This is a genomic window from Serratia sp. CY47444, from assembly GCF_052168635.1.
GTDB classification, from domain to species: domain Bacteria; phylum Pseudomonadota; class Gammaproteobacteria; order Enterobacterales; family Enterobacteriaceae; genus Serratia; species Serratia bockelmannii.
The window spans coordinates 1-111635 of record NZ_JBJNMH010000008.1 but is presented as its reverse complement, the minus strand read 5'-3'; the positions used below and the strand labels follow the sequence as shown (position 1 = coordinate 111635).

The 111635-nt window shown below is 59.9% G+C and carries 108 protein-coding genes, 7 tRNA genes and 1 other RNA gene; 49 read left to right on the top strand and 67 right to left on the bottom strand.

The genetic code is table 11. The annotated features are described in order from the left end of the window. Nucleotides 1-9 precede the first annotated feature (9 nt). The 10 genes from mlaA to ccmA all read right to left on the bottom strand — a co-directional run bounded on the left by mlaA (nt 10) and on the right by ccmA (nt 7863). Nucleotides 10-768 (bottom strand): phospholipid-binding lipoprotein MlaA, encoded by a 759-nt coding sequence (gene mlaA / locus ACJ8IL_RS12935; protein WP_025303725.1) that lies wholly within the window; start codon nt 766-768, stop codon nt 10-12. 28 nt (nt 769-796) lie between these two features. Continuing rightward, nucleotides 797-2011 (bottom strand): c-type cytochrome biogenesis protein CcmI, encoded by a 1215-nt coding sequence (gene ccmI / locus ACJ8IL_RS12930; RefSeq protein WP_435967781.1) that lies wholly within the window; start codon nt 2009-2011, stop codon nt 797-799. Beyond that, nucleotides 2011-2478 carry a cytochrome c-type biogenesis protein gene (locus ACJ8IL_RS12925; protein WP_404758383.1) on the bottom strand — a complete coding sequence of 156 codons (468 nt, stop codon included), beginning with the start codon at nt 2476-2478 and terminating at the stop codon, nt 2011-2013. The genes ccmI and ACJ8IL_RS12925 overlap by 1 nt, the downstream gene beginning before the upstream one ends. Beyond that, nucleotides 2475-3026, bottom strand: coding sequence for a DsbE family thiol:disulfide interchange protein (locus tag ACJ8IL_RS12920; RefSeq protein WP_015378623.1), 552 nt, complete (start codon nt 3024-3026; stop codon nt 2475-2477). Before ACJ8IL_RS12920 ends, ACJ8IL_RS12925 begins: the two co-directional genes overlap by 4 nt. Further along, nucleotides 3023-4993, bottom strand: a complete 1971-nt coding sequence (locus ACJ8IL_RS12915) for a heme lyase CcmF/NrfE family subunit (RefSeq protein WP_025303728.1) — start codon at nt 4991-4993, stop codon at nt 3023-3025. Before ACJ8IL_RS12915 ends, ACJ8IL_RS12920 begins: the two co-directional genes overlap by 4 nt. After that, entirely contained in the window at nt 4990-5484 is a 495-nt protein-coding gene (gene ccmE, locus ACJ8IL_RS12910) for a cytochrome c maturation protein CcmE (protein ID WP_004936264.1), read from the bottom strand. The genes ACJ8IL_RS12915 and ccmE overlap by 4 nt, the downstream gene beginning before the upstream one ends. After that, nucleotides 5481-5717 carry a heme exporter protein CcmD gene (ccmD, locus tag ACJ8IL_RS12905; RefSeq protein WP_025303729.1) on the bottom strand — a complete coding sequence of 79 codons (237 nt, stop codon included), beginning with the start codon at nt 5715-5717 and terminating at the stop codon, nt 5481-5483. Before ccmD ends, ccmE begins: the two co-directional genes overlap by 4 nt. Beyond that, on the bottom strand, nt 5714-6451 hold the full coding sequence (locus ACJ8IL_RS12900) for a heme ABC transporter permease (protein ID WP_004936270.1): 738 nt from the start codon (nt 6449-6451) through the stop codon (nt 5714-5716). The genes ccmD and ACJ8IL_RS12900 overlap by 4 nt, the downstream gene beginning before the upstream one ends. Nucleotides 6452-6571: 120 nt before the next feature. Then, nucleotides 6572-7231 (bottom strand): heme exporter protein CcmB, encoded by a 660-nt coding sequence (gene ccmB / locus ACJ8IL_RS12895; RefSeq protein WP_025303731.1) that lies wholly within the window; start codon nt 7229-7231, stop codon nt 6572-6574. Further along, nucleotides 7231-7863: a cytochrome c biogenesis heme-transporting ATPase CcmA gene (gene ccmA / locus ACJ8IL_RS12890; RefSeq protein ID WP_015378626.1), complete on the bottom strand. Its 633-nt coding sequence runs from the start codon at nt 7861-7863 to the stop codon at nt 7231-7233. The genes ccmB and ccmA overlap by 1 nt, the downstream gene beginning before the upstream one ends. 229 nt (nt 7864-8092) lie before the next feature. Between ccmA and ACJ8IL_RS12885 the strand changes: the two genes are divergently transcribed. Together ACJ8IL_RS12885 and ACJ8IL_RS12880 are read left to right on the top strand one after the other, a co-directional pair. Further along, nucleotides 8093-9019 carry a formate/nitrite transporter family protein gene (locus ACJ8IL_RS12885; protein WP_173889248.1) on the top strand — a complete coding sequence of 309 codons (927 nt, stop codon included), beginning with the start codon at nt 8093-8095 and terminating at the stop codon, nt 9017-9019. A gap of 129 nt (nt 9020-9148) precedes the next feature. Beyond that, nucleotides 9149-9223: transfer RNA gene (locus ACJ8IL_RS12880), tRNA-Arg, on the top strand. 93 nt (nt 9224-9316) lie between these two features. Here ACJ8IL_RS12880 and ACJ8IL_RS12875 read toward each other — a convergent pair. The 4 genes from ACJ8IL_RS12875 to ACJ8IL_RS12860 all read right to left on the bottom strand — a co-directional run bounded on the left by ACJ8IL_RS12875 (nt 9317) and on the right by ACJ8IL_RS12860 (nt 13290). Beyond that, entirely contained in the window at nt 9317-10591 is a 1275-nt protein-coding gene (locus tag ACJ8IL_RS12875; protein WP_254599072.1) for a lactonase family protein, read from the bottom strand. Between the two features lie 20 nt (nt 10592-10611). Beyond that, nucleotides 10612-11412 (bottom strand): helix-turn-helix domain-containing protein, encoded by an 801-nt coding sequence (locus ACJ8IL_RS12870; protein WP_049207364.1) that lies wholly within the window; start codon nt 11410-11412, stop codon nt 10612-10614. A gap of 683 nt (nt 11413-12095) precedes the next feature. Next, nucleotides 12096-12254, bottom strand: coding sequence for a hypothetical protein (locus ACJ8IL_RS12865; RefSeq protein ID WP_230201404.1), 159 nt, complete (start codon nt 12252-12254; stop codon nt 12096-12098). Between the two features lie 64 nt (nt 12255-12318). Next, on the bottom strand, nt 12319-13290 hold the full coding sequence (locus ACJ8IL_RS12860; RefSeq protein WP_043140216.1) for a TIGR04086 family membrane protein: 972 nt from the start codon (nt 13288-13290) through the stop codon (nt 12319-12321). A 228-nt stretch (nt 13291-13518) separates the two neighbouring features. On the opposite strand from ACJ8IL_RS12860, the gene ACJ8IL_RS12855 reads away from it, so the two are divergent. The 3 genes from ACJ8IL_RS12855 to dsdC all read left to right on the top strand — a co-directional run bounded on the left by ACJ8IL_RS12855 (nt 13519) and on the right by dsdC (nt 16772). After that, the gene (locus ACJ8IL_RS12855; protein ID WP_442516578.1) at nt 13519-15015 is read left to right on the top strand and encodes a PAS domain S-box protein; all 1497 of its coding nucleotides are present in this window, start codon (nt 13519-13521) and stop codon (nt 15013-15015) included. A 134-nt stretch (nt 15016-15149) separates the two neighbouring features. Then, nucleotides 15150-15401 carry a CsbD family protein gene (locus ACJ8IL_RS12850; RefSeq protein WP_025303738.1) on the top strand — a complete coding sequence of 84 codons (252 nt, stop codon included), beginning with the start codon at nt 15150-15152 and terminating at the stop codon, nt 15399-15401. Nucleotides 15402-15842: 441 nt separating this feature from the next. Further along, nucleotides 15843-16772 (top strand): DNA-binding transcriptional regulator DsdC, encoded by a 930-nt coding sequence (gene dsdC / locus ACJ8IL_RS12845; RefSeq protein ID WP_442516577.1) that lies wholly within the window; start codon nt 15843-15845, stop codon nt 16770-16772. An 11-nt stretch (nt 16773-16783) separates the two neighbouring features. Here the strand turns inward: dsdC and ACJ8IL_RS12840 are convergent, their stop codons facing one another. From ACJ8IL_RS12840 to ACJ8IL_RS12830, 3 genes are read right to left on the bottom strand one after another with little or no spacing between them, the layout of a single operon-like run. Next, nucleotides 16784-17086, bottom strand: a complete 303-nt coding sequence (locus tag ACJ8IL_RS12840; RefSeq protein WP_141967486.1) for a hypothetical protein — start codon at nt 17084-17086, stop codon at nt 16784-16786. A gap of 3 nt (nt 17087-17089) precedes the next feature. Beyond that, a complete protein-coding gene (locus ACJ8IL_RS12835; protein ID WP_442516576.1) occupies nt 17090-18013 on the bottom strand; it encodes a DMT family transporter in 924 nt (307 codons plus the stop codon). Between the two features lie 46 nt (nt 18014-18059). After that, nucleotides 18060-18350: a hypothetical protein gene (locus ACJ8IL_RS12830; RefSeq protein WP_049200124.1), complete on the bottom strand. Its 291-nt coding sequence runs from the start codon at nt 18348-18350 to the stop codon at nt 18060-18062. Between the two features lie 396 nt (nt 18351-18746). On the opposite strand from ACJ8IL_RS12830, the gene ACJ8IL_RS12825 reads away from it, so the two are divergent. Beyond that, the gene (locus ACJ8IL_RS12825; protein WP_442516575.1) at nt 18747-19898 is read left to right on the top strand and encodes a porin; all 1152 of its coding nucleotides are present in this window, start codon (nt 18747-18749) and stop codon (nt 19896-19898) included. A 58-nt stretch (nt 19899-19956) separates the two neighbouring features. On the opposite strand, the gene mltB is transcribed toward ACJ8IL_RS12825, so the two are convergent. Further along, nucleotides 19957-21045 carry a lytic murein transglycosylase B gene (gene mltB, locus ACJ8IL_RS12820; protein WP_442516574.1) on the bottom strand — a complete coding sequence of 363 codons (1089 nt, stop codon included), beginning with the start codon at nt 21043-21045 and terminating at the stop codon, nt 19957-19959. Between the two features lie 283 nt (nt 21046-21328). On the opposite strand from mltB, the gene ACJ8IL_RS12815 reads away from it, so the two are divergent. The 3 genes from ACJ8IL_RS12815 (at nt 21329) to ypdK (ending at nt 22935) form a co-directional block, all read left to right on the top strand. After that, on the top strand, nt 21329-21781 hold the full coding sequence (locus ACJ8IL_RS12815; protein ID WP_043140239.1) for a DUF805 domain-containing protein: 453 nt from the start codon (nt 21329-21331) through the stop codon (nt 21779-21781). An 83-nt stretch (nt 21782-21864) separates the two neighbouring features. Further along, a complete protein-coding gene (locus ACJ8IL_RS12810; protein WP_025303746.1) occupies nt 21865-22302 on the top strand; it encodes an antitoxin HicB in 438 nt (145 codons plus the stop codon). A gap of 558 nt (nt 22303-22860) precedes the next feature. Next, nucleotides 22861-22935: a membrane protein YpdK gene (gene ypdK / locus ACJ8IL_RS12805; protein ID WP_099782600.1), complete on the top strand. Its 75-nt coding sequence runs from the start codon at nt 22861-22863 to the stop codon at nt 22933-22935. A 66-nt stretch (nt 22936-23001) separates the two neighbouring features. On the opposite strand, the gene ACJ8IL_RS12800 is transcribed toward ypdK, so the two are convergent. The 3 genes from ACJ8IL_RS12800 to ACJ8IL_RS12790 all read right to left on the bottom strand — a co-directional run bounded on the left by ACJ8IL_RS12800 (nt 23002) and on the right by ACJ8IL_RS12790 (nt 25525). Beyond that, complete coding sequence (locus tag ACJ8IL_RS12800; RefSeq protein WP_060433767.1) at nt 23002-23526, bottom strand: cytochrome b; 525 nt, start codon at nt 23524-23526, stop codon at nt 23002-23004. Nucleotides 23527-23636: 110 nt separating this feature from the next. Continuing rightward, a complete protein-coding gene (gene alaC, locus ACJ8IL_RS12795) occupies nt 23637-24866 on the bottom strand; it encodes an alanine transaminase (RefSeq protein WP_016926818.1) in 1230 nt (409 codons plus the stop codon). Nucleotides 24867-24985: 119 nt separating this feature from the next. Next, nucleotides 24986-25525 (bottom strand): GNAT family N-acetyltransferase, encoded by a 540-nt coding sequence (locus ACJ8IL_RS12790; RefSeq protein WP_141998610.1) that lies wholly within the window; start codon nt 25523-25525, stop codon nt 24986-24988. A gap of 168 nt (nt 25526-25693) precedes the next feature. On the opposite strand from ACJ8IL_RS12790, the gene ACJ8IL_RS12785 reads away from it, so the two are divergent. The 3 genes from ACJ8IL_RS12785 to ACJ8IL_RS12775 all read left to right on the top strand — a co-directional run bounded on the left by ACJ8IL_RS12785 (nt 25694) and on the right by ACJ8IL_RS12775 (nt 29460). Beyond that, entirely contained in the window at nt 25694-26938 is a 1245-nt protein-coding gene (locus tag ACJ8IL_RS12785) for a DUF1479 domain-containing protein (RefSeq protein ID WP_049203742.1), read from the top strand. Nucleotides 26939-27037: 99 nt separating this feature from the next. Further along, nucleotides 27038-28729 carry a sensor histidine kinase gene (locus ACJ8IL_RS12780; RefSeq protein ID WP_342095561.1) on the top strand — a complete coding sequence of 564 codons (1692 nt, stop codon included), beginning with the start codon at nt 27038-27040 and terminating at the stop codon, nt 28727-28729. Beyond that, nucleotides 28726-29460 carry a LytR/AlgR family response regulator transcription factor gene (locus tag ACJ8IL_RS12775; RefSeq protein WP_342095406.1) on the top strand — a complete coding sequence of 245 codons (735 nt, stop codon included), beginning with the start codon at nt 28726-28728 and terminating at the stop codon, nt 29458-29460. Before ACJ8IL_RS12780 ends, ACJ8IL_RS12775 begins: the two co-directional genes overlap by 4 nt. A gap of 4 nt (nt 29461-29464) precedes the next feature. On the opposite strand, the gene ACJ8IL_RS12770 is transcribed toward ACJ8IL_RS12775, so the two are convergent. After that, nucleotides 29465-29797, bottom strand: a complete 333-nt coding sequence (locus ACJ8IL_RS12770) for a DUF2502 domain-containing protein (protein WP_025303752.1) — start codon at nt 29795-29797, stop codon at nt 29465-29467. A 397-nt stretch (nt 29798-30194) separates the two neighbouring features. Here ACJ8IL_RS12770 and ACJ8IL_RS12765 point away from each other — a divergent pair, with 397 nt between their 5' ends. Next, nucleotides 30195-31424 carry an L-lactate MFS transporter gene (locus ACJ8IL_RS12765; protein WP_025303753.1) on the top strand — a complete coding sequence of 410 codons (1230 nt, stop codon included), beginning with the start codon at nt 30195-30197 and terminating at the stop codon, nt 31422-31424. Nucleotides 31425-31494: 70 nt separating this feature from the next. Here ACJ8IL_RS12765 and glk read toward each other — a convergent pair whose 3' ends face one another. Beyond that, nucleotides 31495-32457 (bottom strand): glucokinase, encoded by a 963-nt coding sequence (gene glk / locus ACJ8IL_RS12760; protein WP_025303754.1) that lies wholly within the window; start codon nt 32455-32457, stop codon nt 31495-31497. 310 nt (nt 32458-32767) lie between these two features. Between glk and ACJ8IL_RS12755 the strand changes: the two genes are divergently transcribed. After that, nucleotides 32768-34015, top strand: coding sequence for an ion channel protein (locus tag ACJ8IL_RS12755; RefSeq protein ID WP_025303755.1), 1248 nt, complete (start codon nt 32768-32770; stop codon nt 34013-34015). Here ACJ8IL_RS12755 and ACJ8IL_RS12750 read toward each other — a convergent pair. Together ACJ8IL_RS12750 and ACJ8IL_RS12745 are read right to left on the bottom strand one after the other, a co-directional pair. Continuing rightward, nucleotides 34012-34704 (bottom strand): aspartate/glutamate racemase family protein, encoded by a 693-nt coding sequence (locus tag ACJ8IL_RS12750; protein ID WP_025303756.1) that lies wholly within the window; start codon nt 34702-34704, stop codon nt 34012-34014. The genes ACJ8IL_RS12755 and ACJ8IL_RS12750 overlap by 4 nt on opposite strands. 66 nt (nt 34705-34770) lie before the next feature. Beyond that, nucleotides 34771-35223 carry a multidrug/biocide efflux PACE transporter gene (locus tag ACJ8IL_RS12745; protein WP_016926809.1) on the bottom strand — a complete coding sequence of 151 codons (453 nt, stop codon included), beginning with the start codon at nt 35221-35223 and terminating at the stop codon, nt 34771-34773. 98 nt (nt 35224-35321) lie between these two features. Between ACJ8IL_RS12745 and ACJ8IL_RS12740 the strand changes: the two genes are divergently transcribed. Then, entirely contained in the window at nt 35322-36191 is an 870-nt protein-coding gene (locus ACJ8IL_RS12740) for a LysR family transcriptional regulator (RefSeq protein WP_025303758.1), read from the top strand. Here ACJ8IL_RS12740 and ACJ8IL_RS12735 read toward each other — a convergent pair. Continuing rightward, a complete protein-coding gene (locus ACJ8IL_RS12735) occupies nt 36188-37849 on the bottom strand; it encodes an alpha-keto acid decarboxylase family protein (RefSeq protein ID WP_142591490.1) in 1662 nt (553 codons plus the stop codon). The two genes, ACJ8IL_RS12740 and ACJ8IL_RS12735, sit on opposite strands and share 4 nt — an antisense overlap. Before the next feature lie 188 nt (nt 37850-38037). On the opposite strand from ACJ8IL_RS12735, the gene mgrA reads away from it, so the two are divergent. Both mgrA and ACJ8IL_RS12725 read left to right on the top strand, forming a co-directional pair. Then, a complete protein-coding gene (gene mgrA / locus ACJ8IL_RS12730; protein WP_197811629.1) occupies nt 38038-39027 on the top strand; it encodes an L-glyceraldehyde 3-phosphate reductase in 990 nt (329 codons plus the stop codon). Nucleotides 39028-39250: 223 nt separating this feature from the next. Further along, complete coding sequence (locus tag ACJ8IL_RS12725) at nt 39251-39661, top strand: DUF2502 domain-containing protein (RefSeq protein ID WP_025303761.1); 411 nt, start codon at nt 39251-39253, stop codon at nt 39659-39661. Nucleotides 39662-39702: 41 nt separating this feature from the next. Here ACJ8IL_RS12725 and ACJ8IL_RS12720 read toward each other — a convergent pair whose 3' ends face one another. Continuing rightward, the gene (locus ACJ8IL_RS12720) at nt 39703-40938 is read right to left on the bottom strand and encodes an Nramp family divalent metal transporter (protein WP_197811630.1); all 1236 of its coding nucleotides are present in this window, start codon (nt 40936-40938) and stop codon (nt 39703-39705) included. Nucleotides 40939-41315: 377 nt separating this feature from the next. Here ACJ8IL_RS12720 and ACJ8IL_RS12715 point away from each other — a divergent pair, with 377 nt between their 5' ends. Next, complete coding sequence (locus ACJ8IL_RS12715) at nt 41316-42503, top strand: NupC/NupG family nucleoside CNT transporter (protein ID WP_004936373.1); 1188 nt, start codon at nt 41316-41318, stop codon at nt 42501-42503. Between the two features lie 118 nt (nt 42504-42621). Here ACJ8IL_RS12715 and ACJ8IL_RS12710 read toward each other — a convergent pair. Together ACJ8IL_RS12710 and ACJ8IL_RS12705 are read right to left on the bottom strand one after the other, a co-directional pair. Beyond that, nucleotides 42622-42697, bottom strand: a tRNA-Ala gene (locus ACJ8IL_RS12710). 60 nt (nt 42698-42757) lie between these two features. Next, nucleotides 42758-42833: transfer RNA gene (locus ACJ8IL_RS12705), tRNA-Ala, on the bottom strand. Nucleotides 42834-43141: 308 nt separating this feature from the next. Between ACJ8IL_RS12705 and ACJ8IL_RS12700 the strand changes: the two genes are divergently transcribed. Next, nucleotides 43142-43927 (top strand): formate/nitrite transporter family protein, encoded by a 786-nt coding sequence (locus ACJ8IL_RS12700; RefSeq protein WP_043143749.1) that lies wholly within the window; start codon nt 43142-43144, stop codon nt 43925-43927. A 67-nt stretch (nt 43928-43994) separates the two neighbouring features. Here the strand turns inward: ACJ8IL_RS12700 and gltX are convergent, their stop codons facing one another. Next, entirely contained in the window at nt 43995-45410 is a 1416-nt protein-coding gene (gene gltX / locus ACJ8IL_RS12695; RefSeq protein ID WP_025303764.1) for a glutamate--tRNA ligase, read from the bottom strand. A gap of 294 nt (nt 45411-45704) precedes the next feature. On the opposite strand from gltX, the gene ACJ8IL_RS12690 reads away from it, so the two are divergent. The 9 genes from ACJ8IL_RS12690 (at nt 45705) to ACJ8IL_RS12650 (ending at nt 50626) form a co-directional block, all read left to right on the top strand. Beyond that, nucleotides 45705-45780: transfer RNA gene (locus ACJ8IL_RS12690), tRNA-Val, on the top strand. Between the two features lie 28 nt (nt 45781-45808). Continuing rightward, nucleotides 45809-45884 (top strand) — tRNA-Val (locus tag ACJ8IL_RS12685). Nucleotides 45885-45922: 38 nt separating this feature from the next. Next, nucleotides 45923-45998, top strand: a tRNA-Val gene (locus ACJ8IL_RS12680). Between the two features lie 7 nt (nt 45999-46005). Beyond that, nucleotides 46006-46081 (top strand) — tRNA-Lys (locus ACJ8IL_RS12675). Nucleotides 46082-46155: 74 nt separating this feature from the next. Next, nucleotides 46156-46279: non-coding RNA, RtT sRNA (locus ACJ8IL_RS12670), on the top strand. Nucleotides 46280-46486: 207 nt separating this feature from the next. Beyond that, entirely contained in the window at nt 46487-47494 is a 1008-nt protein-coding gene (gene fepB / locus ACJ8IL_RS12665) for a Fe2+-enterobactin ABC transporter substrate-binding protein (RefSeq protein ID WP_261126520.1), read from the top strand. A gap of 215 nt (nt 47495-47709) precedes the next feature. Then, on the top strand, nt 47710-48765 hold the full coding sequence (gene fepD, locus ACJ8IL_RS12660; protein ID WP_127146830.1) for a Fe(3+)-siderophore ABC transporter permease: 1056 nt from the start codon (nt 47710-47712) through the stop codon (nt 48763-48765). Next, complete coding sequence (gene fepG / locus ACJ8IL_RS12655) at nt 48765-49802, top strand: iron-enterobactin ABC transporter permease (protein WP_099816966.1); 1038 nt, start codon at nt 48765-48767, stop codon at nt 49800-49802. Before fepD ends, fepG begins: the two co-directional genes overlap by 1 nt. 17 nt (nt 49803-49819) lie before the next feature. Beyond that, nucleotides 49820-50626 carry an ABC transporter ATP-binding protein gene (locus ACJ8IL_RS12650; protein ID WP_060433787.1) on the top strand — a complete coding sequence of 269 codons (807 nt, stop codon included), beginning with the start codon at nt 49820-49822 and terminating at the stop codon, nt 50624-50626. Nucleotides 50627-50653: 27 nt separating this feature from the next. Here ACJ8IL_RS12650 and fes read toward each other — a convergent pair whose 3' ends face one another. After that, entirely contained in the window at nt 50654-51946 is a 1293-nt protein-coding gene (gene fes, locus ACJ8IL_RS12645) for an enterochelin esterase (protein WP_060433789.1), read from the bottom strand. Between the two features lie 275 nt (nt 51947-52221). Here fes and ACJ8IL_RS12640 point away from each other — a divergent pair, with 275 nt between their 5' ends. Further along, entirely contained in the window at nt 52222-54396 is a 2175-nt protein-coding gene (locus ACJ8IL_RS12640) for a TonB-dependent siderophore receptor (RefSeq protein ID WP_141967428.1), read from the top strand. Nucleotides 54397-54430: 34 nt separating this feature from the next. Here ACJ8IL_RS12640 and ACJ8IL_RS12635 read toward each other — a convergent pair whose 3' ends face one another. The 3 genes from ACJ8IL_RS12635 to budA form a co-directional block, all read right to left on the bottom strand. After that, on the bottom strand, nt 54431-56017 hold the full coding sequence (locus ACJ8IL_RS12635; protein ID WP_442516573.1) for an ABC transporter substrate-binding protein: 1587 nt from the start codon (nt 56015-56017) through the stop codon (nt 54431-54433). A gap of 143 nt (nt 56018-56160) precedes the next feature. After that, the gene (gene alsS / locus ACJ8IL_RS12630; protein ID WP_099816964.1) at nt 56161-57846 is read right to left on the bottom strand and encodes an acetolactate synthase AlsS; all 1686 of its coding nucleotides are present in this window, start codon (nt 57844-57846) and stop codon (nt 56161-56163) included. Between the two features lie 32 nt (nt 57847-57878). Next, the gene (gene budA, locus ACJ8IL_RS12625) at nt 57879-58658 is read right to left on the bottom strand and encodes an acetolactate decarboxylase (protein ID WP_060433797.1); all 780 of its coding nucleotides are present in this window, start codon (nt 58656-58658) and stop codon (nt 57879-57881) included. Nucleotides 58659-59109: 451 nt separating this feature from the next. Between budA and ACJ8IL_RS12620 the strand changes: the two genes are divergently transcribed. Next, nucleotides 59110-60012, top strand: coding sequence for a LysR family transcriptional regulator (locus ACJ8IL_RS12620; protein WP_060433800.1), 903 nt, complete (start codon nt 59110-59112; stop codon nt 60010-60012). Here ACJ8IL_RS12620 and eutC read toward each other — a convergent pair. Both eutC and ACJ8IL_RS12610 read right to left on the bottom strand, forming a co-directional pair. Then, complete coding sequence (eutC, locus tag ACJ8IL_RS12615; protein ID WP_043140316.1) at nt 59991-60782, bottom strand: ethanolamine ammonia-lyase subunit EutC; 792 nt, start codon at nt 60780-60782, stop codon at nt 59991-59993. The two genes, ACJ8IL_RS12620 and eutC, sit on opposite strands and share 22 nt — an antisense overlap. Next, nucleotides 60779-62164, bottom strand: a complete 1386-nt coding sequence (locus ACJ8IL_RS12610) for an ethanolamine ammonia-lyase subunit EutB (protein ID WP_060433805.1) — start codon at nt 62162-62164, stop codon at nt 60779-60781. The genes eutC and ACJ8IL_RS12610 overlap by 4 nt, the downstream gene beginning before the upstream one ends. A gap of 159 nt (nt 62165-62323) precedes the next feature. Here ACJ8IL_RS12610 and ACJ8IL_RS12605 point away from each other — a divergent pair, with 159 nt between their 5' ends. Both ACJ8IL_RS12605 and ACJ8IL_RS12600 read left to right on the top strand, forming a co-directional pair. Continuing rightward, nucleotides 62324-62872, top strand: coding sequence for a nucleotidyltransferase family protein (locus tag ACJ8IL_RS12605; RefSeq protein ID WP_060433807.1), 549 nt, complete (start codon nt 62324-62326; stop codon nt 62870-62872). Between the two features lie 52 nt (nt 62873-62924). Continuing rightward, entirely contained in the window at nt 62925-63392 is a 468-nt protein-coding gene (locus ACJ8IL_RS12600; RefSeq protein ID WP_197822689.1) for a FlxA-like family protein, read from the top strand. Nucleotide 63393: 1 nt separating this feature from the next. Here ACJ8IL_RS12600 and ACJ8IL_RS12595 read toward each other — a convergent pair whose 3' ends face one another. Continuing rightward, nucleotides 63394-64314, bottom strand: coding sequence for a LysR family transcriptional regulator (locus ACJ8IL_RS12595; RefSeq protein WP_261426096.1), 921 nt, complete (start codon nt 64312-64314; stop codon nt 63394-63396). A 96-nt stretch (nt 64315-64410) separates the two neighbouring features. On the opposite strand from ACJ8IL_RS12595, the gene ACJ8IL_RS12590 reads away from it, so the two are divergent. Then, nucleotides 64411-65409 carry a bile acid:sodium symporter family protein gene (locus ACJ8IL_RS12590; RefSeq protein WP_025303778.1) on the top strand — a complete coding sequence of 333 codons (999 nt, stop codon included), beginning with the start codon at nt 64411-64413 and terminating at the stop codon, nt 65407-65409. A gap of 27 nt (nt 65410-65436) precedes the next feature. Here ACJ8IL_RS12590 and ACJ8IL_RS12585 read toward each other — a convergent pair whose 3' ends face one another. The 3 genes from ACJ8IL_RS12585 to zipA form a co-directional block, all read right to left on the bottom strand. Then, nucleotides 65437-65652, bottom strand: coding sequence for a DUF3820 family protein (locus tag ACJ8IL_RS12585; RefSeq protein ID WP_127146823.1), 216 nt, complete (start codon nt 65650-65652; stop codon nt 65437-65439). Then, nucleotides 65652-67673 carry an NAD-dependent DNA ligase LigA gene (gene ligA, locus ACJ8IL_RS12580; protein ID WP_025303779.1) on the bottom strand — a complete coding sequence of 674 codons (2022 nt, stop codon included), beginning with the start codon at nt 67671-67673 and terminating at the stop codon, nt 65652-65654. The genes ACJ8IL_RS12585 and ligA overlap by 1 nt, the downstream gene beginning before the upstream one ends. A 79-nt stretch (nt 67674-67752) precedes the next feature. Further along, the gene (zipA, locus tag ACJ8IL_RS12575) at nt 67753-68769 is read right to left on the bottom strand and encodes a cell division protein ZipA (RefSeq protein ID WP_442516572.1); all 1017 of its coding nucleotides are present in this window, start codon (nt 68767-68769) and stop codon (nt 67753-67755) included. 221 nt (nt 68770-68990) lie between these two features. On the opposite strand from zipA, the gene cysZ reads away from it, so the two are divergent. From cysZ to crr, 5 genes are all read left to right on the top strand, one after another. Further along, nucleotides 68991-69749: a sulfate transporter CysZ gene (gene cysZ / locus ACJ8IL_RS12570; RefSeq protein ID WP_025303781.1), complete on the top strand. Its 759-nt coding sequence runs from the start codon at nt 68991-68993 to the stop codon at nt 69747-69749. Nucleotides 69750-69934: 185 nt separating this feature from the next. Next, nucleotides 69935-70903: a cysteine synthase A gene (cysK, locus tag ACJ8IL_RS12565; protein ID WP_004936453.1), complete on the top strand. Its 969-nt coding sequence runs from the start codon at nt 69935-69937 to the stop codon at nt 70901-70903. Nucleotides 70904-71302: 399 nt separating this feature from the next. After that, nucleotides 71303-71560 carry a phosphocarrier protein Hpr gene (ptsH, locus tag ACJ8IL_RS12560; protein ID WP_004936458.1) on the top strand — a complete coding sequence of 86 codons (258 nt, stop codon included), beginning with the start codon at nt 71303-71305 and terminating at the stop codon, nt 71558-71560. Nucleotides 71561-71606: 46 nt separating this feature from the next. Continuing rightward, nucleotides 71607-73334 (top strand): phosphoenolpyruvate-protein phosphotransferase PtsI, encoded by a 1728-nt coding sequence (gene ptsI, locus ACJ8IL_RS12555; protein WP_025303782.1) that lies wholly within the window; start codon nt 71607-71609, stop codon nt 73332-73334. Nucleotides 73335-73383: 49 nt separating this feature from the next. Then, nucleotides 73384-73893 (top strand): PTS glucose transporter subunit IIA, encoded by a 510-nt coding sequence (gene crr, locus ACJ8IL_RS12550; protein ID WP_004936467.1) that lies wholly within the window; start codon nt 73384-73386, stop codon nt 73891-73893. A gap of 75 nt (nt 73894-73968) precedes the next feature. On the opposite strand, the gene ACJ8IL_RS12545 is transcribed toward crr, so the two are convergent. The 10 genes from ACJ8IL_RS12545 to ACJ8IL_RS12500 form a co-directional block, all read right to left on the bottom strand. After that, nucleotides 73969-75294, bottom strand: a complete 1326-nt coding sequence (locus tag ACJ8IL_RS12545; protein WP_043140342.1) for an ATP-binding protein — start codon at nt 75292-75294, stop codon at nt 73969-73971. 6 nt (nt 75295-75300) lie between these two features. Beyond that, nucleotides 75301-75981: a response regulator transcription factor gene (locus tag ACJ8IL_RS12540; protein ID WP_025303784.1), complete on the bottom strand. Its 681-nt coding sequence runs from the start codon at nt 75979-75981 to the stop codon at nt 75301-75303. A 252-nt stretch (nt 75982-76233) separates the two neighbouring features. Beyond that, the gene (gene cysM, locus ACJ8IL_RS12535; RefSeq protein WP_025303785.1) at nt 76234-77115 is read right to left on the bottom strand and encodes a cysteine synthase CysM; all 882 of its coding nucleotides are present in this window, start codon (nt 77113-77115) and stop codon (nt 76234-76236) included. 81 nt (nt 77116-77196) lie between these two features. Next, entirely contained in the window at nt 77197-78285 is a 1089-nt protein-coding gene (gene cysA, locus ACJ8IL_RS12530; RefSeq protein ID WP_025303786.1) for a sulfate/thiosulfate ABC transporter ATP-binding protein CysA, read from the bottom strand. Then, nucleotides 78275-79150 (bottom strand): sulfate/thiosulfate ABC transporter permease CysW, encoded by an 876-nt coding sequence (gene cysW / locus ACJ8IL_RS12525; protein WP_019453851.1) that lies wholly within the window; start codon nt 79148-79150, stop codon nt 78275-78277. Before cysW ends, cysA begins: the two co-directional genes overlap by 11 nt. After that, entirely contained in the window at nt 79150-79989 is an 840-nt protein-coding gene (cysT, locus tag ACJ8IL_RS12520; protein ID WP_019453852.1) for a sulfate/thiosulfate ABC transporter permease CysT, read from the bottom strand. Before cysT ends, cysW begins: the two co-directional genes overlap by 1 nt. Next, complete coding sequence (locus tag ACJ8IL_RS12515; protein ID WP_127146821.1) at nt 79990-81012, bottom strand: sulfate ABC transporter substrate-binding protein; 1023 nt, start codon at nt 81010-81012, stop codon at nt 79990-79992. A gap of 201 nt (nt 81013-81213) precedes the next feature. Beyond that, nucleotides 81214-82113, bottom strand: coding sequence for a Dyp-type peroxidase (locus ACJ8IL_RS12510; protein WP_173889298.1), 900 nt, complete (start codon nt 82111-82113; stop codon nt 81214-81216). Nucleotides 82114-82295: 182 nt separating this feature from the next. Then, nucleotides 82296-82883, bottom strand: coding sequence for an RpoE-regulated lipoprotein (locus ACJ8IL_RS12505; protein ID WP_004936494.1), 588 nt, complete (start codon nt 82881-82883; stop codon nt 82296-82298). A 156-nt stretch (nt 82884-83039) separates the two neighbouring features. Beyond that, nucleotides 83040-83504: a DUF2919 domain-containing protein gene (locus tag ACJ8IL_RS12500; RefSeq protein WP_025303790.1), complete on the bottom strand. Its 465-nt coding sequence runs from the start codon at nt 83502-83504 to the stop codon at nt 83040-83042. Nucleotides 83505-83679: 175 nt separating this feature from the next. On the opposite strand from ACJ8IL_RS12500, the gene ACJ8IL_RS12495 reads away from it, so the two are divergent. Further along, the gene (locus ACJ8IL_RS12495) at nt 83680-84078 is read left to right on the top strand and encodes a YgiW/YdeI family stress tolerance OB fold protein (RefSeq protein WP_043140358.1); all 399 of its coding nucleotides are present in this window, start codon (nt 83680-83682) and stop codon (nt 84076-84078) included. Nucleotides 84079-84120: 42 nt separating this feature from the next. Here the strand turns inward: ACJ8IL_RS12495 and ACJ8IL_RS12490 are convergent, their stop codons facing one another. Continuing rightward, a complete protein-coding gene (locus tag ACJ8IL_RS12490; RefSeq protein WP_004936504.1) occupies nt 84121-84546 on the bottom strand; it encodes a GNAT family acetyltransferase in 426 nt (141 codons plus the stop codon). A gap of 204 nt (nt 84547-84750) precedes the next feature. Here ACJ8IL_RS12490 and amiA point away from each other — a divergent pair, with 204 nt between their 5' ends. The 3 genes from amiA (at nt 84751) to ACJ8IL_RS12475 (ending at nt 87073) form a co-directional block, all read left to right on the top strand. Further along, on the top strand, nt 84751-85632 hold the full coding sequence (gene amiA / locus ACJ8IL_RS12485; RefSeq protein ID WP_164064348.1) for an N-acetylmuramoyl-L-alanine amidase AmiA: 882 nt from the start codon (nt 84751-84753) through the stop codon (nt 85630-85632). 65 nt (nt 85633-85697) lie between these two features. After that, a complete protein-coding gene (hemF, locus tag ACJ8IL_RS12480; RefSeq protein ID WP_442516571.1) occupies nt 85698-86618 on the top strand; it encodes an oxygen-dependent coproporphyrinogen oxidase in 921 nt (306 codons plus the stop codon). Then, nucleotides 86618-87073: a YaiI/YqxD family protein gene (locus tag ACJ8IL_RS12475; RefSeq protein WP_004936514.1), complete on the top strand. Its 456-nt coding sequence runs from the start codon at nt 86618-86620 to the stop codon at nt 87071-87073. Before hemF ends, ACJ8IL_RS12475 begins: the two co-directional genes overlap by 1 nt. Nucleotides 87074-87095: 22 nt before the next feature. On the opposite strand, the gene ACJ8IL_RS12470 is transcribed toward ACJ8IL_RS12475, so the two are convergent. From ACJ8IL_RS12470 to ACJ8IL_RS12455, 4 genes are all read right to left on the bottom strand, one after another. Next, nucleotides 87096-89336 carry a TonB-dependent receptor domain-containing protein gene (locus ACJ8IL_RS12470; protein ID WP_442516570.1) on the bottom strand — a complete coding sequence of 747 codons (2241 nt, stop codon included), beginning with the start codon at nt 89334-89336 and terminating at the stop codon, nt 87096-87098. A gap of 121 nt (nt 89337-89457) precedes the next feature. Then, nucleotides 89458-91584, bottom strand: a complete 2127-nt coding sequence (locus ACJ8IL_RS12465; RefSeq protein ID WP_442516569.1) for a S9 family peptidase — start codon at nt 91582-91584, stop codon at nt 89458-89460. A 54-nt stretch (nt 91585-91638) separates the two neighbouring features. Beyond that, entirely contained in the window at nt 91639-92436 is a 798-nt protein-coding gene (locus ACJ8IL_RS12460; RefSeq protein WP_060433815.1) for an energy transducer TonB family protein, read from the bottom strand. A 102-nt stretch (nt 92437-92538) separates the two neighbouring features. Next, the gene (locus ACJ8IL_RS12455) at nt 92539-93378 is read right to left on the bottom strand and encodes a ChaN family lipoprotein (RefSeq protein ID WP_261426206.1); all 840 of its coding nucleotides are present in this window, start codon (nt 93376-93378) and stop codon (nt 92539-92541) included. A 177-nt stretch (nt 93379-93555) separates the two neighbouring features. Here ACJ8IL_RS12455 and mmuP point away from each other — a divergent pair, with 177 nt between their 5' ends. After that, complete coding sequence (gene mmuP / locus ACJ8IL_RS12450) at nt 93556-94965, top strand: S-methylmethionine permease (RefSeq protein WP_047730133.1); 1410 nt, start codon at nt 93556-93558, stop codon at nt 94963-94965. After that, nucleotides 94955-95893 carry a homocysteine S-methyltransferase gene (mmuM, locus tag ACJ8IL_RS12445; protein WP_261426059.1) on the top strand — a complete coding sequence of 313 codons (939 nt, stop codon included), beginning with the start codon at nt 94955-94957 and terminating at the stop codon, nt 95891-95893. Before mmuP ends, mmuM begins: the two co-directional genes overlap by 11 nt. Nucleotides 95894-95942: 49 nt before the next feature. Here mmuM and maeB read toward each other — a convergent pair whose 3' ends face one another. The 5 genes from maeB to ACJ8IL_RS12420 form a co-directional block, all read right to left on the bottom strand. Next, a complete protein-coding gene (gene maeB, locus ACJ8IL_RS12440; RefSeq protein ID WP_016926766.1) occupies nt 95943-98222 on the bottom strand; it encodes an NADP-dependent oxaloacetate-decarboxylating malate dehydrogenase in 2280 nt (759 codons plus the stop codon). Nucleotides 98223-98437: 215 nt separating this feature from the next. Next, nucleotides 98438-98611 (bottom strand): Rz1-like lysis system protein LysC, encoded by a 174-nt coding sequence (lysC, locus tag ACJ8IL_RS12435; protein WP_049205380.1) that lies wholly within the window; start codon nt 98609-98611, stop codon nt 98438-98440. Next, nucleotides 98592-98972, bottom strand: coding sequence for a DUF2570 family protein (locus ACJ8IL_RS12430; protein ID WP_043140376.1), 381 nt, complete (start codon nt 98970-98972; stop codon nt 98592-98594). The genes lysC and ACJ8IL_RS12430 overlap by 20 nt, the downstream gene beginning before the upstream one ends. Beyond that, nucleotides 98969-99370: a M15 family metallopeptidase gene (locus ACJ8IL_RS12425; protein ID WP_025303803.1), complete on the bottom strand. Its 402-nt coding sequence runs from the start codon at nt 99368-99370 to the stop codon at nt 98969-98971. The genes ACJ8IL_RS12430 and ACJ8IL_RS12425 overlap by 4 nt, the downstream gene beginning before the upstream one ends. Further along, on the bottom strand, nt 99360-99686 hold the full coding sequence (locus tag ACJ8IL_RS12420) for a phage holin, lambda family (protein WP_004936551.1): 327 nt from the start codon (nt 99684-99686) through the stop codon (nt 99360-99362). The genes ACJ8IL_RS12425 and ACJ8IL_RS12420 overlap by 11 nt, the downstream gene beginning before the upstream one ends. A gap of 292 nt (nt 99687-99978) precedes the next feature. On the opposite strand from ACJ8IL_RS12420, the gene ACJ8IL_RS12415 reads away from it, so the two are divergent. Next, nucleotides 99979-101478, top strand: coding sequence for a glycosyl hydrolase family 18 protein (locus ACJ8IL_RS12415; RefSeq protein ID WP_025303804.1), 1500 nt, complete (start codon nt 99979-99981; stop codon nt 101476-101478). A gap of 84 nt (nt 101479-101562) precedes the next feature. Here the strand turns inward: ACJ8IL_RS12415 and ACJ8IL_RS12410 are convergent, their stop codons facing one another. Then, complete coding sequence (locus ACJ8IL_RS12410; protein ID WP_025303805.1) at nt 101563-102504, bottom strand: LysR family transcriptional regulator; 942 nt, start codon at nt 102502-102504, stop codon at nt 101563-101565. A 404-nt stretch (nt 102505-102908) separates the two neighbouring features. Here ACJ8IL_RS12410 and ACJ8IL_RS12405 point away from each other — a divergent pair, with 404 nt between their 5' ends. Next, nucleotides 102909-103502 (top strand): lytic polysaccharide monooxygenase, encoded by a 594-nt coding sequence (locus tag ACJ8IL_RS12405; protein WP_004936574.1) that lies wholly within the window; start codon nt 102909-102911, stop codon nt 103500-103502. Between the two features lie 66 nt (nt 103503-103568). Here the strand turns inward: ACJ8IL_RS12405 and ACJ8IL_RS12400 are convergent, their stop codons facing one another. From ACJ8IL_RS12400 to ACJ8IL_RS12375, 6 genes are all read right to left on the bottom strand, one after another. Further along, nucleotides 103569-104531, bottom strand: coding sequence for a sugar-binding transcriptional regulator (locus tag ACJ8IL_RS12400; protein WP_025303807.1), 963 nt, complete (start codon nt 104529-104531; stop codon nt 103569-103571). A 95-nt stretch (nt 104532-104626) separates the two neighbouring features. After that, complete coding sequence (dhaL, locus tag ACJ8IL_RS12395; RefSeq protein ID WP_025303808.1) at nt 104627-105283, bottom strand: dihydroxyacetone kinase subunit DhaL; 657 nt, start codon at nt 105281-105283, stop codon at nt 104627-104629. Nucleotides 105284-105286: 3 nt separating this feature from the next. Further along, on the bottom strand, nt 105287-106288 hold the full coding sequence (locus tag ACJ8IL_RS12390; protein WP_004936581.1) for a dihydroxyacetone kinase subunit DhaK: 1002 nt from the start codon (nt 106286-106288) through the stop codon (nt 105287-105289). Nucleotides 106289-106317: 29 nt separating this feature from the next. After that, entirely contained in the window at nt 106318-107088 is a 771-nt protein-coding gene (locus tag ACJ8IL_RS12385) for an SDR family oxidoreductase (protein WP_197782517.1), read from the bottom strand. 35 nt (nt 107089-107123) lie between these two features. Further along, the gene (locus tag ACJ8IL_RS12380; protein WP_115436379.1) at nt 107124-108392 is read right to left on the bottom strand and encodes an MFS transporter; all 1269 of its coding nucleotides are present in this window, start codon (nt 108390-108392) and stop codon (nt 107124-107126) included. A gap of 66 nt (nt 108393-108458) precedes the next feature. Next, a complete protein-coding gene (locus ACJ8IL_RS12375; RefSeq protein WP_025303811.1) occupies nt 108459-109571 on the bottom strand; it encodes an MDR/zinc-dependent alcohol dehydrogenase-like family protein in 1113 nt (370 codons plus the stop codon). Between the two features lie 318 nt (nt 109572-109889). Between ACJ8IL_RS12375 and rpiB the strand changes: the two genes are divergently transcribed. The 3 genes from rpiB to ACJ8IL_RS12360 form a co-directional block, all read left to right on the top strand. Further along, entirely contained in the window at nt 109890-110348 is a 459-nt protein-coding gene (gene rpiB / locus ACJ8IL_RS12370) for a ribose 5-phosphate isomerase B (protein ID WP_442516568.1), read from the top strand. 193 nt (nt 110349-110541) lie between these two features. Continuing rightward, entirely contained in the window at nt 110542-111492 is a 951-nt protein-coding gene (gene tal, locus ACJ8IL_RS12365; RefSeq protein ID WP_442516567.1) for a transaldolase, read from the top strand. Between the two features lie 18 nt (nt 111493-111510). Beyond that, a partial coding sequence (locus ACJ8IL_RS12360) for a hypothetical protein (protein ID WP_144334738.1) occupies nt 111511-111635 on the top strand: 125 nt, incomplete at its 3' end.

The following is a 111635-nucleotide window of genomic DNA, read 5'->3' as shown; positions in this document are numbered from 1 at the left end:
TGCCCGGGATTACTGCGAGTCGATCTCGTCCAGTTCGCCCTGAATCGCCTTGGCGTTCGGGTTCTCTTCCGGCTTGAGCGAACCGCCGTTGGCGATGAAATCGTGGCGCTGGAAGTAAGCTTCGCGCACCATGATGTAAGGATCGGAGGAATTGCGCAGCAGACCGTCGGAATCCAGCAGTTGAGCGCGGGTTTCGATACCCTCGACCACCCATTTGCCCGCCGACATCCAGAAGGTCAGGTAGCTCAGCATCGGATACAGCGTATCCGCAAAGTCACCACCTTCGTCACGCAGGGTAAAGCTGCCATAGCCCGGCAACATCACGTACGGGCCGTAACCCACATCGTAATGCCCCAACGTGCTGCCGAAGCGATTCGGCTCTTCGCGCGCCAGTTTCGGGTTGGCCATGCCGGCCACATCGATCAGGCCGCCCATCCCGAGCAGGGTGTTCAGGAAGAAACGGTTGAAGTGGATCATCCCGCGGTAAGGATCGCCCTTCAGGAAGGCGTTGACCATGCTGGCAGGCTCTTCCAGGTTGGAGGTGAAGTTGCTGATGCCGTTACGCGCCGGCATCGGCACGTAGTCACGCCAGGCCACCGCGACCGGACGCAAGATATAAGGATCCAGGACGTTGTAGTTGAAGTCGAACATCGTCCGGTTAAATCCTTCCAGAGGATCAGAACGCCCTTGCGGCTCATTGTCTGGCGCGCTGGCACAGCCCACCAGTAATGCCGCTGCGAATGCCACCCCAGTCAGGCGAAAGTTCATATTTTTCTCCATAAAAACACGTTCGGTCTTATTTTTCAGGGACCTGCTTGTTTATCTGAACGCTAACCTGCTCTTTACCGCTGAATGTCTGCAGCGAGCTTTCGCCGAACCAGTCCCCCGGTTGCGGCGTGGCCAATCCGTCCTGTGAGAGGCGCACACGCACCTGCACCTGATGCTGCGCCGAGAGCAGACGCTCGGGCATCATGGCGTTGCTGTCATCCAGTGAGAAAGACAGCGGAAAACGGCTCAACGGCAATTGTTTTACTGCGACCGGCACCGGGCTGACGCCGTCGGTGACCGAAATGACCAGCGTCCCCTGCGGCGGCATGGCTTTCGCCGCCTGCGGTGACAGCGCAACGGTCACATTCAGTTTAACAGTTTCTCCGCCGGCCTGGGCTTTTGCTTGTGCAATACTGCGCTTTATCACTTCCGCGCGCGGATCGTTGGCCGGCAGCAGCTGCAGCATCACTTGCCAGGCGCCGATCGCCTGCTTGAAATCGCCCTGTTCGAAGGCATTGAACGCCAGCAGGCTGAGCACCCGCGGATCGCTGTGGTTTTCCGCGATCATGCGCCGCAACAGCTGCGTCGCCTGCTTGTTATCCTCCGGATCGTTGGATCGCGTCAAGACCTCGGCATAGCCGAGCCGCACTTCCAGACTATTCGGATCCAATTGATAAGCATGAGCAAAGGCGTGCGTAGCGGTAGTGGCATTGTTCAACGCCATGCCGACGCGCCCCAGCATCATCCAGTCGTTGATATTGCGATCGTCCTGCTGCAGCGCGGTGCGCAGCCCCAGTCCGAGACGGGCAATCTCTTCCATGCTCAGCGGTTTGGCGCGCTCGTTGGCGACGCGCTCGCGCAATTCCGGCATTTGCGCCTGCACCAGACGCCAGTCCAGCACCTGCGCCAACCCGCCGGTTTTCAGATAAAAGCCAACGGTCACCGCCAGCAATAACAGCACGCCCGGCACCAGCGCCCAGCGGTTGATCGGCTTCGCCTGCGCTATCTGCTCGGCCGGGATGTCGTTCAACAGGTTCTGTTGCAGCTCTTTGACCAGTTCCGGACGCTCGGCCACCACGCCCTGCTGCTCATCCTGCTCCAGCTCGCTGAGGCGATCCTGATAAAACGCCTTGTTCAACGCATCGCGCGTGGCGGCGCTCTGCTTGCCGTGGCGCATCGCCGGCACCACCAGCAACGCGGCGGCGCCGGCCAACAACACACAAATAATCAGCCAAAAAGCCATTAGGGTTTCTTCCTGTCAGTCTCTTGCAACAGCGCCGCCAGGCGCTGCCGTTCCCGTTCGGAGAATGCATCATCCGCCGCTGCATCGGGCCGCCGACGGGTGCGCAGGATCACCACCGCCCCGCCGATCAATACGAACAGCAGCGGGCCGATCCACAAGATCAGCGTCGCCGGCGTTACCGGCGGCTCGTAGGTGACGAAGTTGCCATAACGCGCCACCATGTAATCGATAATCTGCTGCTTGTTTTGCCCCTGCATCATCAGTTCGTACACCTTGGTGCGCATGTCCGCGGCGATGATGGCGTTGGAATCGGCAATGCTGTTGTTTTGACATTTCGGGCAGCGCAGCTGTTCGGTCAACTCGCGATACTGCTGCTCTTGCTCGACGGAGTTGAAGCGATAGGTATCGATCGCCGCGGCGGCGCTCCAGCTCAGCAGTGCGGCACACAGCAGAACAATCGGCCTCATGCCTCACCCCCGTACTTTTTATACAGCGGCAGCACTTCCTGCTGCCAGACGCGCTCGTTCATGTCGCCGGCGTGGCGATAGCGAATGATCCCCTGGCCGTCGATAAGGAAGGTCTCAGGCGCGCCGTACACCCCGAGATCCAACCCCAGCATGCCGTCGCCGTCGTACAGGCTGAGCGCATAGGGATTGCCGAGGGAATTCAGCCAGGTCACCGCCTTGGCACGATCGTCTTTATAGTTCAGGCCGACCACCCGCACGCCGCGCGCCGCCAGCGTATTGAGATACTGGTGCTCCGCGCGGCAGGTCGGGCACCAGGTGGCCCAGACGTTGAGCAATATCGGCTTGCCGTCGCGCAGCACCGCCTGATCGTAGGTTTTGCCGGGCTGATCCAGCGATTCCAGCCTGAAGGTCGGCACCGGTTTGCCGATCAGCGCCGACTCCAGCATGGTCGGATCTTCGCCGCCGGCGTTGCGCGTCAGTTGCACCATCAGGGCCGCCACCAGCAGCAGGAAGAGCACCAACGGGATAAACAGCAGCTTACGCTTCATGATTGCGCCTCCAGCTTGCCTTCGCGCTTGAGCTTTTTGCTCATGCGATAACGCGGGTCGAGAATGCACAGCAGGCCGCCGATCGCCATAAAGACGCCGCCGAACCAGATCCAGCGCACGAAGGGTTTGTAATACAGGCGCACCGCCCAGGAGCCGTCTTCCAGCTCCTCGCCCAGCGCCGCGTACAGATCGCGGCTGAACCCGCCGTCGATCGCCGCCTCGGTCATCATGCTGCGCGCCACGCTGTAGTAGCGTTTCTCCGCATGCAGCGTCGCCTCCGGCTTGCCGTTGCGCGTCACGTCGATGATACCGACGCCGCCGCTGTAGTTCGGGCCGCGGATGTCGTGCACGTCGCGGAACACGAAATGATAATTGTGGATATCCACGCTGTCGCCGGCCTTCATCCGCACGTCACGCTCCACGCTGTAGTTCTGGCTGAAGGCGATGCCGATCACCGTCACCGCCACGCCGAGGTGGCCGAGCACCATGCCCCAGTGGCTGCGGGACAGCTGTCGCAGGCCGCGCCAGAAACCGTGACGATGGGTGGCGCGCTCATGCAGCTCCATCAGCGTCAGGATGATCACCCACAGTGCCATGATCAGGCCCACCACCGTCATGCCGGCGATGCTGTCCTGCAGCAGCCACGGCAGCAGAATCGACAGCACCAGCGTCGCCAGCAGCGCTACGCCGAGGCGCCGCCACAGCTTGCGCGGCTCATCGCGGCGCCAGCGCACCAGCGGCCCAATGCCCAACAGCAGCGCCAGCGGCGCCATCAGCCAGGTGAACATGGTATTGAAGAACGGCTCGCCGATCGAAATGCTGCCCAGCCCCAGCTGTTTGTGCACCAGCGGCAGCAGCGTGCCCAACAGCACCACCAGCATGGCGGCGATCAGCAGCACGTTGTTGCCCAGCAGGAAGGTCTCGCGCGAGAAGGTCTCGTGCTGTACACGGCTACGCACCTGGCCGCCCTTGACCGCGTACAGCAGCAGCGAACCGCCGATGACGATCACCAGATAGGCGAGAATAAACATGCCGCGCGCCGGATCGGAGGCGAAGGAGTGCACCGAGACCAGCACGCCGGAGCGCACCAGGAAGGTGCCGAGCAGGCACAGCGAGAAGGCGGTGATCGCCAGCAGCACCGTCCAGGCTTTGAACGTGCCGCGTTTCTCGGTCACCGCCAGCGAATGCATCAGCGCGGTGCCGGCCAGCCACGGCATAAAGGAGGCGTTCTCCACCGGATCCCAGAACCACCAACCGCCCCAGCCCAACTCATAGTAGGCCCAGGCCGATCCGAGCACGATGCCCAGCGTGAGGAACACCCAGGCGGCGGTAGTCCACGGGCGTGACCAGCGCGCCCAGGCGGTGTCGAGCCGGCCGGCCATCAACGAGGCGATGGCGAACGCGAAGGCGACTGAGAAGCCGACATAGCCCATGTACAGCAGCGGCGGGTGGAAGATCAGGCCGATATCCTGCAGCAGCGGGTTGAGATCGCTGCCGTCGATCGGGAAGTTCGGCAGCGTGCGGGTGAACGGGTTGGAGGTCATGATGATGAACAGCAGGAAACCGGCGGTGATCATGCCCATCACCGACAGCACCCGCGCCACCGCGTCCTGCGGCATCGCCCGGCTGCACAACGCCACCGCCAGCGACCAGCAACTCAGCAGCAGCACCCACAGCAGCAGCGAACCTTCGTGCGCCCCCCAGGTGGCGGCGATGCGGTAATACACCGGCAGTTGGGTATTGGAGTTGGTGGCCACGTAGGCGACGGTAAAGTCGTTGACCACGAAGGCATGCACCAGGCACAGGAACGCCAGCGCAATCGCCGCGAACATGCCATAGGTCAGCGGCCGGGCCACCGCCATCATGCGGCTGTCCTGCCGCGCCGCGCCCCACTGCGGGTAGATGCTCAGCAACAGCGCGATCGCCAGCGCCAGGCACAGCAGAAAACTGCCCAGTTCCGGCATCATGACTTGGCACCCTCCGCCTGCGGCGCGTTATACGCTTCCGCCGGCCCTTTGTGATTCTCTTTCATCGCGTCGGCCACTTCTGGCGGCGTGTATTTCTCGTCGTGCTTGGCCAGCACTTCGCGCGCATTGACCACGTTGCCCTCGCCCAGCACGCCCTGCGCCACCACGCCCTGCCCTTCGCGGAACAGGTCCGGCAGAATGCCAGTGTAGGTCACGCCGATCGCGCCGCGCGCGTCGTAAATCTTGAAGCTGACCTGCAGCGTATTGGGATCGCGTTTCACCGAGCCGGGCATCACCATGCCGCCGATACGCAGCCGCTGGCCGACCTCGGGCTTCTCATGATTTTCGCCCTTGCCCTGCAGGATTTCACCCGGGGTATAGAACAGATCGATGTTGGAGCGCAGCGCGTACAGCATCAGGGTTGCGGTCAGCGCAATGCCGATCAGCACAACGATCGCCAGATAAAGGCGGCTTTTACGACGTGGATTCACAATGATTTCTCCCGCGGTGCGGCGGATTTTTGTTTTGATTGTTGCGCATGGCGAATGCGCCGCTCGCGCGCCTGACGGCGGCCGATCTCGGCGAGCAACTGCCGCCGCTGCCAGACGGTATGTGCCACCAGCCCCAACAGCGAAATCAGCGTGACGGCGACCGCCAGCCAGACATAGAAGGCATAACCGCCCATGGCGAAAAACGCCGGCCAGGAATCGAATGCGGCATTCATGACTGACGCTCCTTATTCACCAGCCCGGCAACCCACGGGCGCTGGCGCTCCTGGAACAGAATCAAATTGCGCAGACGCATCAGCGTCAACGTAACGAACAACAGCAGGTAGCCGAGGATCGCCCAACGCAGCGGGGTGCGCATACTTGGCGCGATGGATTGCTGCATGTTGGTCGAGCCCTGATGCAGCGTATTCCACCATTCGACGGAGAAATGGATGATCGGAATGTTCACCACGCCCACCAGCACCAGAATGCCGGCGGCCCGGCCCGCCAGGCGGCGGTCTTCGAAAGCGTTATACAGCGCGATGACGCCCATATAAAGGAACAGCAGCACCAGCTCGGAGGTCAGCCGCGCGTCCCACACCCACCAGGTGCCCCACATCGGCTTGCCCCAGGCGGAGCCGGTCACCAGCGCGATAAAGGTGAACACCGCGCCGATCGGCGCCATCGCCGCCACCACGGTATCGGACATTTTCATCTGCCACACCAGGCCGATAAACGCCGCCACCGCCATCGAGGCATAGATGCCCATCGACCACATGGCCGCCGGCACGTGAATATAAATGATGCGGAAGCTGTCGCCCTGCTGATAATCCTTCGGCGCGAAACCAAAGCCCCATGCCCAGCCAAGCAGCAGGCAGGCCGCCGCCGCCAGCCCCAGCCAGGGGATAAAGCGGCCGCAGACGTGATACAGCCGTTCAGGCCGCGCCAGTTGATGTAACCATTTCCACATTGTCGTCAGTGCTCACGGTAATTTTTATGCGTCGGCCGCCCCGAGCGATCGAAACGGCGAAAATCTTCTGCAGGGTACGCTCTTGTCGGCCTTGCCCCGTCTGTTCATTCAATACGTTAGCTAGTGCACGCTCACTCGCAGCGCCGCTGCGGTGGCAAACGGTGCCAATGTCACGCTGCCCGCCAGCATCGCACCGAGTATCGCCAGGTAACCGTCAATCGGCATGCCCATCGAGGCGGCGTCGATCGCGCCGGTGGCGAAGATCAGCACCGGGATATACAGCGGCAGCACCAGCAGGCTGAGCAGCACGCCCCCTTTGCGCAAGCCGACGGTCAACCCCACGCCGATAGCGCCGATCAGGCTCAGCGTCGGCGTGCCGAGCAGCAGCGTACCCGCCACCGCCAGCCAGGTTTGCATATCGAGCGACAACAGCAGCGCCACCAGCGGCGACAGGATCAGCAGCGGCAATCCCGTCACGACCCAGTGAGCACACACTTTGCCCAGCACCGTCATCGGCAGCGGCGTCGGCAGCAGCAACAGCTGCTCCAGCGAACCGTCGAGAAAGTCGTCGCGAAACAGCCGCTCCAGCGACAGCAGCGAGGCCAGCAGCGCCGCCACCCACACGATGCCCGGCGCAATCCGCGCCAGCAGCTGCGGTTCAGGGCCAATCCCCAGCGGGAACAGCGTGATCACAATCAGGAAAAACCACAGCGGGTTGACGATCTCCGACCCTTTACGGCAGGCGATCTTCAATTCGCGACGCACCAGAGTCAAAAACATCACAAACTCCCCGCGTCGTGTTCCGCCAAACGAATTTTGCCCACCGTTTGGCTGACGCCGGCCAAATCCTGATGCGTGGTCAACAATACCATGCCGCCACGCTGCGCATGTTGTTCAAAAAGGCTAATCAACTCGGCTACGCCCTGTTTATCGATCGCCGTCAAGGGTTCATCGAGGATCCACAGCGGCGCCGCGCTGAGCCACAATCGCGCCAGCGCCACCCGCCGCTGCTGCCCGGCCGAAAGCTGCGCCACCGGCAGATCCTCGTACCCCACCAACCCGACCTGCTCCAGCGCGCGCCAGATGGCCTGATGCTCGGCCGCGCCGCGCACCGCCTGATAAAACTGCAGATTTTCGAAGGGTGTCAATACGGCTTTGATGCCCGGTTGATGGCCGATAAACAGCAAATCTTGCTGATACGCCGCGCGATCGCGCAGCGTGTTGCGCCCGCGCCAGCACACCTCACCGCCGTCCGGCCGCGCCAGACCGGCGAGGATGCGCAGCAAACTGGTCTTGCCCGCGCCGTTCGGCCCTTCTACCTGAATGATATCGCCCGGCTGAACCGAAAAGCTTAGCTCGCTAAACAGGATGCGCTCATCGCGCACGCAACTCAGACTTTTGGCTTCCAGCATCAGGGAACTCATATTTTTCTTTGGGATAGCGAATCATAGCATAAGCCTTTCCCCACACGCAGCCTGCGGCGGGCGCGCCGAGGGGCCAATATGGCGAGCAGGATCAAGAATGCGTGGAAAAAATCGGCGGATTTTAACTCTTGTTACCTTTTTCTGTATTTCGCCGCATTTTGGCCGGGCAACTACGCTTAATGACGTGACCTCACCCTTATTGAGCAGGAGCGACAGCATGAACGACCAGCAACGCCAGCAGCACGAGCCGGATGAGACAATGCAGGTAGAGAGCGAAGAGCAGGAACAGGGCAAACGCGAAATCGAAGTCAGGGAAGAGAATCTGCCGTCACGCGCGGCGGCGGTGCATGAACAGATCCGAATGGAAGGCGAAAAAGAGCTGGAGCGCGACGGGCTGGCGCTGCTGTGGTCGGCGATTGCCGCCGGGATGTCGATGGGCGCCTCGCTGGCGGCGAAAGGCATTTTCCACGCCCGCTTGCCGGACGATCCCAGCCGCTTTTTCATTGAGAACCTCGGCTACACCTTCGGTTTTATCATTGTCATCATGGCGCGCCAGCAGCTGTTTACCGAAAACACCGTCACGGCGGTGCTGCCCATTATGCATAAACCCACGCCGCGCAACCTGCTTATCCTGCTGCGCCTGTGGGGCGTGGTGCTGCTCGGCAATCTGATCGGCACCGCGCTGGCGGCGCTGGCGTTTACCCATATGCCGCTGTTCGACGCCGAAACGCGCCGCGCCTTCATCAGCCTGGGCGAAGAGGTGATGCGCCATACGCCGGGAGAAATGTTCGCCAACGGCATCCTGGCCGGCTGGATCATCGCCACCATGGTATGGATGTTCCCGGCCGCCGGCGCGGCGAAAATTTGGGTGATCGTGTTGATGACCTACCTGGTGGCGATTTGCGATTTGACGCATATCGTGGTCGGCTCGGTGGAGATCCTGTATCTGGTGTTCAACGGCGCGATTGGCTGGCAAGCATTCGTTTATCCGTTCGCCCTGCCGACGCTGGCGGGTAACATCATCGGCGGCACCTTTATCTTTGCGCTGATCAGCCACGCGCAAATCCGCAACGATTTGAGCGCCAAAAATAAGGCAGCGCGGCTGCAAGAGGAAAAACGGCGCCACGACGGAGAAAAACCGTGATCGCGGTCGGTTAGCCGAGGAAATTTCGGCGCGAACTGGCGAGGTATTGAGCAAACGCGCCGCTAAGCGCTTATTCTGCGGGTAAAAAAAGGTATAATGCCCCGGCAGCTTCGGTTGCCGGTCCGCAGCGTCCCCGTAGTTAAACGGATATAACAAGCCCCTCCTAAGGGCTAGTTACTGGTTCGATTCCAGTCGGGGACACCATTCTTTCTCATCAAGCCATTCCCCATCATCTGCACCCGCAATTCCCCTTTTCCCCTGTTCAGACCCGGTTTCTCCCGCGCCTTATGATGGGCATTAATTGAAAAACTTGATATCCGTCGGCGTTGAAATCGCCGCCGCTTCACCTCTGGCCTGCAACTCACCCTTCTCATCATCGAAATCGAACAGCGTAACGCTATTGGTGAACACATTCGTGACATAGAGGCGGTTGCCGTCGGCATCAAAAGCGAGCGCCCGCGGTTCAATGCCGCCGGCCTCATAGCGCGTCGGCACGCCTGGCAGACCGTCCCTGCCTATTTTAAATACCAGCAGGTGGTTATCGGTACCGCGATGGGTGGCAATAAGATATCTGCCGCTCGGGCTCAGGATAATAGCCCCGCCGCTTCTCTCCTCCGCCGAATCGAGGCCGCCGTTCAGTTTCACTTTCCCTCTCAGAGTCAATCGATTGTCGTTAACGGCAAACGCCTCGATCTCGCCCGCCATTTCAGTGATGACATACGCATATTCGCCTTCTGGCGAGAACACCATGTGCCGTGGACCGGCGCCGGGCGCAAAGCCGACATCGCGCGAAGCATCCGCCTGCAGCGGCTGCGCGTTATCCGGGCGATAGCGGTAGGCGTGCAACTTATCGCCGCCGAGATCCGCCGCGTACAGGTATTGGCCATCGCGGCTGAAGGTGGTGGAGTGCGCATGCCCGCCTTCCTGGCGCCCCTGCACGATGCCGGAGCCGGGTATAAACGGGTAATGCTGCACTCGTTCACCCAGTGTGCCGTCGCTGCGAATCGGCAATACCGTCACCCCCGCGCCGCCTTTGGCGACGGAGTAGTTGGCGACAAACAGAAACTTACCGTCCGGGCTGAGTGTGGCATGCGTCGGCTGCTGGCCCGCACTGCTCACCGTATTCAGCACCCGCACGCTGCCTGCGTCGTCTATTGCCAAGGCGGTCACCGTTCCCGCATCCTCTTCATTGGTGACATAGGCGAAACGACCATCGCGAGATTTTGCGATCCATGACGGGCTTTTCATCTTGATGACATTGAGCAGCGTTAACGTGCCGTCGACATTTACCCTCAGACGATAGAGCCCTTCACTGGGGAACGCCGGTTTCTGCACCGCGGGCGCATCCGGAATATGGGTCCAGGTACCGACTAACGCTATTTGTTGATGCTCCCGATTATTGGCCATCGCATTTCCTGAAAACATGAAGAGAGTTAATGCCAGCATTAATTGAATGACCTGCCAGCCTAAACCGGCAACGTTCACCCTGCCAGACACAGACAACGTTAAAGGTAGCATACCGAAAGCGTAATGGTGTTTATTCATTGAACCGGGGGATTTCTCTACACTCATGATGTCTCCTTTTCTCAACGCTACACCACAGGAATCAGTATATCGACATTAACAACTTCGCTGTTTAAATGCTCGTTTCTATATAGCTCAATAAAAAAGCTTTCCCTCATCTTGACATTAATGGCCGGCAGGTAAGCGTCATAGATGCTTTCAAAAAAATCAATGTACTCGGGCAACGCTCCCATAAAGGGAATAACAATATATTTCCCTCTGGGTATGTAGAAGTTAAAAATAGAGTGGAAAACCTCTTGTTCCTTACCATTTGAATGCCATTTACCCGCTCTGGTTTTTTCCACACCATAAGCTTTTCCATTCTTGCTTAACCATTTTTCATTAGTCTGCGTAATGTCACTGGCATCTCTGTATTTCCTTATGGAATGGAAAATCAATGCTTTGTACTGCTTTAACAACTCAATATCATCCGGCATGACCGTGTGATAAAAATAGGGCTTATTGTCATTGCCATACGGTGGGATCTGGATGGAGAAATCCCATCCCCGGCTGTTTCTAAAGCTGTTGGGCGTTTCGCCAAAGAAACGTTTGAATGCCCGCGTGTAACATTGCTGAGAGGCAAAGCCCGATGCCAAGGCGACATCCAGTATGTTCCCTTGATGTTGTTTAAGCAAAATTGCGGATCGGCTCAGCTTTCTGTGCCTGATATAAGTTCCGAGCGTCATACCAAAATAATGTTTAAACAGCCGTTGCAAATGCCATTTAGAGTACCCTGAGATAATAGACACTTTCTCAACGGAAAGGCCCTCTATAATATTCTTCTCCATATACTCTAATACCTGTAAAAGAATATCTTTCCGATAGTCCATGTGCGCTCCCTGTCTTTATAAAAATTGTGTCCTTTTCATTAAAATCGTTAACCAACCAAACCAAGTCATTAAGATTAATCCTAAAAAAAATCACCTTGGCAGCGCCATTTTTGCGGCATAGGAAAAGCCATTACTTAAATAACTGAAAATGATCATGTTATATAAATCCACCCGCAAAAAAACGGCAAAACAAAAACAACCCACATAAAATGCTCCCGTCAAAGATGCATTTACATCTCCAGGGAGAATCACACTTTTTGCCAATTGTTTTATCTTAACGTGTTTTTTTATACTCCACTGGCATGGCCGAATAGGAATTTCATCATCACAAATTAAATCGTGAATTTATTGTTTGGTCGGCTGATAAAATTATTGAACCTAATGCGAAGAAGTAGGAACAATGTCGAGGGAGGATGCGGTGGATAAACGCAAGGCCTTAACCTCGGGCCAGATAATCGCAGAGGTTCATAGCGCGTTTCTTTTTTATCTTTTCCCATACAAAGCAGAATCGATGTTTCAACAAACCTTGTTCGATGCCCTACGTTACCCTCCACGCCAATTGGGGCACCATTTATGCCTCGCTCTTCCCTCGTAACAGTGCCGTGTCTGCATACCCGTGCTTTGTTGCCACAGCACGGCAAAAAGCCCGGCTCGCCAGGCCGGGCTTTTCATTAACGGACTGATTAATCAGCCAGGTTGTCGATCTCTGCCGATCGGTGCTTGCGCAACAGATACAGCAGCAAAGATACCCGCCGCTCGGTGCGTTCCGGGGTATCCGGCGGCAGGTTGTAGCGCAAGGTGTAGCGCTCGTTGTTCTCGTTGCAAAAATCGATGACGAGCACGGGAGCAGACGCTCCCGCCACTTTTCGATAGTTCAGCGAGATGCACGACAGGTTTTTTCTCATCTCAACTTACCGCGACGGTACGGCGGGTTGATTCGGCAATCCGCCCCACGCCGGCGCTCAGCGCAGCGCCCAACAGCAGTATCAACAGTGAGCCCCATGCGGCGCGAGACAGTTGTTTGGCCGCTTCATCAGCCGCTTCACGCGCTTTCTGCTCGGCTTCGGCCTTGAGTTTTTCCACCTTCTGCACCGCCTGCTGATAAGCCTGGGCGTAGTTATCGACGATTTGGCTCGCTTCATCACGGCTCTTGCCGGTGCGTGCCGCAACGATATTCACCAACGCATCCTTGTCGGCCGCACTCAACGTCGGCTCACCGGACTGCTTGACGCGTTCGAACCACTGCTTAAGCTCGGTAGCGGCCTGCGCCGGATCGGCAGCCGCGTCCATGGCTGATTGCTTGCCGTCGGCGGTCGCCCTATCGGCCTTCTGTTCCAACCGAGCCGGATCCAATTCCGGCTTGCCGGTCTGCTTGAGCGTGGCGTTCAACTGATTCTCCAGGCTTCCCCAGTCCAGGCTGATACCCTTTTTATCCAGCTGTTGCTTGAGGCCTTCACCCACGTTTGGCGCTGCCGCCGCCAGGCCGCTGCCCGCCAGCGAGAGCCCTTTACCCACCGCGCTGCCCGCCAGCCCCACCACGCCGCTTGCTAATGAAACCATCAGCCAGGTGGTCAGCAAGGTGGTGATCGCCCAGCTCAGCAGGCCATGCAAACCGCCGCGGTTCGGCGCAGTGCGTCCGGCGACGAACGCGCCGGCGGCCAGCGATGCCAGCGTGGAAACCAGCAGCCAGATCCCGGTGCCGGTGCCAAAACCGCTCAGCGGATTGCCCTTTTGCATCATATCCACGGCCTGGGCACCGATAGCCGTACCCAGCACGCTGAAGATAAGATAAGTCACCAGCGCCACGGCACTCCCGGCCAATATCGAGCCCCATGACACCTGAAACGCAAAGCGATTTGATTCATAGACAGTGGTCATCGTTGTTCCTTATATTTTCTGGACAAGTGATTGCACGCACGGTGGATAACCGCGCAGACAAATTCAGTCTGCCGCGCGGCGGCGTCGGCCGTCCCAGTTCATTTGCGCCAGAATGCCTAGTGCATTCACACCCTGCGAATACGCACGTTATGCACTAAGCTGCTCAGCGAGTAGCGTAACCCGCGGCCCCGATCAGAGGCCGCTCCCCTTCTGTCTAGCGGAGAGCACATGAACCCATCCGTCCTGGCCAGCGAAACCCACCGCGGCCACCTGCAGCAAATCATCTCCGGCTTGTCCGACGGCGTGATCCTGACGGATACCGATCAAACGCTTCTCTGGGCTAACGAAGCCGCGTTGGCCATGCACGGCGTGAGCCACCAGAAAGCCCTGGGGGCTGATGCCGGCGAGTACGCGGCGCGTTTTGCACTGCGTTATCGCAACAACCACCCGCTGGCGCTGGAACAGTACCCGCTGAGCCGGGTTGCCGATGGCGAAACCTTCACCGATGTGGTGGTGGAGGTTCGGCAGGTCGACGATCCGGAGAGCTTCTGGGTGCACCGCCTGCGGAGCCTGATCATCACCGATGCGCAGGGGCAGCCGGAGCTGCTGGCGCTGATCCTGAGCGACGCAACGGAGTGGGCCAGCGCCGAACAGCGCTTTGAAAAAACCTTCAACGCCAATCCGGCGCCGGCGGTCATTTGTCGGCTAAGCGACCTGCGTTACGTCAAGGTCAACCAGGGGTTCCTCGATATGACCGGTTACCAGCGTGAACAGGTCATGGGGCGTTCGGTTTATGAACTCGACGTCTTGGAACAGGCAGAGCACAAAGAGCTGGCGGTTCAGCGCCTGGGGGAAGGCGCCACCATTCCGCAGATGGAGGCCGAGCTGAAACTGCCCGGCGGAGGAAGCAAGTTGGTGGTGGTTGCCGGTCAACCGCTGGATATCAATGAAGACGACTGCATGCTGTTCACGTTTACCGATCTCGAGCCCCGGCGCCTGGCGGAATCGGCGCTGCGAGAAAGTGAAGAGCGGTTCGCCAAGGCATTTCGCCTGAGCCCGGTGCCGACGCTGGTGTGTACCGCGCACGAGCGGCGCGTGCTGGACGTCAACGAAGCGTTCACCCGCACTACCGAGTACGACGCCGAAGCGTTAATCGGCAAAACGGTCGATGAGATCCAGTTTATTGACGATCCCGAGGCGAACCGCCGTTTGTTTGCCGCACTGGAAAAAAGCGGCAACGTTGAAGGGCTGGACATCCAAGTGCGAAAGAAAGGGAGCGAGCTAATCGACTGCGTGGCCTCGGCGGATGCCGTCAGTATCCATAATACGCCCTGCTACCTGCTGGTGCTCATGGACATTACCGAACGCAAACGCTCGGAGCTGGAGCTGGTCAATGCCATCGAAGAAGTGATGCAGGATGCCTCGTGGTTCAGCCAAACTTTGATCGAAAAACTGGCCAACGTAAAAAGCATCAACCGGCCCGACCAGGCTGGATTCACCGCCAGCGACCTCACGCCGCGCGAGCGCGATGTGCTGGAATTGATTTGCGAGGGGCTGCCGGACAAGAAAATCGCGGCGCGTCTCAATCTGGCGCTCAACACCATCCGCAATCATGTCGCGACGGTCTATTCCAAACTCGGCGTGCACAGCCGCAGCGAAGCCATCGTCTGGGCCAGAGAGCGCGGGCTGTTTACCGGCGGAGCGGCCTCCAGGAACGGCAAGTAGCCTGCAAATGCACTACCCGCACCGATGCAAACGCCCCTTATGAGCGCAGAGTGAAGTGCATAACATGGCGGTGCAAATGCAGGCTTTCGCTCTGTGCGAACGCCAAACGGATCGAACCTTAGGAGCACATCATAATGAACAGCGAAAAAGCCAATGGCATGATGGACAAAGTGGCGGGCAAAGCGCAGGAAATCGCAGGCGACGTCAGCGGTAACGAACGTTGGCAGGCCGAAGGCGTCACGCGCCAGGCAGTGGGCGCGCTGCAAGAAAAATACGGCGATGCCCTGAGCTGCGCCGGCAGTATGATGAAGAAAAACCCCCTCGCCGCGTTGGCACTCGTTGCCGGCGCAGGTTTGTTGGCCGGCCTGCTGCTGCGTCGCCGTTGATTAGCGCCGACGATCAACCTGCTTTTCCCTGAATGTTGTGCTCGGTGGGTAACCACTGGGCACGGTTCTCTGGCCAGGCGGGGCTCAGCGTTATCGATTGCTACCTCCATCTCGTTGGCATCCGGGCTTAACGCGTACTCAACGTCGCCATGCGACGGATGATTATGGCGAAACCGTTATATCCCGCAGGGAATATGAGCTTTTATCGTTCAGGCTGCGGTACACCGCCTTTACTCGCTGCTTAACGGCACCTCTTTTTATTATATTCGTCCTATTGCTGATTATCATCGCCCCCACCGCCTGTTATTTCCGGTTGTTATGCAATTCTCTTCAACATATCGAAATCCCTCGGCATAAAAACTGAATAGATCAATCAGGCTGGGTTTATCCTCCGCGCCATTAAATGTTAATATTGCCAGATTGTGCGCACGGAGAAATAGCATGTTCCCCAGTAAAAAACATTCACAGCGGGCGACCCCGCTGACCAGCTATCAATTTTCCCGGCTGCATACTTTTGAATGCGTCGCCCGCCATTTATCTTTTGCGCTGGCGGCGCAAGAATTGTCGATCACCCCCAGCGCCGTAAGCCACCGCATTAATTTGCTCGAAAAGGAATTGGGCTTTCTGCTGTTTCAGCGCTTTCATCGCAGAATTACCCTGACGCCGGAGGGCGAGCGCATGCAATGGGCGCTGGACAGTTCCTTCAACACCTTGAATCAGGAAATTCTGGACATTAAAAATCGCGAGTTGACGGGAACATTGACCCTCTACTCACACCCGTCTCTGGTGCAATGTCTGCTGCTGCCGCGCATCGGCGACTTTATCGCCCAGCACCCCACCATTCACCTCAACATTTTGACCGGGCAGGAAATCATCAACCTGGCCAACCGCGGCGTGGACCTGGCGATGTACTTCGGCAAACTGCCCTCGGGGCGGCATCTGGACGAGGCCTTTATGCAGGAATCGATGGTGCCGATTTGCACGCCGCAGTACGCCGCTGCACATAACCTGTACGATGCGCCGGAAAACCTGGCTCACTGTACGCTGCTGCACGATCGCTACAACTCCGGCGAAGATGAGTGGCAAACCTGGTCACAATACTTTGCGTTGGGGCTGGATACCGACAGTAAAAGCATGGAGTTCGACCGTTCCGATCTCGCGGTACTGGCCGCCACACGGCACCTTGGCGTCGCCATGGGGCGGCTTAATCTGGTGCAGGACTGGATCAAAAGCGGCGAGCTGATCATTCCGTTCACCGATATGACCGTGCCCTGCGAGCACTGCTATTTTACCTCGACCATTTCCGAGCGGCAGTGGCCCAAGATCCTCGCGTTTAAGCAGTGGATCATGAAAATCTCCCCTCTGGTCTGATGGCCAGAGGGTTAGCGCTCTACTTTGGGGGAATAAGAAAAATGCAGCGCGCAGGCGTAGAGCCGGCCGGCCTTTGAATAAGAGATGTATTTGCGGCTTTTATCCCAAGCCAGCAGGGAGTTATTGGCAAAATAATAAACCTCCAATTGCATCCCATTCGCCAACCTCGACCAGCCTCGGCTTCTTATCACGGTAAAATCACCGTTATCGCTGAGCGTAATCAGCGGCACGCCCCAGGCATAGCGGGATATTTGCAACTGAATAATGAATTGGCTTTCGCAGCTTATTTGGTAGTTCTGTACATCAACATCCATAATTTATATTTTTGGTGCCACCCTTCGGTCAAAATAAAGAAGATATGAACAACTCACCACGATTAACCCCAGCACGATCAGCACGGCACCCAATACAAACTCAATTTGCAGTGGTTCGCCGAGAATGGCGACCCCCGCCAGGATGCCGAATATCGGCGTCATAAAGGTGAGAATGCCCAGCGAGGAAGCCTGATAACGGCGCAGCAGTGAAAACCAGATCAGGTAGCTGAAAAACGACACGATCACCGTTTGGAACAGCAGGCTGCACCAGGCCACCGGGCTCAGGACGACGTGCAAATTGCCCGTCGCTATCGCCAGCAGCGACAGCAGCACGCAGGCGCCCGTCAACTGGAATAACAACGTCTGTTTGGCCGGGCACTCCGCCAGACGCGTGGTACGGATCACCAGGGTAGAACCGCCCCAGGCGATCCCCGCCAGCAGGCCATAGAAATCGCCTTTCAGCCGATCGGCTCCGCCACTTCCCTCAGCCATGCCAGATATGGCCAGCACCACGCCGCCAAAGGCGATGAGCATGCCCAGCCACTGCACCGGCGACAGACGCTCCTGAGGAAGGAGAAAATGCAGACCGAGGGCGGAAAATAGCGGCGCGGTGTACAAAAACACCGCCATATGCGAGGCGCTGGTGTAGCGCAGCCCTTCGGAGACAAAAAAGAACTCCAGCGCGAACAATGCCCCTACGCTCAAACCGGCGCTCAGCGTGGCGCGATTCCAGGTGAAACACTCGCCGCGGCAACGCGCCAACAGGTATACCCCCAGCGCGGCGAGGCCCGAGCGAATGGCAATTTGCAGCACCGCCGACACATCCTGCTCGGCGGCCTTGATCGCCACCTGCTGCATCCCCCAGATGGCGCAAAGCAGCACCATGGCGGCGGCGGCCCTGCCGTCAATACCGACTCTTGCATTCATAATAGAATTCTCGCCACCGTTGAAATAATCACAGGCCACCGTAGAATTATTCTTTATACACCACGATTTCCTGATAAAGTTTAATAACCTCACCATCGCTGTCGACAGAGTCGGTATATTCAGTTTGCTGCGCTAAATGAATCACCCTCCATCCTTTACGCGCCAATTCCGGGATCGTCAGGCGCCCCACGCCGCGGCAGGTAAACAGGGTATCGTCAGATAACCTGAGTTTGCTAACCTCTGCATAATCATAAGCTTGAGAATGGCAAACGTGCGACTCCGCCGCCATCGCCGGTAATGAAAACAGCCCCACCAACAACATTAACAGATTTCTCATGGCGACCTCCCAATCGCTTATTCCTGCCGACCGATTACGCAGAAGAAGGCAAACGTTAATACGGCGGTGACAGGCTGAAATTAATTATCTCTTGCACGACTAAAATTACAGGCTGACGCCAATGACTGACAAATGAAAAATATAAACCTTGGCGTTAGATGAATTCATCCGAATCGAGAGACATAAATAATGGCGCTTTTCACCGCACGAAATGGTCAAAAACCGGCCAATAATTAGCAAGAAAAGTAATTATTTATCTCACCGTTTATGTTACAAATGCCGCCCGCCGCTAAAACACCAAAAAAACCGTCAAAATGCGTGAAAACGCAGCGTTCTGCGCAAAACATCGGCATGGCGGCGCTGATGGGGCGGTCATACATAAAACAGGGATAACACATGGCAATGAAATTGCGCGTAGTGACTCAAGCGGTGGCGCTGGGTCTGGCGATCGGCAGCGCGTCGTTCGCCGCTCAGGCAGAAATCACTCTGCTGAAGCAAGATCCACAGGCCGGCGATCCGCTCAGCCGCCTGAACTTTACCGTTGGCGGCAGCATCCGTCCGCAGTTCAACAACATGACGGGCGACGGTGACAAGGGCTCGTATAAGCGTAACGGCTTCGATGGCGGCACCCGTTTCCGTTTCGCAGCGGACTACTACCTGTTCGACGATATCAGCTGGATCAGCTACTACGAGCTGGGTGTGAACATTCCGGCGCTGTTTGACTGGGATCACCACTATGCCGACGGCGCGAGAAACACCAGCCGCCGTATGCTGTATACCGGCCTGAAAAGCAACACCTGGGGCCAGATGACCTTCGGTCAGCAAAACAGCGTTTACTATGACGTGGTTGGCGCCAAGACCGATATCTGGGACTACGACATGCTGGCCCAGGCACCGGGCAACGGCATCAACGGCGACTACGACGGCTCTTACCGTTCACGCAAAATGCTGAAGTACAAGAACCGCTTCGGCGATGCGGACGTTTACGCCTCGTACCTGTTCAGCGACAGCGACTACCTGCCGGGCAACGGCCTGCGTTATAAGCGCAAAGGCGGCGGCTCACTGGGTGTGGATTACCACATTACACAGGATCTGACCTGGGGTACCGCCTGGAACTACACCCGCGCCGAAATGCGCAACCCGTCCACCAGCGGCAGCAAGAGTTATGACCAGAACATTTTCGGTACCGCCATCAGCTGGAAACCGGACAACTGGATGCTCACCTTCGGCGGCGGTTACTACAACGACTTCCTGACCACCAAGAAAGCCGACGTCAACAATTACTTCGCCGGCGATGCGTGGGGTATCGAATACCTGGCCGGTTATACCGTGCCGGTGGGCCAGTACGCGGTGAAATCGGTGATGCCGTACTTCATGGGCGACCGCCTGGAATACATCAGCGGCCGCAACTACCAGCGCATCGACAACGGCCTCGGGGTTACCGTACAGTTTGACTACGGTTTCCGCGTTGACGTAGAGCACGTGCTGACATCGAGCACCGACAACCTCGGCGATATGACCGTGGTCCGTCTGCGCTACGATTTCTGATTGCTCAGAACGTAAAAAAGGCCGCGCAAGCGGCCTTTTTCGTTGTTTGAAGCAGCGGTCAGAAGCCGCCGCGCGCCGAGCGCCCTACCGCTTCGCCCAGTTGCCATGCCGCCATGGCGTAATGGGTGCTGTGGTTATAGCGGGTGATAGCGTAGAAGTTCGGCAGACCGTACCAATACTGGTAGCCGGTGCCGACGTCCAGCCGCAGCAGGCTGGCCTCTTGGTTATCCCCGAGTGAACCCTGCGGGCTCAGGCCGGCTTCAGCCAGTGCGGCGACCGAGTAGCGGGTCTTGAAGCCGTTTTCCAACCCCGGCGCCTGGCCGTTGGCCTGAATGGCGACCGGCTCGCCCTTGGACCAGCCGTGCGCCTTGAAGTAATTGGCCACGCTGCCGATGGCATCGACCGGATCCCACAGGTTGATATGCCCATCGCCGTTGAAGTCAACCGCGTAGCTTTTGAAGGAAGAAGGCATGAACTGCCCATAGCCCATCGCGCCGGCGAAGGAGCCGCGCAGCTCGAGCGGATCGTCACCTTCGGTGCGCGACATCAGCAGGAAGGTTTCCAACTCACCGGCGAAGTAATCTGCGCGGCGCGGGTAGTTGAAGGCCAGCGTCGCCAGCGCGTCGATAATGCGGGTTTTACCCATTACGCGGCCCCAGCGGGTCTCCACGCCAATAATCCCCACGATGATCTCCGGCGGCACGCCGTACACCTGCCAGGCGCGCTGCAACGCATCCTGATATTGATTCCAGAACACCACGCCGTTTTGCACGTTATCCGGGGTGATGAACTTGTTGCGGTAGCGCAGCCAGGAACCGTTCGGCCCGGTTGGCCCCTGAGTAGACGGCGTCGGCGCCTGTCTGTCCATCAGCCGCAGCACCGAGTCCAATCGCCGAGCCTGCGCCAGCACGTCGTGCAGCTGCTGCCGGTCAAACCCGTGTTCCTGCACCATCTTATCGATAAAGCGCGCGGTATTCGGGTTATTGGCGAAATCCCCTCCCAGCGGCGCGCCGCTGTGCGCCGGGCTCAGCAAAAAGCCGCCCTTTACCGGGGTGCTCTGCGGCGTAGCGGTGGTACTGGGTTTCGGCGTGCTGCTACAGGCAGCAAGCAAGGTAATCAGCGGTAAAAGCGCAACCAGGTGACGCATCGGATATCCATAGCCATGCAAGAGATAAGTGGGAGTTATGTTAATGCATTGTTCAACGCGAACAAACAGGATTATGCCGCCAATGACCGCGTCAGGTAGCCAAACGTGCCAAATTGTGACGTTTTGCTCGGTGAAAGGACGCCCTGTGCGGCCGCGTGGAATCTCAACCGCAACTAAATGAGAAAAATTATCACCTTGACGCCCCCGTTTACCCCGCTAGAATGCCCGGCTGCTTGCCATCCGGCCTCCGCCGGGCGGCCAATGATGACGACAACGGACTGTGATGGAATCTCTCGGACAACTCACCAAAGACCTTTACCGCGGGCGCATCTCGCGCAAACCCTTTGTTTTCTCGCTGGCGATCTTCGCCGTTGGCATCGTGCTGCTGTCGTTTCTGTCGACCTATCTGGATAAAAACCATTTTCGCGCCCATGCGCACGGCGACACCGAGGAATTCGTCTCGGTGCTGCTGTATCTGCTGTGCATCATGGTGTGGGCGCTGTTCTGTTTTGGCCTGGTGGCGTGGTTTATGGCCAAAACCGCGTTTCGCCTTAATGATATCGGCCTGCCCGGTTGGGTGCTGGCCGTCACATGCTACGTTTGCTCGGTGCTCAACAACTACTCCCCCGGCCCGGTGGCGCGCTGGCTGCCGCTGTTCAGTCTGGCCGTCATGATCTGCGCCCTACTGTTGCCGCCCGACGGGCTGCGTCGCAAGCCGCGTGAACATGCCGATTGAGCGCCATTCCGCTCAAGGCTATGGCTATCCGCCGGCCGCGCCGTCACAATAGCGCCTCATTCAGGTTTCAATCAGGGATTGCCATGTACAGCCACTACCCCGCCCATTACACCTTCGATAGCGACAGCGACGCCTGGCAGATCGGTTTCCACGACTTCCCCGAGTGGCAATCTGCCTGCTATAAACGCGAAGACATCGAGCTGGAAGCGCAGGAAAGCCTGCTGGCCGCCATCGCCGCCGCGATGGATGAAGGTCTGCCTCTGCCCGCCCCTTCTCCTGCGCAAACCGATGACTTGAAAGTACACCTGCCGGCGCTGGTGGCGCTGAAGATCGAACTGCACAATGCCATGCTACGCAAAAACACCGGCAAAGCGGCGCTGGCGCGCAAGCTGGGATTCAACGGCGGGCAAATGGAGCGGTTGCTGGATATCGGCTACGCCTCGAAGGTTGAAGCGCTGGAGCAGGCGTTGTATCTGCTGGGCTACGAAGTGCGCGTGACGATAAGTGAAGTTTGCCAATAGGTTAGCAACAGGTAAGCAAAATATTATCCGCAGGGGCTAAATTTTCCTCCATTCGCGCCGATGTGATCGTTACCTAATCACTTGTCGCAACAACGAAGGCTAAAAATGGAGTGGAGTCGCCGTCATATTTGGGCCGTTATTCTGCTGTCTTGTCTCGTTTTTTGGGTCATTTTGGCGACCGGCATCAACGCCGTCGCCTGAGCGCCCGCCGCTGCATTGCTTCATCCCCTATTTAACAGCCCGCCACGGCGGGCTAGTTCCTGTCGCCCGCCCATAAAAAGCGTTATAAAACAGCGCGCCCTGTTCAAAAAACAGCCGAAAATTGTGATCAAAAACACAGTATTGAAATCAGACCAGTATTGAGAGTACATTAGCGCCGATCCTGTCGCGGTTCGGATTTTACCTCACGGAGCATGAGGCGCGACAACCGGACAGCCCGCGCTCGAGGACGTTGTTCTTTCGCTTGGAAGAATCCGCCCGACAAGCAGGCTGCCCATAAAATACTCAGCACAACAATCGGGATCATTGCTGGCGAGGACTCCAGACAGGAGTTGTTCAGTGAAATATTTTTTGATGGGCGTGTCATTCATGCTGGTTGCCTGGGTTGGCACCTTCATGTTGATGGTTGCCTGACGGTAGCCAGACCAGGAACACAGCCAAAGGGACGCGCAAGCGTCCCTTTGTCGTTTCTGTTAACGATCATTTGCCCGGCATCATGCGGCGCAAGGTGTCGTCCTTACGCAGGTAGTGATGAAACAGCGCCGCCAACGCATGTGCGCCAATGATAAAGTAGCCGATATTCGCCAGCGTCTCATGAACCGTTTTGACCAGCCTGCGCATCACCGGATCCGGCGTCACCCACTGCGGCATCGGCCAGCCCAGCAAAGACCACGATTTCCCGCCGTAGGCCAGGGTTAACATGCCCAGCAACGGCAACATCAGGAAGACCACGTACAGCAGCCAATGGAAGATCTTGGCGCCCACTTCCTGCCATTCCTCCAGCGGCGGCGTGGTCGGCGGCGTCGCGTGGAAAGCGCGCACCGCCAACCGAATCAGCATCAGGGCAAAAACCGAAGCCCCAAAATTAAAGTGCAGATTTTTGACCATCGGCGCCCACGCTTCCGGCACCGAGTCTTTCAGCAACATCGCCGCATAGGTGAGGATCACCATCAGCAAAGTCAGCCAATGTAAAACGATTTGCGATCGCGCGTAGCGGTTGCTCATACACTCTATCCAAAAAATAAAATTCAGCGTAATTGAGCATAATGGGGAAATGATGAAGAAAACCTTGGGACGGAAAAAATAAGGCCGGGCGAACGCCCGGCCTGACAGGATTATTTGGCGCTGCCGGCCTTGCCCGGTTTCAGCAGCCCGTCCGCGCGGAACATCGCCTTGATGCCGCGCACCGCCTGGCGGATGCGATCCTGGTTCTCGATCAGCGCGAAACGCACGTGGGTATCGCCGTAGTCGCCGAAGCCGATGCCCGGCGAGACGCAGACCTTGGCTTCCGCCAGCAGGCGTTTGGCAAATTCCAGCGAACCGAGGTGGGCATAAGGCTCGGGAATTTTCGCCCATACGTACATCGACGCCTTCGGGTTTTCCACCATCCAGCCGGCCTCGTGCAGCCCCTTCACCAACACGTTGCGGCGCTGCCGATACTGCTCGGCGATATCGCGCACGCACTGCTGATCGCCTTCCAGCGCGGCGATGGCCGCCACCTGCAGCGGCGTAAAGGTGCCGTAGTCGTGATAACTCTTGATGCGCGCCAGCGCGCTGACCAGTTCAGGGTTACCGACCATGAAACCGATGCGCCAGCCGGCCATGTTGTAGCTTTTCGACAGGGTGAAGAACTCCACTGCAATGTCTTTCGCCCCCGGCACCTGCATGATCGACGGCGCTTTCCAGCCGTCATAGACGATATCGGCATAGGCCAGATCGTGGATCACCAGCACGTTGTACTGCTTGGCCAGTGCCACTACCCGCTCGAAGAAATCCAGCTCTACGCACTGCGCGGTCGGGTTGGACGGGAAGCCGAGGATCATCATTTTCGGGCGCGGAATGGTTTCCCGAATGGCGCGCTCCAGCTCACCGAAGAAATCCACACCGTCCACCAGCGGCACCGAGCGCACCTGGGCGCCGGCGATCACCGCGCCGTAAATGTGGATCGGGTAGCTGGGGTTCGGCACCAGTACCGTATCGCCGTGATCAAGGGTCGCCAGCATCAGGTGCGCCAGCCCCTCTTTCGAACCGATAGTGACGATGGCTTCGCTTTCCGGATCGATATCCACCTGATAACGATCGGCATACCAGCGCGAAATGGCGCGGCGCAGGCGTGGAATGCCGCGCGAGGTAGAGTAACCGTGGGTATCGTCGCGCTGGGCGACGGCGCACAGTTTTTCCACGATGTGCGGCGGCGTCGGGCCGTCGGGGTTCCCCATGCTGAAATCGATAATATCCTCACCGCGACGGCGTGCGGCCATCTTCAGTTCGGCGGTGATGTTGAATACGTAAGGGGGAAGGCGTTCAATGCGCGTAAAACGGCGCTGTGGACTGTTATCAGCCATAGGGGATTCCTCGATAGACGTTAGCGCCCGGACCGTCCGAGCGACGCTGGCCAGCGAACTGACCGAATATCGAACATAGCGCAGCGCCGACGAGCTTGTCGATACCTGGCGCGATATTTTTATTTGCCGCCCTGAAACTCCGCCGCCAACAGCCCGAACAGCCAGTCATCGCACCACTGATCCGCCAGACGGTAGTTGTCGCGCAGCGTGCCTTCCAGCTGAAAACCGCACGACTCCAGCAGGCCACGCGAGGCGAGATTGCCCACGGTCACGGTGGCGGTCAATTTGTGAAAACCGCAGGCGTTCACCGCAAAATCCAGCACTGCCCGTAGCGACTCCTTGCCATAGCCCTTGCCCTGGCCGGAAGGCAAACTCCCGTATCCCACTTCCGCCTGCCGATACGGCGCCCAGTGCGGACGAAAGCCGGTAATGCCCACCGCCTCTCCGCTGTGCTTCTCACGCATCACCAGACACAACCACTGCTCGCCGTGTTTGTCCCAGGCCGGCAGCCGCTCTTCGAACCGTGCGCGGATCTCCGCTTCGCTGCGCGGATCGGAGATGTAACGGATCACCTCGGGATCTTGGTACAGGCGCAGAAACAGCGGCCAATCCTCGACGGTTATCGACTGTAAGTGCAGACGTTCAGTGACCAGCTTCATAAAATCTCCGAAAAACGAAAAAGAGGAACTTACGAATGAAAGATATCTCTTTATTTTCCCCGATTGGTTGCCGATAATCATTCACGTTAAAACCACAAAACCTTAACGTCTTGCCCGATTCCCTACAACTGCCCGCCGCCGTTATCCACGCGGCACCAGGAGAACACCATGGCCTCTTTAGTCATCGACGATATTCCGCAGACGATCGTTAACGTCAAGCGCCAGTTGCGCCAGGCATTGCCGAACTACCGCGACGTCTTTCTAGCGCTGGAAGAGAACATCCGCGGCCAGGTCGAACAGATCCGCCGCGAGCTGGCCGCCGGCCATAATCCGGTGCCGCAGATCGACGCAGAAGATATCCTGCAGCAGCGCGTCAGCGAGCAGCAAATAGCGCTGATCAAACAGCGCGGCGCCTGCGCCATTCGCGGCGTGTTCCCCCGCGCCAAGGCCGAAGGCTGGAACAGGGAAATCGGCGACTACCTTGAGCGCAACAACTTCGTCGAACGGTTGAAAAACGCCGCCGAAGACAACTATTTCGGCAAGTTGGCCGCCAGCAAGCCGCAGATTTACGGCATCTATTGGTCAAAACCGCAGGTTGAAGCGCGGCAGGATGCGCGCATGCATGCGGTGCAGGTGTTCCTCAACAGCCTGTGGGCCACCGAGAGCAACGGCAAACAGCATTTCGATCCGACCCGCGTCGCCACCTACGCCGATCGCACCCGCCGCCGCCCGCCGAACTCCTCGTCGCTGGGCCTGTCACCGCACGTCGACAGCGGCACCATTGAGCGCTGGCTGGACGAAAACTTCCGCTATGTATATCGCCACGTTTTCTCCGGCGACTGGCAGCAGTACGATCCCTTCGCCGCCGACGGCCGCACCGAGGTGCGCGAAATAGCCTCCCCGGCGGTCTGCTCGATGTTCCGCACCTTCCAGGGTTGGACGGCGCTGACGCCGCAGCGCACCAACGCCGGCACGCTGAACCTGGTGCCGATCGCCAACGCCATGGCCTATGTGTTGCTGCGCGCGCTGCAGGACGACGTCGCCGACGACGATCTGTGCGATGCGGCACCGGGCCGCGCGCTGTCGATCTCGGAAAAGTGGCATCCCCTTTTATTAAGTGGGATTTCCCCCATTCCCGATCTGGAGCCGGGCGACACGGTCTTTTGGCACTGCGATGTGATCCACGCGGTGGAGAACGAGCATAACGGCGAGTTCGACAGCAACGTGATGTACATCGCTGCCGCGCCGGGCTGCGAGAAAAACGACGCCTATCTGCAGCGCCAGCTGCCGAGCTTTATCGACGGCAGAACGCCGCCAGACTTCGCCCCTGACGACTTCGAGGTGGATTTCGACGGCCGCGCCACCGTCGACCTGCTGACGCCACTGGGCAAAGCGCAGCTCGGCATGGGCTGATCCCCCGCCCGTGGCGCACGCCACGGGCCCCTTTCGCTGTGGTATACTGCCGCCATCCGTAAGCCGCAGCGAGAACCCGTCGTGCACCCTTTTTTTGAAATGCTGTTGGCGGTGTTTGATCGCGCCGCGCTGATGTTGATCTGTCTGTTTTTCCTGACCCGCACCCGGCTGTTCCGCCAACTGCTGCAAAAAGAAGACCATACGCCGCTCGAGCTCGGCATCGTCACGGCGATCTTCTCGCTGTTCGCGCTGTTCAGCACCTACTCCGGCATCAACGTCGAAGGATCGCTGGTTAACGTGCGCGTCATCGCCATCATGGCCGGCGGCATCCTGTTCGGCCCCTGGGTGGGGATCGTCACCGGCATCATCGCCGGCGTGCACCGTTATCTGATCGACATCGGCGGCATCACCTCGGTGCCTTGTCTTATCACCAGCATCATCGCCGGCATCAGCGCCGGTTACATCAACCTCAAGGTGAAAAAAGAGCAGCGCTGGCGTGCCGGCATCGTCGGCGGCATGCTGTGCGAATCCCTCACCATGCTGCTGATCGTGCTATGGGCCAAGCCGACCGAGCTTGGGCTGGACATCGTGTCGCAGATCGCCCTGCCGATGATCCTCGGTACGGTGTGCATCGGCCTGATCGTGCTGCTGGTACAGAGCGTCGAGGATGAGAAAGAAGTGATCGCCGCGCGCCAGGCCAAACTGGCGCTGGATATTGCCCACAAGACGCTGCCCTATTTCCGCAACATCAACAGCGAATCGCTGGCCACCATCTGCGATATCATTCGCCAGGACATCCGCGCCGACGCGGTGGCGATCACCGATACCCACCAGGTGCTGGCCTACGTCGGCGTAGGGCGTGAAGCCTACCCGATCGGCCGCGAAGGGCTGAGCCGCGTCACCCGCGAAAGCATTCGCCACGGCAAAATCATCATCAAGAACAACCTGGAAAACCCGGCCGCGCCGCAGATCCATTCGCAGCTGGTGGTACCGCTGTGGGAAAAAGGCGAAGTGACCGGCGCGCTGAAAATCTACTACTGCCACGCCCACCAGATCACCAACACACTGAAGGTGATGGCGGTCGGGCTGTCGCAGATCATCTCCACGCAGATGGAGGTTTCGCGCATCGAACACCTGCGCCAGATGGCGGATAAAGCCGAAATGCGCGCGCTGCAGAGCAAGATTAACCCGCACTTCCTGTTCAACGCGCTGAACGCCATCTCTTCCTCCATTCGCCTGAATCCGGACACCGCGCGCCAGCTGATCATCAACCTGTCGCGCTACCTGCGCTACAACCTGGAGCTGAACGACGAACTGATCGATATCCGCAAGGAGCTGCACCAGATCCAGGATTACATCGCCATCGAACAGGCGCGTTTCGGCGCCAAGCTGACGGTAATTTACGACATCGACGACGACGTCTCGGTGCGTATTCCGAGCCTGCTGATCCAACCGCTGGTGGAGAACGCCATCGTGCACGGCATCCAACCCTGCAAGGGGAAAGGGGTGGTGGTGATCGCGGTGAAGGATCAGGGGGACCGGGTGAAGATCTCGGTGAAGGACACCGGCCACGGCATCAACCAGGACACCATCGACCGGGTGGAGCGCAACGAGATGCCGGGCCACAATATCGGCCTGCTTAACGTGCATCACCGCGTGTCGCTGCTGTACGGCGAGGGATTGCATATCCGCCGCCTGGAGCCGGGCACCGAAATCGCGTTCTACATCAGCAAAAACGGCGGCAAGCTGCATCAGGAGCCGAGCGCGCCGCCGGTCGGGGAGGCCTCATGAAAGCCATCATCGTGGAAGACGAATTCCTCGCGCAGGAAGAACTCAGCTACCTGATCAAGAAACACAGCAATATCGATATCGTCGCCACCTTCGAGGATGGCCTCGACGTCCTCAAATACCTGCAGACTCACCAGGTCGACACCATTTTCCTCGATATCAACATCCCGTCGCTGGACGGCGTGTTGCTGGCGCAAAACATCAGTAAATTCGCGCATCGCCCGTCGATCGTGTTCATCACCGCCTATAAAGAGCACGCGGTGGAAGCGTTCGAGATCGAAGCGTTCGACTATATCCTCAAGCCCTATCACGAGGCGCGCATCGTCACCATGCTGCAAAAACTGGAGGCGCTGCACCATCGCCCCGCCGGCGCGACGGAGCCGGCCAGCGCGCCGAGCCGCGGCAGCCATAGCATCAACCTGATCAAAGACGAGCGGATCATCGTTACCGACATCAACGACATCTATTACGCCGCCGCCGATGAAAAGGTGACGCGGGTCTATACCCGCCGGGAAGAGTTCGTGATGCCGATGAACATCACCGAGTTTTACGGCCGGCTCCCGGAAGAACATTTCTTCCGCTGCCATCGCTCTTACTGCGTTAACCTGGCGAAGATCCGCGAGATCGTCCCCTGGTTCAACAATACCTACATTCTGCGGCTGAGCGATCTCGAGTTTGAAGTGCCGGTCAGCCGCAGCAAGGTGAAAGAGTTCCGCAAGCTGATGCGCCTGTAAGCGCTTACCAGCGCGGGCCCGGACGGTAGTAATAGCCGGGCGGCGGCGGTGGCGGCATGCGGTAATGCGGCCGATCTCGCCAGTCGCGCCGCGGTGGCCCGTAGTAAATCACCCGGGGCGGCGGGCCGTAATAGTACCCGCGCGGGCGTTCATACCGGTGATGATCGGCCCACCAACGCGGATCGCGCCAGCGATAGCCGTCCCAGTAGTGGCCGCGATTATCGCGATCGCCGATATGCAACGACAGGCCCGGCACGTTCACGCCGATGGACACGTCGGCCTGGCTCGCCAGCGGCAGCGCCAGCAGCGCGGCCAGTAACAACAGCGTTTTTTTCATTTCATGGACTCCTGCAGAGCGGACCTCGTCCGATCGCAGATAACATAGTCCCGCGCTCGCCGCCGCTCTATAGGCGCAATGCCGATTTACGCCTTTCAGACGCATCCTTCACAATTTCACCACAATCGTTCACCGGCGATTAACAATAAATCGTTGATATCTTTGATGTAGATCACGTGTCACCCCCGGCATTTCACGCGCTTTTCGGCGCAAAAACGGCAACTCACGCCGCATAACATGCATTTCATTCCTTCCGTCGTGCAACTCATTCCCGATCCGCCGCCCGCCGGGGGTGCCGGCCATATAATAAGCCCATACCGCGGGAACACAGATTCACCCCGCAAATTTCAGCCAACGGCTCACGCCCGGCAACGCACACACAGGAAGGAGACCGGCCATGAACACCAAACCGGCAAATCGCAGCTTAATCGTTCTCGGCACCATCATCTGTCAGATGGGTCTGGGCACCATCTACACCTGGAGCCTGTTCAACCAGCCGCTGGTCGACAAGTTCCACTGGGGGCTGGCAGACGTCGCCACCACCTTCTCCATCACCAGCTTCTTCCTGGCCTTCGCCACGCTGTTCGCCGGCAAGCTACAAGAACGCTTCGGCATCCGCAATCTGACGCTGTGTTCCGGCATCCTGGTCGGCCTGGGTCTCATCGCCAGCGCCCACGTCAGCTCGCTTGACATGATTTACCTGCTGGCCGGCGTGGTGGTGGGCTTTGCGGTCGGTATCGCCTACATCTCCACCCTGTCCAACCTGATTAAGTGGTTCCCCGCCAACAAAGGCCTGATTTCCGGCATCTCCGTCGGCGCCTTCGGCAGCGGTAGCCTGCTGTTCAAATACGTCAACGCCGCCCTGATCGCCGACGTCGGCGTTTCCGGTGCCTTCTTCTACTGGGGTGCCATCGTGATGGGCCTGATCGTCGTCGGCTCCCTGCTGCTGAAAGAGCCGGTGCTGGCGACCAACGCCGCACAGCCAGGCGCCAACGGTCTGGGTAACGACTACAGCGTGCGTCAGATGCTGGCCACCAAAGAAGCCTACCTGCTGTTCACCATCTTCTTCGCTGCCTGCATGAGCGGTCTGTATCTGATTGGCATCGTGAAAGACATGGGCGTTCAACTGGCCGGGATGGACTTGGCCACCGCCGCCAACACCGTGTCCGCCGTCGCCATCTTCAACACCGCCGGCCGCATCATCCTGGGTACGCTGTCCGATAAAGTGGGCCGCATGCGCGTCATCAGCTTCACCATGCTGGTTACCGTGCTGGCGATTGTCGCCCTGAGCTTCATGACTCTGAACCACACGCTGTTCTTCATCTGCGTCGGCGCGGTGGCCTTCTGCTTCGGCGGCAACATCACCGTGTTCCCGGCGATTGTCGGCGACTTCTTCGGCCTGAAAAACCACAGCAAGAACTACGGCATCATCTACCAGGGCTTCGGCCTGGGCGCGCTGGCCGGTTCGTTCGTCGCCAAATACTTCGGCGGCTTCCACGCCACCTTTATGGTGATTGGCGTCCTGTCCGCCGCTTCTCTGCTGATTACGCTGTTCATCAAAGCGCCGAAGGCGGTGGCAGCGGAAACGGTAGAAACCGCCCAAACGGCGGAGCTGGCCAAAGCCTGATACCCCACGAAAACGACAAGGGGCGCAATCTGCGGATTGCGCCCCTTTTTTTATCGTGCCGCCGCGTTGCTTACAGCTGCATGCCCAGCGTCTGGCGCAGATGCGCGCCGGCCCCCAGCAGGCCCGGTTGGCCATGGGTTATCATGAACACCGGAATGTCTCGCACATAGTCGCGGAAGCGCCCCTTGTCTTCGAAAGCGGCGCGGAAGCCCGAGGCCTTGAAGAATTCCATAAAGCGCGGCACGATGCCGCCGGCGATGTACACGCCGCCAAAGGTGCCCAGATTCAGCGCCAGGTTGCCGCCGAAGCGCCCCATGATCACGCAAAACAGCGACAGCGCACGGCGGCAGTCGATGCAGCTGTCGGCCAGCGCCCGCTCGGTAATGTCCTTCGGCTCCAGTTTCTCCGGCAGGCGGTTGTCCGCCTTGACGATGGCGCGATACAGGTTGACCAGGCCCGGCCCGGACAGCACGCGCTCGGCGGAAACGTGCCCCACTTCACCGCGCAGCACCTCCAGAATAATGTCTTCTTCTTCGCTGTTCGGTGCGAAATCGACATGGCCGCCCTCGCCCGGCAGGCTGACCCAGCGGCGATCGACCTGCACCAGGTGGGCAACGCCCAGCCCGGTGCCGGCGCCGTACACCGCGATCGGTTTGCCCGGCTGCGCATCGCCGCCGCCAAACTGCAGCACGTCGTCCGGCGAGAGCATCGGGATCGCCATCGAGACGGCGGTGAAATCGTTGATCACTTCCAGATGACTCAACCCCAGGTTGGCCTTCATTTCTTTGATAGAGAACGCCCAGCTGTGGTTGGTCATCGCGACCCAGTCTTCCGTCACCGGGCAGGCGATCGCGATACAGGCGTCCTGCACCTCGATATCGCACGCTTTCAGGTAGTGGCGGATCACCGCCTCCAGGCTGTCGAACTCCAGGCCGGAATAGGTTTTCGCCTGGGTAATCTCACCCGTCGCAACAGTGCACAACGCCAGGCGGGCATTGGTGCCGCCAACATCACCCACGAGGGCATAGGTCATTGATTTCGTCTCCGCAAAATGAAAAATAAAAAGCTGCCCACACTGTAAAATCCTGCTGCGAAAACAACAATCACCCGCCTCGGATCTGCGCCCCAATAGCGATCCGGATCACAAAAAACGTTTCAGCTTGCCCGTGATGCCGCGATTTGAAACAAATTGCGGCAAAAAACGCGCCGCCGCGACTGTTAACCGTCATCGACGCCGGGCAATATCAATGCGTGCCTGCGCGCCGATAGTCTGGCAAGCTGTGGCCACTGCCCAACCACCCGCTCTCCCTGCCCTGCATGGAGGCATCGACAAGGGATTATCCATGCTGCATCCGCGCGCCAATGCCATGTTGGCCTTTGCTTTGCCTGCGCTGATTATCGGTTCCGCCTCCAGTCTGGTGCTGCTATTGATGATGAAAGTCGCCGCTACGCTGCAGCAATGGCTGTGGGTGACGCTGCCCGACGCGCTGAGCCTGGATGCCCAGGCACCCTGGTGGCCGCTCGGCATGCTGACGCTGACCGGCGTGGCGGTCGGCCTGATCGTGCGCTACATGCCGGGCCACGCCGGGCCGGATCCGGCGACGGAATCGCTGATCGGCATGCCGCTGCCGCTCTCCGCCCTGCCGGGGCTGGGATTGGCGCTGATCGTCGGCCTGGCCGGCGGCGTCAGCCTGGGGCCGGAAAACCCGATCACCGCCATCAATATCGCGCTGGTGGCGGCGGCGGGGGCGCGCCTGCTGCCGAAGGTGCCGCGCATGGACTGGATCATCCTGGCGGCCGCGGGCACCATCGGCGCGATGTTCGGCACGCCGGTCGCCGCCGCACTGATCTTCTCGCAAACCCTGGCGGGCAATAACGAAACGCCGCTGTGGGATCGGCTGTTCGCCCCGCTGGTGGCCGCCGCCGCCGGCGCGGTCACCACCCAGATGTTCTTCGTACCCAATTTCGCCCTGCAGCTCGACGCCTACGACGTAACGCGACTGCCGGACATCTTCAGCGGCGCCATCGTGGCGCTGATCGCCATCGCGCTCGGCATGGTGGCGCTGTGGTGCTTCCCACACGTTCACCGCCTGTTCCATTCGATGAAGAATCCGGTGTTGATGTTAGGACTGGGTGGCTTTGTGCTGGGCCTGCTGGCGCTGGTGGGCGGAGAGATTACCCTGTTCAAAGGGCTGGATGAAATGAAGCGCCTCGCGGCAGACGGCAACTATTCGGTGCCGGCGCTGTTGACCGTTACCCTGACCAAGCTGGCGGCGCTGGTGATCGCCGCCGCCAGCGGCTTTCGCGGCGGGCGCATCTTCCCAGCAGTGTTCGTCGGCGTGGCGCTGGGGCTGATGCTGCACCAGCACGTTCCGGCGGTGCCGGCGGCGATCACCGTCTCCTGCGCCATTATGGGGCTGGTGCTGGTGGTCACGCGCGACGGCTGGCTCAGCCTGTTCATGGCAGTGGCGGTGGTGCCGGATCTGCACCTGCTGCCCGTCTTATGCATCGTGATGCTGCCCGCCTGGCTGACGCTGGCAGGCAAACCGCTGATGCTGGTGAACCGCCGGCAACCGCCGCACGACGATTAGTCCAGCGCGAACGCGGCGGCAGCGCGGGCGTGGATCGCGGTGGTGTCGAACACCGGCACCGACGCATCCCGCTCACTCACCAACAACCCTATCTCGGTGCAGCCGAAAATAATCCCCTGCGCGCCCTGTTGCTCCAGGTCGCTGATGATCCGGCGATACTCATCGCGCGAGGCGTCGCGAATGTTACCGAGGCACAGCTCGTCATAGATGATGCGGTGCACGATGTCACGATCGGCGCTGACCGGCGTCACCACATCAATGCCGTGCAATTCCTGCAGGCGGCCGCGGTAGAAGGTCTGCTCCATGGTAAAACGCGTACCCAGCAGCCCGACGCGGCGAATGTTTTTTTCCCGCACCTGCAGCGCCGTGGCGTCGGCGATGTGAATCAGCGGCAGGCCGCTGGCCTGCTCGACCGCCTCCGCCACCTTGTGCATGGTGTTGGTGCAGATCACGATGGCTTCGGCGCCGGCGGCGCGCAAAGCCACGGCGGCCTCGGCCAGCAGCCGGCCGGCACCATCCCAATCGCCCTGATGCTGCAAGCGTTCAATTTCCTGAAAATCGACGCTGTAGAGCACGATTTTGGCCGAATGCAGCCCGCCGAGGCGCGCCTTTACCTGCTCGTTGATGGTGCGGTAATACGGAATGGTGGATTCCCAACTCATGCCGCCCAGCAGACCCAACACTTTCATCCTTCGTTCCTCAGCATTTCCGACGATCCTCTGACCTTACCTGAGAATCGCCGGGCTGACGACGCCTTATTTGGCGCCGGAATTGATCGGCTGGCGCGCTTCGAACCAGCGCTGGCGCAGCGTGTCGTACAGCCAGTTATAGGCCATGGTGTACGGCAGGAAGAACAGGAAGAAACCGATTTCCAGCATAAACGCCTGCGCCCAGGAGATACTCAGCATCCAGGCGGCGATCGGCACGCCGATCAGGATAAAACCGGCTTCAAAGCCGACGGCGTGCAGCGCACGCACCTTCAGGTTACGCACCACCCGGCTGACCGGCCACAGGCGGTCGAACACCGTGTTGTAAACCATGTTCCACAGCATCGCGACGGTGGAGAGCATCACCGCCAACGCACCGACCTGCACCATTGAGCGGTTCAGCAGCCACGCGCCCAGCGGGGCGCAAACCATCACGGCGATGGCCTCGAAACCGACGGCGTGGACGATACGTTCAATGAGAGACTTGTTTTGCAGTTGCATACATCACCTTTTTTTCAACAGTTGTTGCGAAAGCCAGGTGATTATCATCGCTTTTTTGGGTAGATTAAAAATAGGTTCCATCGATAAAGTAGATACATATGCACTATTCACCGGAAGCGTTACAGGCGTTCGTGGAAGCCGCCGCCCTCGGCTCATTTTCCGCCGCCGCGCGCAAGCTGCGTAAAAGCCAATCCACCGTCAGCACCGCCATCGCCAATCTGGAGGCCGACCTGGCATTGACGCTGTTCGATCGCAGCGCGCGCCAGCCGGTGCTCACCGCCGCCGGCCGCAAAGTGCTGGGGCATGTACAGGCGATCCTCGCGGCCAGCGAACGGCTCGACGCCCTGAGCATTCAACTGGCGGGCGAGGTTGAACCGCGCCTGAGCATGGTGTTTTCCGATACCTACCAGCCCAAGCATCACGATCGGTTGATGCAGCTGTTCGAACAGCGCTACCCGGAAATTGAGCTGGAATGGATGATTGCCGAGGAAGGCGACGTTATCGATCTGCTGCAGAGCGGCCGCGCACATTTGGGCATGGTGGAAGTGCAAAAACGTTATCCGCCGGATATCGCCTTCTCCCGGCTGCCTGAGCAGACCGAAATGGGGCTGTTCGTCGCCCATCAGCATCCGCTGGCGCAGGTCGCCGCGCCGACGCCAGAGCAATTGTCCAGCACCCGCCAACTGATCCTGAATACCTACACCGGCGCCGAGGCGGCCAGACAGGGTGGCCTGGTCTGGTCGGCGCCCAGCTATCTGCTGTTGCTGGAGATGGCGGAACAAGGATTCGGTTGGGCAGTGTTGCCGCACTGGCTGGTGCAGCAATACGGCCACGGCAGGCTCACCCAGCTGCGGCCGCGCGGCTGGCCAAAACTGATTTCGGTGGATGCGGTATGGTCCAAACTGACCCCGCCGGGCCCGGCGGGGTTCTGGATGCTGGAGCGCCTACTGGGCGATACCCTGCCCTAAGCGGCGGCGTTGCGCGCCTGAATGGCGCGGGAGACGGTATCGAGAAGTTCCGGAATGTCCATCTTCGGCAGCATCACTTCGATGAAGGCCAGCCGTTCGTCGTCCGCTACCTCGCGCAGCGCCTGACGCAATCCGTCCGGATCGCTGACCCGCAACGCCTTCACCGGCCGCTCACCGGCCAACGCCGACGGCAGCTGCGTCCAGTTCCAGCGCGCGATGTCGTTATAACGTTGCTCCGGCCCGTGGATCGCGCGTTCAACGGTATACCCCTGATTGTTCAGCACGAAGATCACCGGCTTAAGCCCGTCGCGCAGCATCGATCCCAGTTCCTGCACGGTCAACTGCGCGGCGCCGTCGCCGATCAGCAATACTGCCCGGCGCTGCGGTTCGGCAGTCTGCACGCCGAACGTCGCCGGCAGGGTATAGCCGATCGATCCCCAGAGCGACTGCACGATCAGCCGGCAGCCGCGAGGCAACGTCAGCGCCGCCGCGCCGAAACAGGCGGTGCCCTGATCGGCCAGCACGATATCCCCCGGCCGCAGGAAATCCTGTATCTGCCGCCAGAAGGCGTGCTGATCCAACCCTTCCCCATTGCCTTCCGGCAGGGCCGGGCGGACGATCGGCGGCAACGGCCAACGCGACGCCAGCGACAGACTCAGGCGATGCAGCGCCTGTACCGCCTCGCGCATCGGGATGCGGCTAAAACACCGCCGCCCAACCCAGGCTTCGAACGGCTGAATATCGATGCATTTTTCCACCGGCAGATGATGCGTGAAACCGGCGGTAATGGTGTCGGTCAAACGCACCCCGACGCTGATCACCACATCGGCGTTTTCGATAAGCTGTTTCACCGCCGGATCGCTGGCGCTACCGCAGTAGGTACCGACAAAACCGGCGCGGTTTTCATCCAGCACGCCCTTGCCGAGCAGCAGCGTAGCGTGCGGAATGTCGACCTCCTGCAGCCACTCGTCCAGCGCCCCTTCGGCGCCGAAGCGATCGGCCAGGAAATCCGCCAACAATGACACTCGCCGCGCCGACAGCAGCTTTTCGCGCGCCGCGGCGATAAATGCCTGCAATGCGTTCTGCGACAGTTTGGCCTGGCGCAGCATCAGCGGCGCCGGTTTACTCGGCAGCGGCGCCTGCGCGACGTCGCTGGGCAACATCAGATAAACCGGGCGATGTTCCAGCAAGGCGACGCCGATCAGGCGGTCTATCTCCATCGCGGCGTTATCGGCGGTCAGATTGGCCTGCGCGACGGTCACCTCTTTGGCGATCCGGGCGAAGTGGGTGAAGTCGCCATCCCCCAGCGAATGATGCAACAAATCACCGGCGCGCTGGGCGCGCTGCGCCGGGGTGCCGACCACGTGGATCACCGGCAGGTATTCGGCGTAGCTGCCGGCCACCCCGTTCAACGCGCTTAGCTCGCCGACGCCAAACGTGGTGAGCAGCGCGGCCGCCGGTTTGCAGCGCGCGTAGCCATCGGCGGCGTAGGCGGCGTTCAATTCGTTGGCGCAGCCTACCCAGGTGATTTGCGGATGAGCGAGAACATGATCAAGAAATTGCAGGTTGTAATCCCCCGGCACGCCGAAGAAATGACGGATGCCGATTTGGGCCAGACGATCGAGAAGATAATCGGCCACCGTATAGGTCTGAGTCATGATCATCACCTGTCTGCAGCTGGAGCGATTATCTTAATTATCGAAGATGCCGCTCAAATTTCGAACAAACGCGCCGACATCGATCGGCAACCTGACGTTACATGCCGGCGCTGTGATCGCTCCCGCGGCAGTGCAGCGTGGAAACGTATACACTCAAAGCACTTTATCTCTCGCCGACAAGGATAACTATGTCCTACCAAGCCTCCCCCTCGCGTTATCAAGATATGGAATACCGGCGCTGCGGCCGCAGCGGGCTGAAGCTGCCCGCCGTCTCGCTCGGGCTGTGGCACAACTTCGGTGACGCCACGCTGTATGACAACGCCCGCGGTCTGATCCGCTGCGCCTTCGATCGCGGCATTACCCATTTCGATTTAGCCAATAACTACGGCCCGCCGCCCGGCGCCGCCGAGGAGAACTTTGGCCGCATTCTTAACGCCGATCTGCGGGCCTGGCGCGACGAGCTGATCGTCTCATCCAAAGCCGGTTACACCATGTGGCCCGGCCCCTACGGCGATTGGGGTTCGAAAAAGTACCTGGTCGCCAGCCTCGATCAGAGCCTGAAGCGCATGGGATTGGAGTATGTGGATATCTTTTACCACCACCGGCCGGATCCAGACACGCCGCTGGAAGAAACCATGGCGGCGCTGGATTTGTTGGTGCGCCAGGGCAAAGCGCTGTATGTCGGCCTGTCCAACTACCCGGCCGAGCGCGCGCGGCAGGCGTTCGACATTCTGCAGCGGCTCGGTACGCCGTGCGTGATCCACCAGCCCAAGTATTCGATGTTGGAACGCACGCCGGAGGCGGGATTGCTGGATACATTGGCGGAGCATGGCGTCGGGTCGATCGCCTTCTCGCCGCTGGCGGGCGGCCTGCTGACCGACCGCTACCTGCACGGCGTCCCGCAAGATTCCCGCGCCGCCAGCGGCAGCCGCTTCCTGCAGCCGGAGCAGTTGACCGACGAGCGGCTGGACAAGGTGCGCCGCCTCGATGCGCTGGCGCGGCAACGCGGGCAGAAGCTGTCGCAGATGGCGCTGGCCTGGGTGCTGCGCGGCGATCGCGTTACCTCGGTGCTGATCGGCGCCAGTAAGAATGCGCAGATAGAAGACGCGGTGGGCATGCTGGCCAATCGTCACTTCAGTGAAGAAGAGCTCGCGCAGATCGAGAAAATCTTATTGTAATCGTTTACAAATTCCGCCGCTCAATCGAGCGGCGAGACCCCAGAAAAATCTCAAATCTTGAACTCCCGCACCGTTTTCAGAGTGGCTCTCAGATTCAACCCTATGCGCTGGCGCTATGATGCCGATATTGCAGCAAAATAACGATAAGGCCGCTTTTTTAAACTGATGAACGCGCTTCATAAAGTGACAAACGGCCAAGCCGCGCAAGCGGGAAGGAGAAGCCATGTTTAAACCTCTGCTCTTGGCCGCCATCTTGGCGGCGACGGTACTACCCGCCGCACAGCAAGCACACGCCGAAGGGATCAGCATCGATCTGATGCCGGGCGTTTCACTGCGCATCGGCGATCAGGACAATCGCGGCCGTTACTGGGACGGTTACGACTGGCGCGATCGCGACTGGTGGCAAGGCCATCAGGGGCGCTATCTCGGCGACCGCAGCCGTCGCGGTTACTACTGGGACGGCTATCGCTGGCGCGACCGCGACTACTGGCGCAAACACTATTACTATCATGAAGGACGCTATCGTAAATACGACAAGCATTACGATAAGCACCATTGGAAGAAAGAGAAAAAGCACCACCACGATCATGACCGCGATCGCTGGCGCCGCCACGGCGATGACGACCGCGATTAACGACGACGGGCCGGCGTAATGCCGGCCCGCGTTTTTTTTGCCTACAGCACGCTGCCGATCAGCAGGTAGCCGTTCAATCCCACCACCACCAGTACGATCAGCTTGCCCAGGTTTTGCACCAGCGGGCCGTTGACCATTTCCCCCATCAGCGCCCGATTACCGGTGAAAGCCAGCAGCGGCACCAGCGCCAGCGCAATGCCGAAGCTGAGCAGCACCTGGCTCAGCACCAGAATGCGCGTGGCGTCCATTCCCAGCATGATAACGATAAACGACGGCAGCATGGTCACCGCGCGACGCAGCCACAGCGGGATATGGAAATGCACAAACCCCTGCATCACCACCTGCCCCGCCAGCGTGCCCACCACGGTAGAGGAGAGACCGGCGGCCACCAGGCTCAGGCCAAACACGGTGGCGGCGGCTTGCCCGAGCAGCGGCTGCAGCGTCAGGTAAGCCACGTCGAGATCGGCGATGCCGCTGTGGCCGCTGAAATGAAACGCGGCGGCGGCAGTGGCCATCATCGCCAGGTTGACGAAACCGGCGATGGTCATGGCGACGGCGACGTCGACTTTGGTGGCGGCATAGCGCTCCCCCTTATCGTGCTCACCGCCGACTTGGGTAAGCGACGAATGCAGATAGATCACGTGCGGCATGATGGTGGCACCCAATACCCCGGCGGCCAGAAATACCGCGTCACCGTTGGGCAGATCGGGCAGCGCCATCCCCTTCAGCAACGGCGCAAACTGCGGCTGAGAGAATGCCAGCTCGACGATGTAAGCGGCGGCGACGAACAGCAGCAGGCCGCCAATCACCCGTTCCAGCGGCTTTTGCCCGCGTTTTTGCAGCATCAGAATTAAAAAGGTGGCGATGCCGGTCAGCACCGCGCCCTGCAACAGGGAAATCCCGAGCAGCAGTTTGAAGCCGATCGCCGCGCCGATAAACTCGGCCAGATCGGTCGCCATGGCGATGATCTCCGCCTGCACCCAATAGGCCCACACCGCCGGCCGCGGAAAGCGATCGCGAATATGCTCGGCCAGGTTTTTCCCGGTGGCGATGCCCAGCTTGGCAGACAACAGTTGGATCAGCATCGCCATCACGTTGGCCCAGACCACCACCCACAGCAGGCTGTAGCCGAACGAGGCGCCGGCCTGGATGTTGGTGGCGAAGTTGCCGGGATCGATATAGCCGATAGCGGCGATGAAGGCGGGCCCCATCAGCGAGAGTTTGATTTTTCTGGCGGAGCGACCGGGGGTGGTTTCAACCACGCGACTGTTCAGCATATGTTGAACCCTTACTGAAATTACGTTTATCTCCACTCTATATAAATGATAATAATTATCAAGCGCATTTAGAGCGGTAAAACTTATCTCTGTAATAGCCAACATTAATGGTTTTATCGAAGGGTCCGACACCAAGCATGCCGATTTCCGTGCTTTTGGGATGGGATTTTAGCTGCAATACCCCTGAAAGACAGGTTAGCACAAGAATACGAATTTCCTATCTCTGCGTTAACATCTTGATTTTTTATGCTTTTGCGCAACACTTTAGGAGAATTCCCGCTATGATTTTCCATATTTGCAATAGAAGTCTCGTTTTTAAACGTAGCGTTACATAAAATGACAGCCGAAATTCAGCCTGCCTCAAATTTGGAGCAAACATGTCCCATATTGCGCACTTTGCGTTGGCGATAGTAGTGGTGGCGATCCTGGCCCTGTTGGTGTGCCGCGATCGTAAAAGCATCCGCATTCGCTATGTTATTCAATTACTGGTTATCGAAGTACTGCTGGCCTACTTTTTCCTGCATTCGGAAGCGGGTTTGGGCTTCGTAAAAGGATTCGCCGCGCTGTTTGACAAACTGCTCGGGTTTGCGGGACAAGGGACTGATTTCGTGTTCGGCGGCATGGGCGACAAAGGCCTGGCGTTCTTCTTCCTGAAGGTGCTGTGCCCGATCGTCTTCATTTCGGCGCTGATCGGTATTCTGCAGTACATCAAAGTGCTGCCTTTCATCATCCGCATTATCGGTACCGTGCTGTCGAAAGTGAACGGCATGGGCAAGCTGGAGTCGTTCAACGCCGTCAGCTCGCTGATCCTGGGCCAATCCGAAAACTTCATCGCCTACAAGGATATCCTGGGCAAGATGTCGGAAAAGCGCATGTACACCATGGCGGCAACCGCAATGTCTACGGTGTCCATGTCTATCGTCGGCGCCTACATGACCATGCTGGACGCCAAGTTCGTGGTGGCGGCACTGGTATTGAACATGTTCAGCACCTTTATCGTGCTGTCGTTGGTCAACCCGTACGATACCAATAAAGAAGAAGAGCTGCATCTGGGCAATCTGCACGAAGGCCAGAGCTTCTTCGAAATGCTGGGTGAATACATCCTGGCCGGCTTCAAAGTAGCGATTATCGTCGCCGCGATGCTGATTGGTTTCATCGCCCTGATCGCCGCGCTCAATGGCGTATTCAGCGCTATCTTCGGCCTGAGCTTCCAGGAAATCCTCGGTTACTTCTTCTATCCGTTCGCCTGGATCATGGGCATTCCTAAACACGAAGCCCTGCAGGTCGGCAGCATCATGGCGACCAAGCTGGTTTCCAACGAATTCGTGGCCATGATGGAGCTGCAGAAAGTCTCTGCCGAGCTGTCGCCGCGCAGCCTGGGGATCCTGTCGGTGTTCCTGGTGTCCTTCGCCAACTTCTCTTCCATCGGCATCGTGGCCGGTGCGATCAAGGGCCTGAACGAACACCAGGGCAACGTGGTGTCGCGCTTTGGTCTGAAGCTGGTGTACGGCTCTACGCTGGTCAGCATCCTGTCCGCTTCCATCGCGGGTCTGGTGCTGGGCTAAGCCTCGAACCGACGACGATAACAAGGCGCCTGCGGGCGCCTTTTTTATTGCTTGGCATTCGGCGAAGGATAAATGACGAAAAGCAAAAAGCCGACCCTAAGGTCGGCTTTTTAAATGGTGGTGGAGCTAGACGGGATCGAACCGTCGACCTCTTGCATGCCATGCAAGCGCTCTCCCAGCTGAGCTATAGCCCCACAAAAGTGGTACGCGTTGACCGGCGTTACGGTATTCCCCAACCTCTCTGAGAAGAAGGTTGGTGGAGCTAGACGGGATCGAACCGTCGACCTCTTGCATGCCATGCAAGCGCTCTCCCAGCTGAGCTATAGCCCCGTTCCACAATCACTTTGTGCTGTGAACGGGGCGCATAATATGAAACCCATTCAAAGCTGTCAACGGCTAAATTGAATTACTGAATCAAGCGTTGAAAAAGCCGCCAAATCAGCATGTTTGGCGCCAAAAAATCATCAGTTTGTGCAGAGTTCATCCATTTTGCGCGCTACATCTCAAAATAGCAAAAGACCCTGCATATCACGTTGATTTTTAATTAACGGAATGTTAGCGAAATGCGCTTGAGTCGGGCTCCCGAGCGGCATAGACTGCCCGCGCCATAAACTTTATTACTATAAACCGAGTCCGTCATGTCTTTGCATTCACCAAAAGAAATCGCCGCCCTCGCCGTTCAGGCCGGGGTAAACAAAAGCCGCGCCCCTCTCGCTAATCTGTTGATTCTGGGCTTTCTCGCCGGCGCCTTTATCGCCACCGGCTTCCTGCTGGATATTCACGTCATCGGCACCCTGCCGGCTGAATGGGGCTCTTTCGGCGCCCTGTTGGGCGCCGCGGTCTTCCCTATCGGTTTGATCCTGACCATTCTGGCCGGCGGCGAACTGCTGACCGGCAACATGATGACCTTGCCGATGGCCTGGTTTGCCCGCGAAATCCCCGCCATCGCCGTGCTGCGCAACTGGTTTTGGGTCACTCTGGCCAACCTGGCCGGCAGCGTGGCCGTCGCGTACTTCTTCGGCCATTTGCTGGGCCTGACCGAAGGCGCGTTCTTGCATAAGACGCTGGCGATCGCGCAGGCCAAAGTGGATGCGGACTTCCTGCACGCCTTCATTTCCGGCGTCGGCTGCAACTGGCTGGTGTGCCTGGCGGTGTGGTTAGCCTTCGCCAGCAAAGATGTGCCGGGCAAAGTGATCGGCATGTGGTTCCCTGTCATGGCTTTTGTCGCCATCGGCTTCCAGCACGTGGTGGCGAATATGTTCATCATCCCGGCGGCCATCTTTGCCGGCGGCATGGGTTGGGAACAGTATCTGCCTAATTTCGTCGCGGTATTTCTCGGCAATGCGCTGGGCGGCGCCGGCTTTGTCGGGCTGATGTATTTCATCGCCTACCGTCCGGGTTTGCCGGCCGGCGAACAAGCCTGACAGCAAGCAATAAAAAAGCCCCGGGATCGCTCCACGGGGCTTTTTCATTTACGGCGTATCAGCCTAATCAGGCCTGGGCTTCACGCTCGGCGATGTAAGCCAGCGCCATATCGATACGCTGCAGCGAGCGCTTCTGGCCGATCGCATGCACGGTCACGTCCATGCCCGGCGACTGGCCGGCGCCGGTCACCGCGACGCGCAGCGGCATGCCGACTTTGCCCATGCCGACACCCAGCTCATCCGCCGTGCCCTGAATGGCGTCGTGCACATTTTCCGGCGTCCAGACGGTGATGGCGGCCAGCTTGGCACGCACCGCTTCCAGCGGCTGACGCGCGACCGGGCGCAGGTGCTTCTTGGCGGCGTCGGCGTCGAACTCGCTGAAGTCTTCGTAGAAGTAACGGCAAGACTCCGCCATCTCTTTCAGCGTCTTGCAACGCTCGCCCAGCAGCTTGACAAGGTCTTTCAGTTCCGGACCGTTGCGGGTTTCAATGCCCAGTTGCTCAACGTGCCATGCCAGATGCACCGCCACTTCTTCCGCCGGCATATGGTTGATGTAGTGGTGGTTCAGCCACTGCAGCTTCTCGGTGTTGAAGGCGCTGGCGGATTTGTTGATCGCTTCCAGCGTGAAGAACTCTTTCATCTCATCGATGGAGAAGATCTCCTGATCGCCATGGGACCAACCCAGGCGCACCAGGTAGTTCAGCAGCGCCTGCGGCAGATAGCCGTCGTCGCGGTATTGCATCACGCCCACGGCGCCGTGGCGTTTGGACAGCTTTTTACCGTCGTCGCCGAGGATCATCGACACGTGCGCATATTCCGGCACCGGCGCACCCAGCGCTTTGAGAATGTTGATCTGGCGTGGGGTGTTGTTGATGTGGTCTTCACCACGGATCACATGGGTGATTTCCATATCCCAGTCATCGACGACGACGCAGAAGTTATAGGTTGGCGAACCGTCGGTGCGGCGGATGATCAGATCGTCCAGCTCCTGGTTGCTGAATTCGATCGGGCCGCGAATTTTGTCGTCGAAGATCACCGACCCTTCCTGCGGATTGCGGAAACGCACCACGTGCGGCTCGTCGTCGGTGTGGCTGCACTGGCTGTCGCGGCAGTGGCCGTCGTAACGCGGCTTCTCGCCATTTTCCATCTGCTTCTCGCGCAGCGCTTCCAGACGTTCCTTGGAGCAATAGCATTTATAGGCCGTGCCCTGCTCCAGCATCTCGTCGATGACCGCGTTGTAGCGATCGAAACGCTTGGTCTGGAAATACGGACCTTCATCCCAATCCAGGTTCAACCAGTTCATGCCATCCATAATTGCGTCGATCGCGTCCTGGGTCGAACGTTCCAGATCGGTATCTTCGATACGCAGAACGAACTCACCGCCCGCATGGCGGCTGAACAACCAGGAGTAAAGTGCGGTACGCGCGCCGCCGACGTGAAGATAGCCGGTCGGGCTCGGTGCAAAACGGGTTTTGATTTTCATTGGGTTCACTGCCTTATTACGCAACGCGTGTCGGCGATGGCCGACGATTGCTCGGAATTGAAAAAAGAGTGGACGACATTGTATCACCACGCGCTAATTCCTCAACGCCGACACGATATTGCGCCGGTCGATTTCGCGCGTTTTGCGGCGAGTTTCGCATAGCATCGCGCAAAGAATCGGCGCTGCTGGCGATAATTATCGCGCCCTGCCTAAATTTGCGGCGAACGATTGAAATCATTTTAAAAAGCGTTGACTCACTTTGAACTATCCCTATAATGCGACTCCAACAAGACGGGGCGATTAGCTCAGTTGGTAGAGCATCTCCTTTACACGGAGGGGGTCGGCGGTTCGAGCCCGTCATCGCCCACCATCTTGTTGAGAAAAATGAGAACGAATGAGGGTGATTAGCTCAGTTGGTAGAGCATCTCCTTTACACGGAGGGGGTCGGCGGTTCGAGCCCGTCATCACCCACCATCATTCTCTCGTTTAGCAGTACCTGGAAGTCCTGAAGTGGGTGATTAGCTCAGTTGGTAGAGCATCTCCTTTACACGGAGGGGGTCGGCGGTTCGAGCCCGTCATCACCCACCACTTCTGCGGGTCGTTAGCTCAGTTGGTAGAGCAGTTGACTTTTAATCAATTGGTCGCAGGTTCGAATCCTGCACGACCCACCAATTCAGAAAAAAGCGCCTTTTGGCGCTTTTTTCGTTTCTGCGCCATCCGACTCTGACTTCATCTTTCGCCGGCATAGTTTACCGAGTCGTGCAGGATGAAGAACCGTAGAGGTTCGAGCATCGCGTAGCGATACGACAACGCGCAGCGTTGCCCGCAGGGTGAGGCCACAGGCCGAATCAATCCTGCACGACCCACCCATTCAGAAAAAAGCGCCTTTTGGCGCTTTTTTCGTTTCTGTCTCACCCACTTCCCTTTTCTTCGTATTCTTTCTTTATTCACCACGCGCTGAGATACGAATGGTTATCATTTTGCCGGCTTGAATGGTAAATTAGCGGGCATCCACCACGCAGCCAATCCGCCGCCGGATTGATACGCCTTAGTTCAAGGAAAGAAAGAGCCCGCTCATGACCCTATCCTTACGCCAGCTGTTCATTGCATTCATCGCCACTTCCAGCCTGTTGCTCAGCGGCTGTGGCCCGGACGACAAGAGCGACGGGCAGAAACCGTCCGCCCCCGCTGCCGACAGCAGTTGGCCGCGCACCATCGATAGCGCCAAAGGGAAGTTCACGCTGGAAAAACCGCCGCTGCGCATCGTGTCCACCAGCGTCACCATCACCGGTACGCTGCTGGCGATCGACGCCCCGGTGGTCGCCAGCGCCGCCACCAGCCCAAATCCCCTGGTGGCCGATAAACAAGGCTTCTTTACCCAGTGGAGCGAAGTGGCCAAACAGCGCCACGTCGAACGGCTGTATCAGGTGGAGCCCAATGCCGAAGCCGTCGCCGCCGCCGCGCCGGATTTGATCGTCGTCGCCGCCACCGGCGGGGATTCAGCGCTGAAGCTGTACGATCAGCTGTCCGCCATTGCGCCGACGTTAGTACTCGATTATGGCGACAAAAGCTGGCAACAGCTGGCCAGCGAGCTCGGTGAGATCACCGGTCACGAAGCCGGCGCCAAACAGGCGGAAGATCGTTTCGAACAGCGTGTGAAGCAAGTGAAGCAGGCGATCACCCTGCCGCCACAGCCGACCACGCCGCTGGTGTATGCCGACAACGGCCGCGAGGCCATGCTGTGGACACCGGGCTCCGCCCAGGGCAAGCTGCTGACCCAGCTTGGCTTCCAATTGGCCACCCCGCCGGAAAGCGCCAAAGGCAACGCCAGCATGGGTAAACGCCATGACATCATCCAGATCTCCGGCGAAAAAATGGCCGAAGGCCTGAACGGCAAAACCCTGATCCTGTTCGCCACCAATGAGCGCAAAGTGCAAGAGGTGCTGACCAACCCGTTCCTTAAACATCTGGAGCCGGTGGAACAGCGGCACGTCTATGCCGTCGGCAACGACACCTTCCGCCTCGATTATTACAGCGCCACCAACATGCTGAACCAAATCGAACGGCTGTTCAAAAAACCCTGAGCCACATCGTCGGCAGGCCAGACGCCTGCCGACGCTTTCCGCAAGCGGGGCGATCGTTCACATTCAATCAATTGAAATATCAATAGTTATTAACATCGTCAACGCACCTTTGCCACCAACCGGCGGGTGCATGCGGGCGTAAACTCGTGCTACTATTGCCACCCCGCATGAACGCAAATAACAATGAGAATAAAAATCATACAGGAGTTACCGGTGTGAACGTACCCACTCCGACTGAGCGGACGCTTTCGTCCGCACCGCACGCAGCTTACGCCAGTGGCTTCAAACGCCTCGCCGGGTTCGGTATCGGTTTGGTGCTGTTGCTGCTGTGCATCATTGCCAGCCTGATGCTGGGTTCCAAGGCCATCCCCTTCCATACCGTCTGGCTCAGCCTGCAGGGCGCCGCGAGCGGTTCCGACAGCACCATCATTCTCAACGCCCGGGTGCCCCGTACGCTGGCGGGCATTTTAGCCGGCATGGCGCTCGGCGCCGCCGGCGCGCTGATTCAGGCGTTGACGCGCAATCCGCTGGCCGATCCTGGCGTGCTCGGCATCAACGCCGGCGCCAGCTTCGCCGTGGTCATCGGCATCATGTTTTTCGGCGCCGCCACCACTGAAAGCTATATGGCCTATGCCTTCGTCGGCGCTGCCCTCACCACCCTGCTGGTCTACCTGATCGGCACGCTGGCGGGCGGGCGCATCAACCCGGTGCGGCTGACGCTGGCCGGCGTGGCGATCGGCGCGGTGTTGCTCGGCATCACCACCGGGCTGTCGCTGATCGATCCGCAAACCTTTGACCAACTGCGCTTCTGGCAGGCCGGCACGCTGGATATCCGCACGCTGTCCACGCTGCCGGTCACCGCCCCCGCCATTTTGCTCGGCTGCCTGCTGACGCTGCTCATCGCCCGGCCGCTGAATACCATCGGTATGGGGGAGGATTTGGCTATCGCGCTCGGCGCGCGCGTAGTACTGACTCAGATTGTCGCGGTGATCGCCATCACGCTGCTGTGCGGCGCGGCGACCGCCACCGTCGGCCCAATCAGTTTCATCGGCCTGATGGTGCCGCATATCGCCCGCTGGTGGGTCGGCCCCGACCAGCGCTGGATCCTGCCCTACTCCATGCTGCTGGCGCCGATTTTACTGCTGTGCGCCGACGTGGTCGGCCGCTTGCTGGCGGCCGGTGAACTGCGGGTTTCCATCGTGGCGGCCTTCATCGGTGCGCCGGTGCTGATCTGGCTGGTGCGCCGCAAGAAAACACTGGGGGGTCTGTGATGAGTCTGCCCCACACGTTGCATATCGGCCGCCCGGACGGCGTCGTCAACTGGCGCATGCCGCTGCGCCTGCTGCTGGTCAACCTTTCACTGTTGGCACTATGTCTGGCGATGGCCGTCGCCGCGCTGTGCTACGGCACACTGCAACTTTCGCTGGAACAGGTCTTTGCCGCGCTCAGCGGCGAGGCGCCGAAAAATCTGGTCACCGTGGTCACCCAATGGCGTTTGCCGCGTATTGCCATGGCGCTGTTGTTAGGCGGCGCGCTCGGCATGAGCGGCGCCATCTTCCAGTCGATTATCCGCAACCCGCTCGGCAGCCCGGACGTGATTGGCTTTAACATGGGGGCTTACACCGGCGCGCTGATCGCCATCACCCTGTTCAACGGCGGCTATTACTACATCGCCGGCGGCGCGCTGGCCGGCGGCATTCTCGCCGCGCTGGCCATCTACCTGCTGGCCTGGCGGCAAGGCATCGCCGGCTTCCGGCTGATCATCGTCGGCATCGCCATCAGCGCGGTCTTGGTCTCCACCAATACCTGGCTGATCATCACCGCTTCGCTGGAGCGCGCCATGGACGCCGCCATGTGGCAGGCCGGTTCGCTCAACGGCATGACCTGGCAGAAAGCCCAGCCCGCCACGGCGTTCATCCTGCTGGCGGCCGCGGCCGCGCTGCTGATGGGCAAACGGCTGCAGCTATTGGAAATGGGCGACGACACGGCGCGCGCGCTGGGCGTGAACGCCGAAGGCAGCCGGCTGTGGCTGATGCTGTTCGGCGTTACCCTCACCGCCGCCGTCACCGCCACCGCCGGGCCGATTTCCTTTATCGCGCTGGCGGCGCCGCAGATCGCCCGCCGCCTGGCCGGACAATCCTCGGTCACCCTGACGTCATCGGCGCTGATGGGCGCAGCGCTGCTGCTCAGCGCCGACGTGGTGTCCCAACATCTTTTCGCGCCGATCCAACTGCCGGTCGGGGTCGTGACCGTCTGCATCGGCGGCCTGTACCTGATTTGGCTGCTCATCCGTGAGGCCCGCAGATAATGAAGAGTGATAATGCCATGAGCCACCGCCTGCACGCCTCGCACCTGAAGCTGGGCTACGACAATAAAATCATCGCTAACGATCTGAGCGTGGCGATCCCCGACGGCGCCTTCACGGTGATCGTCGGGCCGAACGCCTGCGGCAAATCGACGCTGTTGCGCGCCCTGTGCCGCCTGCTGAAACCCAGCGCCGGCGAAGTGATGCTGGACGGCAAGAACATCAGCAGTTTCGCCACCAAGGCGCTGGCGCGCGAGCTTGGCCTGCTACCGCAAACCTCGATCGCACCGGACAGCATTACCGTGGCGGACCTGGTGTCGCGCGGCCGCTATCCGCACCAGAGCCTGCTGAAACAGTGGACGCAGGCCGACAAACAGGCGGTGGAAGCCGCCATGGCGGCCACCAACGTCAGCCAGCTGGCGGATCGCAGCGTCGACGAGCTGTCCGGCGGACAGCGACAGCGCGTCTGGGTGGCGATGGCGTTGGCGCAGCAAACGCCGCTGCTGCTGCTGGATGAACCGACCACCTACCTCGACATCGCGCACCAAATAGAGCTGCTGGATCTGTTCCGCCAGCTCAACCGCGAGCGCGGCCAAACCCTCATCGCGGTGCTGCACGATCTCAACCACGCCTGCCGCTATGCCGATCACATCATCGCCATGCGCGACGGCAAGATCGTGGCTGAGGGGAAACCGTCGGAGATCATTACCGCCGAGCTGGTGGAACGGGTGTTCGGCATGCCGTGCATGATCATCGACGATCCGCTGTCCCACACGCCGCTGGTGATCCCGCGCGGCCGCTACCACTGCGACGCGCCGCAGGCATGAAAAAGGCCGGGTTACCCCGGCCTTCGCTTAGCCATGACAGGGGGCCAACAGCACCCGCAGCCCATCGATCAAACCGCCGCGCCAGCAGACGGCGTCATGTCCGCCGGCGAACACGCGATAATCGACCCGATGTCCCGCCTCCACCAGCGCCCGATGCATTTGGCGATTGACCTGATGGATGTCCCTCTCCCCTTCACCAGCCTCTTGAAAGACGCGCAGCGGCGTTGCGGCGCACAAGCCCCCACGCACCTGCTCAGTCAGCCAACCGACGTCCGCGGTATATTCCTCGGCAGGGTTCATCATCGCTTCGATATGCGGCCACCAAAAAGAGCCTGACTGGGTCAATACGCAGCCGAAACGCTGCGGCCAATGCAACCCGGCATACAATGCCGCCAACCCGCCGTAACTCTGCCCCACCACCACCGTACGCTGCGGATCGTCGCTGTAAGACTCACGCGTCGCCACCTGCGGCAGCAGCTCCTCTTGCACCGCCCGCCAAAAAGCCGCATTGCAGGCCAATTCTTCCGCACGCCGCGCCATGTCTATCACGTCGATAAACAGATAAAGCGCAGGCGGCAGCCTTCCGTTGAGTGTCTCGGCGTCCAGTGCGGAAAAAATCGGTATGCCATGCAGCCAAAATTGCCCGTCCAGCAGTACGACTAACGGGCGATCTTCCCCTGCGCCGGTGGCGTACAGCCAGATGTTGCGTCGGTTAGCCAATCGTTCGCTGTGCCAAAAGAAGTGCTGCAAACGCTCAGACGCGGCGGGCAATACTTGCCCGGCGTCCAACGCCCGCCACGCTGATTGATCCGGCGCCGCCGGCAAATGTATCGCAGACAACGGGAAACCGCGGCTGCTGCAGTGCGGCGCCACTGGATTGAGCGGATCATGGCGCATCAACGGAAACAACGAACACCACCACTGACGCTGTTGCTGCCGGCGCTGAGCTGCATCGCCGGTAAAAGCGGGCGGCAGTTGCGCCGTCTCAATGGGTATAAAACTGTAACTGCCTCGCCAATCTCCACGAATAGTGAACTGCCACCACCAAATATCGCTACCCGGCCAGCGTTCCAGACTCTGTGGCGAGGGGCTGTGATGGTCGGTCACGCAGTTGATATCGACATACACCTTTTTAATCGGCGAGCGCCGTTCATCGCCCCATGGGTCGCGCCAGAAAAAGGTAACGCGCACCTGAGCTGCAGGCAGCGGTTCAACGAGCGGTGTTCCCAACTCCGCGACCTGACGCCACCAATCTTCCCCGCCGAGATCGGGCCTTTGCAGCAGGTTGAGCACCAGGCCATCAGCATGAAGCGAATGCATTTTTCCTTTTTCCCTGTTTACCGCACCCGGCGGTTTTTGCTTTCTTGACAATGCAAATGGCATTGAGAATCATTTGTATTTTCAATAAAATGTAACCAATTATAAATCAACGCGCCTGAGGTCAACAAGGCCACTTCGAAGCGTGGCTCTGCAAAACGGTAAGCCATTCGCCCACCGTTCATTATGGCAAGGAACTGCGCAGCCCTTCTCGGCGGCGCCAAATGAGAAAAAGACAGCAATAGCTTGATATAAAATTGTTTTTTAAGGGATGAAAAATGTCAGAACAACCCAAAAATACCGCTAATCAACCTCTGCGTCACCCAGCCAAGGCACATGCATCCACACTCTTGCTGACCTCAGCCATGCTGTTGGTGCCGGGCGCACAGGCCGAAACCGACAACGTTGAGCGTGATATCACCGTCGTCGCCGGCGTACAGGAAAGCGTCACCGCGCCGCTGCAGGGCATCGTCGCCAAAGAAAGCGCGGCGGGAACCAAAAGCGCCGCGCCGTTGGTAAAAACGCCGCAGGCCATCACCGTCGTCACGCGCGATCAAATGGATCAACAGGATGCGGCTTCCGTTGCTCAGGCGCTGCGATACTCCAGCGGCGTCGTGGCGGAATACCGCGGCACCTCTAACCGCAGCGACGAAGTGATCGTACGCGGCTTTCGTTACGCCCCAAAATATCTGGACGGCCTGAGCTATCAAAGCGGCCAGATCGATCCCTGGTTGCTTGAACGCGTTGAGGTGGTGCGCGGCCCGGCTTCTGTGCTGTACGGCCAGGCCAACCCGGGTGGGCTGGTGGCGATGACCAGCAAGCGCCCCGTCGTCCAGGCTATTCGCAAACTTCAATTGAGCGCGGGCAATCTGCATCAAGGAGAGGCCGCTTTCGACTTCGGCGGCGCATTGGACGAGGACGCCAAACTGCTGTACCGCCTTAACGGCATCGCCGGCACCAAAGAGACCGGTATCAAAGATCACAAGGAAAAACGCTTCGCCATCGCACCTGCGCTGACCTATATCGCCAATGAAGATACGACGTTCACCCTGTTGACCAGCTACCAGAAAGAACCGGAGAACGGCTACCGCAACTTCCTGCCGACCTCCGGCGTGGCGATCAAAAGCAGCGCCGGCTATCTGCCGTATGATTTCAACGTCAGCGATCCCGGTTTCAATCAGGCTCGCCGCGAACAAACCTCGTTCGGCTATATCTTCGAGCACTATATCAACGACGTTTTCTCTTTCCAGCAGAACATGCGTTACACCACGGTGGATGAACGTTACAAATATCTGGTGTTCATGTCGCAAGCCAAAAACAGCACGCTGCTGCAGCGCCGTCCGCAAAAAGATATCGTCAAATCCCATGAGCTGGGGTTGGATAACCAACTGAAAGCGCAATTCAGCACCGGCGACGTCGAGCACAGCGTGTTGACCGGCCTTGACTACAAGTGGAGCAAGGTCAATACCCAAAACTGGCGCGGCGACAGCGCTGGCTATTTCCTCGACTGGACTCGGCCGGTTTACGGCATGCCGGTCAACGAAAGCGCATTGCCGAAGGTCACCGATAACCGCAAGGTGCTGGATCAACTCGGCGTTTATCTGCAGGATCAGATGAGCTACGGCGGTTGGAATTTATTGTTGTCGCTGCGCAATGATTGGACCGAGCTACGCACTCAGGACATGTTGAGATCCAGCGACAGTCAGCAAAACGACACCAAGCTGACTGGCCGCAGCGGCCTGCTGTACGCCTTTGACAACGGCATTGCCCCGTACATCAGCTACAGCACATCGTTTGAACCCAACCTCGATACCGGCGCGCCGGGCACCGATCCGTTCAAGCCCACCACCGGTGAACAAACCGAAATCGGCGTGAAATTCCAGCCGAAAAACGGCAACACGCTGGTGACACTGGCGCTGTTCGATCTGACGCAGAAAAACGTCAGCTCCACCAACCCGGTCACCAAGTATAAGGAGCAGATCGGCAAGGTGCGCTCCAAAGGACTGGAAGCCGAAGTGCATTCACAGCTCACCCCGGCCATTGAGCTCATGGCGGCCTATACCTATACCGACATCGTTACCAAAGAAACCTATGTCGACGATCAGCGCGGCAAGACGCTGGTGATGGTGCCGACGCACGCCGCCTCCGCCTGGGGAACCTACAGCTTCCTGCAAGGGCCGCTGAAAGGCCTCTCCACCGGCGCTGGGGTACGCTACAGCGGCGCCAGCCAAGGCGATGCGACCAACACCTACAAAGTGCCGGCCTTTACGCTGTATGACTGGATGGCGCGATACGAATTGGGAGAAGTGGCTCCGAGCCTGGCAGGCGCCGCGCTGCAGGTTAACGTCAACAACCTGACCGACAAGCATTACGTTTCGTCCTGTGGCGGCGTGGACGCTTGTTTCTACGGCAGTGGCCGTACCGTCACCGCGACGGTCAGCTACAGCTGGTAACGTTTTGGGCGCCGCGGCAATGCGGCGCCCCGCTTTATTTCTCCAGCGACACCTGCTTGAAGATGTGTTTGCCGAACGGGTCTATTTCGTAGCCTTTCACTTCCTTGCGCACCGGTTCGAAGATGGTCGAGTGCGCGATCATCAGCGCCGGCATCTGATCGTGCATCATCACCTGCGCCTGCTGGTACATCGCCACCCGCTTGGCATGATCGTTCTCTTCACGCGCCTGCAGGATCAGCTGGTCGAACGGTTTGTAGCACCATTTCGCCGAGTTGGAGCCGCCGAGCGAAGCGCAGGTGAACAGCGGGCCGAAGAAGTTATCCGGATCGCCATTGGCGGTGGTCCAGCCCATCAGCGCGGTCTGGTGCTCGCCGTTTTTAATCCGCTGCAAATATTCGCCCCACTCGAAGGTGACGATTTTGGCGCGCACGCCGATTTTAGCCCAGTCGGCCTGGATCATCTCCGCCATACGCTTGGCGTTGGGGTTATAGGGCCGCTGCACCGGCATCGCCCATAGATCGATATCGAAGCCCTGCCCCAACCCGGCCTCCTGCAACAGCTGCTTCGCCCGCTCCGGCGAATACGGGTAGTCTTCAAGCTGCGCGTTGCTGCCCCACTGGGTCGGCGGCAGCAGATTCTTGGCCGGCTGGCCGGCGCCGTGGAACACCGCATCGATGATCGCCGGCTTGTTGACCGCCAGCGCCAGCGCCTGGCGCACCTTGACGTTATCCAACGGTTTTTTCTGGGTATTGAACGCCAGGAAGCCGATATTCAGGCCGGATTTTTCCATCACCTGAAGGTTGCCGTCCTGCCGCATGCGCGCCAGATCCGCCGGGTTGGGGAACGGCATCACCTGACACTCGTTCTTTTGCAGCTTGGCGTAACGCACCGTCGCATCCGGCGTGATCGAGAACACCAGCCGATCGATCTTCGGTTTGCCTTCCCAGTAACGATCGAACGCCTTGTAGAGGATTTTCGCGTCCTTCTGGTACTGCATCAGTTGGAACGGCCCGGTGCCGATCGGATCGTTGTCCACCCGCTGCGGCGTGCCGGCCTTCAGCATCGCGTCGGCATATTCCGCCGATAATAGGGTGGCGAAGTACATGCCCAGATCGGCGACGAACGGCGCCTCGGCGCGGGAGAGCTCAAAGCGCACGGTGTGCTCGTCCACCTTGACGATCCGGTCGATCAGCGTGCCGAACTCCATCGACTCGAAGTTGGTGTAAGCGCCGTTGGAGACCTTGTGATACGGGTTGTTGGCGTCCTTCTGGCGCATAAACGAGAAGATGACGTCATCGGCGTTGAAATCGCGGGTGGGCGTGAAATATTTATTGCTCTGGAATGCCACGCCCTTGCGCAGGTGGAAGGTATAGCGCTTGCCGTCTTCGCTCACCTCCCAGCTTTCCGCCAGGCTGGGTTGCAGCTCGACGGTGCCGGGTTTGAAATCCACCAGCCGGTTGTAGATCGCCGCCGAACTGGCGTCTACCGTGGTGCCGGAGGTGAACAGCTGTGGGTTGAAGCCTTCCGGCGAGCCTTCGGAACAGTAGACCAGCGTATTGGCCCGCGCGCCGCCGGCAATCGCCAACGCCAGCAGCCCGATCGTTATTGCTTTTCTTTTCATTGCGCTATCCCCAGTGGTGAAAAAACAGCCCAACGGATAGCAATAAATTATGCAGTTAGCGAAGTAAAGGACAAATTCCGCGCATAAAAACGGGCAGGCGCGCAAGCGGCCTGCCCCGGTGAAACGGCACGATGATGATGAAATTAAATCATCTGGCTGAAGTTCATCTGCGCCATCAGCTTATAGTTGTCGGCATAGTCGACCGGGATGGCCACCACTACCGGCCCCTGGATCGCCATCGCCTTGCGCAGCATCGGCCGCAGATCTTCCACCGACTGCACGGCGAAACCGACCGCGCCGCAGGATTCCGCGTAGGCCTTGAAGTCAATCGGCCCAAACTCCACGCCGGATTTGCGCTGGTATTTGTTCACTTCCTGCATTTCCACCATGTTGTAGGCGTTATCGACCCAGATGACGTGCACGATGTTGTTTTTCAGCCGCACCGCGGTCTCCAGCTCCATGCTCGACTGCATGAAGCCGCCGTCACCGGAGATAGACACCACCTTGTCGCCGGGGCGCACCAGCGCCGCACCGATGGCCCACGGCAATGCCACCCCCATGGTTTGCTGGCCGTTGGAGATCAACAGCTGGCGGGCACGGAAGCTGTAAAGATAGCGGGCGATCCAGATGTGGAAACTGCCCATGTCCACACACAGGGTTACGTCGTCGCTGACGATGTCCTGCAGCTCCTTGACGATGCGCAGCGGGTGGATCGGCATGCCGCCGCGGCGGGCGGCGCGCTCCGCCAGCTCAGTGCGCTGGCGGCCGAGATCGGAGAGGATCAGCTCCACCTCCGGCGGCACACAGACCGCCTCATTGAATGCTTCGGTCATCATGTTCAGCGTGGCGCTGATATTGCCCACCAGCTCGACGTCCGGCCGATAGCAGGTATCGATATCCGCCGGCAGCACGTCGAGATGCACCAGCTTCAGCCGCCCGTGGCTGTTCCACATGCAGGGATCGTATTCGATCGGATCATAGCCGACGCTCACCACCAGATCGGCCTTCTGCAGCAGCTGATCGGCCGGCTGGTTGTTGAACAGGCCGACACGGCCGGCGAAACGGGCGAAGTGGTTGACGTCGATCACCCCCGCCGCCTGATAGGTGCCGACCACCGGCATATGGGTGCGGTACAGCAGATGGCGCACCGCCTCGCTGTTCTCCGGCCGGCTGGCCTGCAGGCCGAGCAGCAAGACCGGGCATTTAGCCTGGCGGATCAGTTTCACCGCCGCCTGAATGTCGTCTGCCGCGGCGGCTCCCATGCGTGGCAAGCGGCAGCCGGCCAGCACCGGCGCGCTGACCGGTTCATTGACGATATCCATCGGCAGGCTGACGAACGACGCCCCCGGCCGGCCGAACTCGGCGCGGCGAAAGGCGTTGGCGATCACCTCGGAAATCGCCGAACCGGCATGCACTTCGGCGCAATACTTGGTCACCGGCCGGAACATACTGACGGTATCCATGCTCTGGTGCGTCTGCTTCAGGCTGTCGGCGCGCTTCACCGCCCCGCCGAAGGCCACCACCGCGTCCCCTTCCGAGGTGGCGGTCGCCAGCCCGGTGATCAGGTTGGAGCTGCCCGGCCCGGAGGTGACCAGCGCCACCCCGGCCTTGCCGGTCAGGCGGCCGACCGCCGCCGCCATAAAGGCCGCGTTGGCCTCATGCCGCACCACCACCGTTTCGATCGATGGCGCGTCCTCCAGCGAGTCGAACACCCGGTCGATCTTGGCGCCCGGAATGCCGAAAACGTGTTTGACGCCCTGCGCTTCCAGGTTTTTCACCACCAAATCGGCGCCGCATTGCCAGTCATTGCCTGTTTTTTCCTGTGCCATGGTTCCACCTCCTAAGAAAACAATCGCCGGGGTTAGCCCTCGGCGGAACGAATCGCGCGGTCCAAATCCTCTGGGCAGAGGTTGGCGCGCAAGAAATCCGCATCGTGCGGCAACTGAAGATTGAGACGCGTGATGACGCCGAACTGCAAATGGCCATGATCGAGCTGGTAGTCCAGTACGTGGCCGCCGCCGCTGCGGTCGTCAGTAACGAAGTGTTCGTGATAGCCGGCCACGCCGATGCCCTGCATGTAATCCGGCGAGCGGAAGCCGACCAGCGTGCCGCGCCGCTGGTGGAACGAGAAGGTCGGCTGCTCTTCTATCGCTTCCAGCATCGGGCGGTAGGGCCGCTCCTGGCGCGGCACGGTGCGGGTTTCCACATGGCTGAATTCGCCGTCGACCCGTACCGCGCAAAACAGGTTCGGCGAGGCGACCTGTTCGTCGATGCACTGGTGCAGCTGTGCCTTGGTGATCGGCCGGTCGAATTGCTGGCTGACGCTGGGCTGGAAAAAGGTGACGACGGCAAAGGGGGTTTTCTGTTGCAGGCCGGCCGGCCGGGCGCTACCGTCGGCGCGCAGCTGGTGTATTTCCCGATCGAAAGCGATCAGTTCACCGTCCAGATGATTGAAGGTGCCGAGGCCGAAGTTGCCGTGTTTGAGCAACTCGGCAATGGTGGTTTCGCCCTCGTAGACCCCGTCGATGAGCGCGCTCATCAGCGAGATTTGATAGATTTCGCCCTCCCCGGCGTTGATCGACTGCCTGGCAAAACCCTGCGCCAAATGCTGCGCACAGGAACACCCGTGTTTTTCGTTCATGACTAACTCCTCCACCAGCGCGGGATAGCGGTTCCGCGCGTTCAAAAGACCCACCGACGGCGGGCCAAGATGCCCCCCAAGGCACGTTCATCAGTTGGAACGATTCAGCCTGAGGCGACAAAAAAACCGGCACGGCTGGCCGGCCGATATCCAGAGTCAACAGCATGATGAGTGAAAGTAAAGGCTCACTAATCATTAATGCTGGGTCGGATATCAAATTGAACGGTTAATCTGGTGTTGGAGCGACAATCAACTCCGCAGGCGGCTCGCGCAGCCTGGGAAAAAAATCTGTTATTTAGTGCTAAGCGCCGCGAGGTTTATGCGTTTTCTCTCTATACGGCCGGGATAAGGCGGCGTTGAAGCCCGTCGTCAACCCGCAGCCAGAGTAGCCGCCGCGCCGCCGGCAGAGAAGCGGGTATTCATAAGAAACGCTTTTGCATATAATGCAAAAATGAATGACGCCCGCTATGTAGAACATCTGCCAATTTTTCTCGACGTGGCCCGCCTGGGCAGCTTTTCCGCCGCCGCGCGCCGGCTGGGCATGGTGCCCTCCTCGCTGGTGCGCCACATCGACGCCTTGGAAAGCGCGCTCGGCGCCGCACTGTTCGTGCGCTCCACCCGCGGCCTGTTGCTGACCGACGCCGGCGAGCTGCTGCTGACGCGCGCCACCGCGCTGATGACGGACATTACCGGCCTTCGCGCCGAGCTGAGCGCGCTGAACGAAACGCCGCAGGGCACGCTGCGCATTAGCTGCCTGCCAACGTTCGGCAAAACCTATGTGCTGCCGCTGCTGCCGACGCTGGCGGAACGCTACCCGCAGCTGTGGGTCGACCTCGATCTGACCGAACGCCTGACCGATCCGACGCAGGAACGGCTCGACGCCGCCATCCGCATCGGCGAGCAGAAGGACAGCGCGCTGTACGCCAGCCGCATCGCCACCCAACGCTGGGTAATGTGCGCCAGCCCCGCCTACGTCGCCCGCTATGGCCTGCCGGCCGATCTGGAAGCGCTGCCACAGCATCGGCTGATCGCCCGCTACCACAAGCAGCAGCCGGCCTGCTGGGCGCAAATCCTCGACGCGGCGCTGATGAGCCGCTGCACCATGGCGCTGCGCTGCGACGACTTCACCGCGCAGCGTCAGGCCGCGCTGCTCGGGCTCGGCATCGCCTTTCTGCCCAACTGGGTAGTGGGGCCGGACGTGCAGCACGGGCAGCTAGTGCAGATGCTGGAAGATCCGCGCCATGAGCAGCAAGGCATCTATCTGCTGCGCCCGATGGCGAAGGTGTCCGCCCGGCTGGCGGCCTTCACCGCCCTGCTGCAGCAAACCATCGGTCAGCCGCCCAGCTGGGGGTAAAGCGGCGTCACTCGTCCATGCAGGGCCGGGTTGTCGCTCTCGTCCTTCAGCTCGATGCCGCTCAGCCGCCGCTGGAACGCCTGCTCCAGCAGCCAGGCCAGGCGGAACGCCGCCTGCGGGTAATCCAGCCCCTCGGGCCGTACGTTGGAAATACAGTTGCGCTCGGCGTCCGTTCTGCGCGCGCTCGGTCCCCAGGTCAAATAGATGCCCAGACTGTCCGGCGACGACAGCCCCGGCCGTTCGCCGATCAGCATCGCCACCGCCCGAGCCTGCAGGCATTCACCGATCTCATCCCCCAGCGCCACCCGCGCCTGATGCGCCAGCACCACCGGTGCCACGGTCAGCCCCAGCGTATCGAGATAGGGCCGCAGCGCTTGCAGCAACGGCAGCGCCTGGCGGTGCACCGCCTTGGAGGAGAGGCCGTCCGCCACCGCCAGCAGCAGATCGACGCGGCGCGGCGGTAAACCAAGCAGCAGGCTGCGGCTATCCGGCGCCAATCGCCGCCCCAGATCCGGACGGCGCAGGTAGGCGGCGCGGTCGCCAGCCTGGCTGTGCACCGCCAGCGTGGGCCAACCGGCATCGTGCAGATCCGCCGCCAGCCGCTCGCTGTCGAAAGGCTGATGCACCGCGTCGCGCGCCTGGGCATGGGCCAGGCCGAAGCGCAGCAGCTCGTCGGTCGGCAGACTGGCGCCGGTGCGCCCCAGCGCGATGCGCGCGTCGGTAAAGGCGCGCAGCGCATCCCAACTGTTGACGTGAACCGGTTTGCTCATGTCCGTTCTCCCTGCAGCGCCAGCAACAGCGGGTGATTGGCGGCGGCGTCGCGCAGCCGCCCGCGTTCGTCGGTGATGTTCATCGCCGCCAGCCAGGCGGCGAACTCCGGCGCGTGCTTCAGCCCCAGCAGCTCTCGGATATAGAGCGCGTCGTGGAACGAGGTGCTTTGGTAGTTGAGCATGATGTCATCCGCGCCCGGTACGCCGATCAGGAACGTCAACCCGGCGGCGGCCAATAGCGTCAGCAGCGTGTCCATGTCGTCCTGATCGGCTTCGGCATGGTTGGTGTAGCAGACGTCGCAACCCAGCGGCAGGCCGAGCAGCTTGCCGCAGAAGTGGTCCTCCAGCCCGGCGCGGATAATTTGTTTGCCGTCATACAGGTATTCGGGGCCGATAAACCCCACCACGGTGTTGATCAGCAGCGGTGAGAAATGGCGCGCCACCGCATAGGCGCGCGCCTCGCAGGTCTGCTGATCGACGCCGTGATGCGCGTTAGCCGACAGGCAACTGCCCTGCCCGGTTTCGAAGTACATCACGTTATCGCCCAACGTGCCGCGCTTGAGGCTCAGCGCCGCCTGCTGCGCCTCCGCCAGCAGCGCCAGACTGATGCCGAAACCGCGATTGGCCGCTTCGGTACCGGCGATCGACTGAAACACCAGATCCACCGGCGCGCCGCGCTCCATCAGCCGCAGCGTGTTGGTCACATGGGTCAGCACGCAGGATTGGGTGGGAATGGCGAAGCGCTGGATCACGTCGTCCAGCATGTAGTTGAGCTTTTCCAGCAGCGGCAGGCTGTCGCTGGCCGGATTGATGCCAACCACCGCATCACCGCTGCCGTACAGCAGGCCGTCCAGCATGCTGGCGGCGATGCCCTGCAGGCTGTCGGTCGGGTGATTGGGCTGCAACCGCACGCTGAGGTGGCCCGGCAGGCCAATCGTATTGCGAAAGCGCGTCACCACCCGGCACTTTTTCGCCACCAGGATCAGATCCTGATTGCGCATGATCTTGCTCACCGCTGCCGCCATCTCCGGCGTGATACCGGCGGCCACCTGCGCCAGCATGGCGCTGTCGGCCTGCTCGCTCAGCAACCAGTCGCGAAAATCGCCGACCGTGAGGTGCGAGATGGGCTCAAAGGCGGCGGCATCGTGGCTATCGATAATCAGGCGCGTCACCTCGTCCTGCTCGTACGGCACCAGCGTCTGCTGCAGGAATGCCTTGAGCGGCACATCCGCCAGCGCGATGCGCGCCGCCATGCGCTCTTCGGCGCTTTCCGCCGCCACCTCCGCCAGATAATCGCCGGAGCGTGCAGGCGAAGCCTTCGCCATCAGCTGGCGCAGATCGCCAAAGCGATAGCCGCGTTGACCCACCGTTGCCTGATACATAGCCCCCTCCCTTGCCCCGAGTGACGAGATAACAGCCCTGCACCAAGTGTAGTCAGTGGTAAAAGAAAATTATTTTGCACGCGATCGCCGCCATCACGCCTCTCCCCATTTCACCCGCCGTCGCTTCAGGTTACAGTAGCCGCGAAAACAGGAGGGGTGATGGATCCGCAACGGCAAATTATCGACTGGCTGCAACAAGATAGCGCGCGCATGGCCGCCCTGCGCACCGTGCGCCGGCTCGGCCTGAATGACTGGTGCCTCGGCGCCGGCTTCGTACGCAACCTGGTGTGGGATCGGCGCCACGGCTATAGGGAGCCCACGCCGCTCAACGATATCGACGTGATCCACTTCGATGCGCAGCGTGCGGACGCCGAACGCGATCGCATGCTGGAGGCGCGGCTGCAACAGTGGCTGCCGCAGCCGTGGTCGGTCAAGAACCAGGCGCGCATGCACCTGCGCGGCGGCCGGGCGCCCTACCGCAACAGCGAAGAGGCCATCAGCTTCTGGACCGAAGTGGAAACGGCGATCGGCGCGCGCCTGAACGCCGACGACAGCATCACCCTGGTGGCCCCCTTCGGGCTCGCGGCGCTGTTCGACGACACCATTACCTTCAACGTGAAAAACGGCGATCGCGCGGCCTATGCCCAGCGCGTGCTCGACAAAGGCTGGCTGTTGCGCTGGCCGCGTCTGCGGCAGGTAAAGATTTAGCCGCCGCTGCCGATACCCTGATCAGCGATATACCGACTCAGGGAGAGCATCCATGTCGACCACCATCACCATGATCGTACCGATCAAAAATACCGTTCCCGGCGTCAGCAACGTCTTTAGCGCGCCGGGCCATCAGGGCGAATTGCTGATGGCCAAACCGGTCAACAACCAGCCGCAAGGCGGCAAGATGGAGAAAAACGAACGCGCCAACGGCAATGAAGAACCGGCTAACCTCAACGAAAGCCGCGCCTCGGTGCGCATCAAGGCGCTGAACCGGCAGATTCAGGCGCTGCAGCAAAAGCTGGTGGAGCTGAAGGACTCCAGCGCCGACCCCAAAGAGATCGAAAAACAGAAACAGCTGATCGAAGCGCAGATCAAGATGTTGCAGGCCGAGATCGCGCGCATCCAGAAAGAAGAAATGGAAAAGCAGCAGCAGGAGCAGATGGCAAAAGCCGCAGCGCAATCCGGCGACGGCGTAAACCGCCCAACGCCGCTCAACGCAGTGGACGTCTATATCTGACTCAATATTCCGCGTTTTCCTGCCGGCGCTGTTGCAGCAGCGCCGCCTGCTGACGCGCCACCTGCCAGATGGCCTCCGCCGCCGGCGTCAGCGAACGGTTCTTGCGCCGTACCAGCATCAGTGCACGGTTGATCTCCGGCACCAGCCGCCGCACCCGGAGCCGCCCCCCTTCCGGCAACGGCAGCGCCAACGCCGGGAAAATGCTGATGCCGATCCCCTCCGCCACCATCGGGAACAGCGTCGCCGGATGGCCGATTTCCTGCACCACCTGCGCCTCCACGCCCTGCTGCCTCAGCGCACTGTCGATCAGCGGCCGGCTGCCCGACGCGTAATCCTGCAACACCAGGCGGCAGCCGTTTAACGCCGACCAACGCACCTCTTGCTGCGCAGCAAACGGGTGATCGTCGCGGCACAGCAACAGGAAAGGCTCATGCAGCACCGCTTCGCACTCCAGATCCACCGCCTGCACCGGATCGACCACGATGCCGAAATCCACCTCGGCGTTACGCACGCTGTGCAGCACCTGCTGCTGCGCCTGATCGCGCAGCATGATGCGGATCTCTGGATATTCACGCTCGCCGGCGGCGATGCACTGCGGCATCAGATGGGCGGAAATGGTCTGGCTCGTCGCCACCCGCACCGTGCCGCTGCGCTGTACGCCAAAGCTGCGCGCATCCAGCAACGCGGCCTGCAGCTCGTCCAGCAGCCGTTCGACCCGGTTGGCTAGCCGCAGGCCGGCGTCGGTCAACGCCACCTCACGCGTGGTGCGATCCAGCAGGCGCACGCCGACCTCCGCCTCCAGCTCTTTCACGCTGTGGCTGACCGCCGATTGCGTCAGGCCGATCGCCTCCCCGGCGCGGCTGAAGCTGCCGTGGCGGGCGATGGCGACGAACACCCGCAGCTGTTTGAGTGAGTAATTCATGTGTTTTATTCATGGATGAATTAAATAAATCAATTTTATTATTATATGCCCGCGCGGGAGAATAGCCCCATCGATTTTCTACCCGAGCGCATCGCCATGAGATTCCTGCCCGATCGTTTTACCCTGACGCTGATCGCCACCGTGCTGCTGGCGTCGTTCCTGCCGGCGCGCGGCGAGTTCGTCGGCTGGCTCAACGCCCTGACCATCGCCGCCATCGCCCTGCTGTTTTTCATGCACGGCGCCAAGCTGTCGCGCGAGGCCATCCTGGCCGGCAGCAATAACTGGCGGCTGCATCTGTGGGTGATGTTCAGCACCTTCATCATTTTTCCGGCGCTGGGGATGCTGTTCGCCTGGTGGGCGCCGATCGACGTCAGCCCCGAACTGTACGCCGGTTTCATCTACCTGTGCATTCTGCCCGCCACCGTGCAGTCGGCCATCGCCTTCACCTCGCTGGCGGGCGGCAACGTCGCGGCGGCAGTGTGCAGCGCTTCCGCCTCCAGCCTGCTCGGGATCTTCGTATCGCCGCTGCTGGTCGGCCTGTTGATGAACGTGCACGGCGATACCGGCGGCCTGCGGCAGGTCGGTTCGATCGTGCTGCAGCTGCTGGTGCCGTTTGTCGCCGGCCACCTGCTGCGGCCGCTGATCGGCGGCTGGATCGAGCGCCATCGGCCGCTTATCGGTAAAACCGACCAGACCTCGATTCTGCTGGTAGTGTACGCCGCCTTCAGCGAGGCGGTGACGCACGGCATCTGGCATCAGGTGGGGATCGGTTCGCTGGCGTTTATCGTCGGCGGCAGCATCGTGCTGCTGGCGATCGTGCTGGTGGTGAACACTTACATGGCGCGTTGGCTGGGGTTCAGCAAAGCGGACGAGATCACCATCGTATTCTGCGGTTCGAAGAAGAGCCTGGCGAACGGCATTCCGATGGCCAATATCCTGTTCCCGGCGGCGACGGTGGGGATCATGGTGCTGCCGCTGATGGTGTTTCATCAGGTGCAGCTGATGACCTGCGCAGTGCTGGCCAAAAGATACCAGCGCAAGCAGCGAGCGCAACAGGCGGTGCCCAACGCCAACGCACAGGCGTCGCGCGGGTAAAAAAAAGACGGGCCAAGGCCCGTCAGTTCAGCTTTTCTTCAGCGGCTTGACCAAGTGGTCAAGCCCTTCGATTTTAATCGCCAGCGTCATCTCCATCAGCATGCCGAGCTTGCCTTTGGGGAATTCGCCCTTGCGGGCGAACCACAGCAGGTACTCTTCGGGCAGATCGATCAGCACCCGCCCCTGGTACTTGCCGAACGGCATCACGGTATTGGCGATCTCCAGCAGGTGTTCTTTTTCCATCACTCACCCAGCAAGCGGATCATCTCCGCTTCGTCGATCACGGCGATACCCAGCTCCTGCGCCTTCGCCAGCTTGGAACCGGCCGCCTCACCGGCGATCACCAGATCGGTTTTCTTCGACACGCTGCCGCTGACCTTGGCGCCCAGCGCCGTCAGGCGATCTTTGGCCTCGTCGCGCGACAGCTGGCTCAGCGAGCCGGTCAGCACCACGGTTTTGCCGGCGAACGGGCTGTCTATCTCTTCCGCCGCCACCACCACCGGCGCCGGCCAGTGGATGCCGATCTCGGCGCCCACCAGCTCGTTGATCACCTGCTGATTGAGCGCTTCATCGAGGAAGTTGCGAGTGTGTTTGGCCACCACTTCGCCGACGTCCGGCACCTCTTTCAGCGCCTCGATATCAGCGGCGAACAACTTCTCGAGCGATCCGAAATGCGCCGCCAGGTTGGCGGCGGTCGCTTCGCCGACCTCGCGAATGCCGAGCGCATACAGGAAGCGGGCGAAGGTGGTCTGTTTGGATTTCTCCAGCGCATTGACCAGGTTCTGCGCCGATTTCGGCCCCATGCGATCCAGACCGGTCAGAATGCCGGCGGACAGCCGGAACAGATCGGCCGGGTTCTTCACGTACTCCTTGTCCACCAGTTGCTCTATGATCTTGTCGCCCATGCCTTCAACGTCCAGCGCGCGGCGGGAAACGAAATGCTTCAACGCCTCTTTGCGCTGCGCGCCGCAGATAAGACCGCCGGTGCAGCGCGCCACGGCTTCGCCTTCCACGCGCTCAACGTCGGAGCCGCACACCGGGCAGTGCAGCGGGAACACCACTTCGCGCGCATCCTGCGGCCGGCGGTCTTCCAGCACCCCCACCACCTGCGGGATCACGTCGCCGGCACGGCGCACGATCACCGTATCGCCGATGCGCAGCCCCAACCGCTCAATTTCATCGGCATTGTGCAAGGTGGCATTGCTGACGGTCACCCCGGCCACCAACACCGGCTCAAGGCGGGCCACCGGCGTAATCGCGCCGGTGCGGCCAACCTGAAACTCCACTTCGCGCACCACGGTGATCTGCTCCTGGGCCGGGAATTTGAACGCCGTCGCCCAACGCGGTGCTCGCGCCACAAAGCCCAGCGTTTCCTGCAGATCGATGTCGTCAATCTTGATCACCACGCCGTCGATGTCGAAACCGAGCTGTGCCCGGTCCTGCTCGACCTGACGATAAAACGCCAGCACTTCCTCGCTGCCGGTGCGGCGCTGGGCGCGATCGCTAACCGGCAGGCCCCAGGCCTTGAACTGCATCAGGCGCTCAAAGTGGCTGCGCGGCAGCTCGCCGCCTTCCAGCAGGCCGACGCCGTAGCAGAAGAAGGTCAGCGGCCGTTTAGCGGTAATGCGCGGATCGAGCTGGCGCAGCGAACCGGCGGCGGCGTTGCGCGGATTGGCAAACACCTTGCCGTCTTTGCGCCGCGCCTCTTCGTTCATCTGTTCAAAACCGGCCTGCGGCATGAACACTTCGCCGCGCACTTCCAGCCGGCGCGGGATGTTGTCGCCGGTCAGGCGCAGCGGGATGGCGCGAATGGTACGCACGTTGGTGGTGATGTTCTCCCCGGTGGTGCCATCGCCGCGCGTCGCCGCGCGCACCAGTTCGCCGTCTTCATACAGCAGGCTGACCGCCAGGCCATCCAGCTTCAGTTCGCAGCAGAAGGTCAGCGGATCGCTGCTTTTGAGCCTGTCCTGCACGCGCTTGTAAAACGCCAGGAAACTTTCTTCGTCGAACACGTTGTCCAGCGACAGCATCGGCACTTCGTGACGCACCTGGTCGAACGCCGCAAGCGGCGCCGCGCCCACGCGCTGGGTCGGCGAATCGGCGGTGATCAGCTCCGGATGCGCGCTCTCGAGCTCGCGCAGCTCGCGCATCAGGCGGTCATATTCCGCATCCGGCACTTCGGGCGCATCCAGCACATGATACTGGTATTCATGATGGCGCAATGTGGCTCGTAGTTGATTGATTTGTTGGATTATCGATTCCATGGCTCACCATCAAAGATAAAAAACCCCCGGCTAGCGGGGGCTTTGTTGTTACGGATGTTCAGTGCGCGCGGCAACCCGGTCAGGCGTTGTTTTCCAACACTTCACGGATACGCGCTTTGTAGGTTTCCAGCTTCTGCGGCGTCATCATGCGGCGCTCGTCGTCCAGCACCACGCCGCCCACATCGTCGGCGATGCGCTGCGCCGACTGCAGCATCAGCTTGAAGTTCTGATTGGCGTCGCCGTAAGACGGCACCATCATGAACATCGACACGCCCGGCGTGGAGAAATCGGACATCATGTCAGGATCGAACGACCCCGGCTTGACCATGTTCGCCAGGCTGAACAGCACCGGGCCGCTGCCGGCCGGGCTGATATGACGGTGGAAGATGCCCATCTCGCCAAACTGGAAGCCGGCCTGCAACACGCTCTGCAGCAGCACTTCGCCGCCGATCACACCGCCCTGGTGGGCCGTGACGTGCAGCACCAGCACGGTCTCTTTCAGTTTAGCCTGAACTGGCGCGGCCGCCGGCTGCGGTGCAGGTTCCGGCGCAGGCTTCACTTCCGGCGCTTGCTGCACTGGGGCTGGCTCGGCGTGGAATGCCGGTTCCGCCCCCTGCGGCGCCTCATGTTCATGCGGCAGATCGTCGACGCGCGGCTCACGGCGCGCGGCCGGTTGCGGTTGCTGCGATTCGGCCTGTTCTTCGTCCGACGCATAGTTGTTCAGCAGGATGTCATCATACTCCGGCCGCTGAGACAGCGGAGGCGGCGTCTGATGGGCAGCCGGCTGAACGGCGTGGGGCGCTGGCGCAGCCGCCGGAGCGGGCTTCGGCGCGGCCACGGGTTCTTCGCGTGCGGCATCGAAATGGCCGAATGACGGCTCGTCTTGCGGGTGAGCGGCGCGTACGCGCACCTCACCGACGCCTTCTTCGAGATCGTCGATCGGAGTTTGTTCACGTTCCTTTTGGGAACGTTTGGCTGGGCGATCGCGGAAGAGCGCTGACCGTTCTTTGCGACTGGTCCACAGACCGTGCAATAACAGCGCTATTATGGCGATCGCGCCAACAACGATTAATATCAGACGCAAATCCTGCATCATTGCTATCTCTGTTGTTCCAATACATTGCCACCGCGGCAAACATTCACTCTTTAACTCTATTTGCCCGCGCACACAAGTGCAAGTCCGTGCTGAACTTTATGCCAATAAAGATGATTATACTGCCTTTTTCTGCTGGTTTTTCAGCCAACCCTACCCTAGCCAGTGGAAAATCATCCCTATATGATAATGATGCCTGTTCAGACAACGAGATAACTTAAGATATGTCCTATACGCAGCTCCCTTCCCGCTCGACCAGCGGCATTCACTATTTCGCCGAAGGCTGGCGCCTGATTTCGCGCCCGGGGATTAAACGCTATGTGGTCCTGCCGTTGCTGGTCAACGTGCTGCTGATGGGCTCCGCTTTCTGGTGGCTGTTCAGCCGGCTTGGCGATTGGATCCCGGCGATGATGAGCCACGTTCCCGACTGGCTGCAATGGTTGAGCTACCTGCTGTGGCCGCTGGCGGTCATTTCGGTGCTGCTGGTGTTCAGCTATCTATTCAGCACTATCACCAATCTGATCGCCGCGCCGTTCTGCGGCCTGCTGGCCGAGCAGCTCGAAGGCAGCCTGACCGGCAAACCGCTGCCGGACACCGGCCTGCTCGGCATCGCCAAAGATCTGCCGCGCATCATGGCGCGCGAATGGCGCAAGCTAATGTATTACCTGCCGCGCGCGCTGCTGCTGCTGGCGCTGTACTTCGTGCCCGGCATCGGCCAGACGGTGGCGCCGGTGCTGTGGTTCCTGTTCAGCGCCTGGATGCTGGCGATCCAGTATTGCGACTACCCGTTCGACAACCACAAGGTGAGCTTTGCCGACATGCGCCGCGCTTTGCGCCAGCACAAAACCGACAATCTGCAGTTCGGCGCGCTGGTCAGCCTCTTTACCATGATCCCGATCCTCAACCTGGTGATCCTGCCGGTCGCCGTCTGCGGCGCCACCGCGATGTGGGTCGATCGTTATCGCACGCAATTCGTCCGATAATCGCTGTTTTTTACCGCCGACAGCGCGGGAATTTTCGACAGGGCGCGCATTTCGCGCCCTTATCATTGTGCTTAAAACTTATTTCCTAATAACATATAGATATACCAATTCTTTACTTCCCTGCCGGTACTGTTAGCGTATGCTTTCGATGTTCCCCACATTTTCATAGAGTTAAAGGACGGGCTATGAGCAAGATATATGAAGACAACTCATTAACAATCGGCCATACGCCGCTGGTTCGTCTGAACCGTATCGGCAACGGACGCATTCTGGCCAAGGTTGAATCACGTAACCCGAGCTTCAGCGTCAAATGCCGCATCGGTGCCAATATGATTTGGGATGCGGAACAACGCGGCGTGCTGACCGCCGGCAAGGAACTGGTGGAGCCGACCAGCGGCAACACCGGCATCGCGCTGGCCTTCGTCGCCGCTGCGCGCGGTTACAAGCTGACGCTGACCATGCCGGAAACCATGAGCATCGAGCGCCGCAAGCTGCTCAAGGCGCTGGGCGCCAATCTGGTGCTGACCGAAGGGGCGAAAGGCATGAAAGGCGCCATCGCCAAAGCCGAAGAGATCGTCGCCACCGATCCGAACCGTTACCTGATCCTGCAGCAGTTCAGCAACCCGGCCAACCCGGCCATCCATGAAAAAACCACCGGCCCAGAAATCTGGGAAGACACCGATGGGGAAGTCGACGTGTTCATCTCCGGCGTCGGCACCGGCGGCACATTGACCGGCGTCAGCCGCTACATCAAGAACACCAAAGGCAAGGCCATCACCACCGTGGCGGTCGAGCCGACCGACTCGCCGGTCATCAGCCAGGCGCTGGCCGGTGAAGAGCTGAAACCGGGCCCGCACAAGATCCAGGGCATCGGCGCCGGCTTCATTCCGGGCAACCTCGATCTTGACCTGGTGGATCGCGTCGAGAAAGTCTCCAACGACGAAGCCATCAGCATGGCGCGTCGTCTGATGGACGAAGAAGGCATCCTGGCGGGCATCTCTTCCGGCGCAGCGGTCGCGGCGGCGGTGAAACTGGCCGAAGAACCGGCGTTCGCCGACAAGACTATCGTGGTCATCCTGCCCTCTTCCGGCGAACGTTATCTCAGCACCGCGCTGTTCGCCGATCTGTTCACCGAGCAGGAATTGCAGCAGTAATTCCGCAACTGCACAAATCGCTAAAAAAGCACCCTGCGGGGTGCTTTTTTGTGGACTGGATCAAACTTTATAGCAGTCCAAGATTGCTTTTGCCCGTCGCCTTTAGTATTTAACGTTGCATTATTTCGATGCGCAAAATTAATCACTCTCCGAGCACGGTCAAGGCTGAATCGATTTACTCATCTGTCGCCGACGCGGCGAATCGGGCATAATGGGGAGCGGATTGGAACGACGTCTAAAGCCGAGTTTTTTGATCTGAAGTGCCTAACGCGTCGTTTTCTGTTGCATCAACGTTCGCCCCTGTCCATAGTCAGGCGCTATAACCAGACAAGTTAAAGTCAGGCCCCTGGGCTAAACTTTAACTCCACAACATTAATCCAATAAGTTGGGGAAACATCAATGTTCCAGCAAGAAGTTACTATTACCGCTCCGAATGGTCTGCATACTCGCCCTGCCGCTCAGTTCGTTAAAGAAGCCAAAGGCTTCACGTCTGACATCACCGTGACCTCCAACGGCAAAAGCGCCAGCGCTAAAAGCCTGTTCAAACTGCAAACTCTGGGGCTGACTCAAGGGACCGTAGTGACCATCTCAGCTGAAGGTGAAGACGAGCAGAAAGCCGTTGAGCACTTGGTAAAACTGATGGCAGAGCTTGAGTAATCGGCCCGTCTTTTTAGTTAACACCAGTCAAGAGTAAGGTAGGGTTATGATTTCAGGCATTTTAGTATCACCGGGCATCGCTTTTGGTAAGGCTCTCTTGCTGAAAGAAGACGACATCGTCATCAACCGGAAAAAAATCTCTGCTGATCAAGTAGAGCAGGAAGTCTCGCGTTTTCTGGCCGGCCGCGCGAAAGCGTCCGAACAGCTGGAAGCGATCAAGACCAAAGCTGGCGAAACCTTCGGCGAAGAGAAGGAAGCTATCTTCGAAGGCCACATCATGTTGCTGGAAGACGAAGAGCTTGAGCAGGAAATCATAGCCCTAATCAAAGACGATCTGGCCTCCGCAGACGCCGCCGCCTACACCGTGATCGAAGGTCAGGCAAAAGCGTTGGAAGAGCTGGACGACGAATACCTGAAAGAACGCGCCGCCGACGTGCGCGACATCGGCAAACGCCTGCTGCAAAACATTCTGGGCATGCCGATCGTCGATCTGGGCTCCATTCAGGACGAAGTGATCCTGGTGGCCACCGATCTGACCCCGTCCGAGACCGCGCAGCTGAACCTGGACAAAGTGCTGGGCTTCATTACCGATCTCGGCGGCCGCACCTCCCACACCTCTATCATGGCGCGCTCCCTGGAGCTGCCGGCGATCGTCGGTACCAGCGACGTGACCAAGCAGGTGAAAAACGACGACTACCTGATTCTGGATGCGGTTAACAACAAAATTTACGTTAATCCGACCGCTGACGTTATCGATCAGCTGAAAGCCGCCCAGAACCAATACATCACCGAGAAAAACGATCTGGCCAAGCTGAAGGACCTGCCGGCGATTACGCTGGACGGCCATCAGGTTGAAGTCTGCGCCAACATCGGCACCGTGCGCGACGTCGCGGGTGCAGAGCGCAACGGCGCGGAAGGCGTCGGCCTGTACCGTACCGAATTCCTGTTCATGGACCGCGACTCGCTGCCAACCGAAGACGAGCAGTTCCAGGCTTATAAAGCCGTGGCGGAAGCCATGGGCTCGCAGGCCGTGATCGTCCGCACCATGGACATCGGCGGCGACAAAGACCTGCCGTACATGAACCTGCCGAAGGAAGAGAACCCGTTCCTCGGCTGGCGCGCCATCCGCATCGCGATGGACCGCCGTGAAATCCTGCACGCCCAGCTGCGCGCCATCCTGCGCGCCTCGGCGTTCGGCAAACTGCGCATCATGTTCCCGATGATCATCTCCGTGGAAGAAGTGCGCGATCTGAAAGGCGAAATCGAGACGCTGAAGGCGCAGCTGCGCGAAGAAGGCAAGGCGTTTGACGAGAGCATCGAGGTGGGCGTGATGGTGGAAACACCGGCTGCGGCGGTCATCGCTCACCACCTGGCGAAAGAAGTCGACTTCTTTAGTATTGGGACAAACGATCTAACCCAGTATACTCTGGCGGTAGATCGCGGCAACGAGCTGATTTCTCATCTCTATAACCCGATGTCCCCATCAGTACTTAGCCTGATCAAACAGGTTATTGATGCATCTCACGCAGAAGGCAAGTGGACCGGCATGTGCGGCGAACTGGCTGGCGATGAGCGTGCTACACTGTTGTTATTGGGCATGGGGCTGGATGAGTTCAGCATGAGTGCGATTTCAATCCCGCGCATCAAGAAAATTATTCGTAACACGAATTTCGAAGATGTGAAGGCGTTGGCAGCGCAGGCCTTGGCACAGCCAACGGCACAAGACCTGATGAATTGCGTCAATAAATTCATCGAAGAAAAAACGCTCTGCTAAACTTCCAAGACACTGGAACGCCGCCCAATTTAATGCTTAGGAGAAGATCATGGGTTTGTTCGATAAACTGAAATCTCTGGTTTCTGATGACAAGAAAGACACGGGCACTATCGAGATCGTCGCTCCCCTTTCTGGCGAAATCGTCAATATCGAAGATGTGCCGGACGTAGTGTTCGCTGAAAAAATCGTTGGCGACGGTATCGCCATCAAACCGGCCGGTAACAAAATGGTTGCTCCGGTTGACGGCACCATCGGTAAGATTTTCGAAACCAACCATGCATTCTCTATCGAATCCGACAGCGGCATTGAGCTGTTCGTCCACTTCGGCATCGATACCGTAGAACTGAAAGGCGAAGGCTTCAAACGCATCGCCGAAGAAGGTCAGCGCGTCAAGAAAGGTGACGTGGTTATCGAGTTCAACCTGCCACTGCTGGAAGAGAAAGCCAAGTCTACCCTGACGCCGGTCGTTATCTCCAACATGGACGAGATCAAAGAGCTGATCAAACTGTCCGGCAGCGTGACCGTTGGCGAAACCCCGATCATCCGCATCAAGAAGTAAGCGCGGATGAGCAAGAAAAACGGCGCCCTCGGCGCCGTTTTTTTATCCCCTTCGTCGTATCCCAATCTCGCTACGTTATGACGACCAGCGCGGGATACGCAGGGTAATGACCAGCCCCTCTTTGTCGCCGTTGCGCGCCTCAACCTGGCCGCCGTGCGCCAATACCACCTTGCGGGTAATCGCCAGCCCCAAGCCGTAACCCTTGCCCGACTGCGCCGACTTCACACGCACGAACGGATCGAAGATGCTCGACAGCTTCGCCTCTTCGACCCCCGGCCCCTGATCGCTGACGGCGATCTGGAACTGGTTATCGACGCGCGACAGCGCCACCGTCACCCGCTGGCCGTGGCTGGAAAAGCGCAGCGCATTGCGCACGATGTTGTCCACCGCTCGCCGCATCAGCTCCGCATTGCCTTTGACGGTATACTCCACGTCCGACTCGGCCTGCAGCACGATATCCACGCCGGGCACCTGCGCCTCGTAGCGTGCATCACTCACCACCGCGTCCACCAGGCCGTACAGATCGAAATACTCCTCGTCCGGCAGGCTACTGTGTTCGGTACGCGACAACGCCAGCAGCTCGCCGATCATTTTGTCCAGCCGCCCCGACTCGTGTTCGATACGTTTGAGCGAGGCTTCGACGTTACCGGCATTCTGCCGCGCCAGGCCAATCGCCAGCTGCAGGCGCGCCAGCGGTGAACGCAGCTCGTGCGAAACGTCATGAAGTAACTGCTCGCGGGCGCTAACCAGCAGTTCCAGCCGCTCGGCCATGGTGTCGAAATCGCGCGCCACGTCGGACAGCTCGTCATGGCGGCGCCGCATGTTCGGGAACAGCCGCACCGACAGATCGCCCTGCGCCACCCGATCCAGGCCGCCGCGCAGCTGACGCATCGGCCGGGTCAGGTTCCAGGCCAGCACGGCGCTGAACAGCAAACCGCCCAGCCCGCCGACCCACAGCATCGGCGCAGGAATGTTGAAGAAGTGGGAACGCCGCTCCGGCCGATACTCTTCCCGCAGCCCGCGCACGTCATAGCTCAGCCAGTAACCTTGCCCTTCCCCGGTCTGCACCCAGGCGGAAATCGCTTTCGGCATACGACGCCCTTCAAACACCGGTTCTTCCGGCGCGGGCGGCGGCGGTTGGGTCATCGGCGTAACCGACAGCAGACGCCTGTCGTCCTCGGGCCAGTCGCGCATCAGGGCTTCCAGCGCCGGCATACCGCCGCTGCGCAACTGGGTGGCGGCGGAGGTCAGTTGCAGGCCAATGACCCGCCGCGCCATGGCGTTCTCCGGCGGCACATAACGATCGCCATAAAGAGAAAACGCCACCCACAGCGCCTGCGTCATGATGAGGAAGGTCAACCAAAAGCCGAGTAAAATTTTCCAGAACAGTCTTCCGCGCATATCAGGTTACCGGATGCGATAGCCGATGCTGCGCACCGTCTCGATGCTGAGCTTACTGCCGGCCAACGCGCTCAGCTTCTGGCGAATATTGCTGATGTGCACGTCCACGCTGCGGTCATAGGCCTCACGCGGGCGCCCCAGCCCCTTCTCGGACAGCTCGTCCTTCGACACCACGCGATCCGGCGCGCGCAGCAACAGCTCCAACAGATTGAATTCCGAAGCGGTCAGATCAAACGCCTTACCGCGCCATTCGCTGCTGCGGGTTGAAGGGTTTAGCGTCAGCTCGCCGAAGCTGATGGCGGCTTCGTCGTCCGCCTCTTGCGGCCGCTCTTCGAAACGGCGCAGCACCGCGCGCAGACGCGCCACCAATTCGCGCGGGTAGCACGGTTTGGGCATGTAATCGTCAGCGCCCATCTCCAGGCCAATCACCCGATCGATGTTGTCGCCTTTGGCGGTCAACATGATGATCGGCAGCCGGCTCTTTTTACGTACGTCCCGCAGCACGTCAATGCCGCTCATGTCCGGCAGCATGATGTCGAGGATCATCGCGGTATAGTCGCCCGACAGCGCGCCCTCTACCCCCGCCTTGCCCGTCAGCACTAGCGTGGCATCGAAGCCTTCGCCGGTCAGGTATTCGCTCAGCATGGTGCCAAGCTCCAGGTCATCGTCGACCAGTAAAATTTTCATGCCTTGCTCCTTCACCGATTTTCGTTATTTTCCCGCCAATTCCGCCGGCCCGCAGCCGGTTTTACTCAATCCTTACACATCGCTCTTTGCGTCTCGCCACCGTTATTGTGGCCGCTGCCGCGCAATTTCTCTACTTCAGTCATGGCATTGGCGCACGAGCAAGCGGCAGCTACCACGCAAGCGGGGCTGCCGTCTGTCGAAAGGAAAGGGGGAAAGATTCTCCCGACGGAACACACCGCCGGGAAGGAGCGATCAGTCGAACACGCCGGTAGAGAGGTAACGGTCGCCGCGATCGCAAACGATCGCCACCACGACGCTGCCAGGGTGGGCCGCCGCGATGCGCAAGGCGCCGGCTACCGCACCGCCGGAGCTGACGCCGCAGAAAATGCCTTCACGCTGCGCCAACTGGCGCATGGTCTGCTCGGCATCGCCCTGTTCGATATCCAACACCTGATCCACCAGCTCCGGGCGGAAAATCCCCGGCAGGTAAGCAGGCGACCAACGGCGAATGCCGGGGATGCTGCTGCCCTCCGCCGGCTGCAGGCCGACGATCTGCACCTGCGGATTCTGGCTCTTCAGGTAACCGCCCACGCCGGTAATGGTGCCGGTGGTGCCCATGCTGGAAACGAAGTGCGTGATGCGCCCTTCGGTCTGGCGCCAGATCTCCGGGCCAGTGGTGGTGAAGTGGGCATAAGGATTGTCGAGATTGTTAAACTGATCCAGCACCTTGCCCTGCCCCTGGCGCTGCATCTCCAACGCCAGATCGCGCGCCCCTTCCATCCCCTGCTCACGGCTGACCAGGATCAGTTCCGCACCGTAGGCGCGCATCGCCGCCTGCCGTTCCAGGCTCATGTTCTCCGGCATCAGCAGCTTCAGCGTATAGCCTTTCAATGCAGCGATCATCGCCAGTGCAATACCGGTGTTGCCGCTGGTAGCCTCGATCAGCACGTCGCCGGGCTTGATCTCCCCGCGCAGCTCCGCCTGCTGGATCATCGCCAACGCGGCGCGATCCTTCACCGATCCCGCCGGGTTATTGCCTTCCAGTTTGACCCATACTTCGCTGCCCGCCTGGGCGGCCAGCCGTTGCAGTTTTACCAGCGGGGTATTCCCGATGCATTGTTCGAGCGTTGTCACGATCTTTGCCTGTGTGTTGGTGTGCGTAAAGTAAAAAGGCAACCCTGGGGTTGCCTTGAAAAAAAGGGCTGTTAAAACCTATCAGGCGCTTTTGGCTAACGCAACAGGTTGCAGCAGTTGATCGCCGGCATACAGCCGCGCATTGAGGCTGCCGACGTAATAACGGCCGCCGCGCACCGGCGTGGCGTTGCCTTCCGGCAGCACTATGCTTATCGGTTCCTGATGCCAGCCGATCGGCTGCACCGTCAGCTGCCAGAAATGGCCGCGCGGGCTGACTTCCAGCACCTGAACCGGCAGCGGGCAACGTTCGCTGCTTTCGGTCGCCACTTCCATTTCCCACGGGCGCAGGAACAGATCGACGCTGCCCTGGTGCATCGGCTGGAACGACAGCGGCCACTGGTGCGCGCCGACGAACAGCTGGGAGCCGCGAATTTCGCCGTTCAGGCGGTTCACTTCCCCCATGAATTCCAGCACGAAGCGGCTGGCCGGCTCGCGCATAATCTCCTCCGGCGAGCCAACCTGTTCGATATTACCCTGGCTCATCACCACGATGCGGTCGGCCACTTCCATCGCTTCTTCCTGATCGTGGGTGACGAATACGCTGGTGAACTTCAGCTCTTCGTGCAGTTGGCGCAGCCAGCGACGCAGCTCTTTACGCACCTGCGCATCCAGCGCGCCAAACGGCTCGTCCAGCAGCAGAATTTGCGGTTCCACCGCCAGGGCGCGCGCCAGCGCCACGCGCTGTTTCTGGCCGCCGGACAGCTGCGACGGGTAGCGATTGGCCAAATGGCCAAGCTGCACCATGTCCAGCAACTGAGTGACTTTCTGTTTGATCGCCGCGGCGTTCGGCCGCTCGCGGCGTGGCAGCACGGTCAGGCCGAAGGCGATGTTGTCGAACACCGTCATGTGGCGGAACAGCGCATAGTGCTGAAACACGAAACCCACGCGCCTGTCGCGTGCATGCATGTGGCTGACGTCGGTGCCGTGGAAGCCCAGCTTGCCGCCGCTCTGGCTTTCCAGCCCGGCGATGATGCGCAGCAGCGTGGTCTTGCCGGAACCGGACGGCCCGAGCAGCGCCACCATCTCGCCGGAAGCAATATCGAGCGAGATATCGTTCAATACCTTGGTGCGACCGAAGTACTTGTTGATGCCGTTAATCTCAATGCTCATGATTTTCCTCCCGCTCGAGACGCGCGTTTTGACGTTCCAGACGCCACTGCAGCGCACTCTTCAAAAATAGGGTAACGATCGCCATCAGGGTCAACAGCGCGGCAGCGGTAAAGGAACCGACGGTGTTGTAATCCTGCTGCAACAGCTCGACCTGCAGCGGCAGACTGTAGGTTTCTCCGCGAATCGAACCGGACACCACCGACACCGCGCCGAACTCGCCGATGGCGCGTGCGTTGGTCAGCACCACGCCATACAGCAGCGCCCAGCGAATGTTGGGCAGCGTCACGCGGCGGAACATCTGCCAGCCGGACGCCCCCAGCAGAATGGCGGCCTCGTCTTCCTGGCTGCCCTGGCTGAGCATCATCGGCACCAGCTCGCGCACCACGAAGGGACAGGTGACGAAAATAGTCACCAACACCATGCCCGGCCAGGAGAACATGATCTGGATGTTATGCGCATCCAGCCAGCCGCCCAGCAGGCCGTTGCTGCCGTAAAACAGCAGGTAAATCAGCCCCGCCACCACCGGTGAAACGGCGAACGGGATATCGATCAGCGTCAGCAGCAGCTGGCGGCCGGGGAAGGTGAAACGCGTCACCAGCCACGCCAGCAACGTGCCGAACACCAGGTTAAACGGCACGGTAATCAGCGCGATCAAGACCGTCAGCCAAATGGCGTGCAGCATGTCCGGATCGAGCAAGTTGCTCCACATCGCGCCGAATCCTTTGGAAAAGGCCTCGGCGAAAATCGACATCATCGGCACCACCAGCAGCAGCACCGAGAACAGCGCGCCGATAGCGATCAGCGTCCACTTGCCCCAGTTGACGCGCGGGCGCTCGGCGCCATTGAAGGCGGAAACATCAGCCATCAGTGCCCTCCTCCCAAACGTCTGCCGAAGCGGCTTTGCAATACGTTAATGCTGAACAGCAGCAGCAGCGACGCCGCCAGGATCACCGAGGCGATGGCGCTGGCCGCCGGGTAATCGAACTCCTGCAAACGCACAAAAATCATCAGCGAGGTCACTTCCGTCTTCCAGGCGATGTTGCCGGCGATGAAAATCACCGCGCCGAACTCGCCCAGGCTACGGGTAAAGGAGATGGCGGTGCCGGCCAGCAATGCCGGCGCCACCTCGGGCAGCACCACGCGGCGAAAACTCTGCCAGCGCGTGGCGCCCAGCGTCTCGGCCGCCTCTTCGTATTCCGGCCCCAGCTCTTCCAGCACCGGCTGCACGGTGCGCACCACAAACGGCAAGCTGGTGAACGCCATCGCTACCGCGATCCCGAGCCAGGTAAAGGTAACCTTGATGTCGAAGTGCGCCAGCCACTGACCGTACCAGCCGGTGGTAGAAAACAGCCCCGCCAGCGTCAGGCCGGCCACCGCCGTCGGCAGCGCGAACGGCAGATCGATCAGGCCATCCAGCAGCGAACGGCCGGGAAAACGGTAGCGCGTCAGGATCCAGGCCATCAGCATGCCGAACACCGCATTGAACAGGCTGGCAACGCCGGCCGCCAGCAGCGTCACTTTATACGCCGCCACCACCTGCGGGTTGGATATCACTTCCCAATATTGCGCCAGGCTCATCTGCGCCAGCTGCATCACCAGCGCGGTGAGCGGCAGCAGCAGGATCAAACAGGTATAAAACAGACTGCTGCCGAGGCTGAGGCCAAATCCGGGCAGCACCCGCTTACTGGACGACAACGCCAACATTTACTTGCGCCCTGCCGCTAACAGCTGATCCAGCTCGCCGCCGGTGGCGAAATGGGTTTTCATCACCTGCGGCCAGCCGCCAAATTGATCTTCCACCCGGAACAGTTGGGTGTCCGGGAATTGCCCCTTGGCCGCCGCCATCGCTTTCTGGTCATACACGCGGTAGTAGAAGCTGGTGATCACCTGCTGCGCCGCCGGGCTGTAGAGATAGTTCAGATAGGCTTTGGCCGCCTGTTCGGTGCCGTTGCGCTCGACGTTTTTGTCGACCCAGGCCACCGGGAACTCCGCCAGAATATCGACCGGCGGCACGATCACTTCGTACTTGTCTTCACCGTATTGCTTGCGGATGTTGTTCACTTCGGACTCGAAGCTGATCAGCACGTCGCCCAAACCGCGCTCGACGAAGGTGGTGGTCGCGCCGCGGCCGCCGGTATCGAACACCAGCACGTTCTTCAGGAAACGGGTCATGAAGGCGCGAGTCTTGGCCGTATCATTGCCGTCGGCCTGGCTGGCGGCGCCCCAGGCAGCCAGATAGGTATAACGGCCGTTGCCGGAGGTTTTCGGGTTCGGGAACACCAGTTTCACGTCGTCACGCACCAGATCGTTCCAGGTGTGGATGCCCTTCGGGTTGTCCTTGCGCACCAGAAACGCCATGGTGGAATAGAACGGCGAGCTGTTGTTCGGCAGGCGCGACTGCCAGTCCGCCGGGATCAGCTGCCCGCGATCGTGCAGGATCTGTACGTCGGTGACCTGGTTGTAAGTCACCACGTCGGCACGCAGGCCCTGCAGGATCGCCAGCGCCTGCTTCGACGAGCCGGCGTGCGATTGTTTGATGGTCAGCTTGTCGTTCGGATGCTGTTGATTCCACTGCTGTTCAAAGCCGGGATTCAGCGCGACGAACAATTCACGGGAAACGTCATAAGAGCTGTTCAGCAATTCCGCCGCCGACGCAGCACCGCTCGCCAACAGCGCAGCCGCCAGCCAACCTTTCAGCACGAGATTTTTAACCCGGTTTTGTTTCATTCTGCACCTTATCACTGAGTCATTCCTTCAGGCTTTCGCCTTATTGACGACCAGTGTATTTATAACTAGGTGCGGAGCTGTAACGCTTTTATATACCGTTTGGTGATTTACAAGCATCAAACGCTATAAGGCAGGGAATGCGAGGCGTTTTCGGGACGGAAAAACGGGCCGAAGCCGGGCGCACCGGCTTCGGCAACGGCGTCAAAGTGACAGCAGGCGCGTTAGCGATGGCGCAAAGTAGTAGCTGCCGGTGACCGCACGGCTGAAACGCAGCATCGCGTCGCGTTTGCCGTCCAGATCGCCGAACATGCTTAGCAGCTGCTGCTCGATATTGTGCAGGCGCGCGCAATAGGCAATGAAGAACAGGCCGTGCTTACCGCTGGCGGTGCCGTAAGGCAAGCTCTGGCGCAGAATTTTCAGGCCCTTGCCATTCTCTTTCAGATCGACGCGGCTGACATGGGAGGTATCCGGGCGCTGATCCGCAGGCAGTTCTTCGCTGTCGTGCTTGGTGCGGCCGATGATCTGCTCCTGCTGCTCGGTGGTAAAGCGCTGCCACTGGCGCAGGTTGTGCTCGTAACGTTGCACCAGCACGTAGCTGCCGCCTGCGTCCTCTTCGCCTTCGGCGATCGTCGCCACTACCGGGCGCTGATCGCCCTGCGGGTTTTCGGTGCCGTCGATGAAGCCGCTCAGATCGCGCTCTTCCACCCAACGGAAACCGTGGGTTTCTTCTTCAATCTTGATGACGTTGCCGAACGCCGCCAGCGCGGCCTGCGCCAGCGTGAAGTTGACGTCGTGACGCAGCGACTGGATGTGGATCAGCATATCGCGTTGGGTGGCCGGCGCCAGCCCTTTGCCGAGCGGCGTGAACGGCTTCAGCTCTTTCGCCCCCTGGCCGCTGGAGAGATCGTGCCAAACGTCGTAGCCGAAAGCGATCACCGCGCCAAGGCGCGCATCGGGGAACTGCTGCTGCAGCTCGCTCAGCGTCTGACAAAACTGCTTGCAGCCCTGGCGCAAGTCGGCGAATTCGCCCTGTACGCTGGCTTCCATAAAAATGGCGAAACGGCAGTGCTCCAGCAAAATGCCGCTCTGAACCTGTGTCATGTTGTTATCCTCGATACCAGAATCCGGCAACAGGTAAGGTATGGCGGTTGACGCGCGGGTTCCCTGTTACAAACGCGCGCTATCATACCGCAAGCACGGGCGATTGCCTTGCAGCAGCGCAAAGAAAATAGGGGTAATGGCTTGAAAAGGCAGGCGCCGTGAACCGGCGCCCGTTGAACGCATTACTGCTGCGGCTTGGCGTGCCAGATGATTTTGCTGACCGTCCAACTTTTCAGGGTGTCGTCCGGCGGAATGATATCCTGCGCCCCGGCCCACTTGCCGCTGAAGATGTAGGTGACGTACTTGCTCTGCTCCGCCACGCACTCCACTTTACCGGCGTCTTCGCCGCTGCCCGGTTTACAGGAGCCGAACGCCTTGCTGTACATATCGCCGAACGGCGTGCCGAGCTTGTTGCCCCACTCCGTCGCCACTTTCGGATCCAGCACGTCCACCCGCTGCAGGCGCCCCTTCGGTTCGCCGGTGATCACCAGCTTCACCTCGTCGCCGGACAGCGCCTGGTAGTAAGAGACGATCTGGCCGTTGTTGGTCGCCATGCCGCCGCGCAGACGGTAGTTGCCGTCCAGCCCGTCGTTGATGGCGCTTTCCGACATCGGCGTGCCGGCGTTGAGCTTGCCGACGCCCTTGGCGCCGACCTCCAGGCTGCTGCCGAACCAGTTGAACGGCGACAGGCTGGACCAGGAGAAATTGGACATGCTCGAACAGCCGGTCAATAACAGCGGAAGCCCTAACAGCAGGGGGCGAATATTCATCTCTAGCTCCTTAAACATCAATGGCACGGGGCGGTAACCCGCCCCTGCCGCACTCGGCGTTTTGCTGCGTGCCAGCCTCTCACAACGGCCCGCACTACGCCAACGGTTGCCAGCTTGGAGTGCGGAAAATGCGAAAAGTGCCGCACTTCTCGGCAATTAGTCGGCGTGCTCCGCCGGCGCGAAACAGGCTTTCAGACGCGCATTCAACAGCAGATAGCTCAGCGCGAGCGCATCGAGCAGCGCCAGCGTCAGTTCCAGCCCCGGCGCATCACCGTCCTGGCGCCACAGGCTGAACAACGCGCCGCAGAGCGACGCCAGCACGGAGATAACCAGCCCCCAGCGCCAGCCGCGCCACAGCCGCGGCCATTGATGGCGACGGCCGCTCAGCAAAAACGCCAGCGCTGCCGGCAAGCCGAGCAACATGCCGTACCAAAAACGTTGGGTATCCGGATAAAACAGCGCCAGCAAGCTTTCGCCCTGTTCACGCGAAACGCCGGCCATCACGAACAGCAGCCAGGTGCGCGCCTGCAGAATCAGCACGGCCCAAAATCCCAGCGGCAGCCGCAGCGCGCCGTGCTGGTCGTAATCATCCGGGGAAAACCGGGGTGAGAATGGCTTCAACGATCGTTCCTTGCCAACAGAATAAAGACTATGGCTACAGATGGGCGCCGGCGATGGGAATTTCAATATGTCGGCTTAAGAAGCTCTTAAGATCGGCGTGTTTTAATGCTTATCACTAAGCAAGCAACCCGATATCAGCGGGATGTGATTTTCGATAACAATAAGGAAGCGCAACATGAAAAAACTGACTCTGGCCGCTCTGATCGCGCTGTGCAGCGCACCGGTACTGGCGCAACAAGGCGGGTTCCTCGATCCGGCCGCGCCGCAGGCCCAAACGCAAACCACCGCACAAGGTGGTTTCGCCGGCCCCAGCGCAGCGCTGACCACCGTGGACAAGGTGAAATCGCTGAGCGACGACACCTGGGTGATGCTGCAGGGCAACATCGAGCAGCGCATCGGCGACGAAACCTATACTTTCCGCGACGCCACCGGCACCCTGACGGTCGATATCGACCGCAAACGCTGGAACGGCCAAACCGTTACGCCAAAAGACAAGGTGCAGTTGGAAGGCAAAGTGGATAAAGACTGGAACAGCGTCGAAGTGGACGTGAAAACCGTCAAAAAGCTGCCGTAATGCACTGCGTCGGGCGGGGCAACGCCGCCGCCCGACGCGCGATCAATATTCCTGATCTTCGATCAGCCGCTTGCCCAGGCTGGTGATGCCCTGGATCTCGTAGCCGAGCTTCTCGTACATCTCGACCACCGTGTCGTTGTCTTCGCGCACCATAATCTGGATCTTCGGGCAGCCGCGGGCGATCAGCTTCTTCTCCAGACGATTGATCAACGCATTGGCGATGCCACGCCCGCGATAGTCGGGGTGCACCCCGAGGTAATACGCCGAGCCGCGGTGGCCGTCATAGCCGCCCATCACCGAGCCGACTACTTCGCCGCCAACTTCCGCCACCAGGAACAGCTCCGGATCGTGGTTCAGCTTGCGCTCGATGTCCATTTCCGGATCGTTCCAGGGCCGCAGCAGATCGCAGCGCTCCCACAGGGTAATGACTTCTTCAAAGTCGTCTTGTCGAAATACGCGAATTTCCATCGATGTTGGCCGCTGTTAATTAAGGTGTTTATCTGATTATCGCGTGATTATTCACTTACGCAATATCAAACTGCGATTTACCGCGCTATTTACCCGGAAATCGCCGGTAACAGGCGTAATAAATGGAAATAGTTATCGGGTCGATTAATGATTATCAATACGATATAACGTCGCAAAATAGAAACGTCGATGGAGCGTTGCGTAATGAAAAAGCAGGGTAAACAATTCCTCAATTTTAAGCCGCTTGCCGTTTCCCCGACGCGACGCCAACTTTTGCTTTCCGGCCTGGCGGTCGCGCTGTTCGGCGTGAAAAGCCACAGCGCCAAGGCGGAAGGCATGCTGCGCAATCAGCACAGCAAACCGGCGGCGAAACCGGCCGGCGGCAAAAAGCGGGTGATGATCGATCCCGGCCACGGCGGCATTGACTCGGGCGCGGTCGGCCACGAAGGTTCGCAGGAAAAACACATCGTGCTGGAAATCGCCAACCACGTGCGCCGTTTTCTGCATGAGCATGACCACGTCGAGGCGCGCCTGACGCGCGAAGAAGACGAGTTCATTCCGCTGTTCCAGCGGGTGGAGATCGCCCACCAGCACCAGGCCGATCTGTTCATTTCGATTCACGCCGACGGTTTTACCAGCCCGTCGGCCTCCGGCGCTTCGGTGTTCGCCCTCTCCAACCGCGGCGCCAGCAGCGCCATGGCGCGCTACCTGTCCAACCGTGAAAACGCCGCCGACGACGTGGCGGGCGGCAAATATAAGGATCAGGACAACTACCTGCAGCAGGTGCTGTTCGATCTGGTGCAAACCGACACCATCAACAACAGCCTGACGCTCGGCCGCCACGTGCTCGGCCAAATTCGCCCGGTCCACCACCTGCACAGCGACAGCACGGAACAGGCGGCGTTTGCGGTATTGAAATCCCCGTCCATTCCCTCGGTGCTGGTGGAAACCTCGTTCATCACCAACCCGAACGAAGAGCGGCTGCTGGGCACCACCGCGTTTCGCGAGAAAATCGCCCGCGCCATCGCGGACGGCATCATCAATTTCTTCAATTACTTCGATACCCACCAGCGCAAACCCCGCTGATGCCGCGGGCGGCGAATAAGAGTATACTCAGCGCCTTGTTCAGCCAGACGCTATAAAGACCCCGCATGAGTTTACCTAACATCGCTGAAGTAAAATCCTTCCTGCTGGCGCTGCAGGATCATATCTGCGCGCAGCTCGCCCAGGCCGACGGCGGCGCCGTGTTCACCGAAGACCAATGGACGCGTGAAGAAGGCGGCGGTGGCCGCAGCCGCGTACTGACCAACGGCGCGGTGTTCGAACAGGCGGGGGTTAACTTCTCGCACGTCTCCGGCGCTACCCTGCCGGCCTCGGCGACCGCGCACCGTCCGGAACTGGCCGGGCGCAGCTTCCAGGCGATGGGCGTCTCATTGGTTATCCATCCGCTCAGCCCCTACGTGCCCACCAGCCACGCCAACGTGCGTTTCTTCATCGCCGAAAAACCGGGCGAAGCGCCGGTGTGGTGGTTCGGCGGCGGCTTTGATCTGACGCCGTTCTACGGCTTCGAAGAGGATGCCGTGCACTGGCACCGCACCGCGGCCGATCTGTGCGCGCCGTTCGGCGACGAGGTCTACCCGAAATACAAGCAATGGTGTGACGATTACTTCTTCATCAAGCACCGCAACGAAGCGCGCGGCATCGGCGGCCTGTTCTACGACGATCTGAACACCCCGGACTTCGACCACTGCTTCGCCTTCACCCGCGCGGTGGGCCAGGGCTTCCTCGACGCCTATCTGCCGATCGTCGAAAAACGCAAGACCTTGACCTGGGGCAAGCGTGAGCGCCAGTTCCAGCTGTACCGCCGCGGCCGCTACGTGGAGTTCAACCTGGTGTGGGATCGCGGCACGCTGTTCGGGCTGCAAACCGGCGGGCGCACCGAGTCCATCCTGATGTCGATGCCGCCGCTGGTGCGTTGGGAATATAACTACCAGCCGGAAGGCGACAGTCCGGAAGCGGCACTGGCGCGCGATTTCCTGCCGGTGCGTGACTGGCTGCAGGAGCCGAAATGATGCAGATTTGGGTCGATGCGGACGCCTGTCCGAACGTGATCAAAGAGGTGCTGTTCCGCGCCGCCGATCGTACCGCCATCACCGTGACGCTGGTGGCGAACCAACCATTGCGCACGCCGCCGTCGAAGTACATCCGTTCGCTGCAGGTGGCGGCCGGCTTCGACGTAGCCGACAACGAGATCGTGCGCCGCTGCGAAGCGGGCGATCTGGTGATCACCGCCGATATCCCGCTGGCGGCGGAGGTGATAGAGAAAGGCGCGGTGGCGCTGAACCCGCGCGGCGAACGCTATACGCCGGACACCATCCGCGAGCGTCTCAACATGCGCGATTTTATGGATACCCTGCGCGCCAGCGGCATTCAGACCGGCGGCCCGAACGCCCTGAACCAGCGCGACCGCCAGCAGTTCGCCAACGAGCTGGACAAATGGCTGCTGCAGGCGAAACGGGCGCAGTGACTGCGCCCTGCTCCGCTGCGGTTTAGAAGCGCACCTCCCCGCCGAAGATATAGGTGCGTCCACGGGCAGTGTTGGTCGGCGTCTCATACTGCGACTGAGACGGCAGCGAGTTCATCTTGTTCAGCGCGTCCGAGTAGTCCTTGTCCATCAGGTTTTGCACGCTGAGCTTCAGCAGCAGATTGCGATTCACCTGATAGGTGCCGTACAGATCGATAATGGTCGGAATATGCGGCGCCGGCTCTTTCAGCAACTGCTCATTCTCATCGTAATCAGAGTCCGGCGACAGGCGCACCGATTTGCCGGTATATTTCACCACCCCGCCCAGCGTCAGTTTCTCGTCCAGCAGGCGCACCCCGCTGTCCAGCGTGAAGTAGAACTCCGGCAGCTCGCTGATATCGCCCGCGCCGAATACGTTGCTGGCCTGGTTGGTCGGCTGGGAGGTATGCTCCTTGCTTAACGACAGCTTGGTGAAGGCGAAACCGGCGTCGTACAGCGCTTCAAGCTCCACCCCGCGCATTTTGACCGGTTCGGGGGCATTGCTATACATGGTCATGCTGACGTTGACGTCCGCGTCATCCCACTCTTCCTGCGTCGCCTGCGAACGGTTGCACTTCTGGCGATTTTTACACACCAGGTAGGATTGGCTGGAAATGTAGTTTTTGATCCTGGTTTCAAAATAGACCGCTTTCAGTTGGAAGCTGTCCTGCTTGAACAACAGATCGTGAGCATTGGCGTTGAACCCGCCCTGCCAGGTCTCCGCTTTTTCGCCCTTGAGGAACGGGTTCATCGACTGGCCGCCGCTGTTGGCGAAGAACACCTCCTGGATATTCGGCCCGCGCATCGACTTGCTGTAGCTGACGAACGGCTGCAGCCACGGCGTCACCTGCGCCGACAGCATGACCGACGGATTGAAACCCTGTTCATTGCGAGTGATATTGCTGGCCCCCTGCGGGAAGCACTCTACACGTTCGTCACAGGCCGGCTTATAGCCGGAGAGGCGATAGGCGGTGTAGTTCAGATCGAAATTCCCCTGCCAGATGCCGTAGTTGGCCTGCAACCCGCTGTACAGGCTGGAGATATCTTGTTTGCCGGCAATGCCCACCGGCATGCTTTCCGCCTGATTGTCATCCGTCACCAAGCCAGAGGCCTTTTTCTTATACTCGTTGCGCACCAGCTTGCCGCCGTAGCTGAAGGCGAAATCGACGTCCTGCAGGCTGAAACGGCTGGTGTTGTTGATATCCAGCGCATCGGAGATGTTTTTCGCTGTGCTGTCGCTGAACCCCGCCATGTTGTCGGACATGAACTTTTGCTCGCCGCGGCTGGTACTGGCGGTCAAGTTGAAATCGATCAGTTCCGAGAACGGCGCGTAGTGGTATTTGAGGTAGAAATCGTCGCTGTCGATGTGCCGGCGGGTGATTTTATTCTGGTAGCTGCGCGCCGACAGTTCGATGCTGTTGAAGGCATCCGGCTTGATGTCCACCTTGAACAGCTGGGATTTCGGGCTCTGGCGGTAGGTTTTATCGACGTTGAACATCTCGCTGTCGAAACCGGCGCCGTTTTTGTAGTTGGAGGTGATGGAACTGCCGCTGATCGCCGCCATCGCCCCCAGGCTGCCGCCGTCGGCAAAGGCGGCGGTTTTGGCGCCCACGGCGATCATGCCGCTGCGGCCGATGCCGTTATTGCCCACCGAGAATTTGGTGCGCACGCCGAACGGGTTGTCGGAAAACACCACATCGTCCACGCCGATGGTGCGGAAATTGGCGCTGCCCGCCAGGGCATTCACCCCAGCGGATCCGGTGGCGTTGCCGCGCGCCACGTCGACGCCGACGATAAAGTTAGGATCGATCAGCGCTCCGAACTGGCTGGTGGGCAATCCCCCGTGCGCTGCATCGCTCGGCGAGTTGCCGTAGTAGTTTTGGGTGATGCCGTCGACCATGGTGTTGACCCGGCCGAAACCGCTCAGGCCGCGGATATTGACGCTGACCGATCCCTGGCCGGGATCGATCTGGGTATAGGTGCCCGGCATGCTGCGTAGAATGCTGTCCACCGACTCCAGATTTTTGTTTTCATCGCGCGAGCTGAACGCGCCCGGCCGGGCCAACGCCTCTTTTTCGCTGCTCTTGCCGCTGTCGGCGGCCGAGACGTTGAGCGGGCTGAACGCCACGCTGCCTTTATTATTTTCCGCCTGTTCCTGCGCGGCCGCAGCCGGCCCGTACAGCGCCAGTCCCGCGCCGATCAGGCTCGCTATCATTTTGATTTTCATATATCCCCAGAAATAGCCAATAAGGTTTGATGGCCGACAATGCCCAGCAAAAAGCCCGCCGAAAGCGCGGTAAAAGGTTGTTATTGTTTTATTGCGCCGCAGCGTGCTGCGGCGCTAAAGGTTATTTCTGCGCCTGCCGGTCCGCCGCCAGAATAAAGGCGTACTCCAGCGCGCCGTTTTCCAGCCGCGCCAGGCGGCCTGATTTGCCGCCGTGGCCGGCGGTCATGTCGGTGGAGAGCAGCAGCAGCGAATCGCCCTGCTTGAAACGCCGCAGCTTCGCCACCCATTTGGCCGGCTCCCAATACTGCACCTGCGAGTCGTACAGACCGCTGGTGACCAGCAGGTTCGGGTAATGCTGCCGGCGCACGTTGTCGTACGGGCTGTAGGATTTCATCAGCGCATAGGCGGCCGGCTGGTGCGGGTTGCCCCACTCCTCGTACTCGCCGGTGGTCAGCGGAATGCTGTCGTCCAGCATGGTAGTCACCACGTCGACGAACGGCACCTGCGCCACCACCGCGTTGTACAGCTGCGGCGCCTGATTGATCACCGCCCCCATCAGCAAGCCGCCGGCGCTGCCGCCCATGGCGTAGATGCGCCCCGGTTGGCCGTAGCCGTCTTTGATCAGCGCCTGGGTAGCATCGATGAAGTCGTTGAAACTGTTCGGTTTGTTCGTCAGCTTGCCCTGTTTGTACCAGCTCTGCCCCAGCTCGCCGCCGCCGCGCACGTGGATCAGCGCATAGACGAAGCCGCGATCCAGCAGGCTGATGCGGTTGGCGCTGAACGCCGGATCCATGCTCATGCCGTAAGCGCCATAGCCGTACACCAACAGCGGGTTATGCCCGTTCTTGAACAGCGACTTGCGATACACCAGCGATACCGGCACCTTCACGCCGTCGCGCGCCGCGACCCAGATGCGCTCGCTGTGATATAGGCTCGGATCGACGCCTTTCACTTCCTGCTGCTTCAGCAGGGTGCGCTCGCCCTTGTTCAGGTCCCACTCATAGGTGCGGGTCGGTGTGGTCATCGCCGAATAGCCGTAACGCAAACGATCGCTGTCCGGCTCCGGGTTATAGCCCAGCCAGGCCATGTAGCTGGCGTCGTCGAACGGGATGGCGCGTTCGGTTTTGCCGTACCAGCTGATTTGCCGCAGCTGCACCAGCCCGTTGGCGCGCTCCTGCACCACCAGCCAGTCGCGGAACAGGCTGAAGCTTTCCACCTCGTGCTGCGCCTGCGGTGCGATCAGCGTCTGCCACGGTTTGCCCGCCGCCGCCGTGCGGTACAGGCCGAAGTTCGGATCCTGATGGTTGGAACGCAGGTAGAACTCGCCGCGGTAGTGATCGAGGTAATACTCGCGGCCGTTCTGCCGGGCAGCGAACAGCTGCGGCTCGCGCTGCGGCTGGTTGGCGTCGATCAGGCGCACTTCGGAGGTGGTGTTGCCGCTGATGGTCAGAATCAGGTAATCGCGCGAGGACGAGCGGCCGAGGCTGAGGTAGAACGCCGGATCGTTCTCCTGGTACACCAGCTTATCTTCCGCTGTCGGCGTGCCGTACTGATGGCGATAAACCTGGTATGGCAACAGCGTTTGCGGGTGGTTGCGCACGTAGAACAGGGTTTGGTTATCGTTGGCCCACACCATATTGCCGGAGGTGTTTTCCAGCGTTTCCGGCGACCAACGCTCACTGTCTATCTCGCGCAGGGAGATGCGGTATTGGCGACGGCCCTGCAGATCTTCGGCTACCGCCAGGCGGCGGTTGTCCAGGCTGACGTCCATCGCCCCCAGGCGGTAATAGGCGTGGCCGGCCGCGCGCTGATTGGCGTCCAGCAAGGTTTGCCACGGCGCGTCGGCGGTGAGCGCCTGGCGCTGATACAGTGCGAAATCTTTACCGGCGGCGTAGCTTTCCTGGTAGCGATAGCCGTTGAGCTGATACGGCACCGAACGATCGTCAGGGTTCATGCGGCCCAGCATCTCCTGATACAGCGTGGCGCGCAGCTTCTGGTACGGCGCCATCATCTGCTCGGTATAACGGTTCTCCGCCTTCAGGTAGTCCAGCACCTTCGGTTCTTTTCGGCTGTCGTCGCGCAGCCAGTAGTAATCGTCGGTGCGCGTCTCGCCGTGGGCCGTCAGCGCTTTCGGCGCGCGTTCCGCCAACGGCGGCTGCGGTTGCGCTAACGCACCGCCGGCGACGCCTAAATAAAGCCAAAGCGCGGCCGCGATGCGACGGCGCGAGGTAGATAACAGCGGATTCATAATCCCTCACGAAGTTTGAAGAGGCGCACGACGACGATGCGGCGCCTGCGGGCATTAACGGCGGGCATTCAGCTCCGCCAGATTGAAATCGATCGGCATCGTCACCTTGACGGCTCCCTGCTGCAGCATCTCCGGCGGCGGCGGCGGCAACGGCTGGGCGCGCGACACCACCGCCACCGCTTCCCGATCCAGCGACGCGGTGCCGGAACGCACCTGCAGCACGACGTTCGAGACCCGCCCCTGCGCGTCAACGCTGAAACTGACCTGCGGCATGCCGCTGCGCCGGCGGCTGCGGGCATCCAAAGGGTAATCCTTGATGCGGTTCAGTTTGCCTTTTACCAGGCTCTCCCACGACAGTTTGGCCTGCGCATTGCTGTTGGCGTCGCTGTTGATCGGGGCGGCGGTCTGGTGGGAGATCGTCTGCGCCTGCGGCGCGGCGGCGCTGGACGCGGCGGCATTGCGCGTCTCTTTGGCCTGTTCTTGCGGCTTCGGCTGCGCTTTTTGCGGGGGACGGTGTTCGGCGCGCTTCTTCTGCGCCGTCACGATTTTTGCTTTATCGGCGCGCGCCAGCTTGGGCAGATCCGGCTGTTGCTGCTGCTCCGCGGGCTGCGCCGCGGCGGATTCCGCCTGCTGCACGCCCAGCGGCAGCGGCTTGCTTTCCGGCGCTTCAATCTGCGCCGCCCAGCTCATCATCACCGCCGGCGGCGGCAACACCACCGGCTCCAGCGCCGTCTGCGGCCAGTAAAACAGCAGCACCAACGCCGCGTGCGCCGCCAGGGCGAGCAGCAGGCCGCGCGCCCAGCGCGGCTGCGGCAGTTCAAAGGCCGGGAGGGAGTAAGACTGACTTAACATAGGGGCATTAGCTTGCTTAATTGCGAATGATTGCAGATCACATTTACTAATGATAATCATTTGCAAATATAATTAACACCCCTTTTCACTCTCTTAACGTATTCATTTCACTGATGGTGTGATCCACAGATAGTCTGCGGTGTTCGCATCGACCTGTACGCTCGGTTCCGCCAGCATCAGCACCGTCGGCGCCGCCGCCGGTTGCAGATCCCGCACGTGCAGCGGCACCCCCACCGATTTAGCGGCGTGATAGCCACCGGCGATCAACAGCGCGGGCGTCGGCGCCGCCAGCAGACGTTCCGCCATGCGCCGGTCGCGCTGCTGCTGGATCGCCAACATCGCATGCAGCTGGTCGGCCTCAATCTTGCCGCCGTGCGAAGTGCGGATGGTCTCTTCCAGCGCCTTGCGCACCGCCGGCTGCGCCGATAGCTGCCCCGCCGGGAACTGCGGCTGCTGATAGAACGCCGTAATCTCGCTGCGATCCAGGTTGGCCGACCACAGCGGGTAAGGCGCACGCATCGCCGCCATCGTCACCCCGCCATACAGCTCCCACTTCCAGCCCGGCTGCCAGGCGATCAGCTCCGCTACGCGGCCGTCACGCACCGTGGGATCGCTCTGCAGCCACTGCTTCACCTTGTCGACCTGCGCCTGCTGGTTCGGGTTGATCATCTCCATCAGCACGCTGCCCTGCGGCCGCCTTTGCGGCAGCTGCTGCACCAGCCATTGCTCAATCTGATGGTGGTAAGGATTGTCATGCTTTTCCCCCAGGATCACCCGCGGCTGCTGCGCCAATCGCGTCAACAGCTGCTCCGGCGTCAGGGTCGAGCCGCTGTGCAGATCGGTAATGTTACCCAGCTTGTCGATGTTGCCGGCCGACGTTTTCACCGGCGTTTGGCTGCAGGCGCCGAGCGCCAACGCCGCCAATAAAATCAGATATCTCATCATGTTGCCCCATTATCGAAAATGGCGACATTATAGATAATAATTATCATTTGCATATAGATTTGGCTTAACGATTTTTTTACGCGGCGATCGCCGGCTGCGCATTGCGTTGAAAAAGCATTGCGGGTATAACCAATAGCCATTCAGATATTTAGACGTCTATACGGATAGATTATTATGCAACCATCGGCACCCGCCGCAGGACAGTTCAAACGCAGCATGAAGGCCCGGCACCTGGTGATGCTGTCGCTGGGCGGCGTGATCGGCACCGGGCTGTTTTTCAACACCGGCTACATCATCTCCACCACCGGCGCGCTCGGCACGCTGCTGGCCTACCTGATCGGCGCGCTGGTGGTGTATCTGGTGATGCTGTGCCTGGGCGAACTGTCGGTGGCGATGCCGGAAACCGGCGCCTTTCACGTCTATGCTTCACGCTATCTGGGGCCGGCCACCGGCTATGCCGTCGCCTGGCTATATTGGCTCACCTGGACGGTGGCGCTCGGCTCCAGCCTCACCGCCGCCGGATTCTGCATGCAGTACTGGTTCCCGCAGTCGCCGGTGTGGCTGTGGTGCCTGATCTTCTGCGCGGCCATTTTCCTGCTTAACGTGGTGACCACCCGCTTTTTCGCCGAAAGCGAATTCTGGTTTTCGCTGATCAAAGTGGTGACCATTCTGGCGTTCATCATACTGGGCGGTGCCGCCATGTTCGGTCTTCTGCCGATGAAAGACGGCACGCCGGCGCCGTTCCTGCATAACCTGACCGCTTCCGGCTGGCTGCCGCACGGCACGCTGCCGATCCTGATGACCATGGTGGCGGTGAACTTCGCTTTCTCCGGCACGGAGCTGATCGGCATTGCCGCCGGTGAAACCGAGAACCCGGAAAAAGTCGTACCGCTGGCGATCCGTACCACGGTGATCCGCCTGATGCTGTTCTTTATCGGCACGGTCTTCGTGCTGGCGGCGTTGATCCCGATGGATCAGGCGGGGATCGTCAAAAGCCCGTTCGTGTTGGTGTTTGAACGCATCGGCGTGCCTTACGCCGCCGATATCTTCAACTTCGTGATCCTGACCGCCATCCTCTCGGCGGCCAACTCCGGCCTGTACGCTTCAGGGCGCATGCTGTGGTCGCTGGCCCACCAGCGCACCCTGCCGGCCTACTTTGCGCGCGTCAATGCGCGCGGCATTCCGATCAACGCCCTGACCTTCAGCATGCTCGGCGGCGTGCTGGCGCTGCTGACCAGCGTGATCGCGCCAGACACGGTGTTTGTCGCCCTGTCGGCGATCTCCGGTTTTGCGGTGGTGGCGGTGTGGCTGAGCATCTGCGCGGCCCACTTTGCTTTCCGCCGCGCCTACCTGCGCAGCGGCCAGCCGATAAGCGGCCTGAAATACCGTGCGCCCGGCTACCCATTGACACCGATCCTCGGCTTCGCACTATGCCTGCTGGCCTGCATCGGGCTGGCGTTCGATCCGGAACAGCGCATTGCGCTCTACTGCGGGCTGCCGTTCGTCGCCTTGTGCTACCTCACCTATTTCCTGACCCGGCGCGCCGGGCAAAAAACCGCTTTGGGAGAACAACATGTCGGTTAATAATCCCGTCGCCCGCCTGCTGGCCGAACACCCCACGCTGATCCTGGACGGTGCGCTGGCTACCGAACTGGAAGCGCGCGGCTGCGATCTGACCGATCCGCTGTGGTCGGCCAAGGTGCTGATTGAAAATCCCGAGCTTATCTATCAGGTGCATCTCGATTATTTCAACGCCGGCGCCCACTGCGCCATCACCGCCAGCTATCAGGCCACGCCGCAGGGCTTCTTGCGCCGCGGCCTGGATCAGGAGCAATCGCTGGCGTTGATCGCCAAAAGCGTGCAGCTGGCGCAACGCGCGCGCCGCGATTATCTGGCCGCGCACCCGCAGGCGGCGCCGCTGCTGATCGCCGGTTCGGTGGGCCCTTACGGCGCCTATCTGGCCGACGGCTCGGAATACCGCGGCGACTACCGGCTGGCGCAGGATGACATGATTGCCTTCCACCGGCCGCGCCTCGCAGCCCTGGCCGCCGCCGGCGTCGATCTGCTGGCCTGCGAAACGCTGCCGTCGTTCACCGAACTGCAGGCGCTGCTGACGCTGCTGCAGGAGTTCCCGACGCTCGGCGCCTGGTTTGCCTTCACCCTGCGCGACAGCCAACATCTCAGCGACGGCACGCCGCTGACGGAGGTCCTGTCCGCGCTGCGCGGCAACCCGCAGGTGTTGGCGATCGGCATCAACTGCATCGCGCTGGACAAGGTCGCTCCGGCGCTGCGTCAGTTGAGCGCGCTGGCCGACAAACCGCTGCTGGTCTACCCCAACTCCGGCGAGCACTACGATGCGGTGAGCAAAACCTGGCACGCCTGCGGCGGCGAGCACGGCAGCCTGGCGGATCAGGCGACGGAGTGGAGCACGCTCGGCGCACAATTGATCGGCGGCTGTTGTCGCACTACGCCGCAGGATATTCGCGCCATCGCCGCGCGCTGTAAGGTATAAAAAAGCCCCCGGCGCCAACGGCGCAGGGGGCCAGTTACTCAACCCGGGCTTACAGTGGTTCGGTCTGGGCTTCCACTACCGCCAGCGCCACCATGTTGACGATGCGGCGCACCGAGGCGATCGGCGTCAGGATGTGCACCGGCTTGGCGACCCCCATCAGCACCGGCCCGACGGTCACCCCTTCCGAGCAGGAGACGCGCAGCAGGTTGTAGCTGATGCGCGCCGCTTCCATGTTCGGCATGATCAGCAGGTTGGCTGAGCCTTTCAGCGGGCTGTCCGGCATCAAATCGTGACGGATGCTTTCCACCAGCGCGGCGTCGCCGTGCATTTCGCCGTCGATCTCCAGCTCCGGCGCCAGCTCATTCACCAGCTCCAACGTTTTACGCATCTTGCGCGCCGCCGGGCAATCAGACGAACCGAAGCTGGAGTGAGACAGCAGCGCCACCTTAGGTTCGATGCCGAAGCGGCGCACGGTTTCCGCCGCCATCAGGGTGATCTCCGCCAGCTGTTCCGGCGTTGGATCGTCGTTGACGTAGGTGTCGGCGATGAAAGTGTTGCCGCTCGGCAGCAGCAGCGCGTTCATCGCGCCGGCGACGTGCGCGCCTTCACGGAAGCCGAACACATTCTTCACCACGTCGTAATGCTCGTGATAGCTGCCGATGGTGCCGCAGATCATCGCGTCCGCTTCGCCGCGGTGCAGCATGATGGCGGCGATCAGCGTCGGGTTGCCGATCACCGCGCGGCGCGCCTGTTCCTGCGAAACGCCGCGGCGTTTCATGATCTGGTAGTACTCGCCCCAGTATTCGTTGAAGCGCGGGTCCGACTCGTTGTTCACCACTTCGAAATCTTTACCCGGCGTCAGCTGCAGACCCAGCTTTTTCAGGCGCATCTCGATCACGCTCGGGCGGCCGACCAGGATCGGGAAAGCCAGCCCCTGCGACACCAGCTCTTGCGTGGCGTGCAGCACGCGCTCTTCCTCGCCTTCCGCCAGCACCACCCGCTTCACCTCTTTGCGCGCCTGCGAGAAGATCGGCTTCATGAACAGGTTGGTTTTGTAGACGAACTCCGCCAGCTTCTCGACGTAGGCGTCGAAGTCTTCGATCGGGCGCGTCGCCACGCCGGAATCCATCGCCGCCTTGGCCACCGCCGGCGCGATCTTGACGATCAGGCGCGGATCGAACGGTTTCGGAATGATGTATTCCGGGCCGAAGGAGAGATCCTGGTCATCATAGGCGGAAGCCACCACGTCGCTCTGCTCCGCCAGCGCCAGATCGGCGATGGCATGCACGCAGGCCAGTTTCATCTCTTCGTTGATGGTGGTGGCGCCCACGTCCAGCGCGCCGCGGAAAATGAACGGGAAGCACAGGACGTTGTTCACCTGGTTCGGGTAGTCGGAACGGCCGGTACAGATGATGGCGTCCGGGCGCACCGCTTTGGCCAGCGGCGGCAGAATTTCCGGTTCCGGGTTGGCCAGCGCCATGATCAGCGGATCGCGCGCCATGGTTTTCACCATATCCTGCGTCAGGACGCCCGGGCCGGAGCAGCCGAGGAAGATGTCGGCGTTCGGGATGGCGTCGCCCAGCGTGCGCTGACCGTTATCCTCGATGGCATAGGCGGCTTTGGTCTGCTCCATGTTGGCGTCGCGGCCTTTATAGATGACGCCTTTGGAATCGCAGACGGTGATGTTCTGTTGACGCAGCCCCAGCGCCACCAGCAGGTTCAGACAGGCGATAGAGGCCGCACCGGCGCCGGACACCACCAGCCGTACGTCGGAGATGTTCTTCTTCACCACGCGCAGGCCGTTGAGCACCGCCGCAGTGGTGATGATCGCCGTGCCGTGCTGGTCGTCGTGGAACACCGGGATCTTCATGCGCTCACGCAGTTTCTGTTCGATGTAGAAACACTCCGGCGCCTTGATGTCTTCCAGGTTGATACCGCCGAAGGTCGGTTCCAGCGCGGCAATAATGTCGATTAATTTGTCAGGGTTATGCTCATCCACTTCGATATCAAATACGTCGATACCGGAAAACTTCTTGAACAAAACGCCCTTGCCTTCCATCACCGGCTTACCGGCCAACGCGCCGATATTGCCCAGACCCAGTACCGCCGTGCCGTTGGAAATCACCGCCACCAGGTTGCCGCGCGCGGTGTATTTGTAGGCCGCCAGCGGATCTTCGGCGATCTCGAGGCAAGGCGCGGCGACGCCCGGCGAATAGGCCAGCGCCAGATCGCGCTGGGTCGCCAACGGTTTGGTAGGGGAAACCTGGATCTTCCCTGGGACAGGAAACTGATGGAAATCAAGGGCACTCTGTTTGAGCTGTTCGTCCATTATGGATTCCTTTGTTTTTTGCTTTTATGTTGAGGTAAGGCTTTGAGGCTGCGCCCTGCCGTGGGCCATGGCGCCCAAGTACAATGACAGGGCACAGCCTTGAAGTATAGTGAGAGAAACATCACAAACTTTGAAGCGCGCCATAACCTTGGTCGAAATTCCGTTTTAAAAGTAAAAAAAAGAAGGTCTGCGGGACGAGCAAAGAAACGCCGCCGTCAGCGCGGCGGCAGCATGGCGCGCCAGGCGTTGAGCGTATCCACCTGGCCGGCGCAAATGTGTAACGAGGTTTGTAACGCCAGGGCATAGCTTACCGCATCGCCCCAGGTCTTCCCCTGCAACTGCGGCTGCTCACAGGGAGCGAATACCGATTCAGGGGGCAACAGCGGCACGGCCTGCGGCGCCGGCGGCCGGGCGCAGGAGCTCAAACACAGCGCCAGGCAGAGGCTGAGCGGCGCAGGGATCGTTTTTAATCGCTTCACGGTATTTCCTCTGATAAGCCTCGTGTTGTTGGCGTAGCTGCTGTTCCTGCCGCTGCTGCGCCGCCATCAGCGCACGGTTTTGCGCATCCTGAGTCTGCAGGGTGGCGATCAGCCCCGCCTGCTGCGCCAGGCTTTTTTGCAGTTCCTCCGCCTGCTGGCGCACAGACGCCAACTGGTGCGACAGCAGCGAGCTGTAGCCGCCGAGGCAGATAGCCGCCAGCAACAGCAGCAGCAACCCGCCCTGCATCAGTTTTTGCAGCCAACCGCTCATGCCGGGTAGTCCCGGAACGTCAGCTGGAAGTGCGGACCATCCTTGAGGGTTTTCCATTCGCCGCCCCATTCGACGATGATGCCGCATTCACGCGCCGCGCGCCGCACCGCCACCGCAATCTGCGCGTAGTAATCCCACTCCCAGGAGACCACACCCGCCGGCATCGCCACCACATCCACCGCGTGACCGGTCAGATGGCGGCTGCGCAGCGTTTGGCTGCTGCCGGCGCGCACCATTTCCCGCTGGCGCGCCATACTGCGCAGCCCCTCGCTGACGGAAAACGGCACCAGGGAATAACGCAGCGCCAGACGAATAACGCGCACCAGATCCGGGTGCACGCCGCGCAGGTTTTCTTCGCTGCGGGCAGTAAAGCGAATCTCTTCGATGTCATTTAACATTTTTAAACCCCGTCTTTTTGCCGATGAATTTTTTAATTAAGGCGTTGATGTAATCCGCCCCCATAAAACCAATCAGTACGCTGGCCAAATTCGCCCACTTTAATTCCAGGCCCATCAACGCCAGCGCATCGCGCACCGTCCAGGCCAATAACGCGCACATCGCCGCATTCAATAAACGGCGCCGAATACCCACGTTGCGATAGGCACCGTGCAATAGCGCCATCACGCCGGCCAGAATGGCGTTCAATACCGGCTGAAGATATTCACATACTCGCTGGACTATTAAGCCAACAGCGTCAGGCTCTATGCTGGACATAGCTCATCTCCTTTTTTATTTTTAATTAAATGCCAATCACGGCCGGTGGGACATCGGATATTCAGAATCTAATTAAGGATGCTATTACAAAGCAAATGAATAAATACAGCCCCTATGGTCGAATTCATTCATGCTGAGCGCTGGCACAACTCATCAGCGCCAATTTGTGCAGCAGTGAATAAAAATTCATTGTCATTGTGATTTATTTCGACTGTTATTTCCGCGAAAAATAAACATTAATGGCAACGGGAAATATTTCCCCATCGAAAAACATCCACTCTGGAGAAATGCCATGTCCACACGTAAAGCGGTTATTGGGTATTATTTTATTCCGACCAACCAAATCAATAATTACACCGAGACCGATACGTCTGTCGTGCCGTTCCCGGTTTCCAACATCACGCCGGCCAAAGCCAAACAGCTGACGCACATCAACTTCTCGTTCCTGGATATCAACAGCAATCTGGAATGCGCCTGGGATCCGGCCACCAACGACGCCAAGGCGCGCGATGTGGTCAATCGTCTGACCGCGCTCAAAGCGCACAACCCCAGCCTGCGCATCATGTTCTCCATCGGCGGCTGGTACTACTCCAACGATTTGGGCGTATCGCACGCCAACTACGTCAACGCGGTGAAGACCCCGGCGTCGCGCACCAAGTTTGCCCAATCCTGCGTGCGCATCATGAAGGATTACGGCTTCGACGGCGTGGACATCGACTGGGAGTATCCGCAGGCGGCGGAAGTAGACGGTTTCATCGCCGCGCTGCAGGAGATCCGCACCCTGCTGAACCAGCAAACCGTCACCGACGGCCGCCAGGCGCTGCCGTATCAATTGACCATCGCCGGCGCCGGCGGCGCTTTCTTCCTGTCGCGCTATTACAGCAAGCTGGCGCAGATCGTCGCGCCGCTCGATTACATTAACCTGATGACCTACGATCTGGCCGGCCCTTGGGAGAAGGTAACCAACCACCAGGCGGCGCTGTTCGGCGACGCGGCCGGGCCGACCTTCTACAACGCGCTGCGCGAAGCCAATCTGGGCTGGAGCTGGGAAGAGCTGACCCGCGCCTTCCCCAGCCCGTTCAGCCTGACGGTCGACGCTGCGGTGCAGCAACACCTGATGATGGAAGGCGTGCCGAGCGCCAAAATCGTGATGGGCGTCCCCTTCTACGGCCGCGCCTTCAAGGGCGTCAGCGGCAGCAACGGCGGCCAGTACAGCAGCCACAGCACGCCGGGTGAAGATCCGTATCCGAATACCGATTACTGGCTGGTGGGTTGCGAAGAGTGCGTACGCGACAAGGATCCGCGTATCGCTTCCTATCGCCAGCTGGAGCAGATGCTGCTGGGCAACTACGGCTATCAGCGGCTGTGGAACGACAAGACCAAAACCCCTTACCTGTATCATGCGCAGAAAGGGCTGTTCGTCACCTATGACGATGCCGAGAGCTTCAAATACAAAGCGAAATACATCAAGCAGCAGCAGCTGGGCGGCGTGATGTTCTGGCATCTGGGGCAAGACAACCGCAACGGCGATCTGCTGGCCGCACTGGATCGCTATTTCAACGCCGCGGACTACGACGACAGCCAGCTAGATATGGGCACCGGGCTGCGCTACACCGGCGTCGGCCCCGGTAACCTGCCGATCATGACCGCGCCGGCCTACGTGCCGGGCACCACTTACGCGCAGGGTGCACTGGTGTCCTATCAGGGTTACGTCTGGCAGACCAAGTGGGGTTACATCACCTCGGCGCCGGGCTCAGACAGCGCCTGGCTGAAGGTGGGCCGCGTGGCGTAAGCCGTAAAAAACCCCGTAGCCGAATGCTGCGGGGTTTTCATTGAGTTAACCGTTTGATTTTCGCGTCCCTTCGTGTCTATTCCATCAGTTGTGGCACCACGGATAGCCGCCATCCCGTACCACTTCGCGGCCCATCAGGCTGTAGACATCGCTTTTGCGCGTCAGCCGCTCATGCCACCAGTTAAACCCGGCGCCCTTGCTGGCCGGGTGCCACGCCAGCCAAATCATTTCGTCGCCCTTTTGCATTTCCACCGGCACCGTCACCAGTTCGCCGCTGGCCAATTCCTTTTCGATCAAAGCAGGCGGCAGAAAAGCGTGGCCGATGCCGCGTTTGAGCAGCGCCAGGTTGCTTTCCACGTCGCATACTACCAACTGACGCTGCAAGGGCAGCGTGCCGTGATTGCGCTTGGGCAGCTCGTGGCTGCTGTCGGCGATCACCACCACGATGTCGTTCAACCGCTGTTTCTTGCACACCGGTTTTCTCTGCGCCGCAAACGGGTGCGAAGGCGACACGCATAGCACAAAGTTGAGCTTGCCGAGCATCAGGGTTTTGGCCTGTACGCTGTCGGGAATTTGGCCGATGGCGATGATCAGATCCGCCCGGTTGTTCTTCAGCGCATCCCAGGTACCGTTCAACGCTTCCCGCTGCACCGAGATACTGGCGTTCGGGCAATGCTGAATATAGTCGCGGATATCCTGCGTCAGGGTTTCCAACGGGAAGAAGGTGTCTACCGCCAAGCGGATATTATTGTCCAGCTTGGGGATGTTGCGCACCCGGCTTTCCAGATCCTGCACCGCATTTAATATCCAGCTGCCCTCCTGCAGGAGAAACTCCCCTTCATCCGTCAGGGTAATCATGGGGCCATTGCGATGAAAAAGTTTCACGCAGAGTTTGCTTTCAATATTGGAAACCCGATAAGAAATCGCCGAAGGCGTTTTATGCAGTGCCTCCGCCGCCATAGAGAAAGATCCGGTGCTCTTGATGGTGCTGATTATTTTAATCGCGTCCAGGGATAATCTAGTCATACAAATTCCTCTTTAAAATAAAATAAGAAAAATGACACTAAATTCCCAAGGTGGTGGCGCACAAAAATCGATCAAATCGAACAAGGGTACTCATAGCAACAAGCAATATACTTCATAAATGAGAGCGCTATCTTAAATACTATTCATCACGACCTGATATAAAATTCATCATAGCGCCCTACTTTTACACAGCGACAGTTAAATAAATTCAGCCTAACGATCAAAGATCGTCATCATAATAATTTTCGTTAATAGCCGTTAAAACATTCCGCTCTATCGCATGACCAGAATGATAAAAATAAAACAAGCCGACAAGAAGGGGTATTTCCAATTGCGTTATTACTCTCTCATTTTGTCGGTGAAATACGCTCAACTTACAACATTATTTCAGTCAGGAGTGACTTATGAACAAAACTTCCCGTACCCTGCTCTCTCTGGGCCTGCTGAGCGCGGCCATGTTCGGCGTTTCGCAACAGGCGAATGCTCACGGTTATGTCGAGTCGCCAGCCAGCCGCGCCTACCAGTGCAAACTGCAGCTCAACACGCAGTGCGGCAGCGTGCAGTACGAACCGCAGAGCGTCGAAGGCCTGAAAGGCTTCCCGCAGGCCGGTCCGGCTGACGGCCACATCGCCAGCGCCGACAAGTCCACCTTCTTCGAACTGGATCAGCAAACGCCGACGCGCTGGAACAAGCTCAACCTGAAAACCGGCCCGAACTCCTTTACCTGGAAGCTGACCGCACGTCACAGCACCACCAGCTGGCGCTATTTCATCACCAAGCCGAACTGGGACGCTTCGCAGCCGCTGACCCGCGCTTCCTTTGACCTGACGCCGTTCTGCCAGTTCAACGACGGCGGTGCCATCCCTGCCGCGCAGGTCACCCACCAGTGCAACATACCGGCAGATCGCAGCGGTTCGCACGTGATCCTTGCCGTGTGGGACATAGCCGACACCGCCAACGCCTTCTATCAGGCGATCGACGTCAACCTGAGCAAATAATCGGTCAAATGAGGAGATCGTTGAGGGTTCAGCCTGGCGCTGAACCCTTTATTTTTGCAGGTGCCGCTATTGCGACATGTTGAGGATAGTGCGCACATTGAGCGCGCTGGTGGCGATAATGTCGATGGCACCGGTACGCAAAGCGCCCAAAATCGCCAACGCCTTGGTATTCTCGGAAGCAATGGCGATCACACAAGGGATTTTGCGCAGCTCATCGATGCTTAGCCCGATCACTCTGTCATTCATTACCGTGTCGACATGCTGCCCCTGGGCATTGAAAAAGTCATAGCCGGCGATGTCGCCGATCACGCCCTGATTAAGGCTGGCGTCGATAATCTCGTGCGGCGTGAACCATCCCAATTTCACCATATAGCTGTTTTCATTCATGTCGCCAATGCCGACTAACGCCACATCGGCCTTACGCGCGCGATCCAGGGTTTCCTTAATCGTGCCGTTCTGCATGAAGGCGTCTTTCAGCGCGCGATTTTCGACGTAGGCCGGCGCGTAAAGCGTCTCGCTGCTGCCGCCGAACTTCTTCGCCAAGCGCCGGCTGATATGGTCGGCATTGATCGCATCGCCCGGACGGTGAGTACCGCCGATGCCGCAGATGAACTTGCAGTTGCGCTCCGTCACGTTGCCGACGTGATCGGCAATCGCCGCCACGTTGCGTCCCTGGCCAACCGCCAACACCATATCGTCTTTCAGCGACATCGCCAGATAGTTGGACACCAGCGCCGCCACTTGCCGACGCTGTTCCTCTTCGTCCTGATGGTCGAGCGCGATCAGCGCGCGGCTGATGGGAAAACGTTCCATCATCTGCTGTTCCAGCCGGGTGCTGAATACCGGGTGATAACGCACGTTGATCTCGACGATGCCTTCTTCCTTGGCGCGCTTGAGCAAACGACCGACTTTGATCCGTGAAATGCCGAATTTTTTGGCGATCTCTTCCTGCGTGATCTCATCCTGATAATAAGCAACGGCGATTTCGGTCAGCAGTTCGTTATCCTGGGACACAGTTTGTTTTTCCATCCGTTAGACGTTTCCCCACGGCAGGCCGGTTAATCATGGCGGAGGGACGATACACGCCCCTCCGACAATGCTGAATGCCCGCTAGTATAACGCGATCAGGCGGCAACGGTATTCAGTCGTTGCTCCACCTCGTCCGCCAATCGGGTCAAGAGCAGACAGCAAGATACCGCGCCGGCATCCAATACGCCGCGCGAACGCTCGCCCAGACGGCTGGCGCGGCCGATTTTCGCCACCAGCTCGCGCGTGGAATCGCGCCCGCGCGCCGCGGCGCTCCTCATCTGTTCCAGCGCAGCGGCGAAGTCGTCACCGCGCCCCGCCGCCTGCTCAAACGCCGCTACCGCCGGTATCAGCGTATCCATCAGACACTTGTCCCCCACGCCCGCGCTGCTGATGTCCTGCAGTTCGCGCAATCCGCCGTGCAACATCGCCAAAAATGCCTGCTTATCCAGCACGCTGCGCTCGCGCACGCTCTCCGCCATGCCCATGAACAGGCTGCCGTACAACGGCCCCATCGAACCGCCGATGCCCTCCATCAGCGCATCGGAAACCGCATCGAACGCCTGCGCCAGCGTGAGCGTGCGGCCGCGAATGGCATCGCCGCACATCGCGAATCCCTTCGACATGTTAATGCCGTGGTCACCGTCGCCGATGGCGCCGTCTATTTCGCTCAGGTATTCGCGGTTGCTGACAATGGTGTCTATCAGCCCCGTAACGATCTCACTGCCGTACCGGGTTGAAATTTGTTCCGTCATGATTCACTCCACCTGGGTTAAGCCTAAAGATTGCGCCGGCATGTCCAGCAGCGTTTTCAGTTCGTCATCCAGCGTCATCAGCGTCAGCGTCACGCCCATCATTTCCAGCGACGTGAAGTAATTGCCGACGTAGCGCCGATGCACCCGCACGCCTTTCGCCGTCAATCGGCGCTCTATTTCGGCATAATAGATATACAGCTCCATCACCGGCGTGGCGCCAAGCCCGGAGATCAGCAACGCCACCTCCTGCCCCTGTTCCAGCGGCATGTCGTTGAGCACGAAATCGAGCATGGTGCCGGCCATCGCCGACGCCGACTGGATCGGCGACACCTCAATGCCCGGTTCGCCGTGATGGCCAATGCCGATCTCCATCTTGCCGTCTTCGATATGAAAATTGGGTTTGCCGACCGCGGGAATGGTGCAGGAACTGAGGCCGACGCCGATCGAACGACACCGGTCGATGGCTTTTTGCGCCGCGCCGATCACGCCGTCCAGATCGTATCCCTTGGCCGCCGCCGCCGCGCCGACCTTCCACATCAGAATTTCGCCGGCCACGCCGCGCCGTTTATCGATCTCACTGGCCGGCGCCGAGGCGACGTCATCGTTGGCCACCACGGTTTTCACCCGTATGCCGGCCGCCGTGGCCTTCTTGATCGCCATCTTGACGTTCATGTTGTCGCCGGCGTAGTTGCCGTACAGGCAAGCGACGCCCGCACCGCTGTCCGCCGCCTTGAAAGCGTCGAGAAAAGCCCCCGCCGTAGGGGATGAAAAAATCTCGCCAATCGCGACGGCATCCAGCATGTTTTTGCCGACATAGCCCAGGAACGCCGGCTCATGGCCGGAGCCGCCGCCGGTGACGATGCCCACTTTGCCGGCGATCGGCGCAGGCGGATATTTCAACACCCGCGCATTGTCGGTGGCAGCGTAATAGTTCGGGTGGGCCAGCCTATAGCCCTGAATGGCGTCTTCCACTACGTGATCGGGATCGTTAATGATTCTGTTCATCGCGGCCTCTCTGTCGCCTGAATAAGAAATTATTGAATGGTGTAACCGCCGTCGACCACCAGGTTGGCGCCGGTGATCATCGCCGCCGCGTCGCCGGCCAAAAACAGGGCGCTGGCGGCGATATCTTGCGGCTCAGCAAAGCGCCGCAGCGGAATTTTCTGCTTCATCTGCTCAGCCACCTCGCCAGACCAGGCCTTACGGCCCAGCTCCGTCAAAACGACGGTGGGTGAAATGGCGTTGACCCGCACGTTGTGCGGCCCCCACTCCAGCGCCAGCACCTGGGTCAACCCGATCACGCCCGCTTTGCTGGCGCAATAGGCCAGGTGATTAGGCAAAGCCACCACCCCGGCCTGCGAGGCGAGATTGATGATGCTGCCGCCGCGCTGACTAATGAAACGGCGCCCTACCGCCTGGCAGGTAAGAAACACGCCTTTCAGATTGACCGCCAGGGTTGCATCCCACACCGTTTCCGGCAGCTCCTCGGCCGGATGCAGCGCGACGATGCCGGCGCTGTTGACCAGCACGTCCAGCCGCCCGAAATGCGCCTCAATCTGCGCCACCGCCCGCTCCACCGACGCGGCATCGGTGACGTCGGCCACGACGCCCAACGCCGCCTCGGCGTCCAGCTGTCGCGCCACTTCCGCAACCTGCGGCGCCCGATCGAGCAGCGCCACGCGCGCGCCGTTTTGCAGATAGCGTTCGGCAATCGCGAGACCGATCCCCGCAGCGCCGCCGGTAATCAGCGCCACCTTGCCCTGCAGCGAGAGCTCGCGCGGCGCCGTAGTTTGATGATTAATCATAAATTTCCCCTTAAAACTGTGAACTTCACGATCGGTCAGGATATTTTCGCCAAACTCGCGCCGCGTTCTTCCTGCGCCGTCGCGCTTTCTTTCGGCAGCGTGACAAATTTCATCAGCACGCCGCTGAACAGGTACAAACCGGTAAAGATCCAGATCACGCCAACGGCGCCGAGGCTGCCGATAAACAGCCCCACCACCGCCGGGCCGACAAAGGTGCTCAGGCCGGCGCCCAGATTGAGAATCGACATCGCCGCGCCCTTATTATCCGGCGCCAGCGACGGCATGATGGCCGACAACGGCACAAACGCCGCCAGGCAGGCGCCGAACAAACCGGCGGCACAAACGGTCAGCAGGTAGTTGGCGCCAAAGAATTGCGGCACGTAGTAGAACATCAGCGTGGTCAAGGCGCAGCCGACGCAGCCGAACCACATCACCACATTGCGCCAGCCGAGACCGTCGCTGATCACGCCGAAAATCAGGTTGAAAATGATGTTGACCGTCCACAGCGCGGCGTACATCTGCAGCCAATGCGTACGGGTGAACCCCATATCCATCATGTACATGGGCATGAATACGACGAAGCCGTAAGCCGCAGAGGTATTAATGGTGCGCACGATGCCGCCCAGGCCGATCTTCGGGTTTTCAAACGCGATGGTGATGCCTTTCAAGACGTAACCCAGCGACGCTTTTTCCCGGTTGCCGCTCTGTGCCGCGCCGTCGTCGCGATTGAGCATCAGCGCAATCACCGCGCCCAGCACGACGAAAATCAGCGCGCTCCACAGCGTGTGGATCTCGCCGAGATAAGGCAGCATGATGCTGGAATACAGCACGCCCAGCACGCTGAGCCCGCCGCTGTAGACGAACCAGAAAATCCCCACCGCCGACCCCAGCCTTTCCGGCGGCGCCTCATACGCCACCCACACCAGAAAACCGTAGGCAAATAGCGGATAGCCCAAGCCGCGCAGCGCATAGGTCGGCACCATGATCGCCAGGTTGTTGCTCGGCAGGCCAAACGTCAAAAAGCACACCGAACCGAACAAGAACAGCAGCAGGCCGGCCAACATCACCCGCCGGGCGGTAAAGATTTCCGCCAGCACGCCGGAAAACCAGGCGGCGATCGCGGCCGCAAAGCCATAAACGCTGAACAGCAGCGCCGATTCCTGAATGCTCAGCCCTTTGCCAATCAAATAAGGCGACAGCCATCCTTGTTCCAGCCCTTCGCCCATCATGAACACCAACACGCCGGCATAGCCCAGCAGCAGTTTCGGTGACAGACCAATGCGATGAATCAGTCCATGCAACATAGAACACCCCAGCACATGTGATTATGGAGGCGCAGGCTCGCCCGCACCCGAAGAACGATGCAGGTTTCAGAGGTTTGGATTAAGCACCACTTTGATTGAACCGATGCCGCGCTTCATCAGCTCGAAGCCCTCGGCGAACTGTTCCAGCGGCAGCGTATGCGTCACCACGCCTTCGGTCGGCAGATCGCCATTGGCGATGCCTTCGATCACCAGCGGGTAGCAGTAAGGGCCGAGGTGCGAACCGAGCACGTCCAGCTCCTTGCGGTCGCTGATGATGCTCCAGTCGACGGTCACCGGATCCTTGAACACGGAAAATTCGACGAAGGTGCCGAGTTTGCGGATCAGCGTCAGGCCCTGTTCCACGGACTTTTGGGCGCCGGTCGCCTCGATGTAGATGTCGCAGCCGTAGCCGTCGGTCATCGCTTTAACCGCCGCGGGCACGTCGTCACGGGTCGGGTTCAGCGTCACATCCGCGCCGAAGCGCTTCGCCAGCGCCAGACGCTCGTCGGACAGATCCAGCACCACCAGCTTCGAGGGCCCGGACTTTTTGATCGCCCCGATCATGCCCAGCCCCAGGGTGCCGGCGCCGGCCAGCACCACGACATCGCCCAGTTTGATATTGGCGCGTTGCACCGCATGGAAGGAGCAAGCATAGGGTTCGATCAGAATGGCTTTTTCGATCGGCAAGTCGGCCGGCACGTGATAGTTAATCGCCTCTTTGGTGAACTTCATGTACTCGGCCATGCCGCCATTGACGTTTTTCTGGAAACCGTACAGGTCATGCTTTTCGCACATCCAATACTGACCGCGGTTGCAGAAGCGGCATTGCCAGCAGGGAACGATTTGTTCTGATATCACGCGATCGCCGAGATTGAAGCCCTCGACGCCTTCGCCGTATCCCACCACGTGGCCGATAAATTCATGGCCGGGGATCATCGGCGCCTTGATGTATGCCGGTTGTTTTTCATCGCCCCAGAAGCTGGGCGCCCCTTCGAACGCTTTAACATCGCCGGCGCAGATGCCGCAGGCCTCGATCTTCACCAGGATCTCTTTCGGGCCAATCTTCGGTACCGGCACCTGTTCCAGGCGGTAATCTTTCGGGGCGTACGCCACAACCGCCTTCATGATCTCGGGGATACCGGCCGCCATTTTCGCCTCTGTCATGCAGGTCTGACACATAGCACTCTCCTCTGGTAGGGGAACTTATTTTGATCATTAACACACAAAAAGAACAAATGAACACTAACGCCACGCGTTCAATTTGCCCACAGTGAACTTATCAAAGTGTGATATCGCTCAAAAACCCGTCTACATGAGGATGAATAACGATTAAAACCTCTTTTTTAGTGACGAAAGTCACCTTTTACAGGCGCAAACAGAAAACACGACGAAAAAACAAAAGAACATAGATTGAACATTTGATTAAACAGAGATACGGTAATGAACGTGGCGCCATCGAGGATCGCCGCCCTTTTCGTTACCAATCAGGAGACCGCTATGCTGCCTATCGCCATCGGCGCCGACGATGCCGCCATTGAACTGAAGGATCTGATCGTCGCCCACCTGCAACAACGGGACATTCCCGTCATTGACTACACGACGGATCGCACCGCAGAAACGGGGATCTATCCCGATATCGCCTATCGCGTCGCACAGGCGATACGGGAGGAAAAACATCGGCGGGGCATCCTGCTGTGCGGCACCGGCATCGGTATGAGCATCGTGGCCAATAAAGTGCCCGGCATTCGTGCGGCGCAATGTCACGATACCTACTCCGCCCAACGGGCGCGCAAAAGCAATGATGCTCAGATCATCACGCTGGGCGCGCGGGTCATCGGTGCCGAACTGGCGAAAACCATCGTCGATGCCTGGCTGGAATCAGAGTTTGAAGGGGGAGGATCGGCGCCGAAAGTCGAGCGAATCGGCTATTACGAAAACGCGACCGGACGGCGTTAAACCGCCTGCAGTCTCGATGGCGGTCGCGCGCAAGCCGCGCTCCGCCTGGGTTTACTCGGCATTCATTGTTATTATCCATCGCAACAATCAGAAAAAGCGCATTTTCATTCTCGATCCGATGATGCAGTGTGTTCCCCCTATGATGAAAAAGGTTCTCATTTCCCTACGTTGAGCTTGGTCAAGGAGCTTATCAATGAATCAATTAGACGCACTCAAGCAGCTGACCACGGTGGTCGCCGACAGCGGCGATATCGAATCCATCCGCCAGTTCGAACCCCAGGACGCCACCACCAACCCTTCGCTGATCCTGAAAGCCGCCGCGCTGCCGCAGTACAAAGCGCTGATCACCGAAGCGCTGGAGTATGCCCGCCGCCAGGGCGGCAGCAAGGAAACCCAGCTGATCAACGCCAGCGATAAACTGGCGGTCAACATCGGCGTCGAGATCCTCAAAAGCGTGCCGGGCCGCATCTCCACCGAAGTGGACGCCCGGCTGTCGTTCGACCGCGGCATGTGCGTCGCCAAAGCGCGCAAACTGATCGGCATGTATCAGGAACAGGGCATCGACAAATCGCGCATCCTGATCAAGCTGGCTTCCACCTGGGAAGGCATCAAAGCCGCCGAAGAGCTGGAAAAAGAAGGCATCAACACCAACCTGACGCTGTTGTTCTCCTTCGCTCAGGCCCGCGCCTGCGCCGAAGCCGGCGTGTATCTGATCTCGCCGTTCGTCGGCCGCATCTATGACTGGTACCAGGCTAAACAGCCTGCCGCCGACTACGACGCCGATCAGGATCCGGGCGTGAAATCGGTGCGCACCATCTATGAATACTACAAGCGTCATCGTTACCAGACGGTGATCATGGGCGCCAGCTTCCGCAAAGTTGAGCAGATCCTGGCGCTGGCCGGCTGCGATCGCCTGACCATCGCGCCGAACCTGCTGGAGCAGCTGAAAAACAGCGAACAGCCGGTCGAGCGCAAGCTGACCCCGTCGACCGAGGGCTTCCACCAACCCGCTCCGCTGGCCGAAGCGGAATTCCGCTGGCTGCACAATCAGGACCCCATGGCGGTAGAAAAACTCGCCGAAGGCATCCGCCTGTTCGCCGTCGACCAGCAGAAGCTGGAAGACATGTTGGCCGCTCAACTGTAATCGCACTGGAGTTTCGTTATGTCTTCTCGTAAAGAGCTTGCCAACGCCATCCGCGCACTCAGCATGGACGCCGTACAAAAAGCAAATTCCGGCCACCCGGGGGCCCCTATGGGCATGGCGGACATCGCCGAAGTCCTGTGGCG

Excerpts from the sequence above, each read along its gene's own strand:
- mlaA (WP_025303725.1), bottom strand. The coding sequence starts at position 768 with ATGAACTTTCGCCTGACTGGGGTGGCATTCGCAGCGGCATTACTGGTG.
- ccmI (WP_435967781.1), bottom strand. The coding sequence starts at position 2,011 with ATGGCTTTTTGGCTGATTATTTGTGTGTTGTTGGCCGGCGCCGCCGCG.
- ACJ8IL_RS12925 (WP_404758383.1), bottom strand. The coding sequence starts at position 2,478 with ATGAGGCCGATTGTTCTGCTGTGTGCCGCACTGCTGAGCTGGAGCGCC.
- ACJ8IL_RS12920 (WP_015378623.1), bottom strand. The coding sequence starts at position 3,026 with ATGAAGCGTAAGCTGCTGTTTATCCCGTTGGTGCTCTTCCTGCTGCTG.
- ACJ8IL_RS12915 (WP_025303728.1), bottom strand. The coding sequence starts at position 4,993 with ATGATGCCGGAACTGGGCAGTTTTCTGCTGTGCCTGGCGCTGGCGATC.
- ccmD (WP_025303729.1), bottom strand. The coding sequence starts at position 5,717 with ATGAATGCCGCATTCGATTCCTGGCCGGCGTTTTTCGCCATGGGCGGT.
- ACJ8IL_RS12900 (WP_004936270.1), bottom strand. The coding sequence starts at position 6,451 with ATGTGGAAATGGTTACATCAACTGGCGCGGCCTGAACGGCTGTATCAC.
- ccmB (WP_025303731.1), bottom strand. The coding sequence starts at position 7,231 with ATGTTTTTGACTCTGGTGCGTCGCGAATTGAAGATCGCCTGCCGTAAA.
- ccmA (WP_015378626.1), bottom strand. The coding sequence starts at position 7,863 with ATGCTGGAAGCCAAAAGTCTGAGTTGCGTGCGCGATGAGCGCATCCTG.
- ACJ8IL_RS12885 (WP_173889248.1), top strand. The coding sequence starts at position 8,093 with ATGAACGACCAGCAACGCCAGCAGCACGAGCCGGATGAGACAATGCAG.
- ACJ8IL_RS12875 (WP_254599072.1), bottom strand. The coding sequence starts at position 10,591 with ATGAGTGTAGAGAAATCCCCCGGTTCAATGAATAAACACCATTACGCT.
- ACJ8IL_RS12870 (WP_049207364.1), bottom strand. The coding sequence starts at position 11,412 with ATGGACTATCGGAAAGATATTCTTTTACAGGTATTAGAGTATATGGAG.
- ACJ8IL_RS12860 (WP_043140216.1), bottom strand. The coding sequence starts at position 13,290 with ATGACCACTGTCTATGAATCAAATCGCTTTGCGTTTCAGGTGTCATGG.
- ACJ8IL_RS12855 (WP_442516578.1), top strand. The coding sequence starts at position 13,519 with ATGAACCCATCCGTCCTGGCCAGCGAAACCCACCGCGGCCACCTGCAG.
- ACJ8IL_RS12850 (WP_025303738.1), top strand. The coding sequence starts at position 15,150 with ATGAACAGCGAAAAAGCCAATGGCATGATGGACAAAGTGGCGGGCAAA.
- dsdC (WP_442516577.1), top strand. The coding sequence starts at position 15,843 with ATGTTCCCCAGTAAAAAACATTCACAGCGGGCGACCCCGCTGACCAGC.
- ACJ8IL_RS12840 (WP_141967486.1), bottom strand. The coding sequence starts at position 17,086 with ATGGATGTTGATGTACAGAACTACCAAATAAGCTGCGAAAGCCAATTC.
- ACJ8IL_RS12835 (WP_442516576.1), bottom strand. The coding sequence starts at position 18,013 with ATGAATGCAAGAGTCGGTATTGACGGCAGGGCCGCCGCCGCCATGGTG.
- ACJ8IL_RS12830 (WP_049200124.1), bottom strand. The coding sequence starts at position 18,350 with ATGAGAAATCTGTTAATGTTGTTGGTGGGGCTGTTTTCATTACCGGCG.
- ACJ8IL_RS12825 (WP_442516575.1), top strand. The coding sequence starts at position 18,747 with ATGGCAATGAAATTGCGCGTAGTGACTCAAGCGGTGGCGCTGGGTCTG.
- mltB (WP_442516574.1), bottom strand. The coding sequence starts at position 21,045 with ATGCGTCACCTGGTTGCGCTTTTACCGCTGATTACCTTGCTTGCTGCC.
- ACJ8IL_RS12815 (WP_043140239.1), top strand. The coding sequence starts at position 21,329 with ATGGAATCTCTCGGACAACTCACCAAAGACCTTTACCGCGGGCGCATC.
- ACJ8IL_RS12810 (WP_025303746.1), top strand. The coding sequence starts at position 21,865 with ATGTACAGCCACTACCCCGCCCATTACACCTTCGATAGCGACAGCGAC.
- ACJ8IL_RS12800 (WP_060433767.1), bottom strand. The coding sequence starts at position 23,526 with ATGAGCAACCGCTACGCGCGATCGCAAATCGTTTTACATTGGCTGACT.
- alaC (WP_016926818.1), bottom strand. The coding sequence starts at position 24,866 with ATGGCTGATAACAGTCCACAGCGCCGTTTTACGCGCATTGAACGCCTT.
- ACJ8IL_RS12790 (WP_141998610.1), bottom strand. The coding sequence starts at position 25,525 with ATGAAGCTGGTCACTGAACGTCTGCACTTACAGTCGATAACCGTCGAG.
- ACJ8IL_RS12785 (WP_049203742.1), top strand. The coding sequence starts at position 25,694 with ATGGCCTCTTTAGTCATCGACGATATTCCGCAGACGATCGTTAACGTC.
- ACJ8IL_RS12780 (WP_342095561.1), top strand. The coding sequence starts at position 27,038 with ATGCTGTTGGCGGTGTTTGATCGCGCCGCGCTGATGTTGATCTGTCTG.
- ACJ8IL_RS12775 (WP_342095406.1), top strand. The coding sequence starts at position 28,726 with ATGAAAGCCATCATCGTGGAAGACGAATTCCTCGCGCAGGAAGAACTC.
- ACJ8IL_RS12770 (WP_025303752.1), bottom strand. The coding sequence starts at position 29,797 with ATGAAAAAAACGCTGTTGTTACTGGCCGCGCTGCTGGCGCTGCCGCTG.
- ACJ8IL_RS12765 (WP_025303753.1), top strand. The coding sequence starts at position 30,195 with ATGAACACCAAACCGGCAAATCGCAGCTTAATCGTTCTCGGCACCATC.
- glk (WP_025303754.1), bottom strand. The coding sequence starts at position 32,457 with ATGACCTATGCCCTCGTGGGTGATGTTGGCGGCACCAATGCCCGCCTG.
- ACJ8IL_RS12755 (WP_025303755.1), top strand. The coding sequence starts at position 32,768 with ATGCTGCATCCGCGCGCCAATGCCATGTTGGCCTTTGCTTTGCCTGCG.
- ACJ8IL_RS12750 (WP_025303756.1), bottom strand. The coding sequence starts at position 34,704 with ATGAAAGTGTTGGGTCTGCTGGGCGGCATGAGTTGGGAATCCACCATT.
- ACJ8IL_RS12745 (WP_016926809.1), bottom strand. The coding sequence starts at position 35,223 with ATGCAACTGCAAAACAAGTCTCTCATTGAACGTATCGTCCACGCCGTC.
- ACJ8IL_RS12740 (WP_025303758.1), top strand. The coding sequence starts at position 35,322 with ATGCACTATTCACCGGAAGCGTTACAGGCGTTCGTGGAAGCCGCCGCC.
- ACJ8IL_RS12735 (WP_142591490.1), bottom strand. The coding sequence starts at position 37,849 with ATGACTCAGACCTATACGGTGGCCGATTATCTTCTCGATCGTCTGGCC.
- mgrA (WP_197811629.1), top strand. The coding sequence starts at position 38,038 with ATGTCCTACCAAGCCTCCCCCTCGCGTTATCAAGATATGGAATACCGG.
- ACJ8IL_RS12725 (WP_025303761.1), top strand. The coding sequence starts at position 39,251 with ATGTTTAAACCTCTGCTCTTGGCCGCCATCTTGGCGGCGACGGTACTA.
- ACJ8IL_RS12720 (WP_197811630.1), bottom strand. The coding sequence starts at position 40,938 with ATGCTGAACAGTCGCGTGGTTGAAACCACCCCCGGTCGCTCCGCCAGA.
- ACJ8IL_RS12715 (WP_004936373.1), top strand. The coding sequence starts at position 41,316 with ATGTCCCATATTGCGCACTTTGCGTTGGCGATAGTAGTGGTGGCGATC.
- ACJ8IL_RS12700 (WP_043143749.1), top strand. The coding sequence starts at position 43,142 with ATGTCTTTGCATTCACCAAAAGAAATCGCCGCCCTCGCCGTTCAGGCC.
- gltX (WP_025303764.1), bottom strand. The coding sequence starts at position 45,410 with ATGAAAATCAAAACCCGTTTTGCACCGAGCCCGACCGGCTATCTTCAC.
- fepB (WP_261126520.1), top strand. The coding sequence starts at position 46,487 with ATGACCCTATCCTTACGCCAGCTGTTCATTGCATTCATCGCCACTTCC.
- fepG (WP_099816966.1), top strand. The coding sequence starts at position 48,765 with ATGAGTCTGCCCCACACGTTGCATATCGGCCGCCCGGACGGCGTCGTC.
- ACJ8IL_RS12650 (WP_060433787.1), top strand. The coding sequence starts at position 49,820 with ATGAGCCACCGCCTGCACGCCTCGCACCTGAAGCTGGGCTACGACAAT.
- fes (WP_060433789.1), bottom strand. The coding sequence starts at position 51,946 with ATGCATTCGCTTCATGCTGATGGCCTGGTGCTCAACCTGCTGCAAAGG.
- ACJ8IL_RS12640 (WP_141967428.1), top strand. The coding sequence starts at position 52,222 with ATGTCAGAACAACCCAAAAATACCGCTAATCAACCTCTGCGTCACCCA.
- ACJ8IL_RS12635 (WP_442516573.1), bottom strand. The coding sequence starts at position 56,017 with ATGAAAAGAAAAGCAATAACGATCGGGCTGCTGGCGTTGGCGATTGCC.
- alsS (WP_099816964.1), bottom strand. The coding sequence starts at position 57,846 with ATGGCACAGGAAAAAACAGGCAATGACTGGCAATGCGGCGCCGATTTG.
- budA (WP_060433797.1), bottom strand. The coding sequence starts at position 58,658 with ATGAACGAAAAACACGGGTGTTCCTGTGCGCAGCATTTGGCGCAGGGT.
- ACJ8IL_RS12620 (WP_060433800.1), top strand. The coding sequence starts at position 59,110 with ATGAATGACGCCCGCTATGTAGAACATCTGCCAATTTTTCTCGACGTG.
- eutC (WP_043140316.1), bottom strand. The coding sequence starts at position 60,782 with ATGAGCAAACCGGTTCACGTCAACAGTTGGGATGCGCTGCGCGCCTTT.
- ACJ8IL_RS12610 (WP_060433805.1), bottom strand. The coding sequence starts at position 62,164 with ATGTATCAGGCAACGGTGGGTCAACGCGGCTATCGCTTTGGCGATCTG.
- ACJ8IL_RS12605 (WP_060433807.1), top strand. The coding sequence starts at position 62,324 with ATGGATCCGCAACGGCAAATTATCGACTGGCTGCAACAAGATAGCGCG.
- ACJ8IL_RS12600 (WP_197822689.1), top strand. The coding sequence starts at position 62,925 with ATGTCGACCACCATCACCATGATCGTACCGATCAAAAATACCGTTCCC.
- ACJ8IL_RS12595 (WP_261426096.1), bottom strand. The coding sequence starts at position 64,314 with ATGAATTACTCACTCAAACAGCTGCGGGTGTTCGTCGCCATCGCCCGC.
- ACJ8IL_RS12590 (WP_025303778.1), top strand. The coding sequence starts at position 64,411 with ATGAGATTCCTGCCCGATCGTTTTACCCTGACGCTGATCGCCACCGTG.
- ACJ8IL_RS12585 (WP_127146823.1), bottom strand. The coding sequence starts at position 65,652 with ATGGAAAAAGAACACCTGCTGGAGATCGCCAATACCGTGATGCCGTTC.
- ligA (WP_025303779.1), bottom strand. The coding sequence starts at position 67,673 with ATGGAATCGATAATCCAACAAATCAATCAACTACGAGCCACATTGCGC.
- zipA (WP_442516572.1), bottom strand. The coding sequence starts at position 68,769 with ATGATGCAGGATTTGCGTCTGATATTAATCGTTGTTGGCGCGATCGCC.
- cysZ (WP_025303781.1), top strand. The coding sequence starts at position 68,991 with ATGTCCTATACGCAGCTCCCTTCCCGCTCGACCAGCGGCATTCACTAT.
- cysK (WP_004936453.1), top strand. The coding sequence starts at position 69,935 with ATGAGCAAGATATATGAAGACAACTCATTAACAATCGGCCATACGCCG.
- ptsH (WP_004936458.1), top strand. The coding sequence starts at position 71,303 with ATGTTCCAGCAAGAAGTTACTATTACCGCTCCGAATGGTCTGCATACT.
- ptsI (WP_025303782.1), top strand. The coding sequence starts at position 71,607 with ATGATTTCAGGCATTTTAGTATCACCGGGCATCGCTTTTGGTAAGGCT.
- crr (WP_004936467.1), top strand. The coding sequence starts at position 73,384 with ATGGGTTTGTTCGATAAACTGAAATCTCTGGTTTCTGATGACAAGAAA.
- ACJ8IL_RS12545 (WP_043140342.1), bottom strand. The coding sequence starts at position 75,294 with ATGCGCGGAAGACTGTTCTGGAAAATTTTACTCGGCTTTTGGTTGACC.
- ACJ8IL_RS12540 (WP_025303784.1), bottom strand. The coding sequence starts at position 75,981 with ATGAAAATTTTACTGGTCGACGATGACCTGGAGCTTGGCACCATGCTG.
- cysA (WP_025303786.1), bottom strand. The coding sequence starts at position 78,285 with ATGAGCATTGAGATTAACGGCATCAACAAGTACTTCGGTCGCACCAAG.
- cysW (WP_019453851.1), bottom strand. The coding sequence starts at position 79,150 with ATGGCTGATGTTTCCGCCTTCAATGGCGCCGAGCGCCCGCGCGTCAAC.
- cysT (WP_019453852.1), bottom strand. The coding sequence starts at position 79,989 with ATGTTGGCGTTGTCGTCCAGTAAGCGGGTGCTGCCCGGATTTGGCCTC.
- ACJ8IL_RS12515 (WP_127146821.1), bottom strand. The coding sequence starts at position 81,012 with ATGAAACAAAACCGGGTTAAAAATCTCGTGCTGAAAGGTTGGCTGGCG.
- ACJ8IL_RS12510 (WP_173889298.1), bottom strand. The coding sequence starts at position 82,113 with ATGACACAGGTTCAGAGCGGCATTTTGCTGGAGCACTGCCGTTTCGCC.
- ACJ8IL_RS12505 (WP_004936494.1), bottom strand. The coding sequence starts at position 82,883 with ATGAATATTCGCCCCCTGCTGTTAGGGCTTCCGCTGTTATTGACCGGC.
- ACJ8IL_RS12495 (WP_043140358.1), top strand. The coding sequence starts at position 83,680 with ATGAAAAAACTGACTCTGGCCGCTCTGATCGCGCTGTGCAGCGCACCG.
- ACJ8IL_RS12490 (WP_004936504.1), bottom strand. The coding sequence starts at position 84,546 with ATGGAAATTCGCGTATTTCGACAAGACGACTTTGAAGAAGTCATTACC.
- amiA (WP_164064348.1), top strand. The coding sequence starts at position 84,751 with ATGAAAAAGCAGGGTAAACAATTCCTCAATTTTAAGCCGCTTGCCGTT.
- hemF (WP_442516571.1), top strand. The coding sequence starts at position 85,698 with ATGAGTTTACCTAACATCGCTGAAGTAAAATCCTTCCTGCTGGCGCTG.
- ACJ8IL_RS12475 (WP_004936514.1), top strand. The coding sequence starts at position 86,618 with ATGCAGATTTGGGTCGATGCGGACGCCTGTCCGAACGTGATCAAAGAG.
- ACJ8IL_RS12470 (WP_442516570.1), bottom strand. The coding sequence starts at position 89,336 with ATGAAAATCAAAATGATAGCGAGCCTGATCGGCGCGGGACTGGCGCTG.
- ACJ8IL_RS12465 (WP_442516569.1), bottom strand. The coding sequence starts at position 91,584 with ATGAATCCGCTGTTATCTACCTCGCGCCGTCGCATCGCGGCCGCGCTT.
- ACJ8IL_RS12460 (WP_060433815.1), bottom strand. The coding sequence starts at position 92,436 with ATGTTAAGTCAGTCTTACTCCCTCCCGGCCTTTGAACTGCCGCAGCCG.
- ACJ8IL_RS12455 (WP_261426206.1), bottom strand. The coding sequence starts at position 93,378 with ATGAGATATCTGATTTTATTGGCGGCGTTGGCGCTCGGCGCCTGCAGC.
- mmuP (WP_047730133.1), top strand. The coding sequence starts at position 93,556 with ATGCAACCATCGGCACCCGCCGCAGGACAGTTCAAACGCAGCATGAAG.
- mmuM (WP_261426059.1), top strand. The coding sequence starts at position 94,955 with ATGTCGGTTAATAATCCCGTCGCCCGCCTGCTGGCCGAACACCCCACG.
- maeB (WP_016926766.1), bottom strand. The coding sequence starts at position 98,222 with ATGGACGAACAGCTCAAACAGAGTGCCCTTGATTTCCATCAGTTTCCT.
- ACJ8IL_RS12430 (WP_043140376.1), bottom strand. The coding sequence starts at position 98,972 with ATGAGCGGTTGGCTGCAAAAACTGATGCAGGGCGGGTTGCTGCTGCTG.
- ACJ8IL_RS12425 (WP_025303803.1), bottom strand. The coding sequence starts at position 99,370 with ATGTTAAATGACATCGAAGAGATTCGCTTTACTGCCCGCAGCGAAGAA.
- ACJ8IL_RS12420 (WP_004936551.1), bottom strand. The coding sequence starts at position 99,686 with ATGTCCAGCATAGAGCCTGACGCTGTTGGCTTAATAGTCCAGCGAGTA.
- ACJ8IL_RS12415 (WP_025303804.1), top strand. The coding sequence starts at position 99,979 with ATGTCCACACGTAAAGCGGTTATTGGGTATTATTTTATTCCGACCAAC.
- ACJ8IL_RS12410 (WP_025303805.1), bottom strand. The coding sequence starts at position 102,504 with ATGACTAGATTATCCCTGGACGCGATTAAAATAATCAGCACCATCAAG.
- ACJ8IL_RS12405 (WP_004936574.1), top strand. The coding sequence starts at position 102,909 with ATGAACAAAACTTCCCGTACCCTGCTCTCTCTGGGCCTGCTGAGCGCG.
- ACJ8IL_RS12400 (WP_025303807.1), bottom strand. The coding sequence starts at position 104,531 with ATGGAAAAACAAACTGTGTCCCAGGATAACGAACTGCTGACCGAAATC.
- dhaL (WP_025303808.1), bottom strand. The coding sequence starts at position 105,283 with ATGACGGAACAAATTTCAACCCGGTACGGCAGTGAGATCGTTACGGGG.
- ACJ8IL_RS12390 (WP_004936581.1), bottom strand. The coding sequence starts at position 106,288 with ATGAACAGAATCATTAACGATCCCGATCACGTAGTGGAAGACGCCATT.
- ACJ8IL_RS12385 (WP_197782517.1), bottom strand. The coding sequence starts at position 107,088 with ATGATTAATCATCAAACTACGGCGCCGCGCGAGCTCTCGCTGCAGGGC.
- ACJ8IL_RS12380 (WP_115436379.1), bottom strand. The coding sequence starts at position 108,392 with ATGTTGCATGGACTGATTCATCGCATTGGTCTGTCACCGAAACTGCTG.
- ACJ8IL_RS12375 (WP_025303811.1), bottom strand. The coding sequence starts at position 109,571 with ATGTGTCAGACCTGCATGACAGAGGCGAAAATGGCGGCCGGTATCCCC.
- rpiB (WP_442516568.1), top strand. The coding sequence starts at position 109,890 with ATGCTGCCTATCGCCATCGGCGCCGACGATGCCGCCATTGAACTGAAG.
- tal (WP_442516567.1), top strand. The coding sequence starts at position 110,542 with ATGAATCAATTAGACGCACTCAAGCAGCTGACCACGGTGGTCGCCGAC.